73 protein-coding genes, 1 tRNA gene and 2 pseudogenes (2 of these 76 cut by a window edge) are annotated in these 115,343 nt (G+C 69.2%); 33 read left to right on the top strand and 43 right to left on the bottom strand.

Going from position 1 to position 115,343, the window contains the following annotated elements:
• Positions 1-235: the final stretch of a 3-ketosteroid-delta-1-dehydrogenase gene (locus QGN30_RS13745; protein ID WP_248923118.1), read on the top strand. Its footprint begins 1,508 nt before the window's first position; only the last 235 of its 1,743 coding nucleotides appear in the window; its start codon lies off the left edge, out of view; the stop codon is at positions 233-235.
• Between the two features lie 242 nt (positions 236-477).
• On the opposite strand, the pseudogene QGN30_RS13740 reads toward QGN30_RS13745, so the two are convergent.
• The 4 genes and pseudogenes from QGN30_RS13740 to QGN30_RS13725 all read right to left on the bottom strand — a co-directional run.
• Positions 478-831, bottom strand: a pseudogene (locus QGN30_RS13740) (HNH endonuclease signature motif containing protein); the annotation flags it as partial.
• 99 nt (positions 832-930) lie between these two features.
• Positions 931-2,001, bottom strand: a complete 1,071-nt coding sequence (locus QGN30_RS13735; RefSeq protein WP_042792078.1) for an IS110 family transposase — start codon at positions 1,999-2,001, stop codon at positions 931-933.
• A gap of 238 nt (positions 2,002-2,239) precedes the next feature.
• A pseudogene (locus tag QGN30_RS13730) lies at positions 2,240-3,292 on the bottom strand (13E12 repeat family protein); the annotation flags it as partial.
• A 177-nt stretch (positions 3,293-3,469) separates the two neighbouring features.
• A complete protein-coding gene (locus QGN30_RS13725) occupies positions 3,470-4,159 on the bottom strand; it encodes a PadR family transcriptional regulator (protein WP_009956802.1) in 690 nt (229 codons plus the stop codon).
• A 61-nt stretch (positions 4,160-4,220) separates the two neighbouring features.
• On the opposite strand from QGN30_RS13725, the gene QGN30_RS13720 reads away from it, so the two are divergent.
• Entirely contained in the window at positions 4,221-5,141 is a 921-nt protein-coding gene (locus QGN30_RS13720) for a TIGR03619 family F420-dependent LLM class oxidoreductase (RefSeq protein WP_014380270.1), read from the top strand.
• Here QGN30_RS13720 and QGN30_RS13715 read toward each other — a convergent pair.
• A complete protein-coding gene (locus QGN30_RS13715; protein WP_248923682.1) occupies positions 5,134-5,931 on the bottom strand; it encodes a hypothetical protein in 798 nt (265 codons plus the stop codon). The genes QGN30_RS13720 and QGN30_RS13715 overlap by 8 nt on opposite strands.
• A 93-nt stretch (positions 5,932-6,024) precedes the next feature.
• Here QGN30_RS13715 and QGN30_RS13710 point away from each other — a divergent pair, with 93 nt between their 5' ends.
• The 6 genes from QGN30_RS13710 (at position 6,025) to QGN30_RS13685 (ending at position 12,087) form a co-directional block, all read left to right on the top strand.
• The gene (locus QGN30_RS13710) at positions 6,025-7,149 is read left to right on the top strand and encodes an FAD-dependent oxidoreductase (protein ID WP_201409279.1); all 1,125 of its coding nucleotides are present in this window, start codon (positions 6,025-6,027) and stop codon (positions 7,147-7,149) included.
• Positions 7,146-8,459: an APC family permease gene (locus QGN30_RS13705; protein ID WP_014384862.1), complete on the top strand. Its 1,314-nt coding sequence runs from the start codon at positions 7,146-7,148 to the stop codon at positions 8,457-8,459. Before QGN30_RS13710 ends, QGN30_RS13705 begins: the two co-directional genes overlap by 4 nt.
• A gap of 4 nt (positions 8,460-8,463) precedes the next feature.
• A complete protein-coding gene (locus QGN30_RS13700) occupies positions 8,464-8,961 on the top strand; it encodes a flavin reductase family protein (RefSeq protein ID WP_014384863.1) in 498 nt (165 codons plus the stop codon).
• 2 nt (positions 8,962-8,963) lie between these two features.
• Complete coding sequence (locus QGN30_RS13695) at positions 8,964-9,677, top strand: pyrimidine reductase family protein (RefSeq protein ID WP_014382710.1); 714 nt, start codon at positions 8,964-8,966, stop codon at positions 9,675-9,677.
• A gap of 109 nt (positions 9,678-9,786) precedes the next feature.
• Positions 9,787-10,128 carry a hypothetical protein gene (locus tag QGN30_RS13690; RefSeq protein WP_008257297.1) on the top strand — a complete coding sequence of 114 codons (342 nt, stop codon included), beginning with the start codon at positions 9,787-9,789 and terminating at the stop codon, positions 10,126-10,128.
• A 177-nt stretch (positions 10,129-10,305) separates the two neighbouring features.
• Entirely contained in the window at positions 10,306-12,087 is a 1,782-nt protein-coding gene (locus tag QGN30_RS13685) for a serine/threonine protein kinase PknE (RefSeq protein WP_225331767.1), read from the top strand.
• Between the two features lie 32 nt (positions 12,088-12,119).
• Here QGN30_RS13685 and QGN30_RS13680 read toward each other — a convergent pair whose 3' ends face one another.
• The 5 genes from QGN30_RS13680 to QGN30_RS13660 form a co-directional block, all read right to left on the bottom strand.
• Positions 12,120-13,613 (bottom strand): MFS transporter, encoded by a 1,494-nt coding sequence (locus QGN30_RS13680; protein WP_225331768.1) that lies wholly within the window; start codon positions 13,611-13,613, stop codon positions 12,120-12,122.
• Between the two features lie 29 nt (positions 13,614-13,642).
• A complete protein-coding gene (gene ngg, locus QGN30_RS13675; protein ID WP_008257303.1) occupies positions 13,643-15,433 on the bottom strand; it encodes an N-acetylglutaminylglutamine synthetase in 1,791 nt (596 codons plus the stop codon).
• Positions 15,430-17,235, bottom strand: coding sequence for an N-acetylglutaminylglutamine amidotransferase (locus QGN30_RS13670; RefSeq protein WP_009953549.1), 1,806 nt, complete (start codon positions 17,233-17,235; stop codon positions 15,430-15,432). Before QGN30_RS13670 ends, ngg begins: the two co-directional genes overlap by 4 nt.
• Before the next feature lie 95 nt (positions 17,236-17,330).
• Complete coding sequence (locus tag QGN30_RS13665) at positions 17,331-48,572, bottom strand: non-ribosomal peptide synthase/polyketide synthase (protein ID WP_248923683.1); 31,242 nt, start codon at positions 48,570-48,572, stop codon at positions 17,331-17,333.
• A gap of 50 nt (positions 48,573-48,622) precedes the next feature.
• A complete protein-coding gene (locus QGN30_RS13660) occupies positions 48,623-48,844 on the bottom strand; it encodes an MbtH family protein (RefSeq protein WP_008257310.1) in 222 nt (73 codons plus the stop codon).
• Positions 48,845-49,871: 1,027 nt separating this feature from the next.
• Between QGN30_RS13660 and QGN30_RS13655 the strand changes: the two genes are divergently transcribed.
• The gene (locus QGN30_RS13655; RefSeq protein ID WP_026071367.1) at positions 49,872-50,663 is read left to right on the top strand and encodes a GAP family protein; all 792 of its coding nucleotides are present in this window, start codon (positions 49,872-49,874) and stop codon (positions 50,661-50,663) included.
• 32 nt (positions 50,664-50,695) lie between these two features.
• Here the strand turns inward: QGN30_RS13655 and QGN30_RS13650 are convergent, their stop codons facing one another.
• The gene (locus QGN30_RS13650) at positions 50,696-51,442 is read right to left on the bottom strand and encodes an ANTAR domain-containing protein (RefSeq protein ID WP_014380280.1); all 747 of its coding nucleotides are present in this window, start codon (positions 51,440-51,442) and stop codon (positions 50,696-50,698) included.
• 107 nt (positions 51,443-51,549) lie between these two features.
• Here QGN30_RS13650 and QGN30_RS13645 point away from each other — a divergent pair, with 107 nt between their 5' ends.
• The 4 genes from QGN30_RS13645 to QGN30_RS13630 all read left to right on the top strand — a co-directional run bounded on the left by QGN30_RS13645 (position 51,550) and on the right by QGN30_RS13630 (position 53,786).
• Positions 51,550-52,341: a transglutaminase-like domain-containing protein gene (locus tag QGN30_RS13645; RefSeq protein ID WP_009953999.1), complete on the top strand. Its 792-nt coding sequence runs from the start codon at positions 51,550-51,552 to the stop codon at positions 52,339-52,341.
• A gap of 250 nt (positions 52,342-52,591) precedes the next feature.
• Entirely contained in the window at positions 52,592-53,059 is a 468-nt protein-coding gene (locus tag QGN30_RS13640; RefSeq protein WP_225331839.1) for a DUF5994 family protein, read from the top strand.
• 227 nt (positions 53,060-53,286) lie between these two features.
• Positions 53,287-53,421 carry a hypothetical protein gene (locus QGN30_RS13635; RefSeq protein ID WP_014380282.1) on the top strand — a complete coding sequence of 45 codons (135 nt, stop codon included), beginning with the start codon at positions 53,287-53,289 and terminating at the stop codon, positions 53,419-53,421.
• Between the two features lie 161 nt (positions 53,422-53,582).
• Complete coding sequence (locus QGN30_RS13630) at positions 53,583-53,786, top strand: cold-shock protein (RefSeq protein ID WP_008257323.1); 204 nt, start codon at positions 53,583-53,585, stop codon at positions 53,784-53,786.
• A 151-nt stretch (positions 53,787-53,937) separates the two neighbouring features.
• Here QGN30_RS13630 and QGN30_RS13625 read toward each other — a convergent pair whose 3' ends face one another.
• A complete protein-coding gene (locus QGN30_RS13625) occupies positions 53,938-55,176 on the bottom strand; it encodes a fatty acid desaturase family protein (protein ID WP_248923119.1) in 1,239 nt (412 codons plus the stop codon).
• Positions 55,177-55,601: 425 nt separating this feature from the next.
• On the opposite strand from QGN30_RS13625, the gene QGN30_RS13620 reads away from it, so the two are divergent.
• The 3 genes from QGN30_RS13620 (at position 55,602) to QGN30_RS13610 (ending at position 57,867) form a co-directional block, all read left to right on the top strand.
• Positions 55,602-57,158 (top strand): succinic semialdehyde dehydrogenase, encoded by a 1,557-nt coding sequence (locus tag QGN30_RS13620; protein ID WP_248923120.1) that lies wholly within the window; start codon positions 55,602-55,604, stop codon positions 57,156-57,158.
• A gap of 87 nt (positions 57,159-57,245) precedes the next feature.
• Positions 57,246-57,680, top strand: a complete 435-nt coding sequence (locus QGN30_RS13615) for a DUF4383 domain-containing protein (RefSeq protein ID WP_014380285.1) — start codon at positions 57,246-57,248, stop codon at positions 57,678-57,680.
• A gap of 52 nt (positions 57,681-57,732) precedes the next feature.
• Positions 57,733-57,867, top strand: coding sequence for a hypothetical protein (locus tag QGN30_RS13610; protein WP_008257331.1), 135 nt, complete (start codon positions 57,733-57,735; stop codon positions 57,865-57,867).
• Between the two features lie 11 nt (positions 57,868-57,878).
• Here QGN30_RS13610 and QGN30_RS13605 read toward each other — a convergent pair whose 3' ends face one another.
• Positions 57,879-58,274 carry a hypothetical protein gene (locus QGN30_RS13605; protein ID WP_038536521.1) on the bottom strand — a complete coding sequence of 132 codons (396 nt, stop codon included), beginning with the start codon at positions 58,272-58,274 and terminating at the stop codon, positions 57,879-57,881.
• A 359-nt stretch (positions 58,275-58,633) separates the two neighbouring features.
• Here QGN30_RS13605 and QGN30_RS13600 point away from each other — a divergent pair, with 359 nt between their 5' ends.
• From QGN30_RS13600 to QGN30_RS13590, 3 genes are read left to right on the top strand one after another with little or no spacing between them, the layout of a single operon-like run.
• On the top strand, positions 58,634-59,596 hold the full coding sequence (locus QGN30_RS13600) for a radical SAM protein (protein ID WP_165576461.1): 963 nt from the start codon (positions 58,634-58,636) through the stop codon (positions 59,594-59,596).
• Positions 59,593-59,994 carry a DUF6375 family protein gene (locus QGN30_RS13595; RefSeq protein WP_042792316.1) on the top strand — a complete coding sequence of 134 codons (402 nt, stop codon included), beginning with the start codon at positions 59,593-59,595 and terminating at the stop codon, positions 59,992-59,994. The genes QGN30_RS13600 and QGN30_RS13595 overlap by 4 nt, the downstream gene beginning before the upstream one ends.
• Before the next feature lie 28 nt (positions 59,995-60,022).
• Positions 60,023-63,970: a hypothetical protein gene (locus QGN30_RS13590; RefSeq protein ID WP_134770565.1), complete on the top strand. Its 3,948-nt coding sequence runs from the start codon at positions 60,023-60,025 to the stop codon at positions 63,968-63,970.
• Positions 63,971-64,076: 106 nt separating this feature from the next.
• Here the strand turns inward: QGN30_RS13590 and QGN30_RS13585 are convergent, their stop codons facing one another.
• Positions 64,077-64,445: a hypothetical protein gene (locus tag QGN30_RS13585; RefSeq protein WP_134770566.1), complete on the bottom strand. Its 369-nt coding sequence runs from the start codon at positions 64,443-64,445 to the stop codon at positions 64,077-64,079.
• Between the two features lie 209 nt (positions 64,446-64,654).
• On the opposite strand from QGN30_RS13585, the gene QGN30_RS13580 reads away from it, so the two are divergent.
• Positions 64,655-65,620 (top strand): site-specific integrase, encoded by a 966-nt coding sequence (locus tag QGN30_RS13580; RefSeq protein WP_326564871.1) that lies wholly within the window; start codon positions 64,655-64,657, stop codon positions 65,618-65,620.
• Positions 65,621-65,831: 211 nt separating this feature from the next.
• Here the strand turns inward: QGN30_RS13580 and QGN30_RS13575 are convergent.
• The 8 genes from QGN30_RS13575 to QGN30_RS13540 form a co-directional block, all read right to left on the bottom strand.
• Positions 65,832-65,905: transfer RNA gene (locus QGN30_RS13575), tRNA-Pro, on the bottom strand.
• A 273-nt stretch (positions 65,906-66,178) separates the two neighbouring features.
• Positions 66,179-67,726 carry an IS1182 family transposase gene (locus QGN30_RS13570; protein WP_248923482.1) on the bottom strand — a complete coding sequence of 516 codons (1,548 nt, stop codon included), beginning with the start codon at positions 67,724-67,726 and terminating at the stop codon, positions 66,179-66,181.
• 140 nt (positions 67,727-67,866) lie between these two features.
• Positions 67,867-69,267, bottom strand: coding sequence for a ribosome biogenesis GTPase Der (gene der, locus QGN30_RS13565; protein WP_038536523.1), 1,401 nt, complete (start codon positions 69,265-69,267; stop codon positions 67,867-67,869).
• On the bottom strand, positions 69,264-69,935 hold the full coding sequence (cmk, locus tag QGN30_RS13560; protein WP_248923121.1) for a (d)CMP kinase: 672 nt from the start codon (positions 69,933-69,935) through the stop codon (positions 69,264-69,266). Before cmk ends, der begins: the two co-directional genes overlap by 4 nt.
• Positions 69,932-70,675: a pseudouridine synthase gene (locus QGN30_RS13555; protein WP_038536528.1), complete on the bottom strand. Its 744-nt coding sequence runs from the start codon at positions 70,673-70,675 to the stop codon at positions 69,932-69,934. Before QGN30_RS13555 ends, cmk begins: the two co-directional genes overlap by 4 nt.
• On the bottom strand, positions 70,675-71,355 hold the full coding sequence (scpB, locus tag QGN30_RS13550) for an SMC-Scp complex subunit ScpB (RefSeq protein ID WP_026071366.1): 681 nt from the start codon (positions 71,353-71,355) through the stop codon (positions 70,675-70,677). Before scpB ends, QGN30_RS13555 begins: the two co-directional genes overlap by 1 nt.
• Before the next feature lie 245 nt (positions 71,356-71,600).
• Positions 71,601-72,419: a segregation/condensation protein A gene (locus QGN30_RS13545; RefSeq protein ID WP_008257548.1), complete on the bottom strand. Its 819-nt coding sequence runs from the start codon at positions 72,417-72,419 to the stop codon at positions 71,601-71,603.
• The gene (locus tag QGN30_RS13540; protein WP_008257550.1) at positions 72,416-73,279 is read right to left on the bottom strand and encodes a ParA family protein; all 864 of its coding nucleotides are present in this window, start codon (positions 73,277-73,279) and stop codon (positions 72,416-72,418) included. Before QGN30_RS13540 ends, QGN30_RS13545 begins: the two co-directional genes overlap by 4 nt.
• Before the next feature lie 235 nt (positions 73,280-73,514).
• Between QGN30_RS13540 and QGN30_RS13535 the strand changes: the two genes are divergently transcribed.
• On the top strand, positions 73,515-74,264 hold the full coding sequence (locus tag QGN30_RS13535; protein ID WP_038536530.1) for an O-methyltransferase: 750 nt from the start codon (positions 73,515-73,517) through the stop codon (positions 74,262-74,264).
• Between the two features lie 139 nt (positions 74,265-74,403).
• Here QGN30_RS13535 and xerD read toward each other — a convergent pair whose 3' ends face one another.
• The 14 genes from xerD to QGN30_RS13465 form a co-directional block, all read right to left on the bottom strand.
• Complete coding sequence (xerD, locus tag QGN30_RS13530) at positions 74,404-75,345, bottom strand: site-specific tyrosine recombinase XerD (protein WP_038536532.1); 942 nt, start codon at positions 75,343-75,345, stop codon at positions 74,404-74,406.
• Positions 75,342-75,965, bottom strand: coding sequence for an NUDIX domain-containing protein (locus tag QGN30_RS13525; protein ID WP_009955788.1), 624 nt, complete (start codon positions 75,963-75,965; stop codon positions 75,342-75,344). Before QGN30_RS13525 ends, xerD begins: the two co-directional genes overlap by 4 nt.
• The gene (locus QGN30_RS13520) at positions 75,958-77,709 is read right to left on the bottom strand and encodes a CTP synthase (RefSeq protein ID WP_014382727.1); all 1,752 of its coding nucleotides are present in this window, start codon (positions 77,707-77,709) and stop codon (positions 75,958-75,960) included. Before QGN30_RS13520 ends, QGN30_RS13525 begins: the two co-directional genes overlap by 8 nt.
• Before the next feature lie 124 nt (positions 77,710-77,833).
• Positions 77,834-78,778, bottom strand: coding sequence for a copper transporter (locus QGN30_RS13515; RefSeq protein ID WP_038536534.1), 945 nt, complete (start codon positions 78,776-78,778; stop codon positions 77,834-77,836).
• The gene (steA, locus tag QGN30_RS13510; RefSeq protein ID WP_009955069.1) at positions 78,779-79,960 is read right to left on the bottom strand and encodes a putative cytokinetic ring protein SteA; all 1,182 of its coding nucleotides are present in this window, start codon (positions 79,958-79,960) and stop codon (positions 78,779-78,781) included.
• Positions 79,961-80,186: 226 nt separating this feature from the next.
• A complete protein-coding gene (gene recN / locus QGN30_RS13505; protein ID WP_009955068.1) occupies positions 80,187-81,953 on the bottom strand; it encodes a DNA repair protein RecN in 1,767 nt (588 codons plus the stop codon).
• A gap of 25 nt (positions 81,954-81,978) precedes the next feature.
• Entirely contained in the window at positions 81,979-82,878 is a 900-nt protein-coding gene (locus QGN30_RS13500; protein WP_014382730.1) for an NAD kinase, read from the bottom strand.
• A gap of 23 nt (positions 82,879-82,901) precedes the next feature.
• Entirely contained in the window at positions 82,902-83,711 is an 810-nt protein-coding gene (locus QGN30_RS13495; RefSeq protein ID WP_009955066.1) for a TlyA family RNA methyltransferase, read from the bottom strand.
• An 8-nt stretch (positions 83,712-83,719) separates the two neighbouring features.
• The gene (locus tag QGN30_RS13490) at positions 83,720-83,905 is read right to left on the bottom strand and encodes a hypothetical protein (RefSeq protein WP_009955065.1); all 186 of its coding nucleotides are present in this window, start codon (positions 83,903-83,905) and stop codon (positions 83,720-83,722) included.
• A gap of 12 nt (positions 83,906-83,917) precedes the next feature.
• Positions 83,918-84,925 carry an HAD-IIA family hydrolase gene (locus tag QGN30_RS13485; protein ID WP_038536536.1) on the bottom strand — a complete coding sequence of 336 codons (1,008 nt, stop codon included), beginning with the start codon at positions 84,923-84,925 and terminating at the stop codon, positions 83,918-83,920.
• An 18-nt stretch (positions 84,926-84,943) separates the two neighbouring features.
• Positions 84,944-85,744 carry a tetratricopeptide repeat protein gene (locus QGN30_RS13480; RefSeq protein WP_225331121.1) on the bottom strand — a complete coding sequence of 267 codons (801 nt, stop codon included), beginning with the start codon at positions 85,742-85,744 and terminating at the stop codon, positions 84,944-84,946.
• Positions 85,745-85,772: 28 nt separating this feature from the next.
• Positions 85,773-86,147 (bottom strand): DUF732 domain-containing protein, encoded by a 375-nt coding sequence (locus tag QGN30_RS13475; RefSeq protein ID WP_009955607.1) that lies wholly within the window; start codon positions 86,145-86,147, stop codon positions 85,773-85,775.
• A 99-nt stretch (positions 86,148-86,246) separates the two neighbouring features.
• Positions 86,247-87,509, bottom strand: a complete 1,263-nt coding sequence (tyrS, locus tag QGN30_RS13470) for a tyrosine--tRNA ligase (protein ID WP_038536538.1) — start codon at positions 87,507-87,509, stop codon at positions 86,247-86,249.
• A 91-nt stretch (positions 87,510-87,600) separates the two neighbouring features.
• Positions 87,601-88,245, bottom strand: coding sequence for a DNA-3-methyladenine glycosylase (locus tag QGN30_RS13465; RefSeq protein ID WP_014380308.1), 645 nt, complete (start codon positions 88,243-88,245; stop codon positions 87,601-87,603).
• A gap of 96 nt (positions 88,246-88,341) precedes the next feature.
• Here QGN30_RS13465 and QGN30_RS13460 point away from each other — a divergent pair, with 96 nt between their 5' ends.
• From QGN30_RS13460 to QGN30_RS13450, 3 genes are all read left to right on the top strand, one after another.
• Positions 88,342-89,622 carry an ammonium transporter gene (locus tag QGN30_RS13460; protein WP_020188604.1) on the top strand — a complete coding sequence of 427 codons (1,281 nt, stop codon included), beginning with the start codon at positions 88,342-88,344 and terminating at the stop codon, positions 89,620-89,622.
• A 75-nt stretch (positions 89,623-89,697) separates the two neighbouring features.
• Positions 89,698-90,462 carry an ABC transporter ATP-binding protein gene (locus QGN30_RS13455; RefSeq protein ID WP_038536540.1) on the top strand — a complete coding sequence of 255 codons (765 nt, stop codon included), beginning with the start codon at positions 89,698-89,700 and terminating at the stop codon, positions 90,460-90,462.
• Entirely contained in the window at positions 90,396-91,214 is an 819-nt protein-coding gene (locus tag QGN30_RS13450; RefSeq protein ID WP_165576464.1) for an ABC transporter permease, read from the top strand. Before QGN30_RS13455 ends, QGN30_RS13450 begins: the two co-directional genes overlap by 67 nt.
• On the opposite strand, the gene QGN30_RS13445 is transcribed toward QGN30_RS13450, so the two are convergent.
• On the bottom strand, positions 91,211-91,585 hold the full coding sequence (locus QGN30_RS13445) for a hypothetical protein (RefSeq protein WP_326564870.1): 375 nt from the start codon (positions 91,583-91,585) through the stop codon (positions 91,211-91,213). The two genes, QGN30_RS13450 and QGN30_RS13445, sit on opposite strands and share 4 nt — an antisense overlap.
• Before the next feature lie 20 nt (positions 91,586-91,605).
• On the opposite strand from QGN30_RS13445, the gene QGN30_RS13440 reads away from it, so the two are divergent.
• A complete protein-coding gene (locus QGN30_RS13440) occupies positions 91,606-92,229 on the top strand; it encodes a TetR/AcrR family transcriptional regulator (RefSeq protein WP_009953469.1) in 624 nt (207 codons plus the stop codon).
• On the opposite strand, the gene QGN30_RS13435 is transcribed toward QGN30_RS13440, so the two are convergent.
• Positions 92,195-92,422, bottom strand: coding sequence for a Trm112 family protein (locus QGN30_RS13435; RefSeq protein WP_009953467.1), 228 nt, complete (start codon positions 92,420-92,422; stop codon positions 92,195-92,197). The genes QGN30_RS13440 and QGN30_RS13435 overlap by 35 nt on opposite strands.
• Positions 92,419-95,466 (bottom strand): acyl-CoA synthetase, encoded by a 3,048-nt coding sequence (locus QGN30_RS13430; RefSeq protein ID WP_095562776.1) that lies wholly within the window; start codon positions 95,464-95,466, stop codon positions 92,419-92,421. The genes QGN30_RS13435 and QGN30_RS13430 overlap by 4 nt, the downstream gene beginning before the upstream one ends.
• 467 nt (positions 95,467-95,933) lie before the next feature.
• On the opposite strand from QGN30_RS13430, the gene QGN30_RS13425 reads away from it, so the two are divergent.
• The 8 genes from QGN30_RS13425 to QGN30_RS13390 all read left to right on the top strand — a co-directional run bounded on the left by QGN30_RS13425 (position 95,934) and on the right by QGN30_RS13390 (position 105,458).
• Positions 95,934-96,440 (top strand): hypothetical protein, encoded by a 507-nt coding sequence (locus QGN30_RS13425; RefSeq protein WP_009953465.1) that lies wholly within the window; start codon positions 95,934-95,936, stop codon positions 96,438-96,440.
• A gap of 17 nt (positions 96,441-96,457) precedes the next feature.
• A complete protein-coding gene (locus tag QGN30_RS13420) occupies positions 96,458-97,201 on the top strand; it encodes a gluconate 2-dehydrogenase subunit 3 family protein (protein WP_038536544.1) in 744 nt (247 codons plus the stop codon).
• A complete protein-coding gene (locus tag QGN30_RS13415; RefSeq protein ID WP_014382740.1) occupies positions 97,201-98,898 on the top strand; it encodes a GMC family oxidoreductase in 1,698 nt (565 codons plus the stop codon). Before QGN30_RS13420 ends, QGN30_RS13415 begins: the two co-directional genes overlap by 1 nt.
• Entirely contained in the window at positions 98,891-100,681 is a 1,791-nt protein-coding gene (locus QGN30_RS13410) for a glycoside hydrolase family 15 protein (protein WP_248913345.1), read from the top strand. Before QGN30_RS13415 ends, QGN30_RS13410 begins: the two co-directional genes overlap by 8 nt.
• A gap of 33 nt (positions 100,682-100,714) precedes the next feature.
• Positions 100,715-101,731: an SDR family oxidoreductase gene (locus QGN30_RS13405; protein ID WP_248913346.1), complete on the top strand. Its 1,017-nt coding sequence runs from the start codon at positions 100,715-100,717 to the stop codon at positions 101,729-101,731.
• Positions 101,719-102,840, top strand: coding sequence for an enolase C-terminal domain-like protein (locus QGN30_RS13400; RefSeq protein ID WP_376713503.1), 1,122 nt, complete (start codon positions 101,719-101,721; stop codon positions 102,838-102,840). Before QGN30_RS13405 ends, QGN30_RS13400 begins: the two co-directional genes overlap by 13 nt.
• A 90-nt stretch (positions 102,841-102,930) precedes the next feature.
• Positions 102,931-103,617 carry a PAS and ANTAR domain-containing protein gene (locus QGN30_RS13395; RefSeq protein WP_248913348.1) on the top strand — a complete coding sequence of 229 codons (687 nt, stop codon included), beginning with the start codon at positions 102,931-102,933 and terminating at the stop codon, positions 103,615-103,617.
• 23 nt (positions 103,618-103,640) lie between these two features.
• Positions 103,641-105,458 carry an ABC-F family ATP-binding cassette domain-containing protein gene (locus QGN30_RS13390; protein WP_248913349.1) on the top strand — a complete coding sequence of 606 codons (1,818 nt, stop codon included), beginning with the start codon at positions 103,641-103,643 and terminating at the stop codon, positions 105,456-105,458.
• A 104-nt stretch (positions 105,459-105,562) separates the two neighbouring features.
• On the opposite strand, the gene QGN30_RS13385 is transcribed toward QGN30_RS13390, so the two are convergent.
• The 4 genes from QGN30_RS13385 to QGN30_RS13370 form a co-directional block, all read right to left on the bottom strand.
• Entirely contained in the window at positions 105,563-106,861 is a 1,299-nt protein-coding gene (locus QGN30_RS13385) for an HNH endonuclease signature motif containing protein (RefSeq protein ID WP_248913350.1), read from the bottom strand.
• Between the two features lie 57 nt (positions 106,862-106,918).
• Positions 106,919-107,980 carry a type III polyketide synthase gene (locus tag QGN30_RS13380; RefSeq protein ID WP_014380317.1) on the bottom strand — a complete coding sequence of 354 codons (1,062 nt, stop codon included), beginning with the start codon at positions 107,978-107,980 and terminating at the stop codon, positions 106,919-106,921.
• Positions 107,981-108,140: 160 nt separating this feature from the next.
• The gene (locus tag QGN30_RS13375; protein ID WP_036459112.1) at positions 108,141-111,242 is read right to left on the bottom strand and encodes a type I polyketide synthase; all 3,102 of its coding nucleotides are present in this window, start codon (positions 111,240-111,242) and stop codon (positions 108,141-108,143) included.
• A 2-nt stretch (positions 111,243-111,244) separates the two neighbouring features.
• On the bottom strand, positions 111,245-115,343 hold the 3' portion of the coding sequence (locus QGN30_RS13370; protein ID WP_248923685.1) for a type I polyketide synthase. It continues 2,297 nt past the right edge of the window; only the last 4,099 of its 6,396 coding nucleotides appear in the window; its start codon lies off the right edge, out of view — the gene reads right to left on this strand; the stop codon is at positions 111,245-111,247.

The raw sequence follows: 115,343 nt of genomic DNA, 5'->3' as shown, positions 1-115,343 counted from the left end.
CACCTGCGGTGGGCTCAGGACCGACGAGCGGGCGCGGGTGCTGCGTGAGGACGGCGGGGTGATCGCCGGGTTGTACGCGATCGGCAACACCGCCGCGAACGCGTTCGGCACGACGTATCCGGGTGCGGGCGCGACGATTGCGCAGGGTCTGGTGTACGGCTACATCGCGGCCCAGGACGCGGCGATCGCGAGCGCGGCGCAGCCGGGCGAGGCGGGTCGGCGCCATCGGACCTAGCGGCGAGCGCGAGCGCGGCGCAGCCGGGCGAAGCGGGTGGGCGCCATCGGAGCTAGCGGCGAGCGCGAGCGCGGCGCAGCCGGGCGAAGCGGGTGGGCGCCATCGGAGCTAGCGGCGATGGCGAGCGCGGCGCAGCCGGGCGAGGCGGGTGGGCGCCATCGGAGCTAGCGGCGATGGCGAGCGCGGCGCAGCCGGGCGAGGCGGGTCGGCGCCATCGGAGCTAGCGGCGATGGCGAAAAGTGTTATGCGGCGCCGGGATTGTCGGCTTCTTCGTCGTCGTCGTGTTCGTGGTGGAGGAGTTTTTCGGGGTGGTGGTAGGTGTTGGTGCGGGGTTGGCCGCGCTCGAGGTGGGGTGGGGGTTTCCATTCGGTGTCGCCGCGGGTGTTTTTGCGGGTGGTCCAGCCGCCGGGGTCGAGCATGCGGTGATGCGGGCCGCAGGCGAAGGTGAGCTGGTTGATGTCGGTGCTGTGGCAGGTGCTGTAGTCGGTGGTGTGGTGGACTTCGCAGTAGTAGCCCGACACGGTGCAGCCCGGGGCGGTGCAGCCGCGGTCCTTGGCGTACAACACGATTCGTTGTCCCGGGGAAGCCAGCCGCTTGGCGCCTCTCTGTGTCAAGAGGTGTGCCATTGTTCGGTTGTATGGTGGCTGCTAGCAGGTCCGGGAAGTGGCTTGTCCGAAGAGTCAGTGTGCGGGGTTTCAGCTGGCCGCGCTGGATATTAGAGCCGCCCCCGATTGTCCTCCCGGGCCTGCCTTACGTCTTGTCGCGTCGCGGAGCAGTTGGCGGTAGACGATGTCAGACAGGCGTCGTTTCAGGCACCGTATTGCTTCCTTGTGACTCTTACCGCCGGTTCGTTTCCGCAAGTAGTAGGCCTTGCTTGGGGTGTCCTGCCGGATTTGTGTTAAGGCCATGATGTGTAGACAGCAGTTGAGTTGGCGGTCTCCGGCGCGAGAGAGCCGGTGGCGGATGACATCTCCGGAGGACACGTCGATCGGGGCGGTGCCGTTGTAGCTGGCGAACGCCGCGGCGGAGCAGAACCGATCGATGGTGCCGACTCGGGCGAGGATCTTGGCCGCGGTCAATTCTCCGATGCCGCACAACTCGGTGAGGGTTGTGCCAGAGGCGCTGACGGCGGTCTTGATGTCGGCGGCCGCCTTGGTGATTCGGCGGTCCAGGTGGCGTACCTCAGTGATGAGGTCGGCGGCGAGGCTGCGCAGGGTTTTGCCGGCGGCATCGCGAGGACGGACCTTGCGAAGGAGTTCGACGGCCCGCTCGGCTGTGAGATCACGTTTTGCACCACCAGGAATGAGATTGGCAAGCACGACGTGCAGGCGGTTGACGGTCTGGGTGCGGGTTTTGACCAGGTCGTCGCGGTGGTCGACGATCGCACGTAGGGCGATCACGGTGCCGTCTACCACAACAGAAGTCAGCGAACGTGCGCTCAGTGCGGCGATCCCCACGCTTACTGCGTCCGCGTCGTCGTTCTTGCGACCGTGGCCGGTCGACAGCGTCCGCACGCGCGCAGCTAGTTTCGCAGGTATATCGACGACGTCGATTCCGTCGGTACGTAGCCACGCTGTCAGTGGCGCGCCCAGACCGGATGCGCCTTCGATCGCCCATGTCGAGTCGGGCCACTGGCGGGCGAAACGACGCAATGCGCGGTAGCCGTCACGGCTGACCGGTACGCGAATGGCGGCTACGGGCCGCGACGAGGCGTCCACTGCTGCGGCAGTCCAGGACGCTTTGTGTGGATCGATTGCGATCACCATCTGGGTCTTCAATATCGCTGGCACGAAACTTCTCTCCTCGCCTCGGTTTAGAGATGAAAGCGCGGAGGGCACACCAACTTTCGGCTACGCAGGCCTCTCTTCAGCCACTCTGCGCATATACGGCGGTGACCGGCCGACAAGCCAAGCGAAAGTCAACCACGGGTGACAGGTGTGATACGAGTCAACCGGCCACCACCTCGGAGATCATGGCTGCAGACCACGATCGCCTGCAAGGATTTAACAAGTTGGTGTGATACAGCGCCAGGGCCTTGCCCTTATCGAAGATCGCCAAGTAGTGATGGGCGTGGCGGCCCAGGCGGATCACCTCACTCATCGGCAGGATGGTGCCCCCGCCGGTCAGGGCTCGCCCGGCGGCGGCCTCCAACTCGGCCAGGGTGGTGGTGACGAAGATGGAGGCCGGTAACCCGTTGTGCTGACCCAACTCCCCGGAGGCCAACAGCGCGCGCAGCCCGGCCAGCAGAGCGTCATGGCCGCGCTGAGCAGCCGAACGGGTATCACGATCGATGGCGGCCTGGCTAGGCGTCCCCTCCACACACGGAATGTCGTCGAGCGGGTTGCACATGCCCGGGGCACCGAGTTTGGCTTCCACGGCTTCCAGCGTGGCGCGTAGTTCGGGGGTAATCAGGCCCCGCAACTCCGACATGCCGTCGGCCTGTTGGCGGCCCAGGGTCACCCCGCGGCTACGGGCCCGGTCCTCATCGGTGAAAAGGCCGTCGGGATTGAGGCAATCTTCCAGGACGCGGGCCAGGCCGTCGAGTTCGTCGGGCCGGTGATAGGCGGCGTGACCGGCCAGGTCGGCCTCGACCCGCTCGCGGGTGGCTGGGTCGATCCAGCCCGGCAGGCGGCGAAAGAACCGGCGGATCACCGCCACATGGGCGGCGCCGAGTTCACCGCGGGCCTGGGCGGCGGCAGTGGCGGCCAACACCGGGGGCAACGGTTCACCGGTCAGGCCGTGGCGCGGGCCCAGATCGGCGGCCTCTTTGACCCGCCGGGCGGCCTCGGTGTGGCTGATCCGCAGCCGGTCGGCGATCGCCTGATCCAGCGGGCCGCCGAGTTCTTCGATGCTGGCTTGGCGGGCCAGGTGATTGATCAACGCATGCTCAGCCACCGGCAGCCGGCGGCGCGCCTTTTCGCAGCGCTCCAACAACGCCAGGCACTCCCGAGGAGCCAGCGCATCAAAACTCAGCCCCGCCACGCCCTCGATCGCGGCATCAAGCGCGTCGAAGGCCGCGCTGATCGAGTCCCGATCGATGACGCCGCCCGAACCCATACCGTCAAACTATCGAGGCCCACCGACACAAAACCCCGCAATGTGACCACAGAAACCACAGTGACACAAGGGAATTCAATATCCGTTTCCGATATCCGAAACAGCGAGCGGGCGAGCGGAAACGAGCGACGGCACCGGAAAGGCGCACCAGAACTAGTCTGAAGAATCGAACCAGAACTAGTCGGCGCCGCGCTTCGCCTGGACCTGTTTCTCGATTTCGCGCCAATACCCCGGCGTGGGGCGCGGCTTGCCGAACCCGCCCTTCTCGGCCTTCTTCAGGACGGCGTCGGCCTCGTCGATGTCCTTCATGAGCTCGAGCGCGAACTCACGCTCGGCGGCGTAGTACTTCGCCGCCCAGCGCAAGGCGATCACCGAATACGCCCATGCGGGTTCGCCCTCGGCGCCGTCGGCATCCTCCACCGCCTTGCGGTGGCGGGCATCGGCGAACGCCACGTGTTCTTGCAGCAGTTCCTTGAGCCGAGCCGGATTGGTGAGGTGACCGAACGTAACCCGAAGCAGCACACTGTGTTTGAGCACCGGCGGGTCCACCGGCGCGTCGTTGACCCACTCGATTGCGGCCGCCATGCCGGCTTCGGTGATCTTGTAGAGCCGGCGGGTGCGGGTGCCCTCGTCCCGCTCGACGCGCGACGTGACCAGTCCCAAGCCCTCCAGCTTCTTCAGCTCCGTATAGATCTGGCTGTAGGACGGGCTCCAGTAGTACAGATCGACGCTCCAGTCGATCCACTTCTTGAGGTCGTAGCCGGAGATCTCCTCCTCGTAGGACATCATGCACAGCAACGCGCGACTGGTCGCGGCCAATGCCGCGTTCGTCGGCTTTTTGCTGGCAGGGTCCGTTTCGGAGTCCACCTGGCCAGGTTAACAACACGCACCCTAGATTGGGGGACATGGACCGCTGGCTGGGACGCCCGTGAAATTCTCCTTCCCCGTTCCGCACATGCTGCGCCTCAAGGCGATTTCGCAACCATGGGAAGCGACCGTCACGGGCCCCGAACAGCGGCGCATGATGCGGTGCGCCGACCAGTGGGGCTACGACATGATCGCGGTGCCCGAACATCTCGTCATCCCGACCGACCACGTCGAGTTGTCCGGGCCGCACTACCTGCATTCGACGGTGGCCCAGGCCTTCATCGCCGGCGCCACCGAACGGGTCGCCGTCAATTCCTGCATCACCATCCTGCCGCTGCAGCATCCGATCGTGCTGGCCAAAGCGCTTGCCACCGCCGACTGGATGAGTGGCGGCCGGATGATGGTCACGTTCGGCGTCGGATGGCTGGCACGGGAGTTCGAGCTCGTGGGCGTGCCGTTCGCGGAACGCGGGCGGATCGCCGACGAGTACCTGGCGGCCATCGTCGAACTGTGGACCAGTGACGCGCCGACATTCGAAGGACGCTACGTGTCGTTCGCCGACATCGCCTTCGAGCCGAAACCCGTTCAAAAACCCCATCTCCCGATCTGGATCGGCGGCGACGCCGATGCCGCGTTGCGCAGGGCCGCCACCTTTGGTTCGGGCTGGTGGCCGTTCCTAACCAAACCCGAGCAGATCGCCGAAAAGCTGGACTACATCAAGTCCCAACCTTCCTATGACGGGCGGCCTTTCGAGGTGATGCACGGGCTGGGCACCAACCGGGTCGGCGAAGGACACGTCGCGCGCCGCGACGCAAGCGATCGGCCGGGCATGAGCGCGGCGCAGATCGTCGACCGGTTGGGCTGGCTCGCCGACCAGGGCGTGACGATGACCGCGGTGCCCGTTCCGGCCGTCGGTGGCGTGGACGAGTACCTCGACTACGCGCAGTGGGTCATCGAAGAGATCAAGCCGCAGCTCACCTGACCTGCAGCCCGCGCCGGCGCTGCCATCCGAGCGCGGCGACGCTGCACGCGACCCACACGGTGACCGCGATGCCAACGTGGACAAGGCTCTTGGTGTCGCGCCCGAACACCGGCCAGATCAGGGCGGGCACCTGCTGCCACAGCACCCGGTGCTCCACACCGTTCATCGGGTCGGCCACGTAATACAGCGCGTACGGCAGCGCGAGCGCCAGCAGCCAACTGCGCGTGCGGCGCAGATCGCCGCGCTGGCGCCAGCGCCGGACCAGCGGCTCGACGCTGACCGGGTGCAGCACCGAGATGAGGTTTCCCACGCCCAGCCACGACACGATGGGAACCGCCACGGTGGGGATCGTAATGCCCAGGCGCGCAGGCGTTTCGAGCCACAGCGTCAGCACCGTCGCGGCGGCCAGGGTGGGCAACCCGACGATCGCGAGCAGGGCGAGGTTCTTGATCAACAGGATTCGCCCGAACGGCACCCCCGCGGACAGGCCCCGAACGATGCGGTAATGATCCGCGCCCAGGAAGTTGGTGGTGGTCACGTCGGCGAGGACCCACGACGAGAAGTAGGTGCCCACCAGGATCACCCAATCGTGGTGACGGCCCACCGGGGTCAGCGGCTGCACCAGCAGCCAGGCGGCGGCGGCGGCCACGTTGGCCACCACCCCCATCAGCCAGGTGCGCGGCGGCGTGAACGCCCACCGGATCTCGGCGACAACCGCCGGGAACAAACCCTTCTCGAAGTCCTTGGCGGCGCGCTGTGCCGCGGCGGGACGGGGCGCCGAGGCCCGCACGAGGGCGCGCAGAAGAGCGTCCAACTGATGTGGCCTCCCCCGCTATCGGCTCGTCGGCGTTCGTCCGCACCGCACGCAGGGCAGGATAGCGCCATGAACCGAAAGCGCGTCGTCGTCGCGGGACTCGGGGACGCGGGCGTCCTCGCGGCGATCCGGCTGTCGCGGCACGCCGACGTCGTCGGGATCTCGGCCAAACCCGCGCTGGTCAGCGGCCAGGAACTCGGCGTTCGGCTGTCCCGCCCGCACGATTGGGCCCGCGATTACTGGATCCCGTTCGACCGGTTTCGCCGCCTGGATCGCGTCCGCACGGTGCAGGCGACGCTGACCGGGGTGGACCTGGGCGCCCGCATCGTCTTCGGCCGGGGCCAAGACGGCGCGACGATCGCCGAACCCTACGACGCGCTGGTCATCTCGACCGGGGTCAGCAACGGGTTCTGGCGCCAGCCGACGTTGCAGTCCGCCGCCGAGATCGGCGCGGGGCTGCGCGCCGCGCACGACCGGCTGGCCGCCGCCGAGTCGGTGATCGTGGTGGGCGGCGGCGCGGCGGCCGTCAGCAGCGCCCTCAACATGGCGACCACCTGGCCGGACAAGCGAATCGACCTGTACTTCCCCGGCGAGTCCGCGCTTCAGGAGTATCACCCGCGGACTTGGCAGCGGATACGCGCCCGGCTGAGCGGGCTGGGCGTCGGCGTGCACCCCGGCCACCGCGCGGTGATCGGCGAAGGCTTCGCGGGCGACGAACTCACCGACGAGCCCGTGCGCTGGAGCACCGGACAACCCCCGGCGGACGCCGACGCCGTGCTGTGGGCGATCGGGCGGGTGCGGCCCAACACCGGTTGGCTGCCACCGGAATTGCTCGACGAGCGCGGGTTTGTGCGCGTCACGCCGGACCTGCGGGTGCCCGGTCAGCGGGGCGTCTTCGCGCTCGGCGACGTCGCGGCCACCGACCCCCTGCGCAGCTCCGCCCGCAATCGCGGCGACGCCCTGGTGGCGCGAAACGTCCTCGCCGAATTCGCGGGCCGCCCGCTGCGCACCTATCGCGCGCCGACGCGGCGCTGGGGTTCACTGGTCGGCATCCAGCCCAACGGCCTGGAGGTCTTCCTGCCCACCGGCCACGCCTTCCGCTTCCCGTCCTGGTCGGTCGAACGCGTGGTGATGCCGTGGTTCGTGCGCTGGGGCATGTATCGCGGAGTGCGCCAGAACAACCCACTCGGATGAGCGCGCCATCCGGCGGCGGCGAGCTTCGCCGAAGCCTGGGAGTCTTCGACGCGGTGGTGATCGGGCTGGGCTCGATGATCGGCGCCGGGATTTTCGCCGCGCTGGGCCCGGCGGCGCGCGCCGCCGGTTCGGGACTGCTGCTGGGCCTGGCGCTCGCGGCGGTGGTGGCCTACTGCAACGCCACGTCCTCCGCGCGGCTGGCCGCGCGCTATCCCGCCTCGGGCGGCACCTACGTCTACGGCCAACAGCGGCTGGGCGAGTTCTGGGGCTACCTGGCGGGGTGGGGCTTCGTCGTCGGCAAGACCGCCTCGTGCGCGGCGATGGCCCTGACCGTCGGCGCCTACGTCTGGCCCGCGCAGGCGCACGCGGTGGCCGTGGCGGTGGTGGTCGCGCTGACCGCGGTGAACTATGCGGGAGTGCAGAAGTCGGCCTGGCTGACCCGCATCATCGTCGCGCTGGTGCTGGCCGTGCTGGCCGCGGTGATCGTCGCCGCGCTCGGATCGGGACGGCCCGGCTTCGATCCGTTCCGCCTGCAGGGCGCGACCGCCGGCGGTGTGGTGCAGGCCGCCGGACTGTTGTTTTTCGCCTTCGCCGGATATGCGCGCATCGCGACCCTGGGCGAGGAGGTGCGCGACCCGGCCCGCACCATTCCGCGGGCGATACCGCTGGCACTGAGCATCGCCCTGGCCGTCTATGCCCTGGTGGCGATCGCGGCCCTGTCCGTGCTGGGGCCGGCCCGGCTGGCCCGGAGCGCCGCGCCGCTGGTCGAAACGGCCGGCGCGGCGGGCGCGGGCCCGCTGGTTCCCCTGGTTCAGGCGGGCGCGGCGGTCGCGGCGGTGGGCTCGCTGCTGGCATTGATTCTCGGCGTCTCGCGCACCACCTTGGCCATGGCGCGCGACCGCCATCTGCCCCACCCGCTGGCCGCCGTGCACCCGCGAACCCGGGTGCCCCACCGCGCCGAACTGCTGATCGGCGTCGTGGTCGCGGTCCTGGCCGCCACCACCGACCTGCGCGACGCCATCGGGTTTTCCTCGTTCGCCGTGCTGATCTACTACGCGGTCGCCAATGCCTCGGCGTTCACCCTCGGGCGCGACGAGGGCCGACCGCCCCGGGTCGTCCCGGTGATCGGATTGCTCGGATGCGTGGTGCTGGCTTTCGCGATGCCGCGGTGGTCGGTGCTGTCCGGGGTGGCGGTGCTGGGCGTCGGCGTCGCCGCCTACGCGGTCCGGCGACTCATCTCCCGAATGATGTTGCGTCGCGGCGCAAATCGCGGGAACACGATTCCCCGGCGCTGCGACGGGGAAGACTGACCGGATGGCCGACCCCGAAACCGAAGCATTCGACAAGCTGGTGGCGGTGCTGAACTATCCGATGTTCGTCGTCACCACGCACGCCAACGGCACCCCGGCCGGCTGCCTGGTGGGTTTCGCCAGCCAGGCCAGCATTCACCCGCCCCGATTCCTGGTCGGCCTGTCGCAGCGCAACCACACGTTCCGCACGGCCCGCGACGCCACCCACCTGGCGGTGCACGTGTTCGACCACGACCACCTCGACGTCGTGGAGCTCTTCGGCGGTCAGACCAGCGACAAGATCGACAAGTTCGCCCGCTGTTCCTGGCATTCCGGCCCCGACGGGATGCCCATCCTCGACGACGCGGCCGCCTGGTTCGTCGGCGAGATCCTGGAGCGCTTCCCGCTGGGCGACCACGTCGGGCACCTGCTGGCCCCGGTCGGCGGCAGCCCGCCACGGGAGCTGGAAAGCTGGGTGTCGTTCGGCGACGTCCGCCAGCTCGAACCCGGCCACGAGGCGTGAGGGTGGACCAGTCTCCCCGGGTCAGCACCGTCCCCAGCATCGTCGAACTCGCGCCGTTCTATGCCGATCCCCCGGATGGCCTGCGCGCCAACATGATCTTCAGCGCCGACGGCGCCGCCGCGTTCGGGGGGCGAGCCGGTCCCCTGTCGTGTCCCACCGATCAGCGGCTGTTGCGGATCCTGCGCGGGCTGGCCGACGTCGTCCTGGTCGGGGCGGGCACCGCGCGCGCCGAAAACTATGGCCCGGTGAAGCTCAGCGACGCGGCGCGGGCCAGGCGGCACCACGAGGGGCGATTCGCGCCCCCGCCGATCGCCGTCGTCAGCCGCAGCGGCGACCTGCCCGCGCGGCTGTTCAGCGATCCCGAACAACCACCGATCCTGGTGACCTGCGCGCGAACCGCGGCGCGCCTCGACCACGACGACCGGCTGCGCGTCCTGATCGCCGGCGAGGACACCGTGGACGTGGCCCTGGCCGTCGCGATGCTGCGCGAGCAGGGCATGCGCCGCATCCTGTGCGAGGGCGGGCCGACCCTGCTCGACGAGCTGGTCGAGGCCGACGCCGTCACCGAACTGTGCGTCACCCTCGCCCCCAGGCTCGCCGCGAGCCAGCCGGTGGGTTACCGCGTGCACCCGGCGCGCTTGACCGCGCCGGTCACGATGCGCCTGGCGCACGCGCTGGTCTGCGACGACTACCTGTTTCTGAAGTACAGCCGCTGACACCGGTGCGCAGAAGCGCTCGACATGCAGCAAGCGGCCACCCTTCCTATGATGAAAACGCCCGGCTTGTCGCCTCCCGCGCTGCACACAGAAAAGGATCACCGGCCAGGTGAGCAGTTCAGACCACGACCGTGACTATCGGAATCTGGCGGTGAACCGATTGCGCCCCAGCGAAATTCAGTGGGCGCTCAACCACGATGCCGTGCACGGGATCGCGTATGCGTTCCGGAACCCCGTCGCGGTCGCCGAGTCACTCGAGGACCCCGACGACGACCGCAGAACCTATCTGGTCCGGGTCAAGCGCGACGACCTGGCCAACGCGCTGGAGAAGATCAACGAGTGGATCTTCGACAATCCCGGCCCGGCCGGGATGCAGGCCTACGGATTCGTCCGGGCGCTGTCGCGCGAAGGCCTCACCGACCGCGCCGCCGGGGATGACGACGTCCGTTAAGCGCGTCCCGTCGAATTAGCTGGCTTTCGCTATTCGGTGTGCCCCGCGGTCGCCGAAACCTTAGCCTTATGCCTGCATGCCACCGCATCGACGGATCCGGCGCCGCCATCGGCCGGGCCCGCGCGGGCGCCACGAATCGGTTTGCGGTGCATGGGGCTGGCGGATGAGGAGTCGCCGATGGATGACACGACCGCGGATACGCGGGCGGGTTCGCAGTTCGGGCCGTACCTGCTGCGGCGGCTGGTCGGTCGCGGCGGCATGGGCGACGTCTACGAGGCCGAGGACACGGTCCGCGAGCGCGTGGTGGCCCTGAAACTGATGTCGCCGACGCTGTCCAACGACCCGGTCTTCCGCTCGCGGATGCAGCGCGAGGCCCGCACCGCCGGGCGGCTGCACGAACCCCACGTCGTGCCCATCCACGATTTCGGCGAGATCGACGGCCAGCTCTACGTCGACATGCGCCTCGTCGACGGCAAAGACCTGGCCGGCATGCTGAAGCGGTACGGGCCATTGTCGCCGCCGCGGGCGGTGGCGATCGTCCGTCAGATCGGGTCGGCGCTCGACGCCGCCCACGCGGCCGGCATCCTGCACCGAGACGTCAAGCCGGAGAACATTCTGGTGAGCGCCGACGACTTCGCCTACCTCGTCGATTTCGGCATCGCCAGCGCGACGTCGGACGAAAAGCTGACGCAAATCGGCACCACCGTGGGCACCGCCAAATACATGGCCCCGGAACGGTTCGGCGACTCCCAGGTGACGCATCGCGCCGATATCTACGCGCTGGCCTGCGTGCTGTACGAGTGCTTGACCGGCTCCCCTCCCTACACGGGCGACCAGCTCAGCGTGATCGGCGCGCACGTGCACCAACCGATCCCACGGCCCAGCGCGGCGCGGCCCAGCATCCCGGCCGGCTTCGACGAGGTGATCGCCCGCGGCATGGCCAAGAACCCCGACGACCGCTACCTCACCTGTGGTGACCTGTCATCCGCCGCGTACGCGGCGCTGGCCGCACCCGACCAGGATCGGGCCACCGACATCCTGGCGCGCACCCAGATGGCAACGCCGCCTTCGGCATTCGCCGCCCAGGCACCCGGGGGCATCGCGCCGGCACCGCCCGCGGCGACGGCGTGGCCCAGCCCTGCGGGCGCCGGCCAGCCATTTACTCCCGGCGGGCCGGTGCCCCAACCGACCGGCTGGGGCGGCGCTGGGGGCTGGAGCAACGCCGGTGGCCCGCCGCCGTGGGCGCCACCGCCGCAAGCGGGCCGCAGGCCCTGGCTGTGGGTCGGCGTCGCCGCCACCGTCGCCGTGGTGCTCGTCGGGGCGCTGCTCGCCGTGGTACGGCCGTGGGAATCTGAGTCCCCGCCGGAGCCGCCTTCGCCGCCGCCACCACCGGAGGCCGTCGCGCTGCGGGTGCTCGATGACGGTGTGTACGTGGGCAGTTCGGCCGCACGGGCGACGATCGACATCTTCAACGAACCCATCTGCCCGCCGTGCGGCACCTTCATCCGATCGAACGGCGCCGACATCGACGCGGCGGTGAACAACAAGAAGCTCGCGGTGCGCTATCACCTGCTCAACTTCCTCGACGACCGCTCGCACAGCCGGACCTATTCGACCCGCGCGGTCGCGGCCACCTACTGCGTCGCCGCGCAGAACGACGCCAAGCTCTACAGCGACTTCTATTCGGGCTTGTTCGCCAGCAACTTTCAGCCGCAGGAGGGCGGCGCCGAAGACCGCACCGACGGCGAATTCGCGCAACTGGCCAAGACGGTCGGCGCCGGCGCCGCCGTGATCACCTGCATCAAGTCCGGCGACGACCTCGGCACGGCCAAGACGAAAGCGGCCAACGGCTATTCGACGCTGTCCGGCGTCAACGCCAACTCCACCCCCTTCGTGTGGGACGGCGTCACGTCCGTGAACTATCAGGATCCCGCCTGGCTGACCAGGCTCACCGGATAGGCGAGCGGTGACGCGCGCGAGCGGACGGCCCGTCAGTCCGGGAGCGGCGCCGAATCCCCTTGGCGTTCGGCCTCTTCGGCGTCTTCCACGGTCAGCGGCAACGCCAGCTCTTCCAGCGGGCGCCGCTCGGCGGCGACCCCCAGCCACAGTTCGACCAGCCCGGCCGCGGCCATCACCACCGCGCCGATCAAAAACGACCAGACGACCTCGCTGCGGTGGCCCGAGTTGATCAGCTGACCGAACAGCAGCGGGCCGGTGATGCCGCCGATCGCCGTCCCCATCGCGTAGAAGAACGCGATCGCCAGCGCCCGCGTCTCCATCGGGAAGATCTCGCTGACGGTCAGGTACGCCGCGCTGGCACCGGCCGACGCCAAAAAGAACGCCACGATGAGCACGCCGATGAAGGCCCAGACGCCGCCGGCCTGGGTGACGAACACCAGCGCCAGCACCACCACCGCGAGACCCGAGCCGATGTAGGTCAGCGTGATCATCGGTTTGCGGCCGACGGTGTCGAACAGATGCCCGAGCACCAGCGGGCCGGCGAAGTTGCTCAGAGCCCACAGCACGAAGAAGACCGGCACCATGCCCGACGGCACGGCGTAGAACTGGCTGAGCAGCGTGCCGAGGTTGAACGTGACGCCGTTGTAGAGGAACGCCTGCCCGATGAACAGCGCCAGCCCGAGCACCGCGCGCCGCGGGTAGAGCTTGAAGGCCACGCCGGCGATCTCCCGGAACGAGATCGCCTTGCGCTGGCGGATCCGCAGCGGCTTGCCCTGCGGCTCGGGCAGGGGCTCGCCCGTCTCCCGCTCGACCTCCTGCTCGATCTCGCCGACGATGTGCTCGGCCTCCTCCTCGCGTCCGTGAATGAACAGCCAGCGCGGGCTCTCCGGGACGTTGCGCCGCACCAGCAGCACGAAGATGCCCAGGATCGCGCCGATGCCGAAGGCGAGCCGCCACCCGATGTCGGGCGGAAAGTTGGCGGTGTTCAACAGGATCAGCGCGCCGCCGGCGCCGGCGGCCGAACCCAGCCAATAGGTTCCGTTGATCACCAGGTCGACCCGGCCGCGCACCCGCGCCGGGATCAGCTCGTCGATGGCCGAGTTGATGGCGGCGTATTCGCCGCCGATGCCGGAGCCGGTGAAGAAGCGGGTCAGGAAGAAATACCAGGGGGCGAACGCGAACGCGGTCGCCACGGTGGCGACCAGATAGATCGCGAGGGTGAGGATGAACAGGTTTCGTCGTCCGAACCGGTCCGTGAGGTGACCGAAGAACAGCGCCCCCGAACACGCCCCGGCGATGTAGATCGCCGCCGCCATACCGATCTGCGCGGGGTCCAGCGCGATGCCGCTGCCCGGTTCCATGAGCCGAGCCGAGACGTTGCCCACCATGGTGACCTCGAGCCCGTCGAGCACCCACACTCCGCCCAGGCCGACGACGACGCGCCAATGGAACCGGGACCACGGCAGCCGGTCCAGCCGTGCAGGTACCTGCGTCGTGATGGCGTTGGTTTGCGCGCTCGCACTCACGGGCGTCTCCGTTCTGGTTTCGACCGGCGTCAGCCGCGATCGGAGCGGGACTCCTCGGGCGTCCAGGCCTGCGGCTGCCCGGGGTGGCCGGGGAAGAGGAAATCGATGAAAGCCGCCGCCGTGGGCTGAGGTTCGTGGTTGGCCAGCCCCGGTCGCTCGTTGGCTTCGATGAACGCGTAGTCGGCGCCCGTGACGTCGGGCACCAGCAGGTCGATGCCGGTCACCGGGATGCCGATCGCCTCGGCCGCGGTCACCGCGACCCGGCACAGCTCGCTGTTCACCTGCGCGGTGACGTCGTGGATGGTGCCGCCCTGATGCAGGTTCGCCGTGCGACGCACCCGGAGCCGGGTGCCCTGGGGCAGCACATCGTCGAGCGCCCAACCGGCTTCGGCGACGGTCGATTCCGTGAGGTCGTCCAGCGGGATGCGGGACTCGCCGCCGGTGGCCGCCGACCGCCGCCGGCTTTCGGCCGCGATCAGGTCCCGCACGCTGTGCTCCCCCGTGCCGATGATCTCCGGGGGCATGCGCAGGGCGGCGGCGACGACGCGGCCGTCGATCACGACGAGGCGAAGGTCGTCGCCGGCCACCCGCTGCTCGATGAGCACGTCCGGGTATTGCTTGCGGGCGCGCGCGAGGGCGGCGGACAGGTCGTCGGGCCCGTTGTCGGGAACGACCCCGACCGTGATGCCCTTGCCCTGCTCGCCCCGCGTCGGTTTGACGACGACCTCGCCCACCTCCTTGAGGAAGGCGAAGTCGCTCTCGTCGAAGGTGGCCAGCCGCGCGCGCGGCACGGTGATGCCGGCCTCGGAGACCAGGCGCCGGGTCAACCGCTTGTCGTCGCAGCGGCACATGGCCACCGCCGAGGTGTATTCGGACAGCGACTCGCGGGTGATGACGCTGCGCCCGCCGTGGGTGAGCCGCATCTCGCCGGTCTCGGCGTCGAGCACCTCGACCCAAATCCCGCGGCGCAGCGCCTCGTCGGCGATGATCCGGGCGTACGGGTTGAGGTCGTCGACCGTCTCGGGCGGCGGGCTGAACAGCGGCTCGTTGATCGCGTTCTTGCGCTTGATCGCCAGCACCGGGACGCGGCGGAAACCCAGCTTCTCGTAGAGGCCGATGGCGGCGGCGTTGTCGTGGGCCACCGACAGATCCATGTAGGCGCGGCCCGCGTCGCGGAAGTGCTCGGCCAGCGCCCGGGTGAGGGCCGCGCCGACCCCCGGGAGCCCGGCGGCCGGATCGACGGCCAGCGTCCACAGGCTCGACCCCTCCTCCGGGTCGTTGAACAGCAACTCGTGGTCGACGCCGGTGACGGTGCCGACCACGGCGCCGTCCTCGTCGCGCACCGCGAGCAGATACTTCACCGCCGGCACATGCCGATGGTTGTCCCAGATCACGTCGACCCCGGCGGGGACCATCCCGCAGCGCACGTACACGCGGTTCATGGCGTCGGCGTCGATCGGATCGTTGAGCGTGCGCACCGTCACGCCCAGCGGCGGCGGCGGCGAGGCCTTCTTTTTGCCCGTGAAGCGCAGCCGGTAGGTGTGGCTGGGGTCGATGAACAGCTCGGTCGGCGCCTCGGCGACCACGACGTGGGATTCGCGGGCGTAGATGCAGATGTCGCGCCGGCCGGGACCCTCGCGGCGCAGCGCCTCGACCAGTTGCTGGGAGTCGGCGAAGGTCTGCCCGAAAATCAGTCGGCCCCAACCCAATTCGAGCTCGACGTCTTTCGCCATCGCATCGACCAGCTCCGGCGGCGAAGCGTCGTGCAGACCGAGCGTGATCGCCTCGGTGTGGTCGCCGGACGGATCGACCACGGTCATGCAACCGGCCCCGTGATGCCGTGACGCTGCAACCACAGCTCGAGCAGGGCGATCTGCCACAGCTCGTTGCCGCGCAGCGGGGTCAGCTTGCCGTTGGGATTCTCCAGCAGGGTGTCGACCGCTTCCGCACGGAACAGGCCGCGCTCCTTGGCAACCGGCGCGTAGAGGGCGTCGCGGACCATGTCGAGGTAGGGCCCCTCGAGATGGGTCAGCGCCGGAACCGGGAAATAGCCCTTGGGCCGGTCGATGACCTCCGATGGAATCACCCGCCGCGCAGCCTGTTTCAGGACGCCCTTGCCCTCGTGCGCGATCTTCAACTCCGGCGGGCAGGTGGCGGCCAGTTCCACCAGCTCGTGGTCGAGGAACGGAACCCGGCCCTCCAGCCCCCACGCCATCGTCATGTTGTCGACCCGCTTCACCGGGTCGTCGATGAGCATCACGGTGGTGTCGAGCCGCAACGCGCGGTCGACGCCCGTCTCGGCGCCGGCCTGCGCGAAGTGCTCGGTGACAAATCGGCCACTGGGGTCGCCGGGCGCCATGATGCCCGGGCCCAGCAGGCCGGCCAGCTCGGCCGAATCACGGTCGAAGAAGGCACCGCGGTACTCGGCGACCGCACCCTGCAGCGACGCGGCGGCCGGTGAGCCCATCGGCGGGTACCAGTGATAGCCGGCGAACACCTCGTCGGCGCCCTGGCCGGACTGCACGACCTTCACGTGGCGCGCCACTTCCTGACTGAGCAGATAGAAGGCGACGCAATCGTGGCTGACCATCGGCTCGCTCATCGCGCCGATGGCCCCGTCGAGGGCGGGCAGCATCCGTTCGGTCTCGATGCGGATCTGGTGGTGGTCGGTCTCGAAGCGCTTGGCCACGATGTCGGAGTACTGGAACTCGTCGCCCTTGACGCCGCCGGCCGACTCGAAGCCGATCGAGAAGGTGGACAGCCCGTGCTGGCCGGCCTCGGCGAGCAGGCCCACGATCAGGCTGGAGTCGACACCGCCGGACAGCAGGCAGCCGACCGGCACGTCGGCCACCAGGCGGCGCTTCACCGCCAGGCGCAGCGTGGACAGCACGGCGTCTTCCCAGTCGCGCTCCGACCAGTCCGCGCGGTCGGCGTGCCGGGTGAAGTCGGGCGCCCAGTACGTGGTGACGGTGCGCCTGCCGTCGGGCTCGATCGCGACGAGCGAGGCGGGCGGCACCTTGCGCACCCCGCGCAGGATGGTGGCCGGGGCGGGCACCACCGAGTGGAAGGTCATGTAGTGGTGCAGGGCGACGGGGTCGATGCGGGTGTCCACGCCGCCGCCGGCCAGCAGGGCCGGCAGGGTCGAGGCGAAGCGGACCCGGTGGTTGTCCTCGGTCAGGTACAGGGGTTTGATGCCGAGCCGGTCGCGCCCGAGCAGCACTCGCCCGCTGTCGCGCTCGACGATGGCGAAGGCGAACATGCCGAACAGGTGGCTGACGAAGTCGTCGCCCCACCGGTGGTAGGCCTTGATCAGAACCTCGGTGTCGCTGTGCGAGAAGAAGCGGTAGCCGTACCCGCTGAGTTCGCTGCGCAGTTCCTTGTAGTTGTAGATGCAGCCGTTCCAGGCGATCGACAGGCCCAGTTCGGAGTCGACCATCGGCTGCGAGCCGGCCTCGGTCAGGTCGATGATCTTGAGGCGACGATGGCCGAGGGCAACCCGGCCCTGCGACCAGGCGCCGCCACTGTCCGGGCCCCTCGGCGTCAGCACGGCGGCCATCGCTGAGACCGCCGCTACCTCGGGCGCCCGCCCGTCGAGTCGTACCTCCCCGGTGACTCCGCACACCTCTTCGACCCTACCGGGGCCCGATTCGGCGCGCGCGTGACGTCCGCCAAAAGCGCTGCAACGGCCCATCAACGCCCATGATCAACGCGTGGTGATCACTGCGATCGCCGCGAGTGTGAGGTGGCTCGCATCGTCGCGCCCAGAAGGTCGCGCAGCCGCTCGCCGTACCTCGCCACCGATTCGGCGGTCAGCATGTCGTGGTGCGTGCAGTCGATCGCGTGCACCGCAATGTGGCCGGACGCGTAGGGCGCCCACGATCGCGACAGCCGCGCGCCGCGATCGCCGTCGTCGCGGGCCGCGGAAAACACGGTGATCTCCCCCTCGAAGCGCCCCGGCTCGTGGCGGCGATAGAGCTCGATGTTGTCGTTGAGGTTGCTCAGCAGTTGCGCGACGAGCGGTTTGCTGCGCGGCCGGCGTTCGTCGGCGTGTCCGTCTTGTTCGACGGGGCCGATGTTGTTGGCCCGCAACACTTCTTCGAGCACCCGCTGCTCGCCCTGGGCGTGCTCGCCCACGGCCATGCCGCCGTCGAGGCCGGGTTGGGCGTCGAGGAGGATCAGGCGCCCGATCTCGCACCCCCGCCGCTGCAGCTCGATGGCGACCTCGTGGGCCACGACCCCACCGAACGACCAGCCCAGCAGGTTGTAGGGCCCGTCGGGATAGGCGTGCTGGATCCGGTCAGCATAGGTCTGCGCCATCGCCCGGATGGACCGCGGGCCGCCGTCGCCGTTGCGCGGGACCTGCTGGATCCCGATGATCGGGCAGTCGAGGTGGTTTCCGAGCACCTGATACGGCCAGCTCACCCCGCCGGCGGGATGCACGCAGAACAGCGGGACACCGCCGACCCCCTGCTTGAGGGTCTGCACCGGAACCACCTCGTGCGCGTCCGTCGTGGGGGTGCGCAGTCGCTGACCCAACCCGGCGACCGTGGGCGCGTCGAACAAGGTGCGCACCGGGAGATCGGCACCCAGGCCGGTGTTGATCGCCGCGACGAGACGCATCGCGGAAATGCTGTCGCCGCCCAGGTCGAAGAACGAGTCGTCGGCCCCGACCCGCTGAACGCCGAGCACGCGCGCGAAGGCCGCGGCCAGCGCCTCCTCGAGCGCGTTCGACGGGGCCCGGTACCCGCTGCCGGTGTACTGCACCGCCGGCAGCGCGCGGGTGTCGAGTTTGCCGTTGGGCGTCAGCGGCAGCGCGTCGAGCCCGACCACGGCCGCCGGCACCATGTAGCCCGGCAGCCGTTGGGCCAGCGCGGTGCGCGCCTCGCCCGGGTCGGCGGTTCCGGTGATGTACCCCACCAGGCGTTTGTCGCCGGGGCGGTCCTCGCGGGCGATCACCACCGCCTGGTCGACGTCCTCCAGCGCGGCCAGCGCGGTCTGGACTTCGCCGAGCTCGATGCGGTAGCCGCGGATCTTGACCTGCTCGTCGGCGCGGCCCAGGTATTGCAGCTGGCCGTCCGTTGTCCAGCACACCAGGTCCCCGGTGCGATACATGCGCGACCCGGGCGCCCCGAACGGGCACGCCACGAACCGCGACGCGGTCAGCCCGGGCCGGCCGACGTAACCCGCGGCCACCCCGTCGCCGGCCACGTACAGCTCCCCCACGACGCCTGCGGCGACGGGACGCAACCAGCCGTCGAGCACGAACAGCGCCGCGCCGTCCACCGGCGAACCGATCGGCGGCGTCCCGGATCCCGCCGTCAGTGGCGCGCTGATCGCCACGCACATCGTCGTCTCGGTCGGGCCGTAGGCGTTGACCATCACCCGGCCCGGCGCCCACCGGTCCACCACCTCGGGCGGGCAGGCCTCCCCGGCCATCACCAGCGACACCGATTCCAGCCCCTCGTGGGACAGCATCGCCACCGCGGACGGCGTCTGGGTCAGTACGCTGACCCGCTCGGCGGCCAGCAGGTCGTGGAAGTCCCGCGGCGAGCGCGCCACCGACTCGGGCACGACGACCAGCCGCCCGCCGCGCAGCAGCGCGCCGAAGATCTCCCACACCGAGACGTCGAACGCGTACGAGTGGCTTTGCGTCCACACGCCGGCTCGTGGCAGGCCCGCATCCAGCGGCTCGAGCAGCTGCGTCACGTTGCGATGAGTGATCGCAACGCCTTTGGGAACGCCGGTGGTGCCCGAGGTGTAGATGATGTAGGCGATGCCGTCGGGCGGGGGCGCCGGCAACGGCGTGCCCGCTGCGGTGTCGGTCGGTGCGTCCTCGATGTCGATGACGGTGACGTCGCACCCGTCCAGCCGCGAGCGCAGGCCCGTGGTGGTGACGGCCGCGACCGGCGCGGAATCCTCGAGCATGAATCTGATCCGGGTGGCGGGCGCCGCCGGGTCGATCGGCAGGTAGGCCGCGCCGGTCTTGAGCACCGCCAGGATCGCGACGATCGCCTGCGGCGAGCGCGAAAACAGCAGGGCCACAGCCTGTCCCGGGCCCGCGCCGTGGCCGGTCAGCAGGTGCGCCAGCCGGTTGGCGGCGTCGTCGAGTTCGCGGTACGTCATCGACAGGTCGCCCCAGCTGACCGCCACCGCGTCCGGCGTCCCGGCGACGTGCGCGTCGAACAACGCCGGAATCGACGGGAATTCGAGCGGCGCGCGGGCCAGGACCGCCCGGTTGCCGACCTCGTCGAGGCGCGCGTGTTCGGACCCGTCGAGCAGGTCCACCGACGAGAGCGGCCGGGCGGGATCGGCGGTCATCGCGACCAGCACCCGCTCGAACCGCTCGCCCAGCGCGCCGATCGTGTGCGCGTCGAAGACGGCGGCGTCGTATTCGACCCGAAGGCCCAGTTCCTCGCCGGACAGCGCGGCCTGCATCGTCAACGGGTAGTGGTTGCGCTCGAACATGTTGACGTCGGTGATGCCCAGCTCGTGGTCGACGGCCATCGCCGAGGTGTCCAGCGGGTAGTTCTCGTAGGCGAACAGGGTGTCGAACAGCTTGTCCTGACCGATGATTCGGTGGATCTCGCTCAGTGCCAGGTGCTGGTGGTCGAGGGTCTCGGTGTGCGCGCCTTGCAGCTGGGCCAGCAGGTCGGCCGCGGTGGTCGCCGCCGTGATGCGCGCGCGCACCGGGACGGTGTTGATCATCAGGCCCACCATCGCGTCGGCGCCGGGGACGTCGGCGGGCCGGCCCGAGACGGTGGTGCCGAACGCGACGTCGTGCTGGCCGGTCAGCCACGCCAGTAGCTGCGCCCACGCGGCGTGCAGCACGGTGCTGACGGTGGTGTGGCTGGAGCGGGCCAGCTCGCCGAGCGCGGCCGTGATCCCCGCCGGGACCGTGAACGACTGGACGCCCCGGGCGCCCGGCTCCGGCTGGTGCGGCGGGCCGACCAGCGTCGGGGTGTCGAAGCCGTCGAACACCCCTGCCCAGGCCTCGCGCGCGGCGTCGCGGTCGCGTTCGGCCAGCCAGGCGACGAACCTGCGGTAGGGCGGGGGCGCGGGGAGGCGCTGGCCGGTGTAGCAGGCGAACGTCTCGTTCAGCAGGATCGGGACCGACCAGCCGTCGAGCACGATGTGATGAATGGTGAGCACCAGCCGATGCCGGTCCTGCCCGGTGCGGATCAGCACCGCCCGCACGGCGGGCTCGTCGGCCAGGTCGTAGACGGCTTCGCGTTCGGCCGCGCACAGGCGTTGGATCTGCTCCTCGGGTTCGGACCCGTTGGCGGCGACCTCGAGATAGCGCCAGGCCATCGCCGGGTCGGCGGGGATGATCTGCACCGGCTCGTCGAACCGGTCGCTGAACCGGGCGACGAGGTGCGGGTGCCGGGTGATCACCGCGTGCATCGCGTCGCGCAGCCGGTCGCGGTCGATCGGACCGGCGAGGCTGAGGTCCAGCTGGACCACGTAGAGGTGGTCGTCGGAGCCCCGCATGGTGGTGGCGTGGAACAGCAGCCCCTCCTGCAACGGGGTCAGCGGCAGGACGTCGGCCACCCGGTGGATCCGCTCGAGCTGGTCGATCTGCGGCTGGTTCAGCCGGGCCGGCGCGATGTCCGACGGGGTCAGTCCGCCGCCGCCGTCGCGCACGTGCGCGCAGATGCCGGCCAGCGCCTGGAACCACAGCGTGCTCAGCCGGGCCACCTGCTCGCGGTCGAGCGCCGAGGGCGCCCACGTCCAGGTTGCGTGCAGCTGGGGGCCGTCCTCGGTGTCCATGGTGCCGGCGTTGAGGTCCACGGTGTGCATCAGCGGCATGGGCACCGCGGTGCTGGCGGCGGTGGCCGCCGCGCCGTCCCGGCTGATCCGCCAAAGCTCGTCGGAAAGTTCGGCGGCCGCCCCGCCCAGCCGGCCGAGGTAGTTGAACCCGATCGTCGGGTCGGAGCCGTCCAGGTCGACCTCGTCGTTCAGGTAGCGCAGCAACCCGTAGGTCAGCGGGTCGGGCAGGGCGCGCAGCTGCTCCTTGGCGTCTTTGAGCAGCGCGCCCAGGATCGGCGCGCCGGCCACGACGTCCGCCCAGGACAGGCCGCCGACGTTGAGGGCCACCGGGTATTTGGCGGTGAACCAGCCCACGGTGCGGGACAGGTCCACGCCGGCGGCCAGCTCCTCGTCGCGGCCGTGGCCCTCGACGTCGATGCCGATCGGGGCGCCCGCGTTGCCCAGGAATTCCGCCCAGGCCAGCGCGAACCCGGCGAGCAGGATGTCGTTGATCCCGGCGTGGAAGGCGGCCGGCGCCTCGCCGAGCAGCGTGCGGGTGGTCTCGACGTCCAGCAGCACCGACAGGTTCTCGGCGGTCTCGTAGGTGTCCAGGCCGGGACGCACGGCCGGCAGCGCGGGCGGGGTCGCCGCCACCCGACGCCAGGCTTCGGCCCGCTCGGTCACCGCGGGCGCGTGCGCGCGCTCGGCCAGCAATGACGCCCAGCGGGCGAACGACGTCCCGCCGGTGGGCAGCGCCACCGGCTGCCCGTGGTGGTGCTGGCCCCAGGCGATGTTGAGGTCTTCCAGCAGGACCCGCCAGGACACCCCGTCGACGGCCAGGTGGTGAACGATCAGCACCAGCTGGCCGGTGGGTGCGACCCACAGCGCGCTGAGCATCACCCCGGCGGCCGGGTTCAACCGGGCCCGCGCCTCGACGACCGCCGCGTCGGTCAGTTCGTCCACCGAGAGCACGCGGTGCGCGGCGTCCACCGAGCCCGGCTCGGGCACCTGCAGCGACCACTCGCCGCCGTCGTCGTCCGAATCGCGGTCCACCCGCAGGCGCAGCATGGCGTGCCGGTCCAGCAGGGCCTGCAACACGGTCACGACGTCGGCCTCGGTGACCCCGGCGGGGGCTTGCAGCACCATCGTCTGGTTGAACTGGTCGACCGGACCGCCCGCACTTTCCACCCCGCGCAGCCAGCGGATGATCGGGGTGGCGGTGATCGCCCCGGTGCCCTCGTCGACCACGCCGTCCTCGCCGTCGGCCGCGACGGCCACCCGGGCCAGCCGGGCCACGGTCTGCTCGGTGAAGATGTCGCGGGTCCGCACCGCCAGGCCCGCGGCCCGGGCCCGGGTCACCACCTGCATCGAGGAAATGCTGTCCCCGCCCAGGTCGAAGAACGAATCGTCGGCCCCGACCCGCTCGACCCCCAGGACCTGGGCGTACATGGCGGCCAGGGTCTCCTCGACCGGGGTCTGGGGGGCGCGATAGCGATCGGCGTCGGTGTATTCCGGTGACGGCAGGGCCCGCGCGTCGAGCTTGCCGTTGGGGGTCAGCGGCAGCGCGTCGAGCGCGACGACCGCCGCCGGGACCATGTAGGCCGGGAGCCGATCGCCCAGCCGGGCGCGCAGCTGGGCCGGGTCCGCTGCGCCGGTGACGTAGCCGACCAAACGCTTATCGCCGGGACGGTCCTCGCGCGCGATGACGACGGCCTGGTCCACCCCGTCGAGGGCGGCGAGGGCCGAACGCACCTCGCCGAGCTCGATGCGGTAGCCGCGGACCTTGACCTGGTCGTCGGCGCGGCCCAGGTACTGCAGCTGCCCGTCGGAGCCCCAGCACACCAGGTCACCGGTCCGGTACATGCGCGATCCGGGCGCCCCGAACGGGCACGCCACGAACCGCGACGCGGTCAGGCCGGACCGCTTCCAGTAGCCGCAGGCCACGCCGGCGCCGGCCACGTACAGCTCGCCGACGACGCCTTGCGGCACCGGCCGCAGCGACTCGTCCAGCACGAACAGCCCCGCGCCGGGCACCGGCGATCCGATGGGAACGACGTTCGATCCGGCCTTGAGTGGCGCGCTGACCGCCGCGTACACCGTCGCCTCGGTGGGGCCGTAGGCGTTGATCATCGCCCGTCCCGGCGCCCAGGCGTCCACCAGCTCCGTCGGGCAGGCCTCCCCCGCGACCACCAGGGTGGCCGATTCGAGCCCCTCGGGCGACAGCACGCCCGCCGCCGACGGGGTCTGACTGATCACGCTGACCCGTTCGTCGACCAGCAGCGCGTGGAAGTCCCGCGGGGATCGCACCGCCGAGTCCGGGATGACCACCAGCCGCCCGCCGTGCAGCAGCGCGCCGAAGATCTCCCAGACCGAGACGTCGAAGGCCAGCGAGTGCCACTGCGACCACACGCCTTCGCGCGGCAGGCCCGAGTCCTGGGCTGCCAGCAGCTGGGCGACGTTACGGTGGCTCACCGCAACGCCTTTGGGCACCCCGGTGGTGCCCGAGGTGTAGATCAGGTAGGCGATGTCGTCCGCGTCCGGCGCCGGCAGAGCGGTGGCCGGCTGGGCGTCGATCGCGGGGTCGTTCACGTCGAGGACGACGACGTGATGCCCGCGCAGCCGCGCCGCGAGCTCGCCGGTGCTGATCGCGGCCATCGGGGCGGCGTCGGAGAGCATGAACCCGATCCGCTCGGCCGGCAGCCCCGGGTCGATCGGCAGGTACGCGGCGCCGGACTTGAGCACCGCGAGGATCGCGACGATCGCGTCGGCCGACCGGCCGAACAGCAGGGCCACCCGCTCGCCGGGCCCCACGCCGAAGCCGGCGAGCCGGTGCGCGAGGCGGTTGGCGGCCTCGTCGAGCTCGCGGTAGGTCCACGAGCGGCCTTCGAAGCTCAGGGCCACCGCGTCGGGGGTGCGCGCCGCCTGCGCGGCGAACAGCGCCGGGATCGAGCCGGCCTCGGTCGCCGGTGCGGTGAGCACGGCGCGGTTGCCCAGGGCGTCCAGCCGGGCGTGCTCGGCCGCGTCGAGCAGGTCCACCGACGACATCGGGCGGGTGGGGTCGGCGGTCATCGCCGTCAGGACTCGTTCCAGCCGCCGGATCAGCGCCCGGATGCTGTCCGCGTCGAACACGTCGGTGCGGAACTCGACCCGTCCGCCGATCCCGGCGGGCTCGTCGCCGTCGGTCCAGCGTTCGGCCAGCGAGAACACCAGGTCCATGCGGGCCACCTGGGTGTCCAGCGGAATCGAGGTGACCCGCACGTCGCCCAGGGCCAGCCCGGCCCCGGGGTCGCCGTCCTGGCCGGCGAAGTTCTGCCACGCCAGCATCACCTGCACGAGCGGGTGATGGCTCAGGCTCCGCGCCGGGTTGACCCGCTCGACCAGCACCTCGAAGGGCACGTCTTGGTGCTCGAACGCCTCGAGGCTGCGGGCGCGCACCCGGGCGAGCAGGTCGGTGAAGGAGGGATCGCCGGCCAGGTCGACACGCAGCACCAGGGTGTTGACGAAGAAGCCGACCAGCTCGTCGAGGGCGGGGTCGCGCCGCCCGGCGATCGGGAAGCCCACCGCCACGTCGGTGCTGGCGCTGATCTTCGACAGCAGCACCGCCAGGGCGGCCTGCACCACCATGAAGCTGGTCGAGTTGTACTCGCGGGCCAGCCCGGCGACCTGCTGCTGCAGGTCCGCCGGCCAGTCGACCTCGACGGCCGCGCCGCGCTGATCGGCGATCTGCGGGTAGGGCCGGTCGGTGGGCAGCTGAAGCCGCTCGGGCATGCCGGCCAGCGCCTCCTGCCAGTAGGCGAGCTGCTCGGCGATGCGGCTGCCGCTGTCGGCCAGCTCGCCGAACTGGTCGCGCTGCCACAGGGTGTAGTCGACGTATTGCACCGGCAGGGGCTCCCAGTCGGGGGCCCGCCCGGCGGACCGGCTGGCGTACGCCATGCCCAGGTCGCGCACCAGCGGTCGCAGCGACCAGCCGTCCGCGGCGATGTGGTGGACCACGGCGACCAGCACGTGTTCGTCCTCGGCGACGCGGAAAAGCGAAGCGCGCAGCGGGATTTGGGTCGCCAGGTCGAAGGTTTCGGCGGCGGCGATGTCGATGGCCTCGCGCAGCCGGCCGGCCGACCACCCGCGGGCGTCGACCATCCGCCAGCTCAGATCGGCCCGCTCGGCGGGGAGCACCACCTGCTGGGGTGTTCCCTGCGGCGCGGCGAACACCGTCCGCAGGCTCTCGTGGCGGGCCACCACGTCGGCCAGCGCGGCGCCGAGCGCGTGCGCGTCGAGCCGCCCGTGCATCCGCAGCGCCGCGGCCATGTTGTAGACGGGGGACGGTCCCTGCAGCTGGTCGAGGAACCACAGCCGGCTCTGGGCGAACGACAGCGGGATCACCGCCGGCCGGGCGCCCGCCACCAGCGGGTCCAGCCGGCCCGTGTCCTCGCCGATGCGCGGCGCCAACTGGGCGACGGTGGGCGCCTCGAAGATGACGCGCACCGGAACGCCGGTGTCCATGGCGCTGTTGATCGCCGCGATGACGCGCATCGCCGAGATGCTGTCGCCGCCGAGGTCGAAGAAGGAGTCGTCGACGCCGACCCGCTCGACGCCGAGCACGTGGGCGTAGATGCCGGCCAGGATCTCCTCGGTGGGGGTGGTCGGCGAGCGATACCCCGCGGCGGAGTATTCGGGCGCCGGCAGGGCGCGGGTGTCGAGCTTGCCGTTGACGGTCATGGGCAGCGCGTCGAGCGCCACCACCGCCACCGGAACCATATAGGCCGGCAACCGCTCGGCCAGCTCGGCGCGGGCGCCGGCCGGGTCGGCGGGTCCGGTGATGTAGCCGACGAGGCGCTTGTCACCGGGGCGGTCCTCGCGGGCGACGACGACGGCCTGGTCCACCCCGTCGAGCGCGGCCAGCGCCGAACGCACCTCGCCGACCTCGATGCGGTAGCCGCGGATCTTGACCTGCTCGTCGGCGCGGCCGAGGTATTGCAGCTGGCCGTCCGTGCCCCAGCGCACCAGGTCGCCGGTGCGGTACATGCGGGAACCCGGCTCGCCGAACGGGCACGCCACGAACCGCGACGCGGTCAGCCCGGACCGCTTCCAGTAGCCGTAGCCCACGCCGCGCCCGGCCACGTACAGCTCGCCGACCACGCCGGCCGGTACCGGGCGCAGCCACCCGTCGAGCACGAACAACCCGGCCCCGGGGACCGGCGAGCCGATCGGGGGCGCACCCGAACCCGCGCTCAACGGCGTGCTCGTCGAGGAGAAGATCGTGGCCTCGGTCGGGCCGTAGACGTTGACCATCACCCGCCCGGGCGCCCAGCGGTCCACCAGTTCCGGCGGGCAGGGCTCCGCGCCGATCACCAGCGCCGCGGCATCCAGTCCCTGCGGCGAGAGCATCCGCACCGCCGACGGGGTTTGGCTCAAGACGGTGACCTTCTCGGCGACCAGCAGGGCGTGGAAGTCCATCGGCGAGCGGGCCACCGAACCGGGGACCACGACGAGGCGCCCGCCGTGCAGCAGCGCACCCCAGATCTCCCACACCGAGAAGTCGAAGGCGTACGAATGGAACTGCGTCCACACCTGGTCGGCCGACAATTCGACGCCGACGGCCTGCGCGTCGAACAGCCGGGTCACGTTGTGGTGGCTCACCGCAACGCCTTTGGGCACGCCGGTGGTGCCGGAGGTGTAGATGATGTGGGCGACGTGTTCGGGTGCCGGCGCCGGTAGCGCCGTGACGGGCTGGCGGGCCACGGCGCGGTCGTGGATGTCGATGACCATCAGGTGGTGGCCGTCGAGCTTGTCGGCGAGCGCGGCGACGGTGAGTGCGGCCATGGGCGCGGTGTCGCCGAGCATGAACTCGATGCGGGCCGCCGGCAGGGCCGGGTCGATCGGCAGGTAGGCCGCGCCGGTCTTCAGCACCGCCAGGATGGCCACGATCGCGTCGGCCGACTTTCCGAACAGCAGCGCCACGGACTCGCCGGGGCCCACCCCGCGGTCAATCAGCAAGTGCGCCAGCCGGTTCGAGCTCTCGTCGAGCTCGCGGTAGGTCATGGACCGGCCCTCGTAGGTCACCGCCGGCGCGTGCGGGGTGCGCGCCGCCTGGGCGGTGAACAACTCCGGGATGGACGCCGGCGTGCCGGGCTGGGTCAGGATGGCCCGGTCGCCCCACGCGTCCAGCCGGTCGTGTTCGGCGGGCTCGAGCAGGTCGATCGACGACAGCCGCCGCGCGGGGTCGGCGGTCATGGCGGCCAGCACCCGCCGCAATCGTTCGATCAGCGTCGCGATCCGTGCCGCGTCGAAAACGTCTGTGTCGTATTCGACTTGGAGGCGCATCTCGCGACCGGGCTGGGCCTGCACCGTCAGCGGGTAGTGGGTGGATTCGCGGCTGGTGATGTCGGTGACGGCGAGTTCGTGGTTGCCCGACAGCGCGCTGGCATCGATCGGGTAGTTCTCGTAGGCGAACAGGGTGTCGAACAGCGCGTCCTGCCCGGTGATGCGGTGAATCTCGTTGAGCGCCAGGTGCTGGTGGTCGAGCGTGTGGTTGTACGCGCCCTGCAGCTGGTCGAGCAGGTCGGCGGTGGTGGTGGCGGCGCTGATGTTCGCCCGCACCGGCACGGTGTTGATCAGCAGGCCCACCATGGTGTCCGCGCCGGCGATTTCGGCGGGACGGCCCGACACCGTGGTGCCGAACACGACATCGCGTTGGCCGGTCAGCCCGCACAGCAGTTGCGCGTAGGCGGCCTGCAGCACGGTGTTGACGGTGGTGTGGCAGGAGCGCGCCAGGTCGGCGACGGCCTGGGTGAGGTCGGCGGGCAGCGCGAATGATTCGACGCTTTGCCGGCCGAGCTCCGTCCGGTCCTGGGGCCCGACCAGGGTGGGGGTGTCGAAGCCGGCGAACACCTGGCCCCAGGCCGCCCGGGCGGCGTCGAGGTCGCGGTCGGCCAGCCAGCTGACGAAGCTTCGGTAGGGCGCCGCCGCCGGCAGCCGTTGCCCGTAGTAGGCGGCGAAGATCTCGCCGAGCAGGATCGGCATCGACCAGCCGTCGAGCACGATGTGGTGGTTGGTCAGCACCAGCCGGTAGCGCTCGGATGCGGTGCGTACCAACGCCACCCGGAACGCGGGCTGCTCGGCGAGGTCGCCGCAGACGGCCGCGCGTTCGGCGGCGCACAGGCGCTCGATCGCGTCGGTGTCGGTGCCATCCAGCTCGAGGTACCGCCAGGCCGGCGCGGGGTCGGCCGGGATGATCTGGACCGGCTCGTCGTACCGGTCGCAGAAGCGGGCCACCAGGTTCGGATGCCGGCTCACGACAGTGTGCACGGCGTCGCGCAGGCGGTTCGGGTCGAGCGGGCCGGCGATGCTGATGTTCAGCTGTCCCGCGTACAGGTCGTCGGTCGCCGGCGCGGTGTTGGCGTGGAACAGCAGACCCTGCTGAACCGGGGTCAACGCCAGCACGTCGGCGATACGGTGTTGGCGCGCAAGCTGATCGAGCTGCTGTTGGCTCAGCCGCGCGGGCGCGATGTCCGACGGTGTCAATCCGCCGCCGCCGGAGCGCACGTGGGCGCAGATGCCGGCGAGCGCCGCGAACCACAACCGGCCCAGCCGGGCGACCTGTTCGTCGTCGAGCGCCGACGGCGCCCAGGTCCAGTTGGCGTGCAGGCGTGGGCCGTCCGCGGAGTCGACGGTGGCCGCGTTGAGTTCGAGGGTGTGCATCAACGGCATGGCTGTCGACGCGGCGGCGCGGGTGACCGACCAGCCGTCCGGCACGGGCCGCCACATGTCGGCGGTGAGCTCACCCGCGCCGCCCTGGCGCCCCAGGTAGTTGAACCCGATCGGCGGTTCGGGGCCGTCCAGGTCGATCCCGGGGTTGAGGTAGCGCAGCAGCCCGTAGGTCAGCGGGTCAGGCAGCGCCCGGAGCTGTTCCTTGGCGTCTTTGAGCGCCGCGCCCAGCGCGGTCCCGCCGGTGACGACCTGCCCCCAGGAGACGCCGCGCACGTTCAGCGCCGTCGGGTATTTGGTGGTGAACCACCCCACGGTCTGGGACAGGTCGATGTCGCGGCCCAGTTCCTCGTGCCGGCCGTGCCCCTCGACCTCGATGCCGATGGGCGCGCGGCCGCCGCCGAACTCCGCGCACGCCAACGCGAACGCGATCAGCAGGATGTCCTGCACGCCGGCGTGGAACGCCGACGGCACCTCGCCGAGCAGGGCGCCGGTGGTCTCGGGGTCCAGCTCCATGAAGAGGTGTCCGGCCGTGGCGAAGGTGTCCATGTCGGGGCGGACCGCGGGCAGGGCCGGCGGTGTCGCCGCCACCTCGGTCCAGCGCTCCGCCTGATCGACGACGTCGGGGCGGCGCGCATGCTGGGCGAGCCGCGACGACCACCGCGCGAACGAGGTGCCCGCAGCGGGCAACTCGACCGGCCGCCCGCTGTGATGCTGGGCCCAGGCGATGTTCAAGTCCTGCAACAGGATTCGCCACGACACGCCGTCGACGGCGAGGTGATGCACGATCACCACGAGCTGCCCGGTGGCGCCGGCCCACAGCGCGCTGAGCATCACGCCGGCGGCCGGGTTCAGCCGCGACCGCGCCTCGGTGACCGCCGCGTCGGACAGCTCGTCCACCACGTGCAGGCAGTCGGCCGCATCGACCGAGCCCGCCTCGGGCACCGTCAGCGACCAGTCGCCGGACCCCTGGACGCCCGAGCCGTCGACGCGCAGCCGCAGCATGGGGTGGCGATCCAGCAGCGCCTGCAGCATGGTTACCACGTCGGCCTCGGTCACCCCGGCAGGCGCCTGCACCAGCATGGCCTGGTTGAACTGATCGACCTGTCCGCCAACGCTTTCCACGTCTTGCAGCCAGCGGATGATCGGGGTCGCCGCCACGGGTCCGACGCCCTCGTCGAGGACGGCGGCGTCGGCGTCGACCACCTCGGCCACGCGGGCCAGCCGCGCCACGGTCTGCTCGACGAAGATGTCGCGGGTCTTGCACACCAGGCCGGCGGCGCGCGCCCGCGTCACCACCTGCATCGACGAAATGCTGTCCCCGCCAAGGTCGAAGAACGAGTCGTCGACGCCGACCCGCTCGAGCCCGAGCACCTGGGCGTAGATGCCGGCCAGGATCTCTTCGACGGCGTTGTCGGGGGCGCGGTATTGGTCGGCGTCGGAGTATTCCGGCGCGGGCAGAGCGCGGGTGTCCAGCTTGCCGTTGGGGGTCAGCGGCAGCGCCTGCATGACGACCACGGCGGCCGGAATCATGTAGCCCGGCAGCCTTTCGGCCAGCGCGGCGCGGACCGCGGCCGGGTCGGCGGTGCCGGTGACGTAACCGACGAGGCGCTTGTCCCCCGGCCGGTCCTCGCGGGCGACGACGACCGCCTGCTCGACGCCGGCCACCCAGGACAGCGCCGCCCGCACGTCGCCGAGCTCGATGCGGTAGCCGCGGATCTTGACCTGCTCGTCGGCGCGGCCGAGGTAGTCCAGTTGCCCGTCCGCGCGCCAGCGCACCAGGTCGCCGGTGCGGTACATGCGCGATCCGGGCGCGCCGAAGGGGCACGCCACGAACCGCGACGCGGTCAGGGCGGCGCGCTTCCAGTAGCCGCAGGCCACGCCGGCGCCGGCGACATACAGCTCTCCGACGACGCCGGGCGGCACGGGTCGCAGCCATTCGTCGAGCACGAACGACGTCCCGTTGGGCACCGGGGAGCCGATAGGCACAGCGCCCGTTCCGGGCCGCAGCGGCGCACTGATCGCGGCGTAGACCGTGGCTTCGGTCGGCCCGTAGGCGTTGATCATCACCCGGCCGGGCGCCCAGCGGTCCACGAGTTCGGCCGGGCAGGCCTCACCGGCGACCACCAGCGCGACCGACTCCAGGCCGGCGGGCGAGAGCGCGCCCGCCGCCGACGGGGTCTGGCTGAGGACGCTGACCCGCTCGGCCACCAGCAGCGCGTGCAGGTCTTCCGGTGAGCGCGCGACGGATTCGGGCACCACGACCAGTCGGCCGCCGTGCAACAGGGCGCCGAAGATCTCCCAGACCGACACGTCGAAGGCCAGCGAATGCCATTGCGACCACACGCCGGTGCGGGGCAACCCGGAGTCTTGCGAGGCCAGCAGCTGGGTGACGTTGCGGTGCGTGACCGCAACGCCTTTGGGAACGCCGGTGGTGCCCGAGGTGTAGATCAGGTAGGCGAGGTGGTCGGGCCCCGGCGCCGGCAAGGCGGTCGCGGGCCGGTCTTCGAGCTCGGGATCGTCGACGGCGATGACCATGACGTCGTGGCCCTCGAGCCGGTCGGCGAGCCCGGGACTGGTGAGCGTGGCGATCGGGGCGGCGTCGGAGAGCATGAAGCCGATCCGCTCGGCCGGCAGCGCCGGATCGATCGGCAGGTAGGCCGCCCCGGTCTTCAGCACGGCAAGGATGGCGACGATCGCCTCGGCCGAGCGCGAAAACAGCAGCGCCACAGCCTGTCCCGGGCCCGCACCGCGGGCGGCGAGCAGGTGCGCGAGCCGGTTCGACGCCTCGTCGAGCTCGCGGTAGGTCATCGAGTGGCCGTCGCATACCACCGCGGCGGTGTCCGGGGTGCGGGCCGCCTGGGCGGCGAACAGCGCCGGGATCGAGTCGGTCTCGGTGGCCGGTCCGGTCAGCGCCGCGCGGTTGCCGAGGGCGTCCAGTCGGGCGTGTTCGGCGTCGTCGAGCAGGTCCACCGCCGACAACGCCTGCGCGGGGTCGGCGATCATCGCGAGCAGCACGCGCTGCAACCGGCCGATGAGTGCCGCGATGCTGTCCGCGTCGAAGACGTCGGTGCGGAATTCCACGGTACCGCCGATTCCGGCGGGTTCACCCGCATCGCTCCAGCGCTCGCCCATCGAGAACGTCAAATCCATTCGGGCGGTGTGGGTGTCGACCGGGATGGGCGTGACGTCGACATCGCCGAGGGCCAGCCCCGCGGCGGGCCCGCCCTCCTGCCCGGCGAAGTTCTGCCAGGCCAGCATCACCTGCACCAGCGGGTGATGGCTCAGGCTGCGGGCGGGATTGAGGCGCTCGACCAGCACCTCGAAGGGCACGTCCTGGTGCTCGTAGGCGGCCAGGCTGCGGTGGCGCACCTGGGACAGCAGCTCGGCGAAGGTGGGATCGCCGCCCAGATTTTCCAGATCGACCCTCAATACGAGTGTGTTGACGAAGAACCCGACCAGCTCGTCGAGCGCGGGGTCACGGCGGCCGGCGATCGGGAAGCCCACCGCCACATCGGAACTCGCGCTGATCTTCGACAGCAGCACCATCAGGGCGGTCTGGACCACCATGAAGCTGGTGGCGTTGTGTCGGCGCGCCACGTCGGCGACCCGCTGTTGCAGCTCGGCCGACCAGTCGATCTCCACCGTGGCGCCGCGCTGGTCGGCCACCAACGGGTAGGGCCTGTCGGTGGGCAGCGGCAGCCGCTCCGGCATTCCGGCCAGTGCCTCTTCCCAGTACGCCAGTTGGGCGGCGATGCGGCTGTCGCCGTCGTCGAGATCGCCGAACTGCGCACGCTGCCACAGCGTGTAGTCGACGTATTGCACCGACAGCGGCGCCCAGTCGGGGCCGCGCCCGTCGCACCTGGCGGCATACGCCACGCCCAGGTCACGCACCAGCGGGGTGAGGGACATGCCGTCGGCGGCGATGTGGTGCACGACGGCGACCAGCACGTGCCGGTCGTCGCGGATGCGGAAAAGCTCTGCCCGCAGGGGGATTTGGGCCGACAGGTCGAAGGTGTAGCGGGCGGTGGCGCCGATCGCCTCGTCCAGCTGGTCCGCCGACCAGGTGCCGGCGTCGACGACCTCCCACCCGAAGTCTGCCTTGCCGGCGGGGATCACCACCTGCTGCGGTAGTCCCTCGGGCGCGACGAACACCGTGCGCAGGCTCTCGTGACGGACCACCACGTCGCCCAGTGCCGCGCCCAGGGCGTCCGCATCGAGCGGCCCGTCCAGCCGCAGCGCCGCCGCCATGTTGTACACCGGTGAGGGCCCTTGCAATTGGTCCAGGAACCACAATCGGTTCTGCGCGAACGACAACGGGATGACCGCCGGCCGCTCGGCGGCCGTCAACGGCTCCAGCCCGCTGCCGCCCTCACCGATCCGGGGGGCCAGCTGGGCGATGGTGGGCGCCTCGAACACGGCGCGCACCGGGAGGCCGGCGTCGAGGCTGGCGTTGATCGCGGCGACCAGGCGCATCGCGGAGATGCTGTCGCCGCCCAGGTCGAAGAAGGAGTCGTCGACCCCGACCCGCTCGACGCCGAGGACTCCGGCGTAGACGCCGGCCAGGATTTCCTCGGTGAGCGTTTCCGGCGCGCGGTACCGACCGGCCGTGTATTCCGGTGCGGGCAGGGCGCGCGCGTCGAGTTTGCCGTTGGGGGTCAACGGAATCGCGTCGAGCGTCACCACCGCGGCGGGCACCATGAAGGCGGGCAGCCGTTCGCTCAGCGCGGCGCGCAGCTGGGTGGGGTCGGCGCTGCCGGTGACGTAGCCGACGAGCCGCTTGTCACCGGGACGGTCTTCGCGCGCGACGACGACTGCCTGCGCGACGCCGTCGATTCCGGCCAGGGCGGACTGGATTTCGCCGAGCTCGATGCGGTAGCCGCGGATCTTGACCTGTTCGTCGGCGCGGCCGAGGCAGAGCAGTTGGCCCACACCGGATCCCGAGGGTTCCCAGCGGACCAGGTCGCCGGTCCGGTACATGCGCGTTCCGGCCCCACCGAAGGGGCAGGCGACGAACCGCGACGCGGTCAGGCCGGGCCGGCCGACATACCCTGCGGCGACACCGGATCCGGCGACGTACAGCTCGCCGACGACGCCGGGCGGCACCGGCCGCAACGCGTCGTCGAGCACGAACAGCGCCGCCCCGGGGACCGGCGAGCCGATGGGAACCGGCCCCGTCCCGGCCGCCAGCGGCGCGCTGATGGTCACGCACATCGTGGTCTCGGTCGGGCCGTAGGCGTTGACCATCACCCGCCCGGGCGCCCACTGGTCGACGACCTCGGCCGGGCAGGCCTCCCCGGCCATCACCAGCGACACGGAGTCCAGCCCCTCCCGCGAGAGCATGGCCACCGCCGACGGGGTCTGGGTCAACACGCTGACCTGCTGGGCGACCAGGACGTCGTGCAGGTCGTGCGGGGACGCCGCCACCGCCTCGGGGACGACCACCAGCCGCCCGCCGCGCAGCAGCGCGCCGAAGATCTCCCACACCGAGACGTCGAACGCCAGCGAGTGACATTGCGACCAGACCCCCGCGGCCGGCAGGCCCGCGTCCAGGGATCCCAGCAGCTGGGTGACGTTGCGGTGAGTGATGGCAACGCCTTTGGGCACACCGGTGGTGCCCGAGGTGTAGATCAGGTAGGCGAGGTGGTCCGGCCCCGGCGCCGGCAGGGCCGTGTCGGGCAGGGTGTCGACGCGGGGATCGTCGACGTCGATGATCGTCACGCCGCGACCGTCGAGCCGCTCGGCCAGGTCGGCGGTGGTGACCGCGGCGACCGGTTTCGCGTCGCCGAGCATGAACTCGATGCGCGCGTCCGGCGAGGAGGGGTCGATCGGCAGGTAGGCCGCTCCCGTTTTGAGCACGGCCAGGATCGACGCGACGGCTTCGGCGGACCGCGAAAACAGCAGCGCCACAACCCGTCCCGGGCCCGCGCCCGCGGACGCCAGGCAGTGCGCTAACCGGTTGGACGCCTCGTCGAGTTCCCGGTAGGTCACCGACAGGTCGCCGCACACCAGCGCCACGGATTCCGGGGCCCGCGCGGCCTGCGCGGCGAACAGCTCCGGAATCGACGCCGGCGCGTCGCCGGCCGGCCGGGTCAAAACCGCGTGGTTGCCAAGCTCTTTCAGGCGGGCGTGCTCGGCCTCGTCGAGCAGATCCACCGACGACAGCGGGTGGGCGGGTTCGGCGGTCATCGCGGTCAGGACCCGCTGCAGGCGGCCGATCAGCGCCTCGATGGTCGTGGCGTCGAACACGTCGGTGCGGAATTCCACCCGTCCGCCGATGCCGGCGGCCTCCCCGCGCTCGGTCCACCGTTCGGCCAGGGAGAACACCAGGTCCATGCGGGCCGACTGGTCCTCGACGGGCACGGAGGTCACCTCGAGGTCACCCAGCGCCAGGCCGGCGGCGGGGTCGTCGTGGCCGGCGAAGTTCTGCCAGGCCAGCATCACCTGCACCAGCGGGTGATGGGTCAGGCTCCGGGTGGGGTTGACCCGCTCGACCAGCACCTCGAACGGCACGTCCTGATGTTCGAACGCGGCCAGGCTCTGGGCCTGGACCCGGTCCAGCAGTTCGGCGAAGCTGGGATCGCCGGCCAGGTCGACGCGGAGGACCAGGGTGTTGACGAAGAAGCCCACCAGTTGATCGAGCGCGGGGTCGCGCCGCCCGGCGATCGGGAAGCCCACCGCCACATCGGGACTCGCGCTGACCTTCGACAGCAGCACGGCCAGGGCGGCCTGCACCACCATGAAGCTGGTCGCGTTGTGCTCGCGGGCCACCCGGCGCACCTGCTGCTGCAGCTCGGCCGACCAGTCGACCACCACGCTGTCGCCGCGCTGATCGGCCACCGTCGGGTAGGGGCGATCGGTGGGCAGCTCGAGCCGCTCGGGCATGCCGGCCAGGGCGCGCTCCCAGTACGCCAGTTGAGCGCCGATGCGGCTGTCGCCGTCGTCGAGGTCGCCGAGTTGGGCGCGCTGCCACAGCGTGTAGTCGATGTACTGCACCGGCAGGTCGGCCCAGTCGGGCGCGCGCCCGGCGGACCGGCTGGTGTAGGCCAGGCTCAGGTCGGCGCCCAGCGGCGTCAGCGACATGCCGTCCGCGGCGATGTGGTGTACCGCGATCACGAGCAGGTGCTCGTCCTCGGTGATGGTGAAAAGCCGTGCCCGAATCGGGATTTCGGCTGCCAGATCGAAGGCGTGGCGCGTCACCGCCTTGACGGCGTCGTCCAGCCGGCTCGCCGGCCACGCGGTGGCATCGACGACCTCCCAGCCGAATTCGGCGCGCTCGGCGGGCACGACCTCCTGCCGGGGCGTGCCTTCGTGCGACGGGAACAGGGTGCGCAGGCTCTCATGACGGCTCACCACGTCGGCCAGCGCGGCGCCGAGCGCGTGCGCGTCGAGCCGCCCGCGCAGCCGCAGGGCCGCCGCCATGTTGTACAGCGGTGACGGGCCTTGGAATTGGTCGATGAACCACAGCCGGTTCTGCGCGAAGGACAACGGGATGATCGCCGGCCGCTCCCCCGCCACCAGCGGTTCCAGCCGGCCCGAGCTCTCCGCGATGCGGGGCGCCAGCTGGGCGACGGTGGGCGCCTCGAAGACGACGCGCACCGGTAGCTCGGTTTCCAGCGTGGTGTTGATCGCGGTGATCAGGCGCATGGTGGACAGCGAGTCGCCGCCGAGGTCGAAGAACGAGTCGTCGACGCCGACGCGTTCGACGCCGAGGACTCCGGCATAGATGCCGGCCAGGATTTCCTCGATGGCGGTGCTCGGGGCGCGGTATCCGTTGCCGCCCTGGTAGTCCGGGGCGGGCAGGGCGCGGGCGTCGAGCTTGCCGTTGACCGTCATCGGCAGCGCGTCGAGCACCACCACCGCCGCGGGGACCATGTAGGCCGGGAGGCGCTCCGCCACCGCGGCGCGTGCGCGGGCGGGTTCCGCGGTCCCGGTGATGTAACCCACCAGGCGTTTGTCGCCGGGCCGGTCCTCGCGGGCGACGACGACCGCCTGCTCGACCCCGTCGAGCGCGGACAGCGCGGCCTGGATCTCGCCGAGCTCGATGCGGTAGCCGCGGACCTTGACCTGTTCGTCGGCGCGTCCCAGGTAGCGCAGCTGCCCCTCCCCGGATCCGGAGCGGCCCCAGCGCACCAGGTCGCCGGTGCGGTACATGCGGGTGCCGGGTTCGCCGAACGGGCAGGCCATGAACCGCGACGCGGTCAGCCCGGGGCGCCGCCAATAGCCGACGCCGACACCTTCGCCGGCCAGATACAGCTCCCCGACCACCCCGGCGGGCACCGGGCGCAACCACTCGTCGAGCACGAAGAACGCCGCACGCGTCACCGGGGAGCCGATCGGCGGGAATCCCGAACCCGCCTGCAGCGGGGCGCTCTTGCACGCCCACATGGTGGTCTCGGTCGGGCCGTACACGTTGACCATTACCCGCTCCGGCGCCCAGCGGTCCACCAGCTCCGGCGGGCAGGGCTCGGCGCCGATCACCAACGCCGTGGAATCCAGCCCCTGCGGCGAGAGCAGCCCCACCGCCGAGGGGGTCTGGGTCAGCACCGTGACGCCCTCGCGCACCAGCAGGGCGTGGAACTCCTCGGGTGAGCGGGCCACGGCGCCCGGTACGACGACGAGGCGCCCGCCATGCAGGAGCGCGCCCCAGATCTCCCACACCGAGAAGTCGAACGCATAGGAGTGGAATTGGGTCCACACCTGCTCGGCCGACAAGGCGAAACCGAGCCGCAGGTCGTCGAACAACTGCGCGACGTTGTGTTGAGTCACCGCAACGCCTTTGGGCACACCGGTGGTGCCCGAGGTGTAGATGACATGGGCCAGATCGGTGGGCGCCGGCGCGGGCGGCGGGGTGCTCGGCTGGGCCGCCACCGCGGGGTCGGCCACGTCGACGACGATCAGGTCGAAGCCGTCGAACCTGTCGGCCAGGTCGGCGGTGGTGACCGCGGCCATCGGGGCGGCGTCGGTGAGCATGAACTCCACCCGCGCTGCCGGCAGCGCGGGATCGATCGGCAGATACGCCGCGCCGGACTTGAGCACCGCCAGGATCGCCACGATCGCCTCGGCCGACCGCGAAAACAGCAGCGCCACAAACGCACCCGGGCCGGCGCCGCGATCGACCAGCACGTGCGCCAACCGGTTGGCGGCCTCATCGAGCTCGCGGTAGGTCATGGACCCGTCTTCGAACGTCAGCGCCACCGCATCCGGCGTGCGCGCCGCCTGCGCGGCGAACAAGCCCGCAACGGTCACCGGCTCCATCCGCTCGGACAGCACCGCCTGGTTGCCCCACTGCGCCAGCCGGGCGTGCTCGGCGGTGTCGAGCAGATCCACCGACGACAGGCGCCGCTCCGGGTCCGCGGTCACCGCGGCCAGCAGCCGCTGCAGCCGGTCGATCATCGCCTCGACGGTGTCCGCGTTGTAGACGTCGGTGCGGTATTCGGCAGTCACGGCGATCCCGGCGCGCTGGCCGGACTCGGTGAAGCGTTCGGCCAGTGAGAACGTCAGGTCCATGCGAGCGGTGTTGGTGTGCAACGGCATTGGGGTGACCCGCAGGTCTCCCAGCGCCAGCCCGGCGGCGGGGGCGGTGACCTCCCCCGGGAAGTTCTCCCAGCCCAGCAGCACCTGAACGAGCGGGTGATGGGCCATGCTGCGGGTGGGGTTGAGCCGCTCCACCAGCAGTTCGAATGGCACGTCCTGGTGTTCGAACGCGGCCAGGCTGCGCCGGCGCACCTGGCCCAGCAGCTCGGCGAAGGTCGGGTCCCCGCCCAGTTCTCCGAGGTCGACCCGCAGCACCAGGGTGTTGACGAAGAAGCCGATCAGGTCGTCGAGGGCGGGTTCGGGACGCCCGGCGATCGGGAAGCCCACGGCCACATCGGTACTGGCGCTGATCTTGGCGAGCAGCGCGGCGAAGGCGGCCTGGATCACCATGAAGCTGGTGGCGTTGTGCTCGCGCGCGACCCGGCGGACCTGTTGCTGTAGCTCGGCCGGCCAGTCCACCGCCAGCCGGGCGCCGCGGTGGTCGGCGACCTGCGGGTAGGGCCGATCGGTGGGCAGCTGCAGGCGTTCGGGCAGCCCGGCCAGCGCGTCCGCCCAGTAATCCAGTTGGGCGGCGATGCGGCTGTCGCGGTCGTCCACGTCCCCGAGATGTGCGCGCTGCCACAGCGTGTAGTCGACGTATTGCACCGCCAGGGGCGTCCAGTCGGGGGCCTGCCCCGCGCAGCGGCTCGCGTAGGCGATTCCGAGGTCGCGCGCGAACGGGGTGATCGACCACCCGTCGGCGGCGATGTGGTGCACCGCGACCACCAGCATGTGTTCGTCGTCGCTGACGGTGAAAAGCTCGGTGTGCAGGGGGCTTTCGTGCGACAGGTCGAAGGTGTACCGGGCGGCCGTCTCCATGCTCTCCCGCAGCCGGTCCTGCGGCCACCCACGCGCGTCGATGACGTCGCAGGCGAACCCGATGCGTTCGGCGGGAACCACCACCTGCTGCGGGATTCCGTCGGCCGAGGCGAACACCGTGCGCAGGGTTTCGTGGCGGCCCACGACGTCGGCCAGTGCCGCGGCCAGCGCGTCGGCGTCGAGGTGCCCGCGCAGCCGCAGCGCCACGGTGATGTTGTACATCGGCGAGGCGCCCTGGAACTGGTCGATGAACCACAGCCGGGTCTGCGCGAAGGAGAGCGGGATCACCGCCGGGCGCTCCCCCGCGACCAGCGGGTCGGGACGGTCGGCGTCCCCACTGGTGAGAAGGGCCAACTCGGCGACGGTGGGTGCCTCGAACACGGCCCGCACGCCGAGGTCGGAATTGAAACTGGTGTTGACCGCGGCGATCAGGCGCATCGCCGACAGCGAATCCCCACCCAGGTCGAAGAACGAGTCGTCGACACCCACCCGTTCCAGGCCGAGCACCTGAGCGTAGATGCCGACCAGGATCTCCTCGACGGCGGTGGCCGGGGCGCGGTACCGATCGGCGTCCTGGTAGTCCGGGGCGGGCAGGGCCTTGCGGTCGAGCTTGCCCGAGGTCGTCATCGGGAATTCTTCCAGCGCCACAATGTGTGTCGGCACCATGTACTCGGGCAGCCAGGCGCTCAACCGCTCGCGCACCTCGCCGACCTTGGTGTTGGTCCGGGGGTCGTTGGCGTGGATGGTGCGCCGTCGGGCCCCGTCGGGCGCCAGGTAGAGATCGGTCAGCGCCGGGACGGCCTGGTCGGCGGAGGCGATGAAAACCGCACTGAGAGTACCGGGTTGGGCGCCCCAGGTGACGGCGACGCCATATCCGGCGCGCTCACCGAGGCGGTGCAACTCTTCGGCGACGGTGGCGTCCGGATCGGGGTCGGCCTGGGCCAGCGCGTCGGCCAGGGGCAATCCCTGCGCCAGCGCGGCCTCGACAGCGACGTCGGTGATCAGTCCGGCGCGCGGGATGTCGGTGATGCGGACGGCGGGGGGACGCCGCGACGTCAGGGTCTCGCGCAGGCCGCGCAGCCCGTCGCACTGCGCCCACGTCAGCGTGGGCTCGTCGGCCACCGAGCGCACGGCCGCGGGAGCCTTGTGGATGGCGACGTCGTAGCGGTGCCGGTTGAGTTCGTTGTCGGCCATTCCACGTTTGACGCGGATGTCGATCCCGACGGCTTCCGGGCGCGAGCGCGCCCAGGAGGTGAAAAACTCCGGCGCCAAGAGCAATTCGGTCTCGCCGAGCATGGCGTGGCGGACGCGCTGGCGGATCTCGGCCGCGTCGGCGGCGTCGCCGCGGGCCAGCGCGATCGCGGTCTGGAACGCGCCCTGCAGGGTGTGGTTGCGGATGTCCCCGATGAAGACCGCGCCGCCGGGCGCCAACAGCTCCATGGCCTTGTCGATGACCTGGGCCAGATATCCCGCGTTGGGGAAGTACTGGACGACCGAGTTGAGAATGATGGTGTCGAAGTGACCCTGCGGCAGCCCGTCGGTGACGTGGGCGGGTTGGGTCAGCAGTTCCACGCGGTCGCGCCACGGCAGCTGCAGCCGCTCCATCGCGCGCGCCAGGTTGTCGATCGCGACGGCCGAGAAGTCGGTGGCGACATACTGGTCGCAGTGCGGGGCGATCTGTGAGAGCAGCAACCCCGAGCCCGCGCCGACCTCCAGCACCCGCCGGGGCCGCAGGGACTTGATGCGATCGACTGTGGCGGAACGCCATTCGACCATCTCTTCGAGCGGGATCGGTTCGCCGGTGTAGCTGCTGTTCCAGCCGCGGAAATCCTCGCCGAAGTTGGCCGCGAGGTCGGCGCCGTACAGGTCGTCGTAGAGGTGCTGCCACTCCTGGACGTCTTCGGCGTCCTGCTGCAGATCCCGGTCGGTGGTGGCGTTGTGATCGAGCGTCACGTAGGCGACCAGGTGCGAGCCGGTCGCGGTGTCCGCGACGGTGACGGCGGCCTGGGTCACCTGCGGGCAGGCCAGCAGGGTGTTTTCGATTTCGCCCAGTTCGATGCGTTGTCCGCGCAGTTTGATCTGGTTGTCGGCGCGGCCCAGGTAATCCAGGGTCCCGTCGGACATCCAGCGCACCAGGTCGCCGGTGCGATACATCCTTGTTCCGGGCGCGCCAAAGGGGTTGGCGACGAACCGTTCTGCGGTCAACTCCACCCGGCCCAGATAGCCGTGCCCCAGGGCCGGCCCGCTCAGGTACAGCTCGCCCACCACGCCTACCGGGACGGGGTTCAGCCACGCGTCGAGCACGCGCGCGCACACGCCGGAGATGGGGGCGCCGATGCGAACGGGTTCGCCCGCCGACAGCCGCGCGCAGGTGACCCAGATGGTGGTCTCGCTCGGGCCGTAACCGTTGAACATCTGGCGGCCCGGCGCCCAGGCGTCCACCAGCTCGGGCAGGCAGGCCTCCCCGACGGCGACCAGCGTGTCCAGGCGATCCAGCCGGGCGCGGTCCAGCGTCGAGATCACGGTGGGCGTCAGGATGGCCGCGCTGACCCGCTGGTCGTGCAGCAAGGCGGTCAGCGCCTCACCGGCATACACCTGCGGCGGCGCCACCACCAGGGCGGCGCCAGATCCCGCCGCCAGCAACAGTTCTCCGACCGAGGCGTCGAAGGTCGGCGAGGCGACCATCAGCACCCGCGCGTCCGAGCCCAGACCGAACAGCTCGCGCTGGGCGGCGGCCCAGCCCAGCATGCCGCTGTGGCCCACCGCGACGCCCTTGGGGACGCCGGTCGATCCCGACGTGAAGATCAGGTAGGCGGTGTCGCCCGCCCGCAGGGGCGAGAGCCGGTCGGCGTCGGTGATCTCCTGCGCCGAGCACGCTGACAGGTCGAGACCGTCGAGACGCACGATCGGGCGCGTCCCGGCGCCCGCGACGTCGTCGGTGCCGCACGTCAACACGCACACCGCGTCGACGGCGTCGAGCACCGAGGCGATGCGCTCGACCGGATGGTCCAGATCCACCGGGGCATAGATGCCACCGGCCTTGACGACCGCCCACCACGCCACCACCAGCTCCGCGCACCGGCCGATCGCCACACCGACGGCGCGCTCCGGGCCGACGCCTGCGTCGATCAGCTTGCGCGCCAACCGCGTTGACCACTCGTCGAGTTCGCGATACGACAACGCCCGCGCGCCGTCGATCACGGCGGGCGCGTCCGGGCCCGCCGCCACCGCCGCGGCGAGCAGCTCCGGCGCCACGCCCACCGGCGCCCCAACGCCGGCCCCGGACATCCTCGACAGCACCAGGTCGCGCTCGTCGCGGTCCAGCAGGTCCATCGATGACAGCCGCCGGGCGGGGTCGGCGGTCATCGCCACCAACACCCGCTGCAGGCGCTCGACGAGTGACGCGATGTCAGCGGCATCGAACACGTCGGCGTCGAATTCGATGTGCAGGCCGAGTTCGCGGCCGGGCAGGGCCTCCACCGTCAGCGGATAGTGGTTGTACTCGCGGTTGGTGAACGCGGCGATGGCCAGGCCGTCGTCGCCCAGGGTCATGCCGCTGTCGATCGGGTAGTTCTCGTAGACGAACAGCGTGTCGAAAAGCTGGTCGTGGCCGGTGACGCGGTGGATCTCGCTGAGCGCCAGGTGCTGGTGCTCGAGCGCGTCGTTGTGACTGTTCTGCAGCTGCGCCAGCAGATCGGCGGTGGTGGTCGTCGCGGTGATGTTGGCGCGCACCGGCACCGTGTTGATCAGCAGCCCGACCATCGACTCCGCGTCGTCGACCTCGAGCTGGCCGACCCGCGACCGCGGGGTGCCGAAGACGACGTCGTGCTGACCCGTGAGCGAGGTCAGCACCAACGCCCACGCGGCCTGCAGCACGGTGCTCAGCGTGGTGTGGTGCGAGCGCGCCAGCTCGCCGAGGGCCCGGGTGGTCTGCGCGGACACGCGAGACTTCTCAAAGCCGCGGCGCCCCTGCCCCAATCGGTCTTCGGGCGCGACCAGGGTGGGAGTTTGCAAGCCGGACAACAGCTGTGCCCAGGCCTCGCGGGAGGCGTCGAGGTCGCGATCGGCCAGCCAGGTGAGGAAGGCCCGGTAGGAGCCGGCGGCGGGCAGGCGCTGCCCGTAGTAGCTGGCGAAGATCTCGCGCAGCAGGATGGGGAGCGACCAGCCGTCGAGCAGGATGTGGTGATTGGTCAGCACGAACCGGAATCGCCGGTCCGCGGTGCGGATCAACGCGGCCCGGAACGCCGCCTGCCCGGCGAGGTCGCACACCGCGGCGCGTTCGGCCGCGCACAGGCGCTCGATTCGCGCGTCGGCGTCGGCCTCCCCGGCGCCGCCGTCGTCGAGCTCGAGGTACCGCCACTCGACCACGGGATCGGCGGGGATGATCTGCACCGGCTCGTCGAACTGTTCGCAGAACAGGGCCGCCAGGTGGGGGTGCCGGTTGACGACGGTGTGCACCGCGTCGCGCAGCCGGTCGGGGTCGAGCGGCCCGGTCAGCGTGAAATCCAGTTGGACCGCGTACATGTCGTCGCCGCCCTGCGCGGTGCTGGAGTGGAACAGCAGCCCCTGCTGCAGCGGCGTCAGCGGCAAGATGTCGGCGATGTGGTGCCGGCGCGCCAGCTCGTCGATCTGCTGTTGGCTCAAACGGGCCGGGGCGATGTCCGACGGGGTCAGCCCCCCGCCGCCGTTGCGGACATGTGCGCAGACCCCGGACAGCGCCTCGAACCACAGCCGGCTCAACCGGGTGATCTGCGTGGCGTCGAGAACCGATGGCGCCCAAGTCCATTCGGCGTGCAGGTGCGGCCCGGCGCCGGTGTCGATGGTGCCGGCATTGAGTTCGACGGTGTGCATCAGCGGCATGGGCACCGCCGCGGCGGCGCCGATCAACGACAGCCCATCCTGGCTGATGCTCCAGCCCTCCCCCGCCGAATCGGGCGCTGCGCCTTGGCGTCCCAGGTAATTGAAGGCGATGGAGGGGTCGGGCCCGGCGAGGTCGACGTCGGTGTTGAGGTAGCGCAGCAGCCCGTAGGTCAGTGGGTCGGGCAGCGCGCGCAGCTGCTCCTTGGCGTCTTTGATGATGGGCCCCAGTGCCGTGTCGCCGGAAACCACCTGCGCCCAGCGCAACCCGGCCACCGCCAGGGACACCGGGTACTTGGTGGTGAACCATCCGACGGTGCGGGACAGATCGATGTCGGCGCCGAGTTCCTCGTGGCGTCCGTGAGCCTCGACGTCGATGCCGATCGGGGCGCCGGTGTCACCCAGGAATTCCGCCCACGCCAGCCCGAAGGCGATCAACAGGATGTCCTGGATCCCGGCGTGGAAGGCGGTCGGCACCTCGCCGAGCAGCATCGCGGTCGTCTCGGCGTCCAGCTCGACCGACAAGCGCCCGGCGCTGGCGTAGGTGTCCACGTCGGGGCGCGCCGCGGGCAGCGCGGCGGGCGCCTCCGTCACCCGCTTCCAGGCGTTCAGCTGGCCGACGACGTCGGGGTGGCGCGCGTGCTCGTTCAGCATTGTCGCCCAGCGGGCAAACGAGGTCCCCGCCGGCGGCAGCTCCACCGGCTGTCCGGCGCTGTGCAGCGCCCACGCAATGTTGAGGTCTTCCAACAGGATCCACCACGACACCGCGTCGACGGCCAGGTGGTGGATGATCACCGCCAGCCGGCCGGTGGATTCGACCCACAACGCGCTCAGCATCGCCCCGGTGAACGGGTTCAACCGCGAACGGGCGTCAAGCAGCGCGTCGTCGGTCAGCGCGTCCACCGCCTGCAGGCAGTCCTGCGCCCACACCGACCCGGGTTCGGGAATGTGGAACGACCAGCCGCCGGCGCCGTCGCGCTCGACCCGCAGCCGAAGCATGGCGTGCCGATCAACCAAGGCCTGCAATACCATTGAGACGTCGGCCGCGGTCACCCCCGCGGGGGCCTGCACCATCACGGTCTGGTTGAACTGATCGACCGGGCCGGCCTGCTCCGCGCCCTCTAGCCACCGCATGATCGGGGTGGGCGGCACCGGCCCGACGCCCTCGTCGACCACCTGCGCCGCTCCGTCGCTCACCCCCGCCACCCGGGCGAGCCGGGCGACGGTCTGCTCGACGAACACGTCTCGGGGCCGGCAGGTCAGGCCCGCCGCGCGGGCCCGCGCCACGACTTGCAGCGACAAGATGCTGTCGCCGCCCAGTTCGAAGAAGGACTCGTCGACGCCGACGCGCTGCACGCCGAGCACCTCGGCGTAGATGCCGGCCAGGATCTCCTCGACCGCGTTGCCCGGGGCGCGGTACTCGCCCGTCGTGTATTCGGGCGTCGGCAGAGCGCGGGTGTCGAGTTTGCCGTTGGGCGTCAGCGGGAGCGCCTCGAGGACGACCACCGCGGCCGGCACCATGTAGCCCGGCAGCCGCTCGGCCAGTGCGGCGCGCGCCTCGACGGGGTCGGCGATGCCGGTGACGTAACCGACCAGGCGTTTGTCGCCGGGGCGGTCCTCGCGGGCGATCACCACGGCCTGGTCGACGCCGTCGAGCGCGGCCAGCGCGGCCTGGATTTCGCCGAGTTCGATGCGGTAGCCGCGGATTTTGACCTGTTCGTCGGCGCGGCCGAGGTACTGCAGTTGACCGTCATCGCCCCAGGACGCCAGGTCCCCGGTGCGGTACATGCGCGCGCCCGCCCCACCGAACGGGCAGGCCACGAACCGTGACGCGGTCAGCCCGGTCCGGCCGACGTATCCGCTGGTCACCCCGTCGCCGGCGACATACAACTCGCCGACGACGCCCGGGGGCACCGGGCGCAGCCAGCCGTCGAGCACGAACAACGCCGCCCCGGGCACCGGGGAACCGATCGGCGGGATCCCGGATGCCTTCGTCAGCGGCGCGCTGATCGCCACGCACATGGTCGTCTCGGTCGGGCCGTAGGCGTTGACCATCACCCGGCCCGGCGCCCAGCGGTCCACCACCTCGGCCGGGCAGGCCTCGCCCACCACCACCAGCGACGCCGCCGAAAGCCGCTCGGGCGAGAGCATCGCCACGGCCGACGGGGTCTGGGTCAACACGCTGACGTCCTCGCCGGCCAGCACGTCGTGCAGTTCGTCGGGTGAGCGCGTGACGTCCTCGGGGACCACGACCAGCCGCCCGCCGCGCAGCAGCGCGCCGAAGATCTCCCAGACCGAGACGTCGAAGGCGTACGAGTGGCACTGCGACCACACGCCCGACGGCGGCAGGCCGGCGTCCAGCGATCCCAACAGCTGCGTCACGTTGCGATGCGTGACCGCGACGCCTTTGGGGACACCGGTGGTGCCCGAGGTGTAGATCAGGTAGGCGACGTGGTCCGGACCGGGCGCCGGCAAGGCGTCGGCGCGCTGGGCGTCGATGCGCGAATCGTTGACATCGATGACCGGCACGTCGTGGCCGTCGAGGCGGTCGGCCAGATCGACGGTGCTCAGCGCGGCAACGGGTTTGGCGTCGTCGAGCATGAACCCGATCCGCGACTCGGGCGAGGACGGATCGATCGGCAGGTAGGCCGCACCGGTCTTGAGCACCGCCAGGATCGACGCGACGGCTTCGGGCGACCGCGAAAACATCAGCGCCACAGTCTGTCCCGGGCCTGCGCCCAGTCCGGTCAATAGATGCGCCAGCCGGTTGGACGCCTCATCGAGTTCCCGGTAGGTCACCGACCGGCCCTCACACACCAGCGCCACGGCCTCGGGCGTGCGCGCCACCTGGGTGGCGAACAGTTCCGGCACCGACATGGGCGCGCTCGCCGGCAGGTTCAAAACCTCCTTATTACCAAGTTCTTCCAGGCGTGTGCGCTCCGCGGACCGCAGCACATCCAGCGACGCCAGGCGCCGGCTCGGATCGGCGACCATGGTCGCCAGCACACGCTGCAGCCGTTCGGCCAGGTCCGCGACGTCGAAATTCGAAAACGGTTGCCCGGTACCGACAGTGCTCAGGAATTGCTGGTCGCCGAATCCGAGGAAGAACAGTCCGAAGTGGCCAACCGGCCCGAAGCTGGTGTAGGTCGCGGTCGCCGGGATGCCGTTGAGGCTGAGGGTGAGGCGGGCCGGGACGAAGTTGACGACCACCCGGTTGGGCGCCTGCCGCGGGCCGTTGAAGCCGCCTTCGCCGTCCAGCGTCCGCGTCGGGAATTGCTGATGGCGCAACGCCTCTCGAGACCGCTGGTCAACATGCCGGCAAAAGTCGGCGAACGAGGTGTCCGGCGCGGCCTTCAGCACCAGGGGCACCACGCCGGCGAGCATGCCGGGGTGCGTCTTCGACTCCGGGTCGACGCGCCGGCTGACCGGAAAGTCGAGCACGACTTCGTCGGAACCGTCGGCGCACCAACCCCGCACCAGAAGCGCGCAGGCCGCGGTGAGTACCGATGACCGACGGATGCCCAACGTCTTGGACAACTCTTTGACCCTGCCGACCACGGACTGATCCAGTTGCACTGGCGGAGAAGGTGAATACGGGTCTCGCCCGTCATTCAGCGCCGGTGCCGGATAGTCCGCCCCGCTCCCCGCGGGGCGGTGCGCGACCCAATACTCTTGATCTTCACGGAATTTGGCGGACCCCTCGTATTCCAGCTCGCCGCTGACGAGGTCATGCAGGGAGCCGAAGAAGGCGGGGGGAACTGGCTTGCCGGCGGCCAGCGCGGAGTAGACGGCGGCGATACGTCGTCCGGTCAGCGCGATGCCCATGCCGTCGATGGCGATGTGATGGCAGACGGTGAACCAGTAGTACTCGTCGGGACCCGTACGGAACAAAGCGAATTTGATCATCGGGCCGGTGAGCGGCATCGGCGTTCGCTGGATCGATGCCGCAGTCTCGCGGACTTCCCGCTCCGGATCCGGCGATTCCGTCAGGTCGTAGAAGACCAAGTCGACGTCGTCGTAGTCGACGGCCTTCTGGAAGACCTGGCCGTCGGCCTCGAAGAACGAGGCCCGCAGGCTCTCGGCCTCGTTGACCACGTGTCGCATAGCTTGGTGCAACAGACGGGGGTCGATCGCCCCGTCGATACGGACCAGCACGCCCAGCTGCCACGCCGCGTCGAAATGGCCGGCCTGTTGTGCTAACCAGATATCGAGCTGGCCTCGTGTTACCGGGAGTGCCCGGTCACCACCACGCTCCACTGAACCCCCCAAGCTCTACCGAAGTCCTTCATATGACATCGGTGTAAACATCACAAACCGGCGCGGGTCGGCGTGTCGCGGAGGCTTTTCGCCCGGATATCGGGCCAGTGTTCTTCGATGTAGTGCAGGCATGCGGCGCGGTCGGCTTGCCCAAAAACTACTCTCCAACCGGCGGGAACGGTAGTAAAAGTTGGCCAAAGACTGTGTTGTTCTTCGTTATTGACCAGGACGAAAAAACTGCCGCCGTCGTCGTCGAACGGATTGAGCTGCATTGATGGACCCCCTAACACCGAAACGAAACTCCAAGCGCTGCGCACCACACGAAGTACCGTGCGGCACTTAAGGATTGAGCCGTCAGGCTCGATCAGATGCGGTCGAAAACGGCGCCCGTGAGTTTGGACGCGGTGGCAACTGAGCCATGACGGCCATGGCAGACCCCCTACCCGGGTAGGCCACACGAACGTCAATGTTGCCATTCACGCTCCGCGGTGTACCCCGGCCGCTCGTTTCGAAACATTTGAATTACGTTCTCACGTAAGACATTAACAGCGGCCGTTGTTGCACTCGTGTCTCGCTGTCCAGCAAACAACTTTGACGCTCGGCACCGTTGACATCGCCACGACACGGGTGCCTTACCGTCCTTTTTCACAAGCGACCTAGGGAAATAATGAATTTGCCGGCCCGGCATTCCTGGCGTCGCTTACGTGAACGAAATATATTTGCCTCTGGCCCCGTCCGGCGGCTCGGCGCGCGGCGCCGTGGCCGCGGCGTAACCGATAAACCCGCCGCAGCTGCGGGCCGAATCATGGCCTTAACAGCCTATTCGCGGCGCGACGATTCTCAGTAGCCAATTGATACCCGGCGACACAGTCCGTTTGCCGCACAGTGCAAAAACGTACGGACGCTTGCTAAACCGCGATTAGCGCCCCGCCAGCAAGGTCGACACATCGAGCTTCGCCGTAGCTGTGGCGAGTCGGATTGCCACGGCGGCGTTCGACCAAGTGGTGCGTTTGCTTTCGGGCGTGAAGCTGCGCGCCTACGGCTGGCTACGTCTGGCGCACGATTCAACCGGCCGTTTTTGCCGGCGGGACCGGACAACCGGCAACCCCGGGGCCTTGTGATTGATCTCACGGGCGCGCTTGCACACCGCTCGTCGGCTTCGCCCGAATCCGTTGACCAAGATCAAGATTCGGCGCACAGCGGGCTCATAGCTTCGGGCGGGCCCCGCTCCGCCGCGGCGCCATCCGGTCGCGACCCGTCGGCGTTTAAGCGCCGACAGGTGCGGGTAGAGCTGCGGCCATGTGGGGGTCAGTGCTGGGCTTGGGAATTCTGGCTGCGCTCAACCCGGTTCGTCTCGGGCTCGCCCTGCTGATGATCTCGCGGCCACGGCCGGGACCGAGTCTGCTCGCCTACTGGATCGGCGGGCTGACGGTATGCGTACCCGAGCTCTTGCTCCCCCTGATGCTGCTGAACTTCACCCCCATGTTCGGGCACATCGCGCACGGTTCGTCTTCCCCTTCTACGGGCGCGACCCTCGGAAAGGTTCAAATCGGCCTCGGCGTGATCGGGCTGTCGATCGCGGCGGCGATGACGGTGCGCTTCGTGACGCGCCAGCGGGTGGCGCAACCCTCGCCCGACGCCCGATCGCCGGCACCGTCGTCAGCCTCCGCGGCGCCCATCGCCATGCCGCGGCTGCTGACCCGGGTCCAAGATGTCTCGAGCGACGACGGCTCCCCCGTCCGGCGCCTGCTCGGCCGCATCCACGACGCATGGGAGGGCGGGTCGTCGTGGGTCGCGTGGGTGATCGGGCTGATTTCGGTGCCGGTCGACGGCGTCCTCTTCATCGTCGCGATCATCATGGCCTCGGGCGCGTCGCTCACCGCACAGTTCGGAGCCGCCATCGCGTTCACCGTCCTGATGTACGCCGTCGTCGAGGTGATCCTCGTCGGGTATGTGGTCACGCCGGCCAAGACGCAATCCCTGCTCCGGGTGCTGCACGACTGGGTGCGGACCTACCACCGGCAGATTTTGGTCATCCTGTTCACGGTGGTTGGGGTGTCGCAGCTGGCCCAGGGTCTGCACATCGTCTGAGCCCCGATCGCGGTCCGCCCCGTGCCGGCGGCTCAGGCCGAGCGCGGAGGGCGCTTCGTCTCGACCAGCGTGCGGGCGATCTGCTCGACCCGGGTGTTCGTCTGCTGCGAGAGGCGGGTCAACAGGCCGAACGCCCCACCGGCGTCGATATTGAATCGTTCCATCAGCACGCCCTTGGCCTGCCCGATCACGTCTCGGGTCTCGATGGCGCGCATCAGTTGCTTGTTCTCGAGGGCCAGCGACTCCTGGCGCTGAGCGTAAAGACTGGCTTCCACGGCGCTGACGGCCTCGAGCGTGTGCAGCAGCTCGGCCGGATCCCAGGAGTCACCGCGCTCGACCTCGCGGGCCACCTCGGCAAGGAGCTGGCTGCTCTCGGAGACTTCCTTCACGCAATGCACCACCCCCACCAGCTCGCCATGGTCGAGCAGCGGGGAGTTGGTCGGCCTCCACACCTTGGGCAGGAATTCGTCGGGGGCGGCGGGATCGGGGATGTCGTAGCGCTGCAGCCGCATCTTATGGGTGTGGCCGGCGCGCATCGCGATCTCGAGGGACGACGCGAGGTTCGACGTCCCCGTCGCCTGCGGGTCCTTGGGATTGTCGGGGAATGCGTCGAACAGGTATTGCCCGGACAACTCGCCGTGTTCCCGGAGCGCGACGCGCTCGTAGGCCCGGCTTGCCGCCCGGATCCGCAGGTCGCGGTCGAGCAGCACGCAACAGACGCCCGAGACCCCTTGGACCATCTCTCGGGCGATCGCGTCGAACTGCCCCTGGTTGCGCATTGTTTATGCCACTACCCGTTTGTAAAAACGCTCAACCACCGAGGATCGCCGACCCGCGGCTGGCGATCCGGGCCCCTCCGGCGCACTATCTCGCTATGAGACGAGAAGTGGGCGCCGAGATTGAAGTCGAAATCACTGCGGCCACGACGCTGGAGTTCCAGATTGCCGTTGCGCCGCACCCGCGTGCTGAGGTCTTCGAGTCGCTGCGCTTCGTCTTGAACGGAGAGCAAATCCGGCCCTTGGAGGTCAGCGGACTGCACGGCAACCGCATCCACAAGTTCGACGCGGAGGTCGGCACGCTGCGCGTGGACTACGCCGCGACGATCGTGGGGCACACTGATCCGGCTCCGGTGACCGAATACGACCAGTCGATGTACCTGCGGCCGAGCCGTTACGCCGAGGCCGACAAGTTCTATGGTTTCGCCGCCACAGAATTCGGCAATGACCGCGATCCGACGGCGCTGCTGGAGCACGTCAGTTCCTGGGTGGGCACCAGACTCAATTACGTACCCGGCTCGAGCGATCCGATTGACGGGGCGGTGGACACCCTGCTCGCCGGCGAAGGTGTGTGCCGTGACTACGCGCATCTGGTCGTGGCACTTCTGCGAGCGGTCAGCGTGCCGGCCCGCTTGGTATCCGTCTACGCGCCCGGGGTAAATCCGATGGACTTCCACGCGGTCGCCGAAGCTTTCGTCGAGGGGCAATGGCGGGTGGTCGACGCGACGCTGCTGGCGCCGCGACAGACGCTGGTGCGCATCGCCACCGGTCGCGACGCTGCCGACACGGCCTTCCTCGATAATCACAAGGGCGCGATCACGCTGGATCGGCTGGTGGTCAGCGCCCTGGTGAACGGCGAATTGCCCCGGGACTCGATCGACCAACTGGTTTCGATCCGCTGAGGTCAGCCGCAAACCCGAACACCGTGTCATCGCATTTTCGATGAAATCCGCTGCGCCACGGCGTGTTTGCGCCACGGCGACGCCAAGAGCCGCGTCGCAAGCCGGTGGCAATCATGATTCGCGCTCGCGTTCGGACACGACCGGAGTAGGGTAAGACCATCGGCGATACCTCGAACGTGACGAATCAAAGCCATGTCATCGTCGATTCGAATGATTTGGCCCACTTCGCGGCCAAGACGGGAGCGTCAATATGGCGCCGCATGACGACCACACCACTGCCGGGGGCCGGCATGCCCCGCCGCTACACACACCGCGCCTGCGCCTGAAACCGAAGTCGCCCCGCAGCGGGTATGTCGATGGAGCGTGGTGGCCGCATAGTGACGACCTGACGGCGGAGCTGCCAGATCTGCTGGCAGTGCTATCGGTTCGGCTTGGTCCCGTGGGTCGTGTCATCTACAACCTCACCGAATGGGCAACGGCGCCAGCAAAATTGGCGTTCGGCCCGCAGACGGTACGGCTCGACGGATACCGCCGCCAGCCGGTTCACACCGTCGAGGTGCTCGGGCTCAATCGCCAGAGAATCACCCTCCTGGTGGTTTCACCGCACACCGACGAAAACGATGCGCACACCGTCATGATGACCGCGGCCGGCCCGAACAACGCCTTGACGGTCGCGAGCCTCATGATCAGCGGGCAAAAAGTGGACGCCCGCGAGTAGACCATGTCGGCCACATCACCATCAGCGCCGGATTCGACTGAGCCGTTTAACCTGACTTCGCGGTGCATTTTCGCCGGTCATGCCCGTTGCAGGCGGTCCGAATTATTTTGATTTGGAATATTAGGGCGGATCGTTGGTGGCGGCTTTGATAGCGGGTCGGGGTGCGCAGGAGGGGTGTATGCTCGCTAAATCGGGACCTGCCAGGTCCCCAAATCAAAAAGGCCGCGATGTCTGATAAATCTCCCCGGCAAACCATGGGCAAGAAATCGGGTAAATCCCTGAAAGAAAAACGAGCGGCGAAGCGGGGCAAGGCCGCCGAGATCTCGCAGGCGGAAGCCCTGCTGGTCACCAAGAAGCGCTGAGGCGACGACCTTCCTCGATAGCGCCCGTTTATCCGTGATCGGATTCCGCAGGTCCCCAGCGTGCGTGCGGCAATTAACCCCCGCTACTTTTTCGCTGGATTGTGTTACGGTTGACCCGGATGTAGCTAATTTCATCCGCTCCGAAAGAAAGCGAAATTCGTATGACACAGGGAACCGTGAAATGGTTCAACAGCGACAAGGGCTTCGGATTCATCGCCCCTGACGGCGGCGAAAAGGATGTATTCGTCCATCATTCTGAGATCCAGGAAAGCGGCTTCCGCAGCCTCGAGGAGAATCAGCGCGTCCAGTTCGAGATCAGCCAGGGGCCTAAAGGCCCCCAAGCGGTGGGAGTGACCACCCTCTAGCGGTGGAGAACGAAAACCCCTGGGGCTGAACGCTTTCCACACGGCCCATGGGCCGGGCGATGCCGTTGTTTCGGCCGCGGGGCTCGTGCGCCCGTCGAGATACGCGGGGCGCCAATCCAAAAGCCGCCTTGTCCTGCGTCCGCACTGCGCGCTAGGCGGTGCGGCCCCCCCGCTGGCCGCGTCTACCGCGGGTGAGCATCGCCGTCGCCAACCCGCGTCGCCTCACGTCAGTGTCCGCGATTGCTACTTGCGGCCGGCCCGCGGCGTCCCGAAATCTATGCTCGGACGCTGTCTCTGGCGCGTCGTCGGCGGTCGCGGACAAAAATCGGTCGGGCAACGCCAATTTGCAGATCGTGCGGACGGTGAGCAGGTACTGCCGGAGCAGCGGACCGGTGGTATATGGCAAGTCGTATCTGCCGCACAGCGCGCGAACCCGTTGAGCGATCTCGGGGTAACGATTGCTCGGCAGATCGGGAAACAGATGGTGTTCGATTTGATAGCAGAGGTTTCCGCTCATGAACGCCAGCGCCGGACCGGCTCGGAAGTTGGCGGTCCCGAGCATCTGTCGGAGATACCATTCGGGTTTCGTCTCGTTCTCCAAGACCGACGGGGTGAACTTTTCCGCTCCGTCCGCGAAGTGACCGCAGACGATGACCGCGTACGCCCACACGTTGCGTAATCCGTTGGCCACCACGTTCGCGGCGAGCGTGCGGCGCCATCGCCGTCGGCCCAGCGCAGGAAAGAAGATGTAATCCTTAGCTGCCTGGCGAGCCATCTTGCGGATCATCACCCGTTTGTGGGCAGATCTACCGGCCTCTGTTGTCTCGCGATCCCGCACCGCGTACAGGCCATGCAGCGCGACGCCCCATTCGAATGCCAGCGCCAGCAACACCGCGCGCAACGGTTGCGCCAGGGCGCTCGGCTCCCACTCCTGATCGCGCGTGACCCGCAGGACTCCGAATCCGAGGTCGTCGTCCATGCCCACGACGTTGGTGTACACGTGGTGCAGGTGGTTGTGAGAGGACTGCCAGTGCTTCGAGGGACCGACCATGTCCCATTCCCAGGTACTGGAATGGATTTCCGGATCGTTCATCCAATCCCACTGACCGTGGCTGATGTTGTGGCTGAGTTCCATGTTCTCGATGCACTTGGCCGCAGCCAGCGCTGCGGTTCCGAGGGCCCATCCGGCCTTCGATCTGCTGCCGATGAGGGTCAGTCTGGCCGCGACCTCCAGGCATCGCTGAAAGGCGATGGCCCGACGGATGTAGTCACGGTCCTTGGTGCCACGCGAACCTTCGACGTCGAAACGGATCGTGTCCAGTGCGGCCGCGAGGTTCTCGACGTCTTCATCGCTGAGGTGGGCGTATTCAGGTACTTCGGTAATCGCCATGGAATCAGTGAGATTCGGGCTGAGCGGAGACATGCGGACAGGGCGGGTTTACGAACCGCGGCAAAAGGGGTCACGTCCGATCTTGTGAGTGGTTACGCGCGAGTGGCGAGGATCGACGCGAGGTCAGATAAGCGGCGAACTTCTCGATCTAGAAAACCGGCCCGCGGGTTGGGGCGGCACGGCGACGCGTCCGGGACCTACCGGTCCGGTGGACGGCCGTATCATCTGTGTGAGAGCACCTGCCTGATCGGCTCGTGGGTTGGTCGATACCTGAGGCTACATGAGTTCTCAGACCCTTCGGACTCATCAGCGTCTTCCACTCGGTGATAGCCGCTCAAAACAAGCCCACGGGCACCGGAGGCCCCCGGCATCGCAGAGCCAATAGTCTGGTGTTTTGGACGCCTGCGCTTTTGAGAGGTGACGACATGCCCGCACCGTCAGCCGAGGTCTTCAACCGCTTGCGCCAGTTGGCCGCGATCAAGGACGCCACCGCACGCCAGACCAAGACGATCGACGAGGTCTTCACCGGCAAGCCGCTGACCACCATCCCCGTCGGCACGGCCGAAGACGTCGAAGCCGCCTTCGCCGAGGCGCGCGCGGCGCAGGCCGACTGGGCGAACCGTCCGGTCAGCGAGCGCGTCGATGTCATCAGCCGGTATCGCGACCTGGTCGTCGAGAACCGCGAGTTCCTGATGGATCTCCTGCAGGCCGAGGCGGGCAAGGCCCGATGGGCCGCACAGGAGGAGATCGTCGACCTGGTCGCCAACGCGAATTACTATGCGCGGGTCTCCGCGGACCTGCTGAAGCCGCGCACGGTGCAGTCGCTGCTCCCGGGCATCGGCAAGACCACGGTGGGTTACCAGCCCAAGGGCGTGGTCGGGGTGATTTCGCCGTGGAACTATCCGATGACCCTGACGGCGTCGGACTCGGTGCCCGCGCTGCTGGCCGGTAACGCGGTGGTGCTCAAGCCGGACAGCCAGACCCCGTATTGCGCGCTCGCGTGCGCCGAGCTTTTGTATCGCGCCGGCCTGCCGCGAGCGCTCTACGCGGTGGTGCCCGGGCCGGGCTCGGTGGTCGGCACCGCGATCATCGACAACTGCGACTACCTGATGTTCACCGGCTCGACCGCCACCGGCAGGCAGCTCGCGGAGCACGCCGGCCGGCGGCTGATCGGTTTCTCCGCCGAGCTCGGCGGCAAGAACGCGATGATCGTCACGCGCGGCGCCAACCTCGACAAGGCGGCCAAGGCGGCCACCCGCGCATGCTTCTCCAACGCGGGCCAGCTGTGCATCTCCATCGAGCGGATCTACGTCGAGAAAGACATCGCCGACGATTTCATCGGCAAGTTCGGGGCGGCGGTGCGCAACATGAAGCTGGGCTCCGCGTATGACTTCTCGATTGACATGGGAAGCCTGATCTCCGCCGGCCAGCTGGACACCGTGACCGACCATGTGGACGATGCGAAAGCCAAGGGCGCCAAGGTGATCGCCGGCGGCAAGGCTCGCCCCGACCTCGGGCCGCTGTTCTACGAGCCCACGGTGCTGACCGGCGTGACGCCGGAGATGGAGTGCGCGGCCAACGAGACGTTCGGCCCGGTCGTCGCGATCTATACGGTGGCCGACGTCGACGAGGCGGTCGAGAAGGCCAACGCCACCGAGTACGGGCTCAACGCCAGCGTGTTCGCGGGTTCCTCCGCCGAGGGCCAGCAGATCGCCGCGCGGCTGCGGTCGGGGACGGTGAACGTCAACGAGGGTTATGCGTTCGCGTGGGGCAGCCTCGGCGCACCGATGGGCGGGATGGGCCAGTCCGGCGTCGGGCGCCGCCACGGTCCCGAGGGCCTGTTGAAGTACACCGAATCGCAGACGATCGCGACCGCACGCGTGTTCAATCTTGATCCGCCGCTTGGCATTCCGTCGACCCTGTGGCAGAAGTCGCTGTTGCCCATCGTGCGGACCGTGATGAAGATTCCCGGGCGGAACTGACCTTCAGCCGCTTGGTGCGGCCCCATTGCCAGGCACTACTACAGCGCGTAGTATTCGGGCATCTTGCCGCGCACAAGGGGGTGCCATGTGAGGTGGAGTTTCGCCCAGGTCGGGCTGCTGATCATTTGTGTTTTCCACGTCATTCAGGCGGTGATCGGCTTCATCATGAATCCCAGTTTCGCGATCGGGCCCACCGCGCCGACCGTCCAGCTGTTCGGAATGGACTACAACGGGTGGCATGCCGTCGCCGGCCTTGCGTTGTTCGCTCCAGGCCTGGTCTTCGCGATGCGCAAGTCGTGGTCGGTGTTGTATCTGCTGCTCGCCGCGATCGCCGGTGCGCTGCCGGGCATTTGGGCGTTCTTCTCGCATCGGGTCGCGTTCGTGTTCACGTTTCCCAACAACGTCACCGACGCGGTCGTGCACCTGGTGACCGCCGCGATCATGGTGGCGGTGGCCGCCGTGCAGATCCGGATGGACGGCGGGCTCAAGCAATCGCTCGCCGACCTCCGGAAGGCACGGTAGGTCTTCAAATGCGCCGTTGCGGGTAGTCCTTCGGTCGACGAAGGAGATTGCGATGGGCAAGCACTCGGAAAAGGATGACGACGAGCCGAAGGGCGGCCGTCCCGGCCCCGCGGATCACGGCCACGAAGGCGGCATGGCGACTCGCGAGAACGCGCCGGAACTCACCGAGCCGGACCGTGAGGACTGACGGGGCAGAACCTACTTGGAGGGGTTGCGGGCTTCCTCGTAGCGGATGGACGCCACCAAAGCCACGGCGAGCAGGAACAGCAACGGCACGAACACCATCGGGTACGCGGCGACAGCGGCCATGGCGATGAGCGAGCCGGGCACCCCCAACGTCAACGCGGCCGTCGGATGTTTCTCGCCCATGCTGACGATCCTCGCGGGCGCCGCAAAAGCGATCGCGGCCTGCTGATACCGATCCGCCCACTCGCCGTAATACGAGCGGCGGGTCTGTTGGCCGCAGGCCACGCAGTTGCGCCCGTAAGAGTAGCGGGTTTTGAGGCCGCAGCCCATGCAGGTGTGGGTTGTCATCGGGCCCATGCTCTCATCACGGTGAGCGGCCGCCGCGGGCGAGGCGTTCGCCGCCGCCATTCGTAGGCCTGGTCGGGCTGACAGGATTTGAACCTGCGACCACTTGACCCCCAGTCGAAATATGGATGTTCGAGCGAACGCTGGCGCACACGTCCCTTCAAGTCAGCAGCGGTTTCCGGCCGCCGGGGAACTGACAAGAACGCCCGCGGCTTCGATCTCGTTGGGGTGCAGGTTGGGGTGCGGTACACACCGCACTACAAAGCGAACGACGGCTACAGCGCAACGGCGACCGGAGATTGCCCACATCTTGATACCACCAGGTGGATGTGCTCTGGCGGCGCAGTCGGGGTGCGCCAGCTCCGGCGCTGTCGCTGTCGAATTCGCCCATGTTGCCCCGTCGGACCGCCACAATAAGGCTGATGTACTTAGTAGGTGCGCGCCCCAAGCAACGGTGGGAGGCAACAAGTGGATCGGTACTCGCGTTGAAGCACCGATATGGCCCCGACGGCATTCACCTTTTCGACCGGCGCACTGGTCTGAATGTGCTGCTCGACGAGGTTGATGTCGAAGAGGCGCAGTGGGCACGCGCACCACGCCAGGTGTCGATCGCCCTCACGAACGCTTGCGATCTGGATTGCCCATTCTGCTACGCCCCTAAGAACGCCGCTGTTCTGGACGTTGCCCGGGTCTGCGCCTGGCTCGACGAACTCGACGCAGCTGACTGCTTCGGCGTCGGCTTTGGCGGCGGTGAGCCGACGCTTTACCGACGATTAGCTGAGGTCTGTCGGTACGCCGAAGAACAAACACGACTTGCAGTAACGATGACGACGCACGGGCACCGCTGGACGCCGAAGATGATCGACGCGCTGGCGGGTGCAGTGAACTTCGTGCGCGTTAGCGTCGATGGTGTCGGTGAGACTTACGAGCAGCTGCGACGACGCTCATACGCCGACCTTGTGCGACGTATAGCCATGATTGGCAAAGTCTTTCAGATCGGGCTTAACTGCGTCGTCAATACTTCGACGCTTCCGGATCTCACTGCTGTCGCTGAGCTTGCCGCATCTGTGGGCGCTGCTGAACTTCTGCTGCTCCCAGAACAGCCCGCGCGCGGGCGCAAAGGCATCACCTCCCATGCCCTCGCTGCACTACATCGTTGGATCGAAAGTTACCCCGGACCAGTTCCCTTGGCGCTTGGCTCGGGCGATGCTGGTCACCTCGCGATTGCCGAGCCACTCCCGAAGGAAATCGAATTGCGTGCTTACGCACACATCGACGCGTCCGGAATGCTGAGACGGACGTCCTATGACCCCACAGGTGAGGCTATTGATCATCGGGGTGTCATTGCAGCGATACGCCGCCTGGAACGCGGAGCCTCCGAATGAAGGTCTGGTACGGCTTCGGCACGGAACACTCAATGAATCTTGTGATGATTGGCCGATTCAAAGATGCGGCGGCCGCCGGTGCCGTTAAGAAGACAATCGAGAAGCTTGCATCCGCGGTTCAGCTAGAACTAGACGGAGGCCGCCTGACTATCGGCGAGCGAGACGATCGCTACAGCGACGAAATCTTGGAAGTTCTTCATGAACTAAATATTCATAACGTCTGGCCGTTTGAGCTTGAGCAGTTCGTATATGACGTCAACGTGCGGCGCGAAGACGACTCCATTGTGATCACCACGGACGAGAGCGATGTCCAGGCTCTGCTGAAGGTGCTACTCGACGGGGGCGCCCGCGTCGAGGTCTACTCGGCGCACGACTACCCGGATACCGCCGAAAAGTGAAGCGGGGCATGAGGACGAGCGGACTCTGATGCCAGAACTCGATTGGGAAGGATTCCGTGCGCTCCCCGGTGAAGCGACTAGAAACTTTGAAAACCTCTGTCGCGCTACGGCCTTCCACAGCTACTTCCGCTACGGCCGTTTCGCGGCGCTGGCACAGCAGCCGGGAGTCGAGTTTCATCTCAAGATCGATCTGACCGATTGCCCGCTAGGGAACCCCGGGCGCTGGTTCGGCTGGCAGACCAAGTGGTGGGATCTAGCTGCGGGCCGTCCAATTGGAGCAAATCGAAGAGCAGACATCGTCGACTCAATCAAGACGACGAAGGAGCACGAACCCGATATCACGGACTGGGTGCTGTGGACCCGACGACCGCTCAGGTCTTCCGACCAGACTTGGTTCTACAATCTCGAATCGGCCAGCGAAATGAGATTGCACCTCTGGACGGAAGACAACCTCGACGAGCTACTAATCGGTGACGCAGAACTACTGCGCCAAGCGTATTTCGGGAATCTTGTCCTCACACCGGATCGACTGGCCGCGCAGCATAGGCTCGCCGCTGCGGAGGTCGGTGAGCGGTGGATGCCAGAGGTCAACCAAGATTCGGCTGCCGAGCAACGCTTGCGGCGGATACTCGCAGATGGGGAATGGTGGCAAGTTTTAGGGGTCGTCGCCTCTGAGATCGAGCGCTTCGCCCTCGCGGTTGAGGAAGCGATGACGCCTCTCGACGAGACGCTCGCATCAGAAGTCGCAGCAATCATCGGAGCGTGCCGTGGCATAGCCGCGGTGCTTGAAGTGGCCTACCAGGAACTCCGCGACGGTGGCGCCGTAACGGCACTAACCTCGCTCGCCGGTGCAACCGTGCCGCCCGCGCCCCCTGCAAACCCCGTCGCGTTGAGGCGATTACGTGGACTGCAACATCCAGCCGCTCTGCCGCTTACAAATCTACTGGCCCACACTCGGGACGCAGTCCATCTTCCTGAGGACGTTGAGAACCACTTGACTACCTCGCTTGCCGTGGTCACTGGCGATGCTGGGTTCGGCAAGACTCAGTTGGCGGCCACACTGTCGGCTCCTACCCAGGCTCGGCCAGCTGGCGTTCTGCTTTATGGACGACGTGTTACTCAGAACGACACCCTCAACGATCTGGCACGCCAGATGACGATCGGTGGGCAGCCGGTTACGGCGTTCGAAGAGTTGCTCGCAGCTGTCGACGCCGCCGCCACACGTGCGAGGTGCCGGTTGCCAATCGTGATCGACGGCCTGAATGAAGCTGAAGTCGTGACGATCTGGATCCCGCTACTACGGAGCCTGCTCGTACTTCTCGAGAAGTACCCATCAGTACTCGTCGTGTGCACGGTTCGTCAAGACTTCGTCGAGCATGCCGTACCTGACGAGATAGACGAAATCCTCACCCTGAGTGGGTTCGAGGATATCGATGAGGCGATCGACCGTTACTTCGCCCACTACAAGATTGATCCGGGCGATGCGGAACTACCACGTGAATTGTTCAATCGTCCACTCTCGCTAAAGATTTACTGTGGCGTAGCCAACCCCGATCGAGAACAACCAGTCGGCATCGAGCGGCTTCCCGAATCCCTCACCGGTATGTTCGACGAGTACCTGCGCGTAGCTGGCCATCGCATCTACGATCTCAACTCCAACATCCACCCGCTTGACGTCTTACAGGGGCTCGATGCCCTAGGCGAAGAACTCTGGACTACCCGCGCCCGACATGTTTCACAGCAGCGCGCGCATGAGCTCTTCAAGGACAACAGTGGATGGCAAAATAGCCTGCTCGCTGCTCTAGAATACGAGGTGGTCGTTCTCCGCCAACCAGGTGCCACGGGAGGGATGGACGTATCGCTCGTCTACGACTTGCTGGCTGGGCACGTCATCGCGGCAAGTCTGCTTCGTAAGCACGGTGCCGCCATCTCCGAACTCCTCAGCAAGGACAGCACCACGACGCTGTTTATCGGCGATGTGGACGAACGGCACCCGCTTGCCGCCGATATTTTCGACGCTTTGGCGGGGCTTATGCCGCGAGTGAGCGGACAACAGCTTTGGCCGGTCGTGCAAGAGCCCCTTCGATTGCCCGCATTGCGACGCGCGGCCGGACTAGAAGCAGACTATCTAGACGCTGCGACAGTTGATGCGATCGCCGAAAGCGTGGACCAACTGCGCGGAAGGCGATTCGATATCTTCGACCGATTCTTCGTGACGCGAGCTGCTCCGCGCCACCCACTCAACGCGAGATTCCTGGACCGGATCCTAAGCGGCCGTACAGTCGCGAATCGCGACTTGCGGTGGACAGAATGGCTGCGCGCCAATTCGCGGCTACTACGCGAGGATGCCGGTGCTTTGCGCTCGGGCTGGCAAGCCACTCCAGATCGATCAGACGCCGACCAGCTGCGAGCCCGATGGCTGATGTGGACGCTGACGAGTACGGATCGAGGTTTACGTGATGCTGCCAGCTCCGCCCTGTATTGGTTTGGTAGGCACGATATCGAAAAAATGTTCTCGCTCGCCCTCGAAGCGATTGCAATCAACGATCCCTACGTAGGAGAGCGGGTGCTCGCGGCTGCTTACGGTGTCGTTACGGCAAAGCAGTTGCACGACCCAGCATTTGGCCCGCCACTCGCGACTTATCTCCGGGGCCTGGGTGACGCTTTCATCGGAAGCAGTGCCACCAACCCAACATTCCACGCGCTCATCCGCCACTACGTCTCAGGCACCTTCGAATTCGCAAGGCGGTTTTATCAAGACGCAGTCCCCGCCGGGCCAGCCGTGCCGTTGAACTTTGCCGCCGGGCCGCCGGTCGAGGCTCTTAGGGATGGAGACCCTCGACGAGAAGAAGCCGACAAAACGATGGGAATGGACTTCGGGAACTACACCCTCGGAAGACTATTCTCCGACCGCAGGAACTACGACAACAACCACCCCGGTCACAGGGATGCAACCGATCACGTACTGGGCGTCGTACACGCTCTCGGATGGCGTTCAGATCTATTCACCGAAGTAGACCGCTCCATTGTCGAAGTTCGGCGCGATCGCGAGCCGGGTCGCCTTGAACGATATGGAAAAAAGTACGGATGGATTGGCTTCTATATCGTCGCAGGGATGCTGGCCGAACAAGGGCTGCAAGCGGATCATCCAGAGGTCGACATCGACCCGACATTCCCGCAAATACCGCCAACGGCACCGATGCAGCTTCCGACCTGGGCAAGGCCGACGCCTGCAAACAGTCGACGTTGGTTGCGGGAGGGACTTGTCCCGATCCCAGGTGATTTTCTAGCCCGTACGCATCTTGAGAATGACCATGGCCCTTGGATTCTCGCGCATGCAGAGATCAACGTGAAAGATACGGAGACGCGACGCAACACATTCGGTCTGTTCAATACCGTCCTCGTGGACGCCGCCGACTTGGCCGCTCTCCTCGAAGTATTCCAGGCTCAAGGGCATCCAGGGCGGGATCTTATCGAGCTTCCAGGCGAGTACTACCTGTTCGCGGGCGAAATTCCCTGGCACCACTCGTTCGCCTTGCCAGAACCAGGTGGGACGGTCGAAAGCATCTACAGAGAGCCGCCCTGGTCTAGGCGTCCGGAACTCAACATCGAGACGCTGGTTCATAGCTTCAACTGGGAGTCGTACCACAGCAACGAGAATCGAGCAGTCGGCTATGTTCCCAGTAAGTTGTTCTCTGAGGCGTTCGACCTGAGAAGCATTCCAGCCAGTTTCGACCAGGTCGAACCTTCGGGCGCGCCAGCCGCTCGATGCTTCTCAGCTCCGTCCGGCTTCGAAGGCGAACTGTTGTACCTTCGCGCTGACCTCGTCCAGAGCTACGCAGCTGATCGAGCGATCGTGACATTTGGTTGGGGGGAACGCCAACTCCATTTAGATTGGCATCGGAGGCTTCCAGTTTCGTTGCAAAGGCTTTATCAGGCATACGAGAACGTCTGGCGCACAGTGAAATTGCACTGAGGTGTCCGGTTCGCCTCGATGTGGGTCCGATGGTCAGAGCCTCACTCGGCCCATAGGCGAAATTGATGACGTAGATCAGCGCTTGCGATCAGTCGTCGGATTTAGCTCATTCTTTGCTAACCGCGAGTAGCTCCCGCATGACGAAGGCGGCGAACTTGATACGGTTATCTAGCGATCCGTCTCCAACAACAATCTCGGTCTCGTCGTATTCAGGTATCTCGTCGCGGTTCCAATGCTCTTGAGGAACAACCTTTTCAAACATACCGAGGTAGTGGGTCCGCTCGGGCAGAGGTGCGGTACTGCCCGCAGGAGCGATCGCGACAAATCGACCTGCAAGTTCGTACGCTTTAGCTGTTCCACTCGAAATCAGCTCGAGGGCAATACCACTCAATTCGTGTATCAGGTCATCATCGAGTTGTCGGAACACACTCAAAATGGTTAAGCTTTCTGGCGCACTGGCTTTCACGTCAGTCATGAGATCAATACGACACGCCGCACGCAACCAGCACAGTCTGTGAATGGTTGGCATATTGGCGCGCAACAACTCTGGCCGCGTCAGACCGCAAAGAGTCGACAAGGGCGCTCTATGAGAGCCTGTGCCGCAGGCACCTAGAACCAGCACCCTTCGGAGCAATACGGCTTGACCGGCTCAAACCGTCGGACGTCGAAGCGCTGGTGCTAGCAATGCGTGCGAAGACCAAGCCCGGCAAGCGAATCAACGACGATACCGATACCAAGACAGTGCGCGCGCTCAGCGATTCCACCATCAGACAGACCTACACCGTCCTGCGCGCAGGCCTCGACGGGGCGGTCCGCGACGGGCTTCTCGGCCGCAATCCCGCCGCGGCGGTCACGCGGCCCGGCATCGCCCGCCAGGAGGTCAAGCATCTCGACGCCAGCGGCGTCGCATTGGTTCTCAAGCACGCTGAAGAATCGCGGTACCACGCGGCGCTGGTGTTGATTGCATCGACGGGGCTGCGGAAGGGGCAAGCGCTGGGTCTCGCGTGGGACCGCATTGATCTTGACACCGGGGTGCTGAAGGTTACGGCCACGCTGGGCCGCATTGGAGACCGGCTGGTGATGAGCGAGCCCAAGACGGCATGTTCCCGGCGCGCGGTGCCGCTCAACGCCGGTGTAGTAACCATGTTGCGCAAGCACCGAGCCGCGCAGTTGGCTGACCGGCTGCGCGGCGGAAACCAGTGGCGCGAGACCGGGCTGGTCTTCACGACCGAGTTCGGCGGCCCGGTTGACCCTCGCAACCTGCTGCGGGTCATCGAGGTCGCGGCCAAGGCCGCGGGTGTCGCCGACGTGGGAGTGCACACCCTGCGGCACTCCGCAGCCGTCGCATGGCTGGAGGCGGGGTGCACATCAAGGCCGTCGCCGACCTGCTCGGCCATCCGTCAATCGCGGTCACGGGCGACGTCTACGGACACACGAGCGACGACACCGCCAGGGCCGCCATCGACGGCCTGGCGGGTCGCCTGGGGCTCTGACCCCGCTTACTCGATCTCACCCATCCACGGCTGCGGTTCCGGCCCGGTTTCGGCGGCGATGATCGACTCCCGTTGCTCCGGGTTGTTCCAGAGGTTCGGGCGGACTGCGAACTCGTCGCCGTCATTGATCCGGATCCAGAACATAGCGTCGTGGTAGCGGCGCTTGATGTTGATCGTGCCCATCTCGGGTCTCCCTTCTCGACCAGGGAGCGACTCTCACTCCCTCATCTATTAGGGGTCGAGCCATGCCATTTCACACTGCCGGTCGCACGACAACTTCAGACACGCGATCCTGGTTGGGGTGCGGGTTGGGGTACGGACCTAATTTCGATCGGCCAATGCGGTCAGAAACCGCCCTTGACCTGGTGTCGGGCTGACAGGATTTGAACCTGCGACCACTTGACCCCCAGTCAAGTGCGCTACCAAACTGCGCCACAGCCCGCGCGCCAGTGGTTCCACCGGCAGCAGGTCGAAAGCCTACCGTAAGCGCTCCGCCAATCCGCCAGGCGCCCATTCGTGGAAGGCCGGTACCTCTCGGCACCATGAGGTGATGCGCAAACGTGCTAGGAGGCTGCTGAATTAGTGGTCTTTGGGGGCGGGGTGCCTCGCGGCGCTTTTTGGCGCTGATGTGACCCTGAGGTCGACACAAGAGATCACCCCGCCGCGGTAAGGGTTGCAGGGCAGTGGCGTGTCGCGCAAGTCTCTGAGTTTAGGTTTAGGCGATGGCCCAGTTGGTTCCAGTGTGGTTGAGGCCCAACGTGATTAACCTGCGCAGGTTGATTGCGGCGACTCGGTGGTGCAGCCAGTGGTCGTTTTTGATGGTTCCGCGGTAGCGCAATCTGCGGTTGCCGCGGGTGAGCCAAGCGATGCTGCGTTCGACCATAGGCCGGTGCTGGTGGTATTCACTGAGCCAGTCGGGGTCGCGGGCGGCTTGGCGGGCAGCGCGCAGCGCGGCGTCGTAGCGGCCGACGAGCAGATTTTTGCCGGCGCGGCTACGGGTGCACCGCGCCCGCAACGGGCAGTCGGTGCAGGCCTTGCCGAAGAAAGCGCGACCGGAACGGCTGATCGGTCGGGTGAGCCCGTTGGGGCAGGTTGCGGTGCGGGCGTCGTGGTCGACAGTGAAATCATCGACGGTGAACCCCCCGGCCAACGCGCGGCGCGCCAGTGGGGGTTTGACCCGGTCGGTGTGGCCGCGTTGGGCCAGTTGGGCGCGGAATTCACCGGAGCCATAAGCCGCATCAGCCAGCACAGTCATCGGCCCAGATTCGTTGGCCAGCAGGGCCAGCCCGACGGCCACTTCGTGGTTGCCCACCCCGGCGGCCTTGGTCAGCGCACAGCCGGTGATGATGCCGGTATCGGGCTCCACCACCACATGCGCCTTGAATCCATCCTGCTGGCGGTGCGGTGATTTGTGCACGTGGCGCGATTCCGGGTCGACCGTGGAGACCACCCGGTCCGGCGCCACGCTCTGGGCGATGCGCCACTGCCCGTCAGTGCCATCCGAGCCCTCGGCCGGTTCGACGTCTTGGCCGGCGATCAGAGCCAGCAGCGCCACCGCGTCGGCGGCGCGTGGCTCCAACGGCTGTCCCGACAACTGGGTGAGCAGCCGCCGCGCGTCGGCGACCAGGGCATCGACCAATGCCTCTCGGGCTGCGGCGTCGTCCCAGATGATGGCCGGTTTACCCGGGTCGCTGTAGTCATGGGCCAAACAGTGGGCTGCGATGACCTCGGTGGCGCTTGGCACCTCACGGCCCACACGACGGATCGCACCGATGAGCTGAGTCACCGTGTCCTGGGTGGCCACCGCGTCATCGAGGACCGTGGAGTCCAAGGCCCGGCGCGTCTTTCCCGACAACGCCCCCGATTGAGCGACCACCGCCTTAACCACCTCGAATATCCGGTTCGGGCGATCTGATTCGGCCAGCCGGCGCCGCCAATAAGTCAGTGTCGTGGAATGAAACGCCGCAGCGGTAACCGGCAGACCGCACGCGGCTTTCCAGCGCAGATCAAACGTGACCGCATCGACGGTCTCGTTATCGGAAAGACCGTGCAGAGCCTGCAACGTGATCACACTGGCCATCACCTCAGCGGGCACACTCGGGCGGCCCCGCCGCGACGGGAAAAGATCGGCGAACAATTCCTCAGGGAACAACTGGCGGCGATGAGCCGCCAGGAAACCAAACACGCTGCCGCCCTTCAGAAGATGACCGGCAACCGACTCCGCATCCAACAACTCACGTTGATCATCAGACCGACCCTGCACCCACCAATCATCCCCAAATACCCCACCACAACCACGCCCGCCACGCGGATTAATTCAGCAGCCTCCTAGCGCATGCGCTATCGGATTCCAGAGTCACCACTCGGTCCGGCAGAAACCGCCACCTTCCAAACGCCCAGCGCTCAGCGCCGCCTGGCGCCCCGCTTTTCGCGCACCCGCACGTTGATCCGGATCGGCGACCCCTCGAAGCCGAAGGCCTCCCGCAGCCGGCGCTCCAGGAAACGCCGATAGCCAGCCTCGAGGAACCCGGTGGTGAACAGCACGAACGTCGGGGGCCGGGCGGTGGCCTGGGTGGCGAACAGGATCCGCGGCTGCTTGCCGCCGCGCACCGGTGGCGGGGTGGCCGCCACCACCTCTTTCAGCCAGGAGTTCAGCGGGCCGGTGGCGATCCGCGCATCCCACGATGCCAGCGAGGTCTCCATGGCCGGCACCAGCTTTTGCACGGCGCGGCCGGTCTTGGCGGAGATGTTGACGCGCGGCGCCCACCGCAGCTGCACGAGTTCGCGGTCGATCTCGCGCTCCAGCAGCTCGCGCCGGTCCTCGTCGACCAGGTCCCACTTGTTGAAGGCCAGCACCAGGGCCCGGCCGGCTTCGATGACCATCGACAGCACCCGCTGATCCTGTTCGGTTAGCGGGTCCGACGCATCGATCAGCACGATCACCACCTCGGCCGCGTCGATGGCCGAGTGCGTGCGCACCGACGCGTAGAACTCGTGGCCGCTGGCCTGACCGACCTTGCGCCGCAAACCCGCCGTGTCGACGAACCGCCACACCCTGTCGCCCAGCTCGATGAGGGAGTCCACCGGGTCCACCGTCGTCCCCGCGACATCGTGCACCACCGAGCGCTGATCGCCGGCTAGCTTGTTCAGCAGCGAGCTCTTGCCCACGTTGGGTTTACCGACCAGCGCCACGCGCCGCGGGCCACCGGGTTTGGGGCCCACCTCCGACACCGCGGGCAGCGCGGCCAGCACCTCGTCAAGCAGATCGGCCACCCCGCGGCCGTGCATGGCGCTGATCGCGTGCGGCTCACCGAGCCCCAGCGACCACAACATCGCCGCGTCCGCTTCGGCCTTGTCGCTGTCAACCTTGTTGGCGGCCAGGAACACTGGCTTTCCCGACCGCAGGAGGATCCGGGCGGCGGCTTCGTCGGCCGAGGTGGCGCCGACGACGGCGTCGACCACCAGGATCACCGCGTCCGCGGTGCGCATGGCCACCGAGGCCTGCTCGGCCACCAGCTGCTGCAGCCCCTTGGCGTCGGGCTCCCATCCGCCGGTGTCCTGCACGACGAACCGGCGGCCGGTCCACAGCGCGTCGTAGGACACCCGGTCGCGGGTGACGCCCGGGATGTCCTGAACCACCGCTTCGCGACGGCCCAGGATCCGGTTCACCAGCGTGGACTTGCCGACGTTGGGCCGGCCCACCACCGCCACCACGGGCGCCGGGCCGGCCTCCTCCTGTTCGTCGATGCCGAATTCGACGGATTCCCAGTCGCTTTCGTCACTCCATGTGCCGTCCTGGGTCACCGCACCGCCCCGCTTCGCTGGTCGACCAAGTCCCGCAGATGGGTGATCACCTGCGCCTCGGTCATCTCGCTGGTGTCGACGACCACCGCGTCGGGGGCGGCCCGCAGCGGCGACACCGCCCGCGTGGAATCCAGATGGTCGCGACGGCGGACGTCGGCGAGCGCGGCGTCGTAGTCGTCGGCCAGCCCGGCCGCCACGTTCTGGTCGTTGCGCCGACGCGCCCGCGTTTCTGCCGACGCGGTCAAAAAGATCTTCACCGGCGCGTCGGGCAGGACGACGGTGCCGATGTCGCGGCCCTCGACGACGACATCGCCCGGCCCAGCGGCCATCTCGCGCTGCAACTCGACCAGCCGGGCGCGCACCGCGGGCACCGCCGACACCGCCGAGACGGCGCCGGTGACGGCATCCCCCCGAATCTCGGTGGAAACGTCCTCTCCGGCAAGCAAACACCGATCGCCGTCCACCGACAGCTGCGCCGTCGACCCGACCCGGCCGACCGCGTCGACGTCGCCCGGATCGACGCCCGCACGCAACACGGCCAGCGTCACCATCCGGTACATCGCCCCCGTATCGAGGTAGCGGGCCCCTAAAGCGCGCGCCAATCCCTTTGACACCGAGGACTTTCCGGTGCCCGCCGGGCCGTCGATGGCCACCACTACCCCACTCACAGGCCCACCGCCTTGTAGAGCTGTCCGATCTCGTCGCGGCCCAGCGCCCGGAAGCTGCCCGGGCGCTGCTTGCCGAGCGACACCGGCCCAATGTCGGTGCGCACCAACGCTTCCACCGGGAACCCGGCCGCCGCCAGCAGCCGGCGCACGATGCGATTGCGGCCCTCGTGCAACGTGACCCGCACCAGCGTCTTACCCGGGATCGCGTCCACCACCGCGAACTCGTCGACCCGCGCGGGACCGTCGTCCAACTCGATCCCGGCGCGCAACGCCTTGCCGACACCGCGGGGCACCGACCCGGTCACCGTCGCCAGGTACGTCTTGGGCACCTCGTGGGAGGGATGCATCAGCCGGTGTGCGAGTTCACCGTCGTTGGTCAGCAGGATCAGCCCTTCGGTGTCCGCGTCCAACCGCCCGACGTGAAACAGGTTCTTGTTCCCGCGAACTCGCCGTTCGATCAAATCACCGATACACGGCCGCCCGCGGTCGTCCGACATGGTCGAGTGCACGCCGCGCGGCTTGTTCAGCGCCAGATACACCTGCGAATCGTCGAGGACGATCCGGGCCCCGTCCACACGGATCACCGAGGCGTCCGGGTCGACGCGGGTGCCCAATTCGGTCACCACCTGCCCGTCCACCTCGACGCGGCCCTCGATGATCAACTTCTCGGCGACCCGCCGCGACGCAATTCCGGCCTGGGACAACACCTTTTGCAGCCGGATTCCCTCAGCTTCGACCATCAATCCTGGTCCACGTCGAAGGTCAGCGCCGGGTCGGCCGCGTGGCCGCCGGAAAGTTTGATGAAACGTGGCTCGCTGTCCAGGGATTCGCTGAGGTCCTCGATCGTGTCCACGTCGGGCAGCAGCGGCGCGATGTCCGGCAGGTCGGCCAGCGACGTCAGCCCCAGGCGCTCCAAGAACAGCTCGGTGGTCGCGAACGTCGTCGCGCCGCTGTCGTCGTCCACCCCGGCTTCGGTGATCAGGCCGCGCGCCAGCAGCGTGCGCATCACCGCGTCGACGTTGACGCCGCGCACCGCGCTCACCCGCGCACGCGTCACGGGCTGGCGGTAGGCGACCACGGCCAGCGTCTCCAGCGCGGCCCGGGTGAGCTTGGACCGCGCGCCGTCCAGCAGCAGCTTTTCCACGTACGGCGCGAACCGGGCGCGGGTATACATGCGCCAGCCCTCGCTGTTCTTCCGCAGGTCGATGCCGCTGTCGCGCGCGGTCAGTTCCTCGGCCATCTCCTGCAGCTTGGTGGCGATCCGATACACCGGCTGTTGCGTGGCGGACGCCAGCGCCTCCGCGGTGACCGGGGTGTCCACCACCAGCAGCAGCGCCTCGAGCACCGAGCCGAGTTCCTCGGACTCCATCGGCGCGGCCTCGGCGATGTCCGGGATGCCCACGTCGAGATCGGAATCCAGGTCGACTTCGGGTTGCGCGGCGTCGCTGGGCTCCGCACCGTTCAGATGCCGTTCCTCGGCATCGCCGCGCTCTGCGTCGTCACCGGCGGTGCCGAAGCGCCGTTCCTCCGCATCGCCGCGCTCTGCGTCGTCACCGGCGGTGCCGAAGCGCCGTTCCTCCGCATCGCCGCGCTCTGCGTCGTCACCGGCGGTGCCGAAGCGCCGTTCCTCCGCATCGCCGCGCTCTGCGTCGTCACCGGCGCCCATCATGATTCGTCCCGCACTTCTACCAAGGCTTCACTGACCGGACGTTCCCCGGTCCACGAAATTTGGAGCACGCCAAGCGGCTCTGACTGGTCGAATGCTACCGCCCGCGACCGATACAGTTCGAGCAGCGCCAGGAACCGCCCGACCACCTCCATCGACGCCTCACAATCGGCGACCAGCTCGGAGAACGTCGCCCACGCCCCGCTGCCCCGCGCCTGAAGGATCGCCAGCAACTTCTTGGCCTGCTCGGGGACGGAGACCTGCACCTCGTGCAGGTGCGCCACCGACACCGTCGGGACGGGCCGCGGACTGAACGCGATCGCCGCGATCTGGGCGAAGCGGTCGGCGTCCACGCCGATCATCACCTCGGGCAACAGCTCGGTGAACCGGTCCTCCAGCGACACGGCGCGCGGGTAGCTGCGCAGCGCGGTGGCCTCCAGCTCGGCGAACATCTCGGCGACGTGCTTGAACGCGCGGTACTGCAGCAGCCGGGCGAACAACAGGTCGCGCACCTCCAGCAGCGCCAGGTCTTCGTCGTCGTCGACCTGCCCGGCCGGCAGCAGCCGGGCGGCCTTCAGGTCGAGCAGGGTCGCGGCCACCACCAGGAACGCGGTGGTCTCCTCGAGCTCCAGCTGGGGACCGATTTCGCGGGTGTAGGCGATGAAGTCGTCGGTGACCTGGTGCAGCGCCACCTCGGTCACGTCCAGGCGATGGGCGAAGATCAGCTGCAGCAGCAGATCGAACGGCCCCTCGAAATTGGTCAGGCGGACCTGAAAGCCGTTCTGCTGGGGCGCCTCACCATTTGCGGTCGCGTTCACGCGCCGAATCGGTCGATGAACTCGCGGGCCAACGCGCGATAGGCGATGGCTCCGGTCGATCGCGGGGCCCACGTGGTGATGGGTTCGCCGGCCACGCTGGTCTCCGGGAACCGGACGGTGCGGGTGATGACGGTGTCGAACACCAGGTCGCCGAACCGCTCCACCACCCGGGCCATCACCTCGCGCGAGTTGACCGTGCGCGGGTCGTACCGGGTCAGCAGGATCCCGCTGATCTCCAGCTTCGGGTTCAGCCGGTCGCGCACCTTGTCGACGGTGTCGGTGAGCAGCGCCAGGCCGCGCAGCGAGAAGTACTCGCACTCGGTGGGGATCACCACCCCGTCCGAACAGGCCAGGCCGTTGACGGTGAGCAGACCCAGTGACGGCTGGCAGTCGATCAGTACGTAGTCGTAGCGATCCAGCACCGGGTGCAGCGCCCGGCCCAGCGTCTGCTCGCGTCCCACCTCGTTGACCAACTGGATCTCGGCGGCCGACAGGTCGATGTTGGACGGCACCAGATCCATGTGCTTGACCCGGGTCTGCAGCAGCACGTCGTCGATCGACACCCGCGGCTCCACCAGCACGTTGTGGATGGTCTTTTCCAGCTCGTAGTGCGGGACGCCCAGGCCGGCGGACAGCGCGCCCTGCGGGTCCATGTCCACCAACAGCACCCGGCGGCCGTACTCGGCGAGCGCGGCACCCAGATTGATGGTCGACGTGGTTTTCCCGACGCCCCCCTTCTGGTTGCACATGGCGACAACTTTGGCCGGGCCGTGCGAGGTGCGCGGCTGTGGCTCCGGGATCGCCCGCGGCGGCCGCCCGGTCAGGCCGAGCTCGACGCCGTTGTCCGGCTGCTCGGTCATGGCGGGGGTGTTCGGGAGGTGAACATCGACCGAAAGTCTAACGGGTCCGCGCGCCGAAACCCGGCGACCCGCAGGCAATTAACCAGCCAATATGAGCGAAAATCGGTGGTGAAACGCACATCCCGACAGCCTATTCACTCCAGTCACAGCAGCACCAGTTCGGGGGGCGATGTGCCGGCCGCGAAAAGCTGTCGCCAGCGAGGGCACCGCCGGCGGTCGGCCTATCGTGGCCCCTATGGATCTCAAGCGACGGATACCCCTGCTGCGGTGGTCGGTCTGGCGGATGGCCGTCGGGAATCGCAACATCACCACCACGGGCCAGATCGGCGACGGGCGCGAAGCCGCCGCCGTTGAATACGTGCTGCGGAACGCCCGGGCCGGCGACGTCGACGACGTGCTGACGACCATCGACAAGTTCGCCTACGAGAAGTCGATGTTGATCAACGTCGGCGACGAGAAGGGACTGCTGCTCGACGCCGCGGTGCGGCGCGCCGATCCGGCGCTGGCGCTCGAATTGGGCACCTACTGCGGCTACGGCGCGCTGCGCATCGCCCGGGCCGCGCCGAAGGCCAAGGTGTTCTCGGTCGAACTCGCCGAGGCCAACGCCGCCAACGCCCGCCAGATCTGGGCGCATGCCGGCGTGGCCGACCGTGTGACGTGTGTGGTCGGCACCATCGGCGACGGCGGCCGCACCCTGGACGTGCTGGCCGAACACGGGTTTGCCGCCGGCACACTCGATTTCGTGTTCCTCGACCACGACAAGGACGCCTACCTCGACGACCTGAAAAGCATCCTGGATCGGGGCTGGCTGCATCCCGGCTCGATCGTGGTCGCCGACAATGTGCGGGTGCCAGGCGCACCGAAGTACCGCGGGTACATGCACCGGCATCAGGGCACGCGGTGGAACACCGTCGAGCACAAGACCCACCTCGAGTACCAGTCGTTGGTGTCCGACCTAGTGCTGGAGTCCGAATACCTGGGCTGAACTGACGCTCGAGCGTCGACTTGTTGTCGACGATTTCGCCGTTTTCGCGCAACAACTCCACGTTCGGCGGGAAGGGGGGCGTTCGGCGGGAAGGGGGGCGTTCGGCGGGAAGGGGGCGTTCGGCGGGAAAGAGCGGGAATTATCGCGCCCGCGGGTGGGCCTCGGCCCACACTTCGCGCAGCGCGTGCACGGTCACCATGGTGTAGATCTGCGTCGTCGTCACCGAGGCGTGCCCGAGCAACTCCTGCACGACCCGCACGTCGGCGCCGCCCTCGAGCAGATGCGTGGCGAACGAGTGCCGCAGCATGTGCGGCGACACCCCCGAGGTGATGCCCGCGCGCTCGGCCGCGTCCTGCAGGACCTGCCACGCGCTCTGACGCGACAGCCGCCCGCCGCGCACGTTGAGGAAGATGGCCGGCGTCCCGCGGCCCCGTCGCGCCAGATCCGAACGTCCGCGCACCAGATAGGCGTCCAGCGCGGCCACGGCGGGGCGCCCGATCGGCACCAGCCGCTGCTTACCGCCCTTGCCGCGCAACAACACTGAGCGGGCCTGGGTGTCGACGTCGTCCACATCGAGGCCGACGGCCTCGGAGATCCGCGCGCCGGTCGAATACAGTAGCTCCAGCAGCGCGCGGTTGCGCAGGGTCAGCGGGCCGTCGGCCGGGCTGTCGCCCCCCGCGCCCTCGAGCAGCGCCAGGACCTGGTCGACGGTCAGGCTCTTGGGCAGCCGGCGGCCGGGCGTGGGCGGGCGGACCGCGCGGGCTACGTCGAGTTCGGCCAGCCCCTCGGCGGCGGCGAAGCGGTGCAGGCCGCGCACCGCGATCAGGGCCCGCGCCGCCGACACCGCCGACAGCGCCGCCGCCCCGGTCTCGGGGTCGCCGCGGCGCAGCGCCACCAGGAACTCGCTGACGTCGTTCTCGCCCACCTTGGCCAGATCGTGAATTCCACGGTCCGACAAGTGTTTTGTGTAGCGGCGCAAATCGCGGCGATACGAGCTCAGGGTGTTCGCCGCGACGCCGCGCTCGATCGTGAGGTGGTCGAGGTAACCCTGGAGTTGGGAATCCAGCGCCACCGTCGTCATGGCCCGGCCTTTCGGGCCGCGAACGCCGTCGGCCGGTCGATCCAGGGACTGTCCACCGGCCGTGGCTGCGCGAACCCCTCGGTGACGGCGTGGGCCGCCAAGATCCCCGCGATGGCAATCGAATTCACGATGTCGCCGCTGAATACCCGACGGGCGGCCTCCGCGATGGGAACCCAGCTCATCGTCATGTCGGCTTCCTCGTGGTGCGCCTCGGGCCTGCCCACCTCGGTCAGCCCGGTGGCCAGATAAATCCGTACGGATTCGTCGCTGAAGCCCGGCGCGGAGTTGAGGTCGACCAGCACCCGCCAGGTGTCCGCCCGCAGGCCGACCTCCTCGTGGAGTTCGCGGGCGGCCGTCTGCTGCGGCGGCTCCCCCGCGACGTCGAGCAGCCCGGCGGGCAACTCCCAGAGCCGCCGCCCGAACGCGTGCCGGTACTGGTAGACCAGCGGGATGTTGTTGTCGGCGTCCAGCGCCGCGACGGCAACGGCACCGTAGTGCTCGACGACCTCGCGCACCGCGGTGGTGTCGCCCGGCATCCGCACCCGGTCGCTGCGCAGCGCGAAAATCTTTCCGGTGTACAGCGTTTCGGAGGACGCCGTGGAGAAGACGTGTTCAGCCACGGGACGCGGGCTCAGGTATGGGCCGCGCGGCGCTGTCCCGATGCTGGATGCCGTTGGACGACTGCTCGGGGATTTCCACCGGCAACCGTTCGCCGGCCTTGTATTCGAGGGCCGCCCCGACGAACGCGACGAACAATGGGTGCGGCCGGGTGGGCCGGCTCTTGAGCTCCGGATGAGCCTGCGTGCCGACGATGAAGGGGTGCACGTCCGGCGGGTACTCGACGAACTCGACCAGGTGACCGTCGGGTGAGGTGCCGGAAAACCTCAGTCCGCTTTCCGCGATCTTGTCGCGGTAGGCGTTGTTGACCTCGTAGCGGTGCCGGTGGCGTTCGGACACCTCCGTGGCGCCATACGCCTGGGCCACAATCGAATCCGGTTCCAGCACCGCGGGATAGGCGCCCAGCCGCATGGTGCCGCCGAGGTCGGCCTCGCCGGCGACGATGTCGACCTGGTCGGCCATCGTGGAGATGACGGGATCCGGTGTGTCCGGGTCGAATTCGGCCGAGTTGGCCTCGGTCAGGCCGGCCGAGCGGGCGGCCTCGATCACGATGCATTGCAGCCCGAGGCACAGGCCCAGCACCGGCAGGCCCCGGGCGCGCGCGTAGTGGATGGCGCCGAGCTTGCCCTCGATGCCGCGGATGCCGAACCCGCCGGGAATCAGCACACCCTGCACGTCGGCCAGCGCCGCCGCGGCACCGGGCCCGGTCTCGCAGTCGTCGGACGCCACCCAGAGCAATTCGACCTTGGCGTGGTGCTTAAAACCGCCGGCGCGCAGCGCCTCGGTGACCGACAGGTAGGCGTCGGAGAGTTCAACGTACTTGCCCACCAAGGCGATTCGCACCGTTTCATGCGGCTCATGCACCCGGCGCAGCAGGTCGTCCCATTCGGTCCAGTCGACATCGCGGAACGGCAGGTTGAGCCGGCGCACCACATAGGCGTCGAGTTCTTCGCGGTGCAGCACCTTCGGGATGTCATAGATCGACGGCGCGTCCGGGGTGGAGATGACGCCGTCGATGTCGACGTCGCACATCAGCGCGATCTTGTTCTTCAGCGCCTCGGGAACGTCGCGGTCGCAGCGCAGGATCAGCGCGTCCGGGGTGATACCGATGCTGCGCAGCGCGGCCACCGAGTGCTGGGTGGGTTTGGTCTTGAGCTCGCCCGACGGGGCCAGGTAGGGCACCAGCGAGACGTGTAGGAAGAAGACGTTCTCGCGACCCAGGTCGTGGCGCACCTGGCGGGCCGCCTCCAGAAAGGGCTGCGACTCGATGTCACCGACGGTGCCGCCGATTTCGGTGATGACCACGTCGGGGCGGTTGCCCTGCGCGTCGGGCTGGGCCATCGCCATGATGCGCCCTTTGATCTCGTCGGTGATGTGCGGGATCACCTGGACGGTGTCGCCGAGGTACTCACCGCGGCGTTCCTTGGCGATGACGCTCGAATACACCTGCCCCGTAGTGACATTCGCCGAGCCGGACAGATCGCGATCCAGGAAGCGCTCGTAGTGGCCGACGTCGAGGTCGGTCTCGGCGCCGTCCTCGGTGACGAAGACCTCGCCGTGCTGGAACGGGTTCATGGTGCCCGGGTCGACGTTGAGGTACGGATCGAGCTTTTGCATCGTCACGTACAGCCCGCGCGCCGTCAGGAGCTGACCGAGGCTGCTGGCGGTCAAGCCCTTACCCAACGAGGATGCGACGCCCCCGCTGACGAAGAGGTGCTTGGTGGCGGTTTGCGGGTGCTTTCGCAACAGGCGACCTCCGTGAAGACGGGCAGGGCTTGAAAAATGTTTCTAGCGAACAACTAGATGGGCCTGCCGACCCACGGAAACCCACCCTAACATCCACGGCGCCGAGCCGCGGTGAACACGCCCGCTACTGAGGCACCGTGATCGACGTCGCCCCGTGGCCGGTGCCGTACTGGCCCGCGTGACCGCCGCCCAGCAGGTCGTGCAGGCCGAGCACCGCGGTGATGCGTCCCGGCGCGGCGTCCACGTCGTCGACCGTGCTGATCGCGGAGTTCAGGCCGGCGTCGGCGCGGGCCACCGCGACGGCGGCACCGCCGGTCGCCGAACCGTCGCGCCCGGCGAGCAGCGTGCCCGAGCCGTGCGGGGCCAGCGCGGCGGAGAACCGGGCCACGCTCGCCCCCTGGTTCCCGGCGTCCTGGGGCAGCGCGCCACCGGTGACGACGAGCGCGGCGTTGGCCGCGCCCATGTGATCGCTCGCCTGATAGGTGATGAAGCCGGTGTCGCGCAGCGCCGCCAGCACGGTGTTGCGCTGGGTGTCGTCCACCGGGGGCACCGCGGGGTTGGGGTTGGCCAGCAGGGCGATGCCCATCAGGTCACCGGCCTGCGAACCCTGGTCGACGAGCTTGGTGCTCAGCTGCTGTCCGGCGGGCAGCACCGAGGAGTTCACCACGGTCTGCAGCTTCTCCGCCGAGTTGGCCTCGACGAACTCCTGCGTCAGCGACACCGTCCCGGTCACCGTCCCGCCGGCCTGACCGATGAACTTCGACACCGCGGAAACGTCGTCGTCCTTGGCGTCCGGGGTGCGGAACACCACCACCGACTTGCCGGCCAGCGCGTCGTGCACGATCCGGCCGGCCAGCTGGGTGTCGAAATTGTTTGCCGCGCTGAGCTTTTCGTTCAACACGTTTTTCTGGTCGTTGAGCCCGCTGATCTGGGTGTTGAGGTCCTTCTTCTCGTCACGCAGGCTCGACAACAAGGTGTCCGACAGGAAGCCGGAGCCCAGCACGACGCCCACGGCCAGCGCCAGGAACACGGCGGCCAGCGACAGGGCGTGTTGGCGCAGCGAGATCATCTAGGTCACCCACTTCTGCACCATCAGGCAGAAGTGGTTCCAGTAGTCGGTGACCCAGTGCAGCACCACGCCGTCGGTGCGCGACACCCACAGCGCGACGATGACGGCGATCAGCATCGTCAGCGCCAGCAGCGCGATGGCCCCCGCCGAGATGTGGTTGCGGTAGAGGGTGGCCACGGCCTTGGCGTCCACCACCTTCTCCCCCACCCGCAGCCGGGTCAGGAAGGTGGACGGGTTGCTGTGCGCACGGGTGCGGTCGAAGAACGTCTCGATGTTGGCGGTGTGGCCGGCGGTCACCAGCAGCGCGGCGCCGTGGTGGTCGGCCAGCAGCAGGGCCAAATCGATCGCCGACCCCGCGGCCGGGAACGTCATCGCGCCGACGCCCAGGTCCTGGATGCGTTCCAGGCCCGGCGCGTGCCCGTCGGCGTCGGCGGGCAGCACGACCTGGGCCCCGCACTTCAGGGCGTCGGTGCTGATCTGGTCGGGGTCGCCGACGATCACCTGCGGGCGATACCCCGCCTTGCGCAACACGTCCGCGCCGCTGCCCACCCCGATCAGCGCCGGCTGATACTCCTTGATGAACGGCTTGAGCGACTTGAGGTCGTCCTCGGCGCTGGGCTCGTCGGCGACGATCACCACGTGCCGGCGGCGCAGGTCGACGTCGACGTCGGGGATGCCGATGCCGTCGATCAGCAGCGGGCTCTCGCTCTTGATGAACTCGATGGTGTTGCCCGCGAACGCCTCCAGATGGGCGGACAGGCCGCTCTTGGCCTCCCGCATCAAATCGGCGATGTCGTGGTCGGTGCGCTCGGTGCCGCGGACCAGCCGCCGGTCGCCGGCGTACACCCCGCCCTCGTGCAGGCGGATCTTGGCGCCGTCTTTGACCTTCTTGAAGACGTCGGGTCCGGCCTCGTCGATCAGCGTGACCCCGTTGTTGACCAGGACCTCGGGCCCCAGGTTGGGGTAGCGGCCCGACACCGACGGCGAGGCGTTGACGACGGCGGCGATGTCGGCCTCCACCAGGGCGTCCGCCGTGATGCGATCCAGATCGAGGATGTCGAGCACGACGATGTCGCCGGGGCAGACCCTGCGCAGCAATCGGTCGATGTTGCGGTCAACGCGGGCAGTGCCGACGAGGCCCGGCCGGGCGGGATTACGGGAAAGCAGGCCTGACATCTTCATGGGGGCGATTCTGTCGGTGATGCGCGGACGACGCGGGGAGGCGTGCCGTAACATCAGCCCCAGAAGTTATCTAGAGTCCCATTAGTAACAGCTCTGTGCCGAACTGGTCTCGAACGTCGACTTGATGCGGCGACACGCCGGGGTTGGCCGCCACAAGTCGACGCTCGCGGAGACAGGGGCGCGAGACAGGGGCGGAGACGGCGGCGGCCGCGGCCGCAACACGGGGCTAGATCTCGTCCTTTTGCGCCGCCTCGAGCAGCTCGCGGGCGTGCGCGCGGCCGCTGTCGGATTCGCCCAGCCCGGCCAGCATCCGCGCCAGCTCGGCGACCCGCTCGTCGCCGCCCAGGCGCCGTACCACGCTGGTCCCCTTGGGCCCCGCGGCGTGCACCACCAGGTGCACGTCGGCGTACGCAGCGACCTGCGGCAGGTGCGTGACCACGATGACCTGGTGGGTGCGCGCCAGCCGCGCCAGCCGGCGCCCGATCTGCACCGCCGCGCGGCCGCCCACCCCGGCGTCGACCTCGTCGAACACCATGGTGGTGCCCGCGGCCTCTTTGCGGGAGGTGGCCAGCACCACCTCCAGGGCGAGCATCACCCGGGACAGCTCGCCACCGGAGGCGCTCTTGGCCAGCGGCAGCTGGTCCATGCCCCGGTGCGCGGCGAAACCGAACTCGACCTGGTCGACGCCGTCGGCGCCGGCGTGGACGAGCTCGCCCGACGGCAGCCGCAGCGCGGCCGAATCCTCGGGGTCCGACGCGGTTTCCGGCGCGGCATCCAGGGTCACGTCGATGGTGAATTGGGCGTCGGCCATCGCCAGCCCGGACAGCTCCGCGGTGACCTCCTTGGCCAGCCGCTTGGCGGCCTTGCGCCGCGTGGCGCTGAGATCGACCGCGGCCTGGGCCAATTCGCGGCCGAGCTCGTCGACCCGGGCGGCCAGCGCCGCCAAACCCTCCTCGGAGACGTCGAGCTGGGCCAGCCGTTGCCGCGACTCCTGGGCCCACCCGATCACGCCGTCGATGTCCGCGGCGTACTTGCGGGTCAGGGTGCGCAGTTCGGCCTGCCGGGCCAGCTTGGATTCCAGCGCGCTGGCGTCGACCGGCAGCTCCTCGAGGAAGCCGCCCAGTTCGCCGGCCGCGTCGACGAGCACGGTCAGCACCTCGCCGATCTGGCCGGCCAGCGCCGTCAGCTTGGCGTCGCCGGTGGATTCCAGTGCGGCCCTTGCCTTTCCCAGGCTGTCGGTGGCGCTGAGGCCGTCGGTCTCCTCGGAGGACAGCGCCGCGCGGGCGGTGGCGGCGGCCTCGCGCAGGGTGTCCAGTTCGGAGAGCCGCACGATCTCGGCGACCAGGGCGTCGTCCTCGCCGGGTTGCGGGTCGACGGCGTCGATCTCGTTGAGGGCGAACGTCAGCCGGTCGGCCTCCAGCGCGAGCTCGCGCATGCGGTTGCGGCGGTCGAGCAGGTCGCGCCGCGCCGACAGCCAGGCGTCGCGCAGTTTGCAGTACCGCTCGAGCGCGGGTCCGGCCTTGGCGAAGCGGTCCAGCGCCGCGCACTGCTCCTCGGGCCGGATGAGGCGCAGCTGGTCGTTCTGCCCGTGCAGGGTCAGCAGCCCGGCGGTGAAGTCGCCCAGCGATTTGGCGGGCACGCTGCGGCCGCCGAGGTAGGCCCGCGACGGCCCGTCACGGCTGACCGAGCGCAGCGCGATCACGCTGCCGTCCTCGTCGCGTTCGGCGCCCGACGCGTCGAGCATCTCGTCGAGCCGCACGACCATGGCCTCGTCGAGATCCGTTGTGCTGAACCGCCCTTCGACGACCGCCCGCTCGGCCCCCGACCGGACCCGGGTGGCGTCGGCGCGGGCACCGCCGAGCAGATGCAAGCCGGTGACCACCATGGTCTTTCCGGTGCCGGTCTCCCCCGTCAGGACGGTCAGGCCGCGGTCGAACTCGCCGACCGCCGAGCTGATCGCCCCGAGCGACTCGATCCGGATTTCAGTCAGCATTCAGTCAGGATCCCGTGCTGTGCCGTCAGTTTCCGCGCCACCCGGTCACCGGCAGCCGGAACTTGCGCACCAACCGGTCCGTGAACGGGGCGCTGTCCAGCCGGGCCCATTTCACCGCCGTGTCACAACGTTTCACCTCGATGCGGCTGCCGGCCGGGATCAGCATCTCGCGGCGGCCGTCGCAGAACACCAGGGCGTCGTGGCCGTCCGCCTCCACCTCGATCGCGATGGTGGCGTTCGGGCTGGTGACCATGGGGCGACCGAACAGCGCGTGAGCGTTGTTGGGTACCACCAGGATTGCCTCCAGGTCGGGCCAGAGCACCGGGCCGCCCGCGGAGAACGCGTAGGCGGTGGAACCCGTCGGGGTCGACACCAGGACGCCGTCGCAGCCGAAGGCGGACACCGGCCGCCCGTCGATCTCGACCACCACCCCGAGTACGCCGAGCCGGGGGCCCTTTTCCAGGCTGACCTCGTTGAGGGCCCAGCCGTGCGCGGAGACCCGGCCGCCCTGGCGCACGACCACGTCGAGTGTCAGGCGGTTCTCCACCCGGTAGTCCTGTGCGACAACGTGGTCCAGCACCCGGTCGATGGCCTCGGCCTCGGCCTCGGCCAGAAAACCGATCCGCCCGAGGTTCACGCCCAGCACCGGGATGCCGGCGTTGCGCGCCAGCTCGGCGGCCCGCAGGAACGTCCCGTCGCCGCCGAGTACCAGCACCAGTTCGCAGCCTTCGGCGGCCCGGGGGTCGGCGTTGACGACCTCGATCTCGACGCCCATCGCCCGCATGTCGTCGGGGGCCAGGTGCAACGGTCCCCGGTCGACGGCCTCGGCGGACAGCACCCGAAGCCCGATTCCGTTGTCGCCCAGCGTTTTCTGTACACGGCGGGCCGTTTCGGTGGCTTCTTCGCGGCCGGTGTGGACAACCATCAAGACGGTGCGTTCGGCAGGAGTCACTGCGGCCCGCTTTCCACCGCGTGCCGCACCGCCGCCACCAAGGCGTCGCCGGCGAGCGGACGATCGGCCTGGGCGCGCAGCCGAAGGAAATATTCGACGTTGCCCGACGGCCCCGGCAGCGGGCTCGCGGTGACGTCGACGGTGTGCCAACCCAGCTCGGCGGCGCGGCGCGCGACCGACGTCACGGCGTCGGCGCGCAGGCCGGGGTCGTGCACCACACCGCCCGCGCCGACCTGGCCCTTCCCCACCTCAAACTGTGGCTTCACCATGGGAACGATATCCGCGTTCGGTGCGGCGCATCCAGCCAGCGCCGGCAACACTGTGGCCAACGAGATGAACGACAGGTCGGCCACGACGAGGTCGGCCGGCCCGCCGATCGCCTCGGGCGTCAGGTCACGAACGTTGGTCCGCTCGACGACGACGACCCGCGCATCGCTGCGCAGCGACCACGCCAGCTGGCCGTATCCCACGTCCACGGCCACCACTTCGGCGGCCCCGCGGTCCAGCAGGACTTCGGTGAAGCCGCCCGTCGATGCTCCGGCGTCCAGGCAGCGGCGGCCCGCGACGGAGATCCCGAAGGCGTCCAGCGCGCCGATGAGTTTGTGCGCGCCGCGCGAGACCCAACCGCGTTCGCCGTCGGTGGCCACGGTCAAGGCGGCGGTGACGGCGACGGCGGTGCCGGGCTTGCGCGCGGGCATCCCGTCGATGCTCACCTTGCCGGCGCCGATCAACTCCGCGGCCTGCTGACGCGACCGGGCCAGGCCGCGCCGCACCAGCTCGGCGTCAACGCGGGCGCGTCGAGACATGCGCGCACTCAGCCCTTCTCCGCCGACTCCAGCGCGGCCAACAGGACGTCGTGGGCCTCGGAGAGCCGGCGCGCGATCTCTTCGAGCTCGTCGAGCGAGGGCGCCTTCTCGGGGTCCTCCTGGTCGCCGGGTCGGGGCAGCCGGGCCAGCAGGGCGTCGATCTCGGCGCGAATCTGATCGGGGTCGATACTCATCGCGTTCCTACGTTAGTCGGTGCGCACCAAAGACCAGCGCTGCAGCGCGGCGCGCGCCCGGTCGTCGCCGGCCTCGATGCGCACGGCGCCAGACCCCGATGTGCCCCACACCGCGCCGGCGACCGCGCGCACGATCGACAGGCCGTCCCCGTCGTCCGGCCCGTCCCCGCTGACCGTGATCGCCCCGTCCGCGACGTCGACCCGCCAGCCCGGCTGCGGGCCGACCGCGAGGCGCTCGGCGTCGGCGTGCAACGAGCGCAGATCGTGGCCGATGTAGGTGGGGCGCTGGGCGGGCTTGGCGTACACCGCGTCCCGCGCGGAGTTGACCCCGGTGAGCACCATCAGGCTGGGCAGCTCGGCGGCGTTGGCGCCCTCGATGTCGGTGTCGAGCCGGTCGCCGATCACCAGGGGCGCGCGGAAGTCGCCCCGGGCCGCCGCGTCGCGCAGCAGGGCGGGCGCCGGCTTGCCCGCCACCTGGGGTTCGGCGCCGGTGGCCGCCCGCAGCGCGGCCACCAACGAGCCGTTGCCGGGCAGCAACCCGCGCTCGGTGGGCAGGGTGAGGTCGACGTTGGCCGCCACCCACCGCGCGCCGGCCCGGATCGCCAGCGCCGCCTCGGCGAGCTCGGGCCAGCCGATGGTCAGGGACAGGCCCTGCACGACGGCGGCCGGGTCGTCGTCGTTGCTGCGCACCGGGCGCAGCCCGACGGCGGTGATCTCGCCGGCCAGGGCCTCGGTGCCCACGATCAGCACCGGCGAGTCCGGGGGCAGCTGGTCGGCGAGCAGCCGGGCCGCGCTCTGGGCGCTGGTGGCGACGTCGTCGGCGGTGGCGGTGAAGCCGAGTTCGGTCAGGTGCGCGGCGACCTCGTCGGCGCTGCGGGAGGCGTTGTTGGTGACGAAATACGCGCGACTGCGCACCTCGGCCAGCGCCTCAACGGCGCCCTCGGTGGGCTGACGGCCGCGAAATGCCGTCCCGTCGAGGTCGATCAGCAGGCAATCGTATTCCTGCGCAAGGCTGTTCACGTCGTCGGTTCCGTCGTGTCAGCCGAGTTCACTGACCCGGTCTTCGGCGTCGGTGACTCCGTCGACGTCGGCGGCCGCCGAACGCAGGAACCATTGCAGCGCATCGTCGGTGCGGTCGAGCGCGAGCAGCGTGTCCGCGTAGGCGTAAAAGAGCCGCGCGGCCGTGGAGCCGGTGCGGCTGGGATCCAGTTGCGGCGTGGACAATACGGTCAGCGCCTGCTCCAGCTGCCCGAGGTCCGCGCGCGCCCCGGCGGCGACGATGCGAAGCTCGTCGGCGTCGTCCCCGGACAGCTCGGCGGCCTCCGGTCCGCGCGCGAGCTCGATGGCGCGCTCCGGACGGCCAAGTCCGCGTTCGCAATCGGCGATCAGCGGGAGCAACGCGGACTTGCTGCCCATGCGGCGGGCGGCGCGAAACTCCGCCAGCGCCTGCGACCAGTCGCCGCAGTGGTAGGCGGCGATGCCGACCGCCTCCCGGATGGTGGCGATGCGGCTGGACCGGGCCCGCGCCGCGCGGGCGTGACGCAACGCCGCCTCCGGGTCCTCGTCGAGCAGCTCGCCCGCGGCGACGAGGTGGCGGGCCACCGCGTCGGCGGTGGCGCGGTCCAGGGTGCTCAGCTCGCGGCGAACGTCGGGTGCCAGCTGCTTGGCTTCCACGCCGGGCGGGATCGGCGGCCCGTCCTGCGGCGCGCGATCGGCCTGGGCGTCGCGGCGCGGGCCGCTCTGCGGCTGAGCCGGCCGCGCACGCCCCGGACCGGACCAGTTGCCGGATGCCGGCCGCGCCCTCCGCTCGCCGCGGTGCCTCTGCCTGTCGTCGACCACGCTGCCGAGAATACGGGCAGCGCCACACCTAACTCGGCAGCCGGTTGCCCAGGAGTGGCGCGATCAGCGCCGGGCAGTAGGTCGCGATCGCCACGATGGTGAACCTGCCGGCCGTCTCGTACGACATGCCGTTGCCCTCGGCCATCTTGGACGTCACCGCGTCGAAGGACCCGCCGGGCTCGAACAGCATCGGGCACACCGACTGTCCCATCGCGGTGGTGCCGGTCGGCTGGCTATAGGCGATCCCGGCGTTCGTCAGCGCCGACAGGAACGCATTGCTGAGCATGTCCGCGCGGATCGGCGCCGACATCGCCCCCGACAAAGCCGCGGCCAGCGCCACCAGGCCCGTGATCACCCCCAGGCTCCGCAGGACGGTCGACCGCACACGCGTCGCGAAAATCACCGTGACAACAGTGGTCCCCTCGGGTCACGCCGACGACACGGTGAGGTAAAGATCTGTGCACGCGCGTGTTTCGCGGAGGCTCTACGGCGCCCGGGCGGTCTAGACCTTTTCGACCCCGGCGACGGTGCGCTTGCCGCGGCGCAGCACCAGCCACCGGCCGTGCAGGAAGTCCGCCGGCTGCGGCGCCCACTCCTCGCTTTCGATGCGGACGTTGTTGACCGAGACGCCGCCCTCGCCGATGGTGCGCCGCGCGGCCTTGCGGCTCTCGGACAGCCCGCTGGCCACCAGCAGGTCGACGATCCCGTCGGGGCCACCGGGTTTGAGCTCGGCGACGGACGTCTCTCGCAGCGCCGCGGACAGCGTGGCCTCGTCCAGCCGGCCCAGCTCGCCCTGCCCGAACAACGCCCGGCTGGCGTGCTCGACGGCCTCGGTGGCCGCCTCGCCGTGCACCAGCACGGTTAGTTCGCGCGCCAGCCGCCGCTGCGCGGCGCGTTGTTGGGGGCGCGCGGCCGTGGCCTGCTCCAGCTCGCCCAGCTCGTCGGCCGACAGGAAGGTGAACCAGCGCAGGTAGCGGATCACGTCGGCGTCGGCGGTGTTGAAGAAGTACTGGTACCAGGCATACGGGGTGGTCAGCGCGGGGTCCAGCCACAGGCTGCCGCCGCCGGTGGACTTGCCGAACTTGGTGCCGTCGGCGGCGGTCACCAGCGGCACGGTCAGCGCGTGGACCGAGGCGCCGAGCTGCTGGCGGACCAGCCGGACCCCGGCGATGATGTTGCCCCACTGGTCGGAGCCGCCGATCTGCAGGCGACAGCCGTAGCGGCGGTGCAGTTCGACGTAGTCGTTGGCCTGAAGGAGCATGTAGCTGAATTCGGTGTAGGAGATGCCGTCGCCGTCCAGGCGGCGCCGCACGGTGTCGCGGTCCAGCATGACGTTGACCGAGAAGTGCTTGCCGATGTCGCGCAGGAACTCGATCGCCGACAGCGGGCGCGTCCAGTCCAGGTTGTTGACGACGACGGCGCCGGTCGGTGAGTCGTCGAAGTCGACGAAGCGTTGCAACTGTCCGCCGATCCGTTCGGTCCACTCGGCGACGGTGTCGGCCTCGTTGAGGGTGCGCTCACCAACGTCGCGGGGATCGCCGATCATCCCGGTGGCGCCGCCGGCGAGCACGATGGGGCGGTGGCCGGCGCGCTGGAAGCGGCGCAGTGCCAGCAGGGGCACCAGGTGGCCGGCGTGCAGGCTCGGCGCGGTGGGGTCGAAGCCGGCGTACACCGTCATCGGCCCGCGCCGGGCTTCGGCCGCCAGCGCATCGAGGTCGGTGGACTGCGCGATCAGGCCGCGCCAGCCCAGCTCGTCGAGGATCATGGTGTACGAGTCTTCCAGAGCGCCGACGGCGGGCGTCGACTTGTGGCGCGGATTCGGAGCGTTCCCCCAGCGACCCGACGTTCGCCGCGGGTTAGTCGCTGGCACCCGGGGCCGGCGCGCGCGGGCTGCGGCGATACGCCGAGACCTCCGGGCGCCCGGGAAGCCACAACCGCCAGGGCCGGTCGGCGGCCTGGCTGACACCGACCCGCGGGCCGGACATCGAGCTCAGCGGTTCGTGCAGCTCGAGCGTCACCGGGCTGTTGCCGTCGAACAGGTCGATTCCGTTGTCGTCCATGGTGATTCCCATGGCGGCGCACAGGTTCCCCGGCCCGCGCGCCAGCGCGGCGGTGTGCACCAGCTCGCCGCGGCGGGCCCGGGCGGCGTCGGTGCCGTCCTCGATCGCGGCCGCCCGCAGCAACACCGCGGCCGCGGTGCCGTCGGGACCGCACGAGACGTTCGCGCAGACATGGATGCCGTGGCTGCGGTAGGTGTAGAGCCGCCCCGGCGGCCCGAACATCACGAAATTGCGGGCGCGCAGGCCCTTGTAGGAGTGCGCCGCGGCGTCCGGCCACGGACCGTCGGGCACTCCCCCGTAGGCCTCGACCTCGACGACTATCCCGCTCACACCCCGCGCGGTGAGAGTGGCGCCCAGTAACCGGCGCGCGGCCTCGACCGGGTCGACCAACAGCTGCGCCGCCGCCGTGCTTGCGCGAGATCGTCGTCCAGCCTCGACCAATTGAAGATCCTGAATCCTCTTTTCAGTAACCCAACGAACCTACCGGCGGCCCGAACATGGCAGTATCCCGGTGTCCGGGACCCGAAGGAGGCCGACATGCACGCGATAGACCCGGCCGCCACGGCGTGGCTGCTGGCCAGCACCGCGCTGGTCTTGCTGATGACCCCCGGCCTGGCGATCTTCTACGGCGGCATGGTCCGCACCACCGGGGTGCTCAACATGATGATGATGAGCTTCATCTCCATCCCGCTGGTGACCGTGGCGTGGCTGCTGATCGGCTACACCCTCGCGTTCTCCGAGGACGGGGCCAGCGGGTTCGTCGGCAACCTCAGGCATTTCGGGATGCTCGGCATCACCCCCGACACGGTGCACGGCACGGCGGTGCCCGAGTTGCTGTATGCCACGTTCCAATTGACGTTCGCGATCATCACGGCCGCGCTGGTCAGTGGCGCGATCGCCGACCGCGCGAAGTTCGCCGCCTGGATGGTTTTCGTCCCGGTGTGGACGATCGCCGTGTATTCGATTGTCGCCCACTGGGTCTGGGGGCCGGGCGGCTGGCTGGCCAAGTTGGGCGTCCTCGACTATGCGGGCGGGCTGGTCGTCGAGATCGTCTCGGGTTCCTCCGCGCTGGCCCTGGCGCTGGTGCTCGGGCCGCGGATCGGTTTCAAGAAGGACGCCATGCGGCCGCACAACCTGCCGCTGCTGTTCGTCGGTGTCGGGCTACTGTGGTTCGGCTGGTTCGGGTTCAACGCCGGCTCCGCCCTGGCCGCCAACGGAACCGCCGCGGCCATCTTCCTCAACACCTTGGTCGCGGGATGTCTGGGCATGCTGGGTTGGCTTGCGGTCGAACAGATTCGCGACGGCAGGCCCACCACGTTCGGTGCGGCGTCGGGCGTGGTCGCCGGCCTGGTGGCCATCACCCCATCGTGCGGGACCGTCAACACCCTCGGCGCGACGATCGTCGGCCTGGCGGCGGGTGTCGTGTGCTCGTTCGCGGTGGGCGCGAAGTTGCGCTTCAACTATGACGATTCGCTCGACGTGGTGGGCGTGCACTTCGTCGGCGGCGTGGTCGGTGTGTTCCTGATCGGGCTGCTCGCCACGGCGGTCATGACGGCGGGCCCGCGCGGCCTGTTCTACGGCGGCGGCGTCGGCCAGCTGGGCAAGCAGACGCTGGCGATCGCGGTCGTCGCGTTCTACGCGTTCACCGTGTCGTTCGTGCTCGCCAAGGTGATCGACCGGGTGGTGGGTTTCCGGCTCAGTACCGAAGACGAAACCACCGGCGCCGACCTCACCCAGCACGCCGAAACCGCCTACGCCGAAGGCGTGCACGGGCACCTGCCGCAGCGACGCCCGGCGATCGGCGAGCGCTTCAACTAGGCCCGCCCGGGGCCGCGAAGGCCCGGATGCTGCGACCCCTTGACAGCGCGGCCGCGCGCGACGAATATTCATCACATGATGAGTTCATCCCGTGATGAATTAATCTCGGACCGGGCCGAGCCGGCGGTAGAGATCGATCACCTTCGCGTGATCCGCGGTAAACGCCCGGCCCTGCACGACTTCTCCGTGCAGATCGCGGCGGGCAGCATCACCGGCCTGCTCGGCCCGTCCGGCTGCGGCAAGACCACGCTGATCCGATGCATCGTCGGCACCCAGATCGTGACCTCGGGCCGCGTCTTCGTGCTCGGCAAGCCGGCCGGCAGCGCCGAACTGCGCCGTCGCGTCGGCTACCTGCCGCAGGACCCGACCATCTACAACGACCTTCGCATCGTCGACAACGTTCGCTACTTCGCCACGCTGTACGGGTTCGACGGCCGGGCCGCCGACGCCGCCATCGAACGAGTCGGGCTCACCGATCACCGAACGGCCTTGTGCGGCAACCTGTCCGGTGGCCAACGCACCCGGGTGTCGCTGGCCTGCGCGCTGGTCTGCCAGCCCGATCTGCTGGTGCTCGACGAGCCCACCGTGGGACTCGATCCGGTGCTGCGCGCGGACCTGTGGGACCAGTTCGCCGAATTGGCCCGCGCGGGGACCACATTGCTGGTTTCCAGCCACGTCATGGACGAGGCCGACCACTGCGGGGACCTGCTGCTGATGCGCGAAGGCCGGCTGGTCGCCCACACCACCCCGTCCCAACTGCGAGAGGACACCGGATGCACGTCACTGGAGGACGCGTTTCTGTCCATCATCAAGCGCAGCACCATGCGCGAAGCCGGTTAGGGCTCAACGGGTATACGGCGACCACGACGCGGATCCTGCGCCAGTTGGCCGCCGATCACCGCAGCGTCGCGATGATCCTGCTGGTGCCGGTCCTGGTGATCACCCTGATGTACTTCATGTTCGAAAACGCCCCGTACCGCCCGGGCGGCCCGACCCCCTTCAACAACGCCTGCCTGATCCTGCTCGGCCTGTTCCCGCTGTTCGTGATGTTCATCATCACGGCGATCACCATGCAACGCGAACGGGCCTCGGGAACGCTGGAGCGCATCCTGACCACTCCGCTGCGCCGGCTCGACCTGCTGATCGCCTACGGCACCGCCTTCTCGACGGCCGCTGCGGCGCAAGCCGTTCTGGCGTGCATCGTGTCGTTCTGGCTGCTCGGCTTCGACACGGCGGGCAGCCCGTTGTGGGTGTTCGTGATCGCGATCGTCAACGCCGTGCTGGGAGTCGGCCTGGGCCTGTTGTGTAGTGCGTTCGCGCGCACCGAGTTTCAGGCCGTGCAGTTCATCCCGCTGGTGATGGTGCCGCAGCTGCTGCTGGCCGGCATCATCGTGCCGCGGGCGGTGATGCCACACTGGCTGCAATGGATCAGCAATGTGCTGCCGGCCAGCTACGCGCTCGAGGCCCTGCAACAGGTGGGCGCGCACCCGGAGCTGACCTTCATCGCGGTGCGCGACATCATCGTGGTGTTGGCCTTCGCCCTGGCGGCGCTGTGCCTGGCGGCGGCGACGCTGCGGCGACGGACCGGCTAGTGGCGATCGCAAGCGCGGCGCAGCCGGGCGCAGCGGGTCGCCACCATGAGATAGTGGCGATCGCAAGCGCGGCGCAGCCGGGCGCAGCGGGTCGCCACCATGAGATAGTGGCGATCGCAAGCGCGGCGCAGCCGGGCGCAGCGGGTCGCCACCATGAGATAGTGGCGATCGCAAGCGCGGCGCAGCCGGGCGCAGCGGGTCGCCACCATGAGATAGTGGCGATCGCAAGCGCGGCGCAGCCGGGCGCAGCGGGTCGCCACCATGAGATAGTGGCGATCGCAAGCGCGGCGCAGCCGGGCGCAGCGGGTCGCCACCATGAGATAGTGGCGATCGCAAGCGCGGCGCAGCCGGGCGCAGCGGGTCGCCACCATGAGATAGTGGCGAGCGCCCAGTGACGACTACCAACACCGGCCGCCGGCGACGGGGCCGGCCCTCCGGGAACTCCGATACCCGGGAGCGGATACTGGCTAGCGCCCGGGAATTGTTCGCGCGCAACGGTATTCGTAACACGTCGATACGTGCGGTGGCCGCGTCGGCGGGGGTGGATTCGGCGTTGGTGCACCATTACTTCGGCACCAAGGAGCAGCTGTTCGCCGCGGCCGTCCACATCCCGGTCGATCCGATGGACGTCATCGGCCCGCTGCGCGAGGTGCCTGTCGAGGAGCTCGGCTACCAGATTCCGTCGATGTTGTTGCCGCTGTGGGATTCCGAGATCGGCGCGGCGTTCATCGCGACGCTGCGCTCGATCCTGGCGGGGTCGGAGATCAACCTGTTTCGCGCGTTCATTCAGGACGTGATCGCCGTCGAAGTCGGTGCCCGCGTGGACGATCCGCCGGGAAGCGGAATTATTCGCATCCAATTCGTGGCGTCGCAACTGGTGGGTGTGGTGATGGCGCGCTACATCCTGCAACTGGAGCCGTTCGCGTCGCTGCCGGCCGAGCAGGTCGCGCGAACCATCGCGCCCAACCTGCAGCGCTACCTCACTGGGGATCTGCCGGAGGGCCTTGCGCCATGAGCCGGGCGTGCTCGTCGTCGTCGACGTCGCGGGCCTCGTCGATCAGCAGCACCGGGATGCCGTCCTCGATCCGGTAGGCGCGGCGCAACCGGGGGTTGTAGAGCACTTCCCCACCGCCCGTTTGGGATACCAACACCAGTGGGCCGCGGTCGGCCGGGCACACCAGGATGTTCAGCAGCGCGTCGTCGATCATGACCGCGCCCCGCTCAGCTCGGAACGCACCCCGGGAGTCAGCCGGCGGTAGTGTTCGGTCTCCGCATCGAAATACCAGACGTGCCGTCCCGCCTTGGGAATCCCGGCGGCCCGCAGCGCGCTGACGGTCGGGCGGTAGGTCGCGCTCAGCGTCATCTCCGGGACCACGCAGACGATGTCGGGCCCGAGCCCGATCGGGATCTTGGCGAAGGCCTCGGTCAGGTCGGCCGCCGTGATGGAGGCGCCCGGCAACAGCGTCACCGCCGACACCGCCACCTCGTGGTCGCGCACGGGCACGTTGTAGGTCACCGCGAGGTCGACGCCGTTGATGCAACCCAGGGCGTCGGTGACCGGCTCGGCGTAGACCAGCCCGCGCGGGGTCCGCACCACCGAGCCGCGCCGGCCCGCCAGCCAGTAGTCGCCGTCGTCGTCGCGGTAGAAGAGGTACTCGGTCGAGATCCAGGTGTCGCCGGCGGCGAACACCCCGCGCTTGACGGAGGCGCTCGGATCGATCGGGCCGTTGGACGCGGCGAGCAGAACCCCGACCTGTTTGGGTTCGGCGATCTGCACGAAGCCCCGCTCGTTTTCCAGGATCAGGTCGTGTTCGGTGTCGTAGGCGCCCAACTCGATGCGCCCGGCGCCCGGCAGCGGGCGGCCCTTGCTGCCGACCTTGGCGCCGGACACGTTGGCCAGCACCGCCTGACCGTCGGTGGTGGCGAAGAACTCGACGACGTGAGCGGGCGCGAACGCCTCGACGACACGCCCCCACAGCCCGGTCGGCATGCCGGAGCCGATGAACAGGCGCACCGGGTGGTTGCCGTGCAGGACGAAGGGCGGATCGGCCGGGTTGTCGAGGATCTCGCCGAGCATGGCCCAGGTGTAGGACACCACCGTGACGCCGTACTGGCGCACCTCCTGGATGAATCGGGTCCGGTCCAGGCCGCGCGACAGCGCGATGCGGGTGCCGCCGACCACCGCGCCGCCCAGGCTGACCAGCAGCGCGGACTCGTGGTGCAGCGGCGTCAGGCAGTACACGGTGTCGCGGCGGTCGAGGGCGGCCGTCGAGGCCGTACCGAACGCCGAGACCGCCCAGCGGTAGTTGGTGATCTGCTTGGCCACCAGCTCGCCGCCGGCCGAGCTGAACGCGATGAACGCCAGGTCCCGGGCCAGCCCCGCGTTGGGCCGATACCAGCCGGGCAGCTCGACGGCGTCCGGGTCGATCTGTTCCATGTCGATGACCTGGGGCTGCTCGTCGGAGTCCTCGGGCAGGTGCAGGTCCCGCGTCTCGCCGCCGCCGAGCACCAGCACCTGCCGCAGCAGTTGCCCGTCCGACTCCAGCACCGCGTCGAGGTTGGTGGGGTCGGTGAGGATCTCGGTCACTCCCCCGAGCCGCACCGAGGCGGCCAGGTCGGCGTCGGGCCGCATCACCACCGCGATGGCGCCTAGGCGGGACAGCGCGGCGATGGCCACCAGCGCGCTGGGCCGGGTCTCCATCAGCACGCCGACCCGGTCGCCCTGGCGCACCCCGACCTCGATGAGGCCGCGGACGACGTTGTTGATGCGCCGGTTCACCGCCTCGTAGGTGTGCACCCGCCCGTCGAACAACAGGAATTCGCCCTGCGGGGCGTCGTGCGCCTGCTCCTCGATGATGCGGCCCAGCGAGATCCTGGTGTGGTCGTTGATCTGCCCCAGCCGGACCAGTCGCGGCAGCGTGCGGGCCGTTTCGACGGCCAGGGTGCGCACGCTTTTGTTGGCCGCGACGACGGTGTTGGCCGCCCCGCGGACCATGCCCAGCGCCGCCTCGGAGGCCTCCCCGATGCCGTGCGCGAGCCGGGAGCTCAGCGCCACGCCGCTGTCGGTGTGCTCGGCGGGCTGGTCGGCCATCGGCGCGATGCTGGTGGGCTTATCGCCGCCGGCGGACAGCCATCGCACCCATTCCGCGACGGTCGGCCAGCTTTGTTGGGCCGCCTTGGACCCGACGACCAGGCCGAAGTGGCCCGTGCGGATGGTGGATTCGTAGACGTCGGCGTCCGGTGCCGCGCGCCGGATGCCGCGCACCGAGGCCGGCTGGCCGATGTCGTCGACCTCGCCGACGAAGGCCAGCACCGGGCAGGTGATGTCGGTCAGGGTGACCATCTGTCCGTTGACGGCGAAACCGCCGGTCATCATCCGGTTGTGGGCGATGAACTGCTTGAGCAGCTCGGAGATCGCGGGACCGGACCACGCGATCCAGCCTTCGCGTTCGAGGAAGCGCCGCTGCTGCTCGCGCGGCAGCAGCGCCTCGCGGTCGTGCAGCTGGCGGACGAAGTCGACCCGCGCCTTGGCGGTCTTGAGGGGGTCGAGCATCTGGAAGCCGGTGCGCGCCATCCAGCTGGGGATGGCCAGCCGGCTGAAGACGTGGTCGGCCATGAAGTTGGCGGCGGGCGCGGCGAAGTTTGCCGGGATGCCCATCGGCAAGGCGGCCAGGGTGTCGACCGGGGAGCCGAAGGTGACGATGCTGGCCAGGCTCTTCGAACGCCGGTAGGCGGCGACCTGGTAACACCACATGCCGCCCTGCGAATAGCCGACCAGATGGATGTCGCTGCCCGTGGTGTCCCGGACCGTGTCGATGGCCTGACTGAGCGCGACGATGTGATCGGCCAGCGTGCGGCGCATGCCGCCTTCGACCTTGTCGGGTTCGCCGAAGTCGATGACCCAGGGATCGAGCCCCCGGCTGTGCAGGATCCCCACCGCGCCTTCGTCGCGGGTGACGTCCCACATGTCGGCGGACATCATCATCGGATGCACCATCAGCACCGGCGGCCCGACGGGCGATTGGCCGGGCCGACTGTCCGGCGGGAAGTACCGCCGGAGCTTGTACATCGGCACGCTCTCGACGATCTGGGACGGTGACGGCACCGTGCCGGTTTCCAAGCCCCCCAGTCGCAAGACTTCCAGCCCGTTCTGCGCGGTAGCGATCAGCCGCGCGACCGGTCGTGTGACCATCGAAAGATTGACATCCACTGCTGCTCCCTGAGTCTTGACAGCTTGGACATCATGGCACATCTGGGCAGCTAGAAGGGCGGTGGTTACACCGATCCGGCGGCGGCGGGCGCCGTGCGAACAGACCCGGGCTCCGCTGGGAAGGCGGTGGCTCGCCGTCGGCTTCGGCCGACGACTCGGCGTGTGCCGCGGCGGTAGGTCGTTAGCCACCGGCGCCCCGCCTGGTGGCTCGCTGTGAATCACCTGCGCGCCAGTTTGTCCGGCAGGGCACGGGGTACGCAGTCGATGCGCTTCGGTCACGACGCGTCGTCGCGACCGTTTCGGTTGAAATCCACAGCTGGGCGCTATGAGACCGCCGGACCGCGTTCCTTCCAGCCCGAAGGAGAGGTCACTGCATGACGCGATGGACGTACTCGGCCGGCACGGTCACGGCACACCCCAGCGCAGTGCCGCTGCGCACCCCACGACTCACCCAGGAAACCAGCCCGGGCCGGTGATCCGGCACGACGCAAGCGCAGAAGGGACTTCACATGTTGTTGCTCGGCAACGGCGGACGGCGCAAAGGCCGCACCGCCGGAAGTGACGGACTGGGCGAGGTCTCGCACCTGGCCGAGCGGGCGCTGTACGACGTCGCACACGGTCGTTTCGAACGCTCGCTGTCCGGGCTGACCGCCGTTGCCGCGCTCGTCACGACGGCCGAAATCTACTTCGAGCACTACAAGGCGAGCTTCGGCAACAAGTGGATGTGGAGCCCGATCGTGGTGACGCCGCCGGTGGTCGTCGCCGGCGTCGGGGGCGTGTTCTCGCGGCGCTGGGCCAAGCTGTGGCTCCCGATCACCGCCGGCATCTACACGGCCAACGGTCTGATGGGCGAATACCTGCACGCGCGCGGCGTCGCTCGCAAGCCGGGCGGATGGAAGCACGCGTCCTACAACGTGCCCATGGGCCCGCCGATCGCGGCGCCGGGATTGATGTGCATGGTCGGCGGGATGGGGCTGCTGGCGTCGATCCTGCGCCGCGAACGGTTCCGGGGTTAGGCATCGGGATCACTGAGATGGCTGACACCTCACGCCCCGACCACCTGCCCAACCTGCGCCCCGACGGCAAGCCGCCGCACCCGTCCTGGCTGCCCAAGCAGCGCCGCGGCACCACGCCCCAGATGATCGGGCGCTACCCCGATTTCGACGTGCTGGAAACCGCCGGCAGCTGGGACGAAGCCACCAGGAAAGTCGTGCTGGCCCGGCTCGAACCTCCCGGCCCCCTGCGGTTTTTCACCGCAGAGGAGGAGCCGTGCCTGCGCGCGTTCTGCGACACGGTGCTCGCGCAGGACGCCGAGCCGCGCGTCCCGGCGGCCGAATCGGTCGACTCCAAGCTCGCCGACGGGCGCCTCGACGGCTACCAGTACGCGGACATGCCCGACGACCGCGACACGTGGCGCTTGGTGCTGCGCGGGCTCGACGAGACCGCCGCCAGATACGGCGCATCCTCCTTCGCCGCCGCCGGGACCGAAACCCGCGAACAGATCGTCGGGCAGTTCTCGCAGGGCGAGCTGGAGGGCGGTGCCTGGGAGAACCTGAACGTCAAGCGCGCCTGGTCGGTGTGCATGCGAATGACGCTGTCCGGCTTCTACTCCCACCCGTGGGCCTGGAACGAGATCGGGTTCGGCGGCCCCGCCTACCCGCGCGGATTCATGCGCCTGGGCGGCGCCACCGGGCCCGACGCCGCGCGCGAACCGTACGAGATGCCCGGCGCCACCGACGAAGACCCCGTGCAAGTCGTGCAGAACGGTGAGTTGTGATGGGCGACTTCTGGCGGGGCCTGCTCAAAGGGGCCGTCGGCCCGAAGGACAACGAGTCGCGGTTCCTGCTCGACGTGCACTCGCGCGACCTGCCCGGCGAAAAGACCATGCGCCGCTACCGCGACGATGACGAGGTCGACCTGGTGGTCGTCGGGGCCGGCGCCGGCGGCTCGGTGCTGGCGCAGCGGCTGGCGCGTGCGGGCTGGCGGGTCGTGATCCTCGAGGCCGGCCCTTTCTGGCACCCCGACGAGGACTGGGTGTCCGACGAGGCCGGCTCCCACGCGCTGTACTGGACCCAGAAGCGCATCATCGGCGGTGACGACCCAATTGAGCTGGGCAAGAACAACTCCGGGCGCGGGGTGGGCGGCTCCATGGTGCACTACGCCGGCTACACCCCGCGGTTCCACCCCAGCGATTTCGCGACCCGCACCCTCGACGGGGTGGGAGCCGACTGGCCCCTGCGCTACGAGGACATCCGACCCCACTACGAGCAGGTCGAGCTCGAGTTGCCGGTGGCCGGCCAGAATTGGCCGTGGGGCGACCCGCATCGCTATCCCTTTGCCCCGCATCCCATTTCGGGGGCGGCAGCCAAAATCTGGCGGGGCGCGCTCAAGCTCGGCATTGAGATGCGGGTGGGGCCTGTGGGCATCGTCAACGGCACGTTCGGCAACCGCCCGCACTGCATCTACCGCGGCTACTGCCTGCAGGGCTGCAAGGTCAACGCCAAGGCCAGCCCGTACGTCACGCACCTTCCCGACGCGCTGGCCCACGACGTGGAGATCCGCGCCAACTGCATGGCCTCGCGCGTCGAACTCGACGAGACGGGCGCGGCGCGGGGTGTGGTCTACTACGACGAGGTGGGCGGCAAAGAACGGTTGCAGCGCGCCAAAGTTGTTGCCGTAGCCGGGTATTCGATCGAAACACCGCGCCTGTTGTTGAACTCGGTGAGCGAGCGCTTTCCGAACGGGTTGGGCAACAACGACGATCAGGTCGGGCGCTACGTGATGGTGCAGGGCGCCACCCAGTCCGCGGGCCGCTGGTCCGAGGAGGTCCGGATGTACAAGGCGCCTCCCCCGGAGGTGACCTCCGAACAGTTCTACGAGACCGACCTCTCTCGCGGGTTCGCCCGCGGGTTCTCCATTCAGACGGTGTCGCCGATGCCCATCGGCTGGGCCGAACACGTGATGGCGGACGGGCACTGGGGCCGCGCCCTGCGCGAGTACATGCGCGACTACAACCACTGGGCGACCGTCGGCGTGCTCAACGAGTTGTTACCGCTGCCGGACAATCGTGTGACGCTGGCCGAAGAGAAGGACCCGTACGGCATCCCGGTCGCCCGGTTCGACTACACGCTCTGCGACAACGACAAGGCCAACATGGCCTACTCCACCAAGGTGATCGGTGACATCCTGCACGCCGCCGACGCCCAGGACGTGCTGACCATCGAGCGCTTCGCCCACCTGATCGGCGGCGCCCGCATGGGCACCGGGCCACAGAATTCGGTGGTCGACTCCGATCACCGGGTCTGGGGCGTGCCGAACCTGTTTCTCGCCGACGGCTCGGTGTGCCCCACCCAGGGTTCCGCCAATCCCGCGCTGACGATCATGGCGTTGGCCTCGCGGCTCGCCGAACGGATGGCCACCGGAAAGATCGATACCGGCGTGGGGCGGGGGTCGAAGGCTGGAGCCCGTGGCTGACCTGAAGATCGACACCGCGACCACCTTCGCCCCCCGCGTGCTGCGCGAGTACGCGCTGCTCGCAGACGGCGAGCGGGGCGCGCTGATCGGACCGCAGGGCGACGTGGCGTGGATGTGCGCGCCGCACTGGGATTCCGACGCCGTCTTCTCCAATCTCATTGGCGGCGGCGGGGTTTACGCCGTCACCCCGACCGACGTGCGGCACGTCTGGGGCGGCTACTACGAACCGGGCAGCCTGATCTGGCGCAACCGCTGGACCACCCGCGACGGCATCGTGGAATGCCGTGACGCGCTGGCCTTTCCGGGCGACCCGGACCGGGCGGTGCTGCTGCGGCGGCTCACCGGCTGCCGCGGGACGGCGCGGGTGCGGGTGCTGCTGGCGCCGAGTGCGGGATTCGGCCGGCACGGCCCCGGCAAGGCGACCGTTCATGACCGGGTGTGGAGCGCCCGCTCGGGGCCGCTGCGCTGGCGCTGGCAGGCCGGTTGCGACGCGCGCCCCGTCCGGGCCGCCCAGGAGAAGGGCGAGTTGCTCACCTGTGAGATCACGCTCGAGGAGGGCCAGCACCACGACCTGGTGCTCGAACTGTCGGAACACGCACTGCCCGACCAGCCCCCGGACCCCGACCTGGCCTGGGAGGCCACCCCCGCGGCCTGGCAGCGCAGCGTGCCCGAGCTGAGCTGCACCATCGCTCCCCGCGACGGGCGCAGCTCCTACGCCGTGCTGCGGGGACTGACCAGCAGCGGCGGCGGCATGGTCGCAGCCGCCACCATGAGCCTGCCCGAACGCGCGCACTCCAACCAGAATTACGACTACCGCTATTCCTGGATCCGCGACCAGGTGTACGCGGGCATGGCCGCCGCCGCCGTCGGCACAACCGAGCTGCTCGACCGGGCGGTGGAGTTCATCAGCGCCCGGCTGCTCGAGGACGGCCCGAACCTCAAGCCCGCCTACACCATCACCGGCGGCGCCGTGCCCGGGGAGGAAACGCTCGACCTGCCCGGCTATCCCGGCGGCGCCGACAAGATCGGCAACTGGGTCAATCAGCAATTCCAGCTGGATGCCTTCGGCGAGGCGCTCCAGCTGCTGGCCAAGGCGGGCGCCGCCGACCGACTCGATGCCGACGGCTGGCGCGCGGCGCAGACCGCGATCAAGGCCATCGAAAAGCGTTGGCGCGAACCGGATGCCGGCGTCTGGGAGATCGACAACGAGCGCTGGACGCAGTCGCGGCTGGCCTGCGTAGGGGGGTTACGCGCCGTCGCGAAACTGGCCGGCGCCGGTCCCGAGGTGGCCGCGTGCGCTCCGCTGGCCGACGCGATCCTCGCCGAGACCGCATCGGAAAGCCTGCACCCGCACGGGTATTGGCAACGCAGCCCCCGGCAGAAGGGGGTCGACGCATCGCTGCTGCTGCCGCCGGTGCGCGGGGCCGTGCCCGCCGACGACCCGCGGACCATCGCCACGCTGGACGCCGTTCGCCGGGAACTCGCCGACGACGGGTTCGTCTACCGCTTCCGGCACGACGAACGCGACCTCGGCGACGCCGAGGGAGCGTTCCTGCTCTGCGGGTTCATGATGGCGCTGGCCGAACACCAACAGGGCCATGCCCATTGCGCGATGCGGTGGTTCGAGCGCAACCGCACCGCCTGCGGGCCGCCGGGCCTGTTCTGCGAGGAATACGACGTGCAGCAGCGCCAGCTCCGCGGCAACCTCCCCCAGGCATTCGCGCACGCGCTGATGCTGGAATGCACCGCCACCCTCACCGACGACGCCGCCCACCATGACTGATCGGGAGCCCGACACCGAGCGAAAGGGATTGCGATGACTCAGACAGTGGTGATCACGGGAGCCAGCGCCGGCATCGGGCGCGCCACCGCGAAGGAGTTCGGGCAGCGCGGCGCGAACGTCGCCCTGCTCGCCCGCGGCGCCGCCGGGCTGGAAGGCGCGGCCCGTGACGTCGAGAACGGCGGCGGCAAAGCCCTGGCCATCCCGACCGACGTGGCCGACCACGCGGCCGTCGTCGCCGCCGCCGACGAGGCCGAAGCCGCATTCGGTCCCATCGACGTGTGGGTCAACGTCGCGTTCACCTCGGTGTTCGCGCCGTTCACCGAGATCAGCCCCGAGGAGTTCAAACGCGTGACCGAGGTGTCCTACCTCGGCTACGTGCACGGCACCATGGCGGCGCTGGCCAAGATGCGCCCCCGCGACCGCGGCACCATCGTGCAGGTCGGCTCCGCGCTCGGGCAACGATCCATCCCGCTCCAATCGGCCTACTGCGGAGCCAAACATGCCATCAACGGGTTCACCGAGTCGGTGCGCTGCGAGCTGCTTCACGAGGGCTCGAAGGTGCGGATCACCGTGGTGCAGATGCCCGCGGTCAACACCCCGCAGTTCTCGTGGGTGCTGTCCCGGCTGCCCCGCCACCCCCAACCGGTGCCGCCGATCTATCAGCCCGAGGTCGCCGCCCGCGGCGTGCTGTACGCCGCGGATCACCCAGGGCGCAAACAGTATTGGGTCGGCGACTCCACCATGGTGACGCTGCTGGCGCAGAAGTTCGTCGCGCCGCTGCTGGACCGCTACCTCGGCCGCACCGGATACGACTCGCAGCAGACCGAGGAGCACGTCAGCGCCGGCCGGCCCCACAACCTCTGGGAACCGCTCGACTCGCAACCCGGCAGCGATCACGGCGCCCGCGGCGAATTCGACGACGAGTCGCACACCCGCAGCCCGCAGCTGTGGGCGTCGCAGCACCCGGTCGTCAGCGGCACCGGCGCGCTGGGCGCCGCGGGTGTGGGCGCGTGGCTCGCGGCGCGCGCCGGCCGACGGTGGGCGCGATGACGACCCGGCTCGACACGACCATCGATGAGGTCAGCGCGCAGGTCTACAAGATCCCCACCGACGCACCGGAAGCCGACGGGACCCTGGCCTGGTCGTCGACCACGCTGGTGCTGGCCGAGGTGTCGGCCGGAGGCGAGCGCGGAATCGGCTACACCTATGGCGACGGCGCCTGCGGCAAGCTGATCACCGGGCCGCTGGCCGGCACTCTCACCGGGCACAACGCCGTCGACATCCCCGCCCGGTGGGAGTCGATGGTCAAGGCGATGCGCAACAACGGGCGGCCGGGTTTGGTGTCGTGCGCGATCTCGGCGATCGACACCGCGCTGTGGGACCTCAAGGGCAAGCTGCTGGGGCTGCCGGTGTGCCGACTGCTCGGCATGGCGCATCCCGCGGTGCCGATCTACGGCAGCGGCGGCTTCACCACGTATGACGAACGCACCACCCGCGCCCAGCTCGAACGCTGGGTCGACGAGTGGCAGATCCCGCGCGTCAAAATCAAGATCGGCGAGTCATGGGGCTCCGACGAGCGTCGCGATCTTGATCGAATAGCCTTGGCACGCAAGGTGATAGGGCCCGGCACCGAACTCTACGTCGACGCCAACGGAGCCTACCAACGCAAGCAGGCGATCCGGGTGGCCCACGCCATGGCCGATCACGACGTCACGTGGTTCGAAGAACCCGTCTCCTCGGACGATCTGGCCGGGCTCCGCGAGGTGCGCGACCAGGTGACCCCGGACGTCACCGCCGGCGAATACGGCTATGACCTGGCCTATTTCCACCGAATGCTGGCCGCCGGCGCGGTCGACTGCCTGCAGATCGACGTCACCCGCTGCGGGGGCATCACCGACTGGGTGCGCGCCGCCGCCGTGGCCGCCGCCCGCAACGTGGACGTCTCCGGGCACTGCGCCCCCAACCTGCACGCCCACGTCGCCACCGCCATCCCGAATCTGCGGCACCTGGAGTACTTCCACGATCACCACCGCATCGAGCACATGCTCTTCGAGGGCGCGCTCGCCCCCGAGGGCGGCGCCCTGCGGCCGGATCAACACCGGCCCGGGTTCGGCCTGGAGTTCAAGCACAGCGACGCCGAGCGGTACCGGGTGGCCTGAGAACCCCGCCGCTGCCGGCAGGCATGGACGGGGCCAAAAACGGGAACCGATACGCCAGGGTTTTCACAAACGGAAATGGAGCAAGGCGCGATGAAAGTGAACTCGGACGACGAAACCGTGGAGCGCCACGAGGCGCTCATGCGTGACGTCGTCGAGGAGAGCGACCTCAGCGCGGTCGACTCGGTGCTCGGTCTCGGCGATCCGCAGCGCGTCGGCCGGTTCCGGTTCTTTCTGGACGGCCATCGCTGGGAATGGTCGGACGCGGTGGCGCGCATGCACGGCTACAAGCCCGGACAGGTGCAGCCCACCACGGAACTGTTGCTGCAACACAAGCATCCCGAGGACCGCGAACGGGTGGCGGCCGTGCTGGAGCGGGTGATTAAGGGGAAGCCGTTCAGCAGCCGACACCGCATCATCGACACCGCCGGGCGCACCCACTGCGTCGTCGTCGCCGGGGATCGGATGGTCGACGACGCCGGTGCGCTGGCCGGCACGTCCGGCTTCTACGTCGACGTCACCGACTCGCTGCACACCGACATCACCAACGTGCTGTCGGCGGTCGCCGAGGCCCGAGCCCGCATCGAGCAGGCCAAGGGCGTGCTGATGGTCACCTACGGCATTTCCGCCGAGCGGGCGTTCGACATCCTGGTGTGGCGTTCCCAGGAGTCCAACCTCAAGGTGCGCGACGTCGCCGGCCGCTTCCTGGACGCCGTGGCCAGCAAGGCGTCAGCGGAAACGCAAAGCCATGTGGACCAGGCGCTGCTGACGCTGGAATAGCACGCGCCAGTAGGGTCGGGCCGGTGGCGCACCTACTCGGAGCCGAGGCCGTACACCTCGAATACCCGACCCGGGTGGTGTTCGGGTCGATCACGCTCGGGGTCAACGACGGCGCGCGAATCGGCATCGTCGGTCGCAACGGCGACGGCAAGTCCAGCCTGCTGCGGCTGCTCACCGGCCAGCAACAGCCCGACTCCGGCCGGGTCACCCGGCGCAGCGGGCTGCGGGTCGGCGCGCTAAGCCAGGCCGACACCCTGGACCCCGACCACACCGTGGGGTGGACCCTGGTCGGCGACGCCGCCGAACACCAGTGGGCCGGCGACCCGCGGGTCCGCGACGTGGTCACCGGGCTGGTCTCCGACATCGCTTGGGACGCAACGGTTGCCACGCTCTCCGGTGGGCAGCGCCGGCGGGTGCAGCTGGCCAGGTTGCTGGTGGGCGAATGGGACGTCATCGCGCTCGACGAGCCCACCAACCACCTGGACATCGAGGGGATCAGCTGGCTGGCCGGCCACCTGAAGGGGCGCTGGGCGCGCAACACCGGCGGGCTGCTGCTGGTCACCCACGACCGCTGGTTCCTCGACGAGGTCGCCACCACGACGTGGGAGGTGCACGACGGGATCGTCGAGCCGTTCGACGGCGGGTACGCGGCCTATGTGCTGCAGCGCGTCGAGCGAGACCGGATGGCCGCCGTCGCCGAAGCCAAGCGGCAGAACCTGATGCGCAAGGAGCTGGCGTGGCTGCGTCGCGGCGCCCCGGCGCGGACCTCCAAGCCCAAGTTCCGGATCGAGGCCGCCAACCAGCTGATCGCCGACGTGCCGCCGCCGCGTGACACCGTCGAGTTGGCCAAGCTGGCGAGCGCCCGGCTCGGCAAGGACGTGATCGATCTGCTCGACGTGTCGGTCTCGTTTGGCGGCCGGCCGGTGCTGCGCGACGTCGAGTGGCGGATCGCCCCGGGCGAGCGCACCGGCATCGTCGGGGCCAACGGCGCCGGGAAGTCCACGCTGCTGGGGTTGATCGACGGCACGATCGCGCCCGATGCCGGCCGCGTCAAACGCGGCAAGACGGTGCGGCTGGCGGTCCTCGACCAACAGGGCGACGCGCTGGGCGCGGTCGACGACGACCGGATCGCCGACGTGCTGGGCCAGCTGCCCGGCGCCTACCAGGTCGACGGCCGTGAGGTGACCCCGGCCCAGCTGCTCGAGCGGCTCGGCTTCGGACGCGGCCAGCTGTCCGCCCGCGTGGCGGATCTCTCCGGCGGCGAGCGTCGGCGGCTGCAGCTGATGCTCACGTTGCTGTCCGAGCCCAACGTGTTGCTGCTCGACGAGCCGACCAACGACGTGGACACCGACACGCTGGCGGCAATGGAGGATCTGCTCGACTCCTGGGCGGGAACGCTGATCGTCGTCTCGCACGACCGCTATCTGCTGGAGCGGGTCACCGATCAGCAGTACGCGGTGCTCGACGGCCGGTTGCGGCACCTGCCCGGCGGCGTCGACGAGTACCTGCGGCTGGCCGAGCGGCGGCAGGACGGGGCGGGCACCGAAGAGGCGCGGCCGGCGCAGGCGTCGCGGTCGGCGCAGGAGTCGCAGCCGTCGCAGGCGTCGCGGCCCGCGATGTCGGGCGCCCAGCGCCGCGCCGCCGAGAAAGAGGTGGCCTCCCTCGACCGCCAGCTCGCGCGGTTGACGGACCGGATCGAGGACAAACACCACGAACTCGCGGCCCACGACCAGTCCGACCATGTCGGCATCACCCGGCTCACGCAGGAGCTGCGCGCGCTCGAAGACGAGGTCGCCGCGACCGAGAGCCGTTGGCTGGAGCTTTCGGAATTGCTCGAATAGCGGTGAGCGGCTACAGCTTTCGTGATGCGGTGTAGATGTGCGACCTGGTGGTGTGAACGAATTTTGTTATGCCCCACTGTGTTTGATCGCCAGGACTGGCCGGGCTAGTTGGTTGTCGGTGGTGGTTGGGGTTGGAAGGGGTCATACCACCACCAGTCGGCGCGTTCGCCGGTAGGTCCCGGGCACGGTGGCACCGCGGGCGGGGGTCGGGTGGGTGGGTGCGCGAGTGAGCCCGGGCTCAGGATTTGGCCGGCCTCGTCGGTGACGGTCAGGGCGTCTGCGGGTCCGGTGAGGGTGATAACGCCCCGGTGATGCAACCGGTGGTGATACGGGCAGACCAGCACCAGGTTGGCCAACTCCGTGGGGCCACCGTCCTCCCAATGCCACAGGTGATGCGCGTGCAGGCCACGGCTGGCCCCGCAGCCGGGCACCGCGCACGTGCGGTCGCGATATTCCAGCGCGCGGCGCAGCCGCCGGTTGATCACCCGCGTCACCCGCCCGGCCCCAATAACCTGCCCGTCGCGTTCGAACCAGACCTCACAGGTGACATCGCAGGTCAACAAGCGGCGTTCGGCATCCGAGAGCAGCGGACCCAAATGCAGGGTTGCCACGCGCTGCCCGACGTCGAGGTGGGCCACCACCGTGGTGTGCTGCCCATGGGGGCGGCGGGTGGCCTCGGCGTCCCAACCCGCCTCGACCAGACGCATCAACGCATCGACGGTGCTCGGCAACGGGGGCCGCTGATCGGATGAACCCTCGCCGTTTGCGTGATCGTGTTTCCACTCGGCGATCAGCGCCTCACGATGAGACGCCAAAGCGGCGTCGAACTTCGCGGCATCCAAGTGGCCCAGCATGATCCGATAACAGGCGCCCCACTCAGTGGCGGTCGTAGTGATCGAACGCTCAGGCTCGATCTCGGGCCGAGGTTCGGACTCGGACTCGGACTCTGACTCTGACTCGGACCGAGGTTCAGGTTCGGGTCGCGGTTCCAGCTTCACCGCGGTACGCAACTGACCGACCGTCGCGACCGCGGCCAGCTGCGCGTAATGCTCATCGGATCCCTCACCCGCGCGGGCGGCGATCACCCCGACCTGATCGGCCGACAGCCGACCCTCCCGCAGGCCGGCGGTGCAGCGCGGAAACTCCTCGAGCCGGCCCGCAATGGCGGCCAGCGTGTGCGCGTTGGCCGACGAGCAGCCCAGCTTCCAGGCCACCAACGCCGGCACCGAGCGCGCCCCGGTCACACCACACAATTGGTCACGATCAATCTCGGCCACGATCTCCACGATGCGCCCATCAATCGCATTGCGCTGACCCGCCAACTCCGCCAACTCGCCAAACAGCACCTCAAGGCGGTCACTCGCAGTGACCACCACAGCCTCAGCGGACGCGGTCGACGACATGACGCCATCCTTGCAGCGACCACCGACATCACCGGGCCGCCTACGGAAGCGACCCGCTCAGTGCCAGCGCAGCAGCACCAGTTCGGACCCGAAGCCGGGTCCCGTCGCGATCATCAGCCCGGGGCTTCCGCCGGGCGGTGGCTTGGCGATGGTGTCCCGCAGGATGTGCAGCACCGATGCGGACGACAGGTTCGCGATTTCGCCGAGCGAGCGCCAGGTCAGCTCGTGCGCCTCCGGCGGCAGCTCGAGGCACTTGGCGATGGTGTTGATGACTTTGGGGCCGCCGGGGTGCGTCACCCAGGCGCCGACGTCGTCCTTGGTCAGCTGGTGCGCGGCGAGGAACCGGCTCACGTCGTCGGCCAGGTACCGGTCGATGACGGCGGGCAGTTCCGGCGACATCACCAGCTGGATGCCGGCCGAGCCGACGTTCCAGCCCATGATGTGCAGCGATTCGGGGTACAGGCGGCTGCGCGAATCGAGGATGTCGGGCCCGGCCGAGCTCAGCTGCTCGGCGCGACGGTCGCCGACGGCGACCACCGCGGCGGCGCCATCGCCGAACATCGCGGTCCCGACCAGCCCCGACACCGTCGGGCCGACCGCGGGGAAGGTCAGCGAGCACAGCTCGACCGATACCAGGGCGGCGACGCCGTCGGGGGCGCCACGCAGGTAGTCGTGCAGCCTGCCGACCCCCGCCGCCCCGCCGGCGCAGCCCAGCCCGAACAGCGGCACGCGGCGCACGTCCGGGCGCAGGCCGAGGCGCCCGACGATCCGGGCGTCGAGCGACGGCACCGCGACGCCGGTGACGGTCGTGGTGACGATCGTGTCGATGTCTTGCGGGACGAGCCCCGCCTCGTCGAGGGCGCCGAGCAGCGCGTCGCAGCCCAGTTCCACGGCCTTGTCGATGAAGACCTCGTTGGCCTCACCGAAGTCGGTCAGCGCGTGGTACCGCTCGAGCGGCACGACGAAGTGGCGGCTGTTGACCTTGGCGGCAGCGTGCAGACGCCGGACGATCTCTTCATGTTCCTTCAACGCGGGGAACTCGACGATGTGGTCGGTGATTTCGCGTTGGCTGTAGCGATGCGGCGGCAAAGCGCCGAACACACCCGCGATGACGCTCATGCTCTACTCTCTTGATTGCCAACCAACGTGAACACGATTCCGCGTAATGCCGGAAGTTTATTCGGTTGGCTGTGGTCTTGCAAAAGTTTCTGGTATTCAACACATGTCAGATTGACTGCGCGTGGTGTACGCGTAATCATGTCCGCCAGCGGGGAATTCGTCATTCGATTTCGTCGTCTTCCGCCGCATCGAGCGCCATGGCGATTAAATCGTCGGGGCTCAAAGAATCGATATCGTCACCGCTGGGACCGGGTTCATTTGCGTCGCCGTCGGGTGTTTCCGGCACACCGGCGAGTAATAGGAGTTTGTCGAGCAATCCCGTTCTGCGAAGTTCACGCACAGGAATCCTCCTCAGCGCGGACCATAGTTTTTCGTCGTCGGATTCCTCGCGATCGTCATGGAGTAGTTGCCGGCGAAGATGATCGGCCAGCGCGGCCGGGGTCGGGTAGTCGAAGATCACAGTGCGTGACAACGCCGTCCCGGCATGTGTGGTGAGGCGGTTGCGCAATTCGACCCCGGTCAGTGAGTCGAACCCGAGGTCGCCGAAGGCGCGGTCGTGGTCGATGGCCTGTCCGCCCGGATATCCCAGCACGGCCGCCGCGTGCTCGCACACCAACCCGAGCAGCACACGCTGCTGTTCGTCGCGCGGCAGGCCGTGCAACCGCTGGGCCAAGTCGGGCGAGCGCGTCACGGTGGCGGGCGCGGCCCCCGATCCCCCCGGCCCGCGCCCGTCGCCGAGCCAAAACCTGTCTCGCGCAAAGCCATACGTCGGCAATTCAACCCGCCGCGCGTTCAGGCCGGCGAAGACGCCCGCCCAGTCGAGGTCGAGTCCGCGGGTGAACAGCTGCCCGGCGGCGGCCAGGGTCGATTCCGTCTCGGGGCGGTCCTTGGGCATGGTGGCCAGCGACGCCGCCCGCTCGGCGCTCAGTGATTGGTCCACGGCGGCGGTCAGCGCCGCGCCCGGTCCCAGCTCGAGGAAAATCGCGGCGCCGCCCGCCTCGGCGGCGCGCACCCCCTCGAAGAAGCGCACCGGCCGGCGCACGTGTTCCACCCAGTACTGCGCCGATCCGTACTCGGCATCGGCCGGCCGCCCGGTCAGGTTCGAGACCAACTCGACTCGGGGGCGCCGCGGTTCGATGCCGGCCGCCGCCGCGGAAAACTCGCCCAGCATGGGCTCCATCAGTGGGGAATGAAACGCGTGGGAGACCGCCAACCGGTGTACGCGCCGACCGGTTTGCGCCAGCCGATCGGCCAGCGCCGCGACCGGTGTCTGTTCGCCGGAGAGCACCACCGACTGCGGGCCGTTGACCGCCGCGATGCTCACCCCACCGTCCATCAACGCGGCCACCTCGGCCTCGCCGGCGCCGACCGCCACCATCACCCCACCGGCCGGCAGCCGTCCCATCAGCCGGCCGCGGGCCGCCACCAGCCGGGCCGAATCGGGCAGCGACAGCGCCCCGGCCACGCACGCCGCGGTGATCTCCCCCACCGAATGTCCCATCACCACATCCGGTGCGACACCGAAGGATTGCCACAGCGCCGCCAGCGCGATCCCCAACGCGAACAATGCCGGCTGGGCAAACTCCGTGCTCTGCAACAACTCCGGGTCCGCGCCCCACATCACCTCGCGCAAGGGCAGCCGCACATGCCCGTCCACCACTTCGACGGCCTCGTCGAAGGTGCGGGCGAACACCTCGAAGCGGTCGTAGAGTTGGCGCCCCATCCCGAGCCACTGCGAACCCTGGCCGGGAAAGACGAACACCGTCTTGCCCGGCGGCATGCCCCGGCCCACCGACACACCCGAATGTGGCTGCCCCGCCGCCAGCGCCGCCAATCCCGTTGCCAGCTCCCCACGATTGCCACCCACCACGACCGCGCGGTGCTCGAAAGACGCCCGGGTGCTGACCAATGACCAGCCCACGTCGAGGGGGGTGAGATCCTCCCGCTCGGCCAGGTGGTCCGACAGCCGCCGCGCCTGGTTGGTGAGCGCACGTTCGGATCGGGCCGAGAGCACCCACGGCACCGTGAGGCCTGGGTCCGATTGCGCCGCATCGGGTTGGGCGGGAGGCTGTTCCACGACGAGGTGCGCGTTCGTCCCGCCCATGCCGAACGAGGACACCCCGGCCCGCCGCGGGTGGCGCGTGGACGGCCAGGGCACCGCCACGGTATTGACTTGCAGTCCAAGGCGATTCAGATCCACCTCGGGATCTGGGCCGGCATGGTTGAGGCTCGGCGGAATCGTCGAATGGTGGATCGACAGGACGGCCTTGAGCAGACCCGTCACGCCGGCGGCGCCGCCGGCGTGGCCGATGTTGGTCTTCACCGATCCCACCCGCACCGGATCGTGTGCGCGCACGCCGAAAACCTCACCCAGCGCTTGGGCTTCGATCGCGTCACCCACTTTGGTTCCCGTGCCGTGGGCCTCGACGTAGTCGATGTCCGCCGCGTCGAGGCCGGCGTCGGCGAGCGCGCCGCGGATCACGTCGGCCTCGCCACGCGCCGACGGCACGGTCTGGCCGGCCGGGCTGTGCCCGGCGTTGGCGACGGCGCTGCCGCGAATGACGGCGTGGATGCGATCGCCGTCGTCGAGCGCGGCCGGCAGGGGCTTCAGCAGCACCAGCCCCGCGCCCTCACCGCGCACGTAACCGTCGGCGCGCCGATCGAAAGCGTAGGTGTGGCCGGACACCGACACGGCACCGAATTCCCGTTCCAGCATGGCGATTTCGTCGGCCAGGTTGAGGTGAACCCCGCCCGCGATGGCCAGCGACGACTGCCCGGTCCGCACGCTTTCGCATCCGAGGTGCACCGCCACCAGGGACGAGGACTGGCCGGAGTCGACGGTCATGCTGGGCCCCTGCAGCCCGAAGGCATACGAGATCCGGTTGGCGATCATCGCCCGGCTGATGCCGGTGAACGTGTGGTGGTCGAGGTTGTCGGCGAGGTCGCGCAGCGTCAGCGCGGCGTAGTCATCCGTCATCACCCCGAGGTACACCGAAACCGGTTCTGTCCGCAGTGTGTCGGGAACGATGAATGCGTTCTCGAACAGCTCCCAGGTCAATTCGAGGGCCAGCCGTTGCCTCGGGTCCATCGCGCACGCCTCGCGCGGCGACAGGTTGAAGAAGTCGGCGTCGAATTGCTGCGCCTCCCCGGCGAATTGGGTGTTCTCCCGCCCGTCGCGGATGAGCCGCCACAAGGCCTCGGGGCCGGCCGCTCCGGGGAACTTGCACGCCAGCCCGATGATCGCTACGTCTGTCGAGGCCAAGGTCAGGGGCCGACTTCGTCGTCGAGGATGGCAAAGAGCTGACTCTCGGTGGCGGTGGCGAGGTCGTCGTCGAACGCGTCCTCAGGCTGATCCGGCAGCGCGGACGGTGTCGGACCGGTCGCCGTCGCCAGCAGACCCTCGAGCCGGGCGACGAGCTGTGCCCGGTCGGCGGGGCTCAGCCCGGGCCGGCCCAGCAGTGCCTGCAGTTCCCGCGCGATGTCGTCGAACCGGGCGATGCGATCGGGCTCGGTGGCCGGGGCGGCGACGGAGCCGGTGGCCAGTTCGGTTCCGAGGTGTTCGGCCAATGCGGCCGGCGTGGGGTGATCGAAGATCAGCGTGGGTGAAAGGGTAAGCCCGGTAGCGATTTTGAGCCGGTTTCGCAGTTCGACGGCGGTCAGCGAGTCGAAACCGAGGTCACCGAACGCGTCGTCGGCGTTGACGTCGGCGGTGGTGTGCCCCAGTACCGTGGCCGCGTTGCCGCAGACCAGTTCCACCAATTCGGCTTGTCGCTGTTCGGGACTCAGGCCGTCCAGGCGCGCCCGCAGGCCCGTCAGGGACACCATGTCGGTGTGCTCGAGGACCCGCCGGGCGGGGCGGGTGGCCAGCTGGCTCAGCAGCGGCGGCAGCGTGGCGCTGTGGTGCGCCAGCGCGCCCCGGTCGAGGCGGGTGCCCACCACCATGGGCCGGTCGCCGAGCAGCGCGGCGTCCAACAGATCCAGCGCTTGCCGGGTGGACAACGCGCTCAGCCCGGCCCGGCTCATCCTGGCCCGGTCGGCCTCGCCGAGGTGGTGCGTCATCGCCGACGGCTCTTCCCACATCCCCCACGCCACCGACAATCCCGGCAGCCCCCGGGCGTGGCGATGGGCCGCCAGCGCGTCGAGGAAGCTGTTGGCCGCCGCATAGTTGCCCTGACCCGGCGCACCCACGATGCCGGCCATGGACGAAAAGGCCACGAACGCGGCCAGGTCCAGTTCTTTGGTCAGCTCGTGCAGGTGCCACGCGCCGTCGACCTTGGCGCGCAACACCGCGTCGATACGCGCGGGAGTCAATGACGCGACCATCGCGTCGTCGATCACCCCCGCGGCGTGGAACACCGACCGCAGCGGGTAGTGCGAGGGCACCCGCCCCAGCAGGGCCGCGACCGCGTCCCGGTCGCCGACATCGCAGGCCACCACCGACACCGAGGCGCCCAGGTCGCGCAATTCGCCTGCCAGCTCGGCGATTCCGGCCGCCTGCTCCCCGCCGCGACTGACCAGCATCACGTGGGGCACCCGATGCCGCTCGACGAGGTGGCGGGCCACCGCCGACCCCGCCATGCCGGTGCCGCCGGTGATGAGCGCGGTCCCGCCCGCCAGCCCCGCGGGGCCGTCCGGCATGGTGAGCACGACCTTGCCGATGTGACGGGCCTGGCTGACAAAGCGGTAGGCGTCGGCGGCGCTCCGCGCGTCGAAAGCCTTGACCGGCAACGGCGCCAGGGCCCCGCCGGCGAACAACGTCATCAATTCGGCCAGCATCTCCGCGATCCGATCCGGGCCGGCCTCCATCAGGTCGAAGGCGCGGTACCCCACCCCGGGGTGGGCGTGCGCGACGGCATCCGGATCACGCAGGTCGGTCTTGCCCATCTCGATGAAACGACCACCCCGGCCCAAGAGCCGCAGGGACGCATCGTTGAATTCACCGGCCAGGGAGTTGAGCACCACGCCGAAGCCCCCGGCGCCCACCGCCGCGCGGAACTTGTGCTCGAACTCCAGCGTCCGCGAATCCGCGATGTGGGCGTCGTCGAAACCCATGGCGCGCAGCGTGTCCCATTTGCCGCGACTGGCCGTCGCGAACACCTCCGCGCCCCAATGCCGGGCCAGCTGCACCGCGGCCATGCCGACCCCGCCGGTGGCCGCGTGCACCAGCACCCGTTGGCCCGCCCGCAATCCGGCCAACACCGAGAGCCCGTAGTACGCGGTCAGGAACACCACCGGCACGCCGGCGGCCTGAGCCATCGACCAGCCCCGCGGCACCCGCGTGACCAGCCGCCGATCGACGGTCGCCTCCGAACCCGCCAGCCCGAAGATCCCCATCACCGCGTCGCCGACGGCCACATCGGTGACGCCGGAACCGACTTCGGTCACGATGCCGGCGCCCTCGGCACCCAACTGCGCGGCACCGGGATACATGCCCAGCGCCACCAGCACGTCCCGGAAATTCACCCCGGCCGCGGCCACCGCCACCCGCACCTGTCCGGCTTCCAGCTCCGCCGGCGGGTACTCCTGGACCGCCAGATCCTCCAGCGTCCCGGCGTCGCCGGCGGCCAGCCGCCACACCGACGGCGGCTCGGGCAGCGACAACAGCGCCCGCTGGCCGGCCGGCTTCAGCCGGGCACTGTGGGCGATGCCGTCGCGCACCACCAATTGCGGTTCGCCGCAACCGATCACCGTCACGACGTCCAGCGAGCCGTCGGTGTCGACCAACACGATGCGGCCCGGATGCTCGGCCTGGGCCGAGCGCACCAGCCCCCAGACGGCCGCGCCGGCCAGGTCGGAGACGTCGTCAGCGGACAGGGTCACCGCACCACGGGTCTGCACCACCAACGTCCCGGCCGCGTCGCCGGACAGCCAGGACTGCAAGACGCCAAGCGCCTCGTGCGCCGCGGCGTAGACCGCGGTGATCGAAGCGCCCGGGGGCGGTTCCCAAACGGTCACGCCCTGGCCAACCCCGTTGCCCGGGAGCGAGATCGGCGACCACACCACGTCGAGGAGCTCGCCGCTCCCGGCGCGGGCCGCCAGCGCCGCCGTCAATTGGTCGGCCGACACGGCGCGCGTCACCAACTCCCGCACCGACAGCACCGGCAGGCCCGACGCGTCGGCCAGGTCGACCGACACGGCGCCGGTGCCCGCCGGCGCCAGCCGCACCCGGACCCGCGACGCACCCGCGGCGTAGAGGCTCACGCCCTGCCAGGAGAACGGCAACACGGTCTCGATCCGCTCGTCGGCCACCCCGAGCGCGTGCAACGCCGCGTCCAGCAGCACCGGGTGGATGCCGAAGCCGCCGGTCGCGACACCGGCGTGCTGCGGGAGTTCGACCTCGGCGAACGTTTCGGCCCCCCGCCGCCACACGGCCCGCAACCCCTGAAAGGCCGGGCCGTACCCGTAGCCGCGGTCCGCCAGGCCGTCGTACGCGCCGGCCACGTCCACCGCCTCGGCGCCGACGGGGGGCCACACCGACAGATCCGCCACCGGCGTGGTCGCGCCGTCGCGCAACAAGCCCTCGGCGTGCAAAATCCAATCCGTTTGCGCCGCACGCGAATACACGGAGACGGCCCGCGCTCCGGTGCCGTCGGCCGCCTCCACCACCACCTGCAGCTGCACGACCCCGCCCGCCGGGACCGCTAGCGGCGCCGACAGCGTCAGTTCCTCGATCACCGAGCAGCCGACCTCGTCACCCGCCCGCAACGCCAGCTCCACGAAGCCCGCCCCGGGGAACAGCACCGTGCCGGCCACGGCGTGGTCGCCCAGCCACGGTTGGGCGGCCGTCGACAGCCGGCCCGTCAACACCACACCGCCGGAATCCGGCCGGTCCACCACCGCCCCCAAAAACGCGTGCTCGGCCTCGGTCAGACCCAGGCTGGCGATGTTCGCCGATCCCACCGAATCGCTCGACAGCCAAAACCGGCGCCGCACAAAGGCATACGTCGGCAACGGGATGCGCCGCGCGCTCAGCCCGGTGAACGCCGCCGACCAGTCCAGGTCCGAACCTGTCGCGAACAGCTGTCCGGCCGCCGACAGCAGCGAGTCGACCTCGGGGCGGCCCTTGGCCATCGACACCACCGACATCGCGCGGTCGGTGGTCAGGCACTGGTCGACCGCGGCCGTCAACGCCGCCCCGGGGCCGACCTCTAAAAACACACCGGCGCCCAGCGATTCGGCCAGCTGCACGCCGTCGACGAACCGCACCGGCTTGCGCACATGGTCAACCCAGTACGCGACCGTCCCATAGTCGGGCCCGGCCAGTTGCCCGGTCAGGTTGGACACCAACGCGATCCGCGGCTCGCGGGCCGACACGCCGGCCACCACCGCGGCGAAGTCCCCCATCATGGGTTCCATCAGCGGC

The sequence above is a fragment of the Mycobacterium sp. 3-98 genome, from assembly GCF_035918355.1.
Lineage (GTDB): Bacteria > Actinomycetota > Actinomycetes > Mycobacteriales > Mycobacteriaceae > Mycobacterium > Mycobacterium intracellulare.
The sequence above is the reverse complement of the archived record's forward strand: the minus strand, read 5'-3'. Positions and strand labels throughout refer to the sequence as shown.

Coding starts and splice junctions, on each gene's coding strand:
- QGN30_RS13735 (WP_042792078.1), bottom strand. CDS start 2,001: ATGGTGATCGCAATCGATCCACACAAAGCGTCCTGGACTGCCGCAGCA.
- QGN30_RS13710 (WP_201409279.1), top strand. CDS start 6,025: ATGAACCGAAAGCGCGTCGTCGTCGCGGGACTCGGGGACGCGGGCGTC.
- QGN30_RS13705 (WP_014384862.1), top strand. CDS start 7,146: ATGAGCGCGCCATCCGGCGGCGGCGAGCTTCGCCGAAGCCTGGGAGTC.
- QGN30_RS13700 (WP_014384863.1), top strand. CDS start 8,464: ATGGCCGACCCCGAAACCGAAGCATTCGACAAGCTGGTGGCGGTGCTG.
- QGN30_RS13685 (WP_225331767.1), top strand. CDS start 10,306: ATGGATGACACGACCGCGGATACGCGGGCGGGTTCGCAGTTCGGGCCG.
- ngg (WP_008257303.1), bottom strand. CDS start 15,433: ATGACCGTGGTCGATCCGTCCGGCGACCACACCGAGGCGATCACGCTC.
- QGN30_RS13660 (WP_008257310.1), bottom strand. CDS start 48,844: ATGCAGCTCAATCCGTTCGACGACGACGGCGGCAGTTTTTTCGTCCTG.
- QGN30_RS13655 (WP_026071367.1), top strand. CDS start 49,872: ATGTGGGGGTCAGTGCTGGGCTTGGGAATTCTGGCTGCGCTCAACCCG.
- QGN30_RS13650 (WP_014380280.1), bottom strand. CDS start 51,442: ATGCGCAACCAGGGGCAGTTCGACGCGATCGCCCGAGAGATGGTCCAA.
- QGN30_RS13640 (WP_225331839.1), top strand. CDS start 52,592: ATGGCGCCGCATGACGACCACACCACTGCCGGGGGCCGGCATGCCCCG.
- QGN30_RS13635 (WP_014380282.1), top strand. CDS start 53,287: ATGTCTGATAAATCTCCCCGGCAAACCATGGGCAAGAAATCGGGTAAA.
- QGN30_RS13630 (WP_008257323.1), top strand. CDS start 53,583: ATGACACAGGGAACCGTGAAATGGTTCAACAGCGACAAGGGCTTCGGA.
- QGN30_RS13625 (WP_248923119.1), bottom strand. CDS start 55,176: ATGGCGATTACCGAAGTACCTGAATACGCCCACCTCAGCGATGAAGAC.
- QGN30_RS13620 (WP_248923120.1), top strand. CDS start 55,602: ATGCCCGCACCGTCAGCCGAGGTCTTCAACCGCTTGCGCCAGTTGGCC.
- QGN30_RS13610 (WP_008257331.1), top strand. CDS start 57,733: ATGGGCAAGCACTCGGAAAAGGATGACGACGAGCCGAAGGGCGGCCGT.
- QGN30_RS13605 (WP_038536521.1), bottom strand. CDS start 58,274: ATGGCGGCGGCGAACGCCTCGCCCGCGGCGGCCGCTCACCGTGATGAG.
- QGN30_RS13600 (WP_165576461.1), top strand. CDS start 58,634: ATGTACTTAGTAGGTGCGCGCCCCAAGCAACGGTGGGAGGCAACAAGT.
- QGN30_RS13595 (WP_042792316.1), top strand. CDS start 59,593: ATGAAGGTCTGGTACGGCTTCGGCACGGAACACTCAATGAATCTTGTG.
- QGN30_RS13590 (WP_134770565.1), top strand. CDS start 60,023: ATGCCAGAACTCGATTGGGAAGGATTCCGTGCGCTCCCCGGTGAAGCG.
- QGN30_RS13585 (WP_134770566.1), bottom strand. CDS start 64,445: ATGACTGACGTGAAAGCCAGTGCGCCAGAAAGCTTAACCATTTTGAGT.
- QGN30_RS13580 (WP_326564871.1), top strand. CDS start 64,655: ATGCGTGCGAAGACCAAGCCCGGCAAGCGAATCAACGACGATACCGAT.
- QGN30_RS13555 (WP_038536528.1), bottom strand. CDS start 70,675: ATGGTCGAAGCTGAGGGAATCCGGCTGCAAAAGGTGTTGTCCCAGGCC.
- QGN30_RS13540 (WP_008257550.1), bottom strand. CDS start 73,279: ATGACCGAGCAGCCGGACAACGGCGTCGAGCTCGGCCTGACCGGGCGG.
- QGN30_RS13535 (WP_038536530.1), top strand. CDS start 73,515: ATGGATCTCAAGCGACGGATACCCCTGCTGCGGTGGTCGGTCTGGCGG.
- xerD (WP_038536532.1), bottom strand. CDS start 75,345: ATGACGACGGTGGCGCTGGATTCCCAACTCCAGGGTTACCTCGACCAC.
- QGN30_RS13515 (WP_038536534.1), bottom strand. CDS start 78,778: ATGATCTCGCTGCGCCAACACGCCCTGTCGCTGGCCGCCGTGTTCCTG.
- steA (WP_009955069.1), bottom strand. CDS start 79,960: ATGAAGATGTCAGGCCTGCTTTCCCGTAATCCCGCCCGGCCGGGCCTC.
- recN (WP_009955068.1), bottom strand. CDS start 81,953: ATGCTGACTGAAATCCGGATCGAGTCGCTCGGGGCGATCAGCTCGGCG.
- QGN30_RS13500 (WP_014382730.1), bottom strand. CDS start 82,878: ATGGTTGTCCACACCGGCCGCGAAGAAGCCACCGAAACGGCCCGCCGT.
- QGN30_RS13495 (WP_009955066.1), bottom strand. CDS start 83,711: ATGTCTCGACGCGCCCGCGTTGACGCCGAGCTGGTGCGGCGCGGCCTG.
- QGN30_RS13490 (WP_009955065.1), bottom strand. CDS start 83,905: ATGAGTATCGACCCCGATCAGATTCGCGCCGAGATCGACGCCCTGCTG.
- tyrS (WP_038536538.1), bottom strand. CDS start 87,509: ATGATCCTCGACGAGCTGGGCTGGCGCGGCCTGATCGCGCAGTCCACC.
- QGN30_RS13460 (WP_020188604.1), top strand. CDS start 88,342: ATGCACGCGATAGACCCGGCCGCCACGGCGTGGCTGCTGGCCAGCACC.
- QGN30_RS13455 (WP_038536540.1), top strand. CDS start 89,698: ATGATGAGTTCATCCCGTGATGAATTAATCTCGGACCGGGCCGAGCCG.
- QGN30_RS13450 (WP_165576464.1), top strand. CDS start 90,396: ATGCACGTCACTGGAGGACGCGTTTCTGTCCATCATCAAGCGCAGCAC.
- QGN30_RS13445 (WP_326564870.1), bottom strand. CDS start 91,585: ATGGTGGCGACCCGCTGCGCCCGGCTGCGCCGCGCTTGCGATCGCCAC.
- QGN30_RS13435 (WP_009953467.1), bottom strand. CDS start 92,422: ATGATCGACGACGCGCTGCTGAACATCCTGGTGTGCCCGGCCGACCGC.
- QGN30_RS13430 (WP_095562776.1), bottom strand. CDS start 95,466: ATGTGCCATGATGTCCAAGCTGTCAAGACTCAGGGAGCAGCAGTGGAT.
- QGN30_RS13425 (WP_009953465.1), top strand. CDS start 95,934: ATGTTGTTGCTCGGCAACGGCGGACGGCGCAAAGGCCGCACCGCCGGA.
- QGN30_RS13420 (WP_038536544.1), top strand. CDS start 96,458: ATGGCTGACACCTCACGCCCCGACCACCTGCCCAACCTGCGCCCCGAC.
- QGN30_RS13415 (WP_014382740.1), top strand. CDS start 97,201: ATGGGCGACTTCTGGCGGGGCCTGCTCAAAGGGGCCGTCGGCCCGAAG.
- QGN30_RS13405 (WP_248913346.1), top strand. CDS start 100,715: ATGACTCAGACAGTGGTGATCACGGGAGCCAGCGCCGGCATCGGGCGC.
- QGN30_RS13395 (WP_248913348.1), top strand. CDS start 102,931: ATGAAAGTGAACTCGGACGACGAAACCGTGGAGCGCCACGAGGCGCTC.
- QGN30_RS13385 (WP_248913350.1), bottom strand. CDS start 106,861: ATGTCGTCGACCGCGTCCGCTGAGGCTGTGGTGGTCACTGCGAGTGAC.
- QGN30_RS13380 (WP_014380317.1), bottom strand. CDS start 107,980: ATGAGCGTCATCGCGGGTGTGTTCGGCGCTTTGCCGCCGCATCGCTAC.